The organism is Pseudomonas sp. PA-5-4B (assembly GCF_021606215.1).
In the GTDB taxonomy this organism is placed as follows: domain Bacteria; phylum Pseudomonadota; class Gammaproteobacteria; order Pseudomonadales; family Pseudomonadaceae; genus Aquipseudomonas; species Aquipseudomonas edaphica.
This window is the reverse complement of the sequence record NZ_WKDB01000021.1, coordinates 1-94,424: the sequence shown is the minus strand read 5'-3', so window position 1 is coordinate 94,424 and position 94,424 is coordinate 1. Positions and strand designations below refer to the sequence as shown.

Annotated in this window: 89 protein-coding genes and 3 pseudogenes; 62 read left to right on the top strand and 30 right to left on the bottom strand. The window is 59.8% G+C overall.

Features of this window, described 5'->3' with window-relative positions; translation table 11 throughout:
* Positions 1-119: 119 nt before the first annotated feature.
* The 4 genes from GIW28_RS12920 to GIW28_RS12905 are packed head-to-tail and all read right to left on the bottom strand — an operon-like array spanning position 120 to position 5,969.
* A complete protein-coding gene (locus GIW28_RS12920) occupies positions 120-536 on the bottom strand; it encodes a hypothetical protein (protein ID WP_236448234.1) in 417 nt (138 codons plus the stop codon).
* On the bottom strand, positions 530-814 hold the full coding sequence (locus GIW28_RS12915; RefSeq protein WP_017137775.1) for a hypothetical protein: 285 nt from the start codon (positions 812-814) through the stop codon (positions 530-532). The genes GIW28_RS12920 and GIW28_RS12915 overlap by 7 nt, the downstream gene beginning before the upstream one ends.
* A 26-nt stretch (positions 815-840) precedes the next feature.
* On the bottom strand, positions 841-1,221 hold the full coding sequence (locus GIW28_RS12910) for a hypothetical protein (RefSeq protein ID WP_017137776.1): 381 nt from the start codon (positions 1,219-1,221) through the stop codon (positions 841-843).
* Positions 1,222-1,223: 2 nt separating this feature from the next.
* The gene (locus GIW28_RS12905) at positions 1,224-5,969 is read right to left on the bottom strand and encodes an RHS repeat-associated core domain-containing protein (protein WP_236490395.1); all 4,746 of its coding nucleotides are present in this window, start codon (positions 5,967-5,969) and stop codon (positions 1,224-1,226) included.
* Between the two features lie 256 nt (positions 5,970-6,225).
* On the opposite strand from GIW28_RS12905, the gene GIW28_RS12900 reads away from it, so the two are divergent.
* From GIW28_RS12900 to GIW28_RS12875, 6 genes are all read left to right on the top strand, one after another.
* Positions 6,226-8,718 (top strand): TonB-dependent siderophore receptor, encoded by a 2,493-nt coding sequence (locus tag GIW28_RS12900; RefSeq protein WP_169987735.1) that lies wholly within the window; start codon positions 6,226-6,228, stop codon positions 8,716-8,718.
* Positions 8,719-9,026: 308 nt separating this feature from the next.
* Complete coding sequence (locus tag GIW28_RS12895) at positions 9,027-9,356, top strand: hypothetical protein (protein WP_138815846.1); 330 nt, start codon at positions 9,027-9,029, stop codon at positions 9,354-9,356.
* A gap of 107 nt (positions 9,357-9,463) precedes the next feature.
* On the top strand, positions 9,464-10,159 hold the full coding sequence (locus GIW28_RS12890) for a fumarylacetoacetate hydrolase family protein (RefSeq protein WP_236447074.1): 696 nt from the start codon (positions 9,464-9,466) through the stop codon (positions 10,157-10,159).
* 36 nt (positions 10,160-10,195) lie between these two features.
* On the top strand, positions 10,196-11,104 hold the full coding sequence (locus GIW28_RS12885; RefSeq protein WP_099547784.1) for a helix-turn-helix transcriptional regulator: 909 nt from the start codon (positions 10,196-10,198) through the stop codon (positions 11,102-11,104).
* Between the two features lie 83 nt (positions 11,105-11,187).
* Positions 11,188-11,634, top strand: coding sequence for a GNAT family N-acetyltransferase (locus GIW28_RS12880; RefSeq protein WP_236447075.1), 447 nt, complete (start codon positions 11,188-11,190; stop codon positions 11,632-11,634).
* 3 nt (positions 11,635-11,637) lie between these two features.
* The gene (locus GIW28_RS12875; protein ID WP_169987739.1) at positions 11,638-11,895 is read left to right on the top strand and encodes a hypothetical protein; all 258 of its coding nucleotides are present in this window, start codon (positions 11,638-11,640) and stop codon (positions 11,893-11,895) included.
* Positions 11,896-12,186: 291 nt separating this feature from the next.
* Here the strand turns inward: GIW28_RS12875 and GIW28_RS12870 are convergent, their stop codons facing one another.
* Positions 12,187-13,131 carry a sensor domain-containing diguanylate cyclase gene (locus tag GIW28_RS12870; RefSeq protein ID WP_017136884.1) on the bottom strand — a complete coding sequence of 315 codons (945 nt, stop codon included), beginning with the start codon at positions 13,129-13,131 and terminating at the stop codon, positions 12,187-12,189.
* 246 nt (positions 13,132-13,377) lie between these two features.
* Here GIW28_RS12870 and GIW28_RS12865 point away from each other — a divergent pair, with 246 nt between their 5' ends.
* Positions 13,378-13,626, top strand: a complete 249-nt coding sequence (locus GIW28_RS12865) for a DUF1652 domain-containing protein (RefSeq protein WP_017136883.1) — start codon at positions 13,378-13,380, stop codon at positions 13,624-13,626.
* Here GIW28_RS12865 and GIW28_RS12860 read toward each other — a convergent pair.
* The gene (locus GIW28_RS12860) at positions 13,623-13,763 is read right to left on the bottom strand and encodes a hypothetical protein (protein ID WP_017136882.1); all 141 of its coding nucleotides are present in this window, start codon (positions 13,761-13,763) and stop codon (positions 13,623-13,625) included. The genes GIW28_RS12865 and GIW28_RS12860 overlap by 4 nt on opposite strands.
* 217 nt (positions 13,764-13,980) lie before the next feature.
* On the opposite strand from GIW28_RS12860, the gene GIW28_RS12855 reads away from it, so the two are divergent.
* The 5 genes from GIW28_RS12855 (at position 13,981) to GIW28_RS12835 (ending at position 16,761) form a co-directional block, all read left to right on the top strand.
* Positions 13,981-14,292 carry a YXWGXW repeat-containing protein gene (locus GIW28_RS12855; protein ID WP_017136881.1) on the top strand — a complete coding sequence of 104 codons (312 nt, stop codon included), beginning with the start codon at positions 13,981-13,983 and terminating at the stop codon, positions 14,290-14,292.
* Positions 14,293-14,325: 33 nt separating this feature from the next.
* Complete coding sequence (locus GIW28_RS12850; RefSeq protein WP_017136880.1) at positions 14,326-14,904, top strand: RNA polymerase sigma factor; 579 nt, start codon at positions 14,326-14,328, stop codon at positions 14,902-14,904.
* A complete protein-coding gene (locus GIW28_RS12845; protein WP_099547787.1) occupies positions 14,901-15,332 on the top strand; it encodes a hypothetical protein in 432 nt (143 codons plus the stop codon). The genes GIW28_RS12850 and GIW28_RS12845 overlap by 4 nt, the downstream gene beginning before the upstream one ends.
* A complete protein-coding gene (locus tag GIW28_RS12840; protein ID WP_236459093.1) occupies positions 15,329-15,823 on the top strand; it encodes a periplasmic heavy metal sensor in 495 nt (164 codons plus the stop codon). The genes GIW28_RS12845 and GIW28_RS12840 overlap by 4 nt, the downstream gene beginning before the upstream one ends.
* A 224-nt stretch (positions 15,824-16,047) precedes the next feature.
* The gene (locus GIW28_RS12835) at positions 16,048-16,761 is read left to right on the top strand and encodes a transporter substrate-binding domain-containing protein (RefSeq protein WP_017136877.1); all 714 of its coding nucleotides are present in this window, start codon (positions 16,048-16,050) and stop codon (positions 16,759-16,761) included.
* Here GIW28_RS12835 and GIW28_RS12830 read toward each other — a convergent pair.
* Positions 16,747-17,109, bottom strand: coding sequence for an NUDIX hydrolase (locus tag GIW28_RS12830; protein WP_017136876.1), 363 nt, complete (start codon positions 17,107-17,109; stop codon positions 16,747-16,749). The two genes, GIW28_RS12835 and GIW28_RS12830, sit on opposite strands and share 15 nt — an antisense overlap.
* A gap of 127 nt (positions 17,110-17,236) precedes the next feature.
* Here GIW28_RS12830 and GIW28_RS12825 point away from each other — a divergent pair, with 127 nt between their 5' ends.
* Both GIW28_RS12825 and GIW28_RS12820 read left to right on the top strand, forming a co-directional pair.
* On the top strand, positions 17,237-18,217 hold the full coding sequence (locus tag GIW28_RS12825) for a Gfo/Idh/MocA family protein (protein ID WP_169987743.1): 981 nt from the start codon (positions 17,237-17,239) through the stop codon (positions 18,215-18,217).
* Between the two features lie 37 nt (positions 18,218-18,254).
* On the top strand, positions 18,255-18,884 hold the full coding sequence (locus GIW28_RS12820; protein ID WP_099547790.1) for a ribonuclease T2 family protein: 630 nt from the start codon (positions 18,255-18,257) through the stop codon (positions 18,882-18,884).
* Here the strand turns inward: GIW28_RS12820 and GIW28_RS12815 are convergent, their stop codons facing one another.
* On the bottom strand, positions 18,885-19,736 hold the full coding sequence (locus tag GIW28_RS12815; protein WP_017136874.1) for an AraC family transcriptional regulator: 852 nt from the start codon (positions 19,734-19,736) through the stop codon (positions 18,885-18,887).
* A gap of 109 nt (positions 19,737-19,845) precedes the next feature.
* Here GIW28_RS12815 and GIW28_RS12810 point away from each other — a divergent pair, with 109 nt between their 5' ends.
* On the top strand, positions 19,846-20,256 hold the full coding sequence (locus tag GIW28_RS12810) for a hypothetical protein (protein WP_099547791.1): 411 nt from the start codon (positions 19,846-19,848) through the stop codon (positions 20,254-20,256).
* Between the two features lie 213 nt (positions 20,257-20,469).
* On the top strand, positions 20,470-21,378 hold the full coding sequence (glsB, locus tag GIW28_RS12805; RefSeq protein WP_017136872.1) for a glutaminase B: 909 nt from the start codon (positions 20,470-20,472) through the stop codon (positions 21,376-21,378).
* Between the two features lie 41 nt (positions 21,379-21,419).
* Here glsB and GIW28_RS12800 read toward each other — a convergent pair whose 3' ends face one another.
* The 6 genes from GIW28_RS12800 to GIW28_RS12775 all read right to left on the bottom strand — a co-directional run bounded on the left by GIW28_RS12800 (position 21,420) and on the right by GIW28_RS12775 (position 26,648).
* The gene (locus GIW28_RS12800; protein ID WP_099547793.1) at positions 21,420-21,923 is read right to left on the bottom strand and encodes a signal peptidase II; all 504 of its coding nucleotides are present in this window, start codon (positions 21,921-21,923) and stop codon (positions 21,420-21,422) included.
* Between the two features lie 71 nt (positions 21,924-21,994).
* Positions 21,995-22,330, bottom strand: coding sequence for a DUF6124 family protein (locus GIW28_RS12795; protein WP_058422214.1), 336 nt, complete (start codon positions 22,328-22,330; stop codon positions 21,995-21,997).
* Between the two features lie 590 nt (positions 22,331-22,920).
* Positions 22,921-23,256, bottom strand: a complete 336-nt coding sequence (locus GIW28_RS12790) for a DUF6124 family protein (protein WP_170040084.1) — start codon at positions 23,254-23,256, stop codon at positions 22,921-22,923.
* Positions 23,257-23,707: 451 nt separating this feature from the next.
* Positions 23,708-23,950, bottom strand: a complete 243-nt coding sequence (locus GIW28_RS12785) for a hypothetical protein (RefSeq protein ID WP_017136867.1) — start codon at positions 23,948-23,950, stop codon at positions 23,708-23,710.
* Positions 23,951-24,277: 327 nt separating this feature from the next.
* Positions 24,278-25,522, bottom strand: coding sequence for a saccharopine dehydrogenase family protein (locus tag GIW28_RS12780; RefSeq protein ID WP_017136866.1), 1,245 nt, complete (start codon positions 25,520-25,522; stop codon positions 24,278-24,280).
* 28 nt (positions 25,523-25,550) lie between these two features.
* Positions 25,551-26,648, bottom strand: a complete 1,098-nt coding sequence (locus GIW28_RS12775; protein ID WP_017136865.1) for a carboxynorspermidine decarboxylase — start codon at positions 26,646-26,648, stop codon at positions 25,551-25,553.
* 220 nt (positions 26,649-26,868) lie between these two features.
* Here GIW28_RS12775 and GIW28_RS12770 point away from each other — a divergent pair, with 220 nt between their 5' ends.
* The 7 genes from GIW28_RS12770 to GIW28_RS12740 all read left to right on the top strand — a co-directional run bounded on the left by GIW28_RS12770 (position 26,869) and on the right by GIW28_RS12740 (position 33,815).
* Positions 26,869-27,888, top strand: a complete 1,020-nt coding sequence (locus GIW28_RS12770; protein WP_017136864.1) for a LacI family DNA-binding transcriptional regulator — start codon at positions 26,869-26,871, stop codon at positions 27,886-27,888.
* The gene (locus tag GIW28_RS12765) at positions 27,872-28,876 is read left to right on the top strand and encodes an ABC transporter substrate-binding protein (protein WP_169987749.1); all 1,005 of its coding nucleotides are present in this window, start codon (positions 27,872-27,874) and stop codon (positions 28,874-28,876) included. The genes GIW28_RS12770 and GIW28_RS12765 overlap by 17 nt, the downstream gene beginning before the upstream one ends.
* A complete protein-coding gene (locus GIW28_RS12760) occupies positions 28,877-29,695 on the top strand; it encodes an ABC transporter permease (RefSeq protein ID WP_236447077.1) in 819 nt (272 codons plus the stop codon). It abuts the gene before it with no gap.
* Entirely contained in the window at positions 29,692-30,486 is a 795-nt protein-coding gene (locus GIW28_RS12755) for an ABC transporter permease (RefSeq protein WP_236447078.1), read from the top strand. Before GIW28_RS12760 ends, GIW28_RS12755 begins: the two co-directional genes overlap by 4 nt.
* Positions 30,483-31,514: an ABC transporter ATP-binding protein gene (locus GIW28_RS12750; protein ID WP_017136860.1), complete on the top strand. Its 1,032-nt coding sequence runs from the start codon at positions 30,483-30,485 to the stop codon at positions 31,512-31,514. The genes GIW28_RS12755 and GIW28_RS12750 overlap by 4 nt, the downstream gene beginning before the upstream one ends.
* 9 nt (positions 31,515-31,523) lie before the next feature.
* The gene (locus GIW28_RS12745; protein WP_099547799.1) at positions 31,524-32,357 is read left to right on the top strand and encodes a phosphodiesterase; all 834 of its coding nucleotides are present in this window, start codon (positions 31,524-31,526) and stop codon (positions 32,355-32,357) included.
* A 138-nt stretch (positions 32,358-32,495) separates the two neighbouring features.
* Entirely contained in the window at positions 32,496-33,815 is a 1,320-nt protein-coding gene (locus tag GIW28_RS12740; RefSeq protein WP_017136858.1) for an OprD family porin, read from the top strand.
* Between the two features lie 3 nt (positions 33,816-33,818).
* Here the strand turns inward: GIW28_RS12740 and GIW28_RS12735 are convergent.
* Positions 33,819-34,193: pseudogene (locus GIW28_RS12735) on the bottom strand (GNAT family N-acetyltransferase); the annotation flags it as partial.
* Positions 34,194-34,458: 265 nt separating this feature from the next.
* Between GIW28_RS12735 and GIW28_RS12730 the strand changes: the two are divergent.
* The gene (locus tag GIW28_RS12730) at positions 34,459-35,064 is read left to right on the top strand and encodes a LysE family translocator (RefSeq protein ID WP_099547802.1); all 606 of its coding nucleotides are present in this window, start codon (positions 34,459-34,461) and stop codon (positions 35,062-35,064) included.
* Positions 35,065-35,390: 326 nt separating this feature from the next.
* Positions 35,391-35,933: a DUF924 family protein gene (locus GIW28_RS12725; protein WP_236448109.1), complete on the top strand. Its 543-nt coding sequence runs from the start codon at positions 35,391-35,393 to the stop codon at positions 35,931-35,933.
* Positions 35,934-35,974: 41 nt separating this feature from the next.
* Here the strand turns inward: GIW28_RS12725 and GIW28_RS12720 are convergent, their stop codons facing one another.
* On the bottom strand, positions 35,975-37,414 hold the full coding sequence (locus GIW28_RS12720; RefSeq protein WP_236448110.1) for a lipase family protein: 1,440 nt from the start codon (positions 37,412-37,414) through the stop codon (positions 35,975-35,977).
* A 269-nt stretch (positions 37,415-37,683) separates the two neighbouring features.
* Here GIW28_RS12720 and GIW28_RS12715 point away from each other — a divergent pair, with 269 nt between their 5' ends.
* The 3 genes from GIW28_RS12715 (at position 37,684) to yfcF (ending at position 40,242) form a co-directional block, all read left to right on the top strand.
* Positions 37,684-38,574, top strand: a complete 891-nt coding sequence (locus GIW28_RS12715) for a hypothetical protein (RefSeq protein WP_236448111.1) — start codon at positions 37,684-37,686, stop codon at positions 38,572-38,574.
* Positions 38,575-38,635: 61 nt separating this feature from the next.
* Positions 38,636-39,511 (top strand): hypothetical protein, encoded by an 876-nt coding sequence (locus GIW28_RS12710; protein ID WP_236459096.1) that lies wholly within the window; start codon positions 38,636-38,638, stop codon positions 39,509-39,511.
* Between the two features lie 98 nt (positions 39,512-39,609).
* Positions 39,610-40,242, top strand: coding sequence for a glutathione transferase (gene yfcF, locus GIW28_RS12705; RefSeq protein WP_236448028.1), 633 nt, complete (start codon positions 39,610-39,612; stop codon positions 40,240-40,242).
* Between the two features lie 3 nt (positions 40,243-40,245).
* On the opposite strand, the gene GIW28_RS12700 is transcribed toward yfcF, so the two are convergent.
* Positions 40,246-40,491: a hypothetical protein gene (locus tag GIW28_RS12700; RefSeq protein ID WP_017136849.1), complete on the bottom strand. Its 246-nt coding sequence runs from the start codon at positions 40,489-40,491 to the stop codon at positions 40,246-40,248.
* A 143-nt stretch (positions 40,492-40,634) separates the two neighbouring features.
* On the opposite strand from GIW28_RS12700, the gene GIW28_RS12695 reads away from it, so the two are divergent.
* On the top strand, positions 40,635-41,279 hold the full coding sequence (locus tag GIW28_RS12695) for a hypothetical protein (protein ID WP_017136848.1): 645 nt from the start codon (positions 40,635-40,637) through the stop codon (positions 41,277-41,279).
* A 33-nt stretch (positions 41,280-41,312) separates the two neighbouring features.
* Complete coding sequence (locus GIW28_RS12690; protein ID WP_017136847.1) at positions 41,313-41,654, top strand: hypothetical protein; 342 nt, start codon at positions 41,313-41,315, stop codon at positions 41,652-41,654.
* Positions 41,655-41,707: 53 nt separating this feature from the next.
* Here GIW28_RS12690 and GIW28_RS12685 read toward each other — a convergent pair whose 3' ends face one another.
* Both GIW28_RS12685 and GIW28_RS12680 read right to left on the bottom strand, forming a co-directional pair.
* Positions 41,708-42,454, bottom strand: coding sequence for a creatininase family protein (locus GIW28_RS12685; protein WP_065912055.1), 747 nt, complete (start codon positions 42,452-42,454; stop codon positions 41,708-41,710).
* 30 nt (positions 42,455-42,484) lie between these two features.
* Positions 42,485-43,198: a murein L,D-transpeptidase catalytic domain family protein gene (locus GIW28_RS12680; RefSeq protein ID WP_017136845.1), complete on the bottom strand. Its 714-nt coding sequence runs from the start codon at positions 43,196-43,198 to the stop codon at positions 42,485-42,487.
* 41 nt (positions 43,199-43,239) lie between these two features.
* On the opposite strand from GIW28_RS12680, the gene GIW28_RS12675 reads away from it, so the two are divergent.
* Positions 43,240-44,823 carry a L,D-transpeptidase family protein gene (locus GIW28_RS12675; RefSeq protein ID WP_099547809.1) on the top strand — a complete coding sequence of 528 codons (1,584 nt, stop codon included), beginning with the start codon at positions 43,240-43,242 and terminating at the stop codon, positions 44,821-44,823.
* A gap of 150 nt (positions 44,824-44,973) precedes the next feature.
* On the opposite strand, the gene GIW28_RS12670 is transcribed toward GIW28_RS12675, so the two are convergent.
* Both GIW28_RS12670 and GIW28_RS12665 read right to left on the bottom strand, forming a co-directional pair.
* Positions 44,974-45,534 carry an AAA family ATPase gene (locus GIW28_RS12670; RefSeq protein ID WP_236459080.1) on the bottom strand — a complete coding sequence of 187 codons (561 nt, stop codon included), beginning with the start codon at positions 45,532-45,534 and terminating at the stop codon, positions 44,974-44,976.
* Positions 45,535-45,576: 42 nt separating this feature from the next.
* Entirely contained in the window at positions 45,577-46,605 is a 1,029-nt protein-coding gene (locus tag GIW28_RS12665; protein ID WP_236447821.1) for an alginate lyase family protein, read from the bottom strand.
* 104 nt (positions 46,606-46,709) lie between these two features.
* Between GIW28_RS12665 and dapF the strand changes: the two genes are divergently transcribed.
* Positions 46,710-47,510 carry a diaminopimelate epimerase gene (dapF, locus tag GIW28_RS12660; protein ID WP_236447820.1) on the top strand — a complete coding sequence of 267 codons (801 nt, stop codon included), beginning with the start codon at positions 46,710-46,712 and terminating at the stop codon, positions 47,508-47,510.
* Here the strand turns inward: dapF and GIW28_RS12655 are convergent.
* Complete coding sequence (locus GIW28_RS12655) at positions 47,507-48,640, bottom strand: PAS domain-containing sensor histidine kinase (RefSeq protein WP_017136840.1); 1,134 nt, start codon at positions 48,638-48,640, stop codon at positions 47,507-47,509. The two genes, dapF and GIW28_RS12655, sit on opposite strands and share 4 nt — an antisense overlap.
* Positions 48,630-49,445, bottom strand: coding sequence for an alpha/beta fold hydrolase (locus GIW28_RS12650; protein ID WP_236447819.1), 816 nt, complete (start codon positions 49,443-49,445; stop codon positions 48,630-48,632). Before GIW28_RS12650 ends, GIW28_RS12655 begins: the two co-directional genes overlap by 11 nt.
* Before the next feature lie 127 nt (positions 49,446-49,572).
* Between GIW28_RS12650 and GIW28_RS12645 the strand changes: the two genes are divergently transcribed.
* Positions 49,573-50,784, top strand: coding sequence for a TPM domain-containing protein (locus GIW28_RS12645; protein WP_236447818.1), 1,212 nt, complete (start codon positions 49,573-49,575; stop codon positions 50,782-50,784).
* Between the two features lie 3 nt (positions 50,785-50,787).
* Here GIW28_RS12645 and GIW28_RS12640 read toward each other — a convergent pair whose 3' ends face one another.
* The gene (locus GIW28_RS12640; RefSeq protein WP_170040063.1) at positions 50,788-51,465 is read right to left on the bottom strand and encodes a class I SAM-dependent methyltransferase; all 678 of its coding nucleotides are present in this window, start codon (positions 51,463-51,465) and stop codon (positions 50,788-50,790) included.
* A gap of 122 nt (positions 51,466-51,587) precedes the next feature.
* Here GIW28_RS12640 and GIW28_RS12635 point away from each other — a divergent pair, with 122 nt between their 5' ends.
* Entirely contained in the window at positions 51,588-52,133 is a 546-nt protein-coding gene (locus GIW28_RS12635; protein ID WP_177034415.1) for a GNAT family N-acetyltransferase, read from the top strand.
* Between the two features lie 4 nt (positions 52,134-52,137).
* Here GIW28_RS12635 and GIW28_RS12630 read toward each other — a convergent pair whose 3' ends face one another.
* Positions 52,138-52,632 carry a DUF1543 domain-containing protein gene (locus GIW28_RS12630; RefSeq protein WP_017136835.1) on the bottom strand — a complete coding sequence of 165 codons (495 nt, stop codon included), beginning with the start codon at positions 52,630-52,632 and terminating at the stop codon, positions 52,138-52,140.
* Between the two features lie 106 nt (positions 52,633-52,738).
* On the opposite strand from GIW28_RS12630, the gene GIW28_RS12625 reads away from it, so the two are divergent.
* Positions 52,739-53,560: an aldo/keto reductase gene (locus tag GIW28_RS12625; RefSeq protein ID WP_170040061.1), complete on the top strand. Its 822-nt coding sequence runs from the start codon at positions 52,739-52,741 to the stop codon at positions 53,558-53,560.
* A 53-nt stretch (positions 53,561-53,613) separates the two neighbouring features.
* On the opposite strand, the gene GIW28_RS12620 is transcribed toward GIW28_RS12625, so the two are convergent.
* On the bottom strand, positions 53,614-54,129 hold the full coding sequence (locus GIW28_RS12620; protein WP_017136833.1) for an Hcp family type VI secretion system effector: 516 nt from the start codon (positions 54,127-54,129) through the stop codon (positions 53,614-53,616).
* Positions 54,130-54,607: 478 nt separating this feature from the next.
* On the opposite strand from GIW28_RS12620, the gene tssA reads away from it, so the two are divergent.
* The 15 genes and pseudogenes from tssA to GIW28_RS12540 all read left to right on the top strand — a co-directional run bounded on the left by tssA (position 54,608) and on the right by GIW28_RS12540 (position 74,409).
* Complete coding sequence (tssA, locus tag GIW28_RS12615) at positions 54,608-56,191, top strand: type VI secretion system protein TssA (protein WP_017136832.1); 1,584 nt, start codon at positions 54,608-54,610, stop codon at positions 56,189-56,191.
* Between the two features lie 34 nt (positions 56,192-56,225).
* Complete coding sequence (tssB, locus tag GIW28_RS12610; protein ID WP_017136831.1) at positions 56,226-56,723, top strand: type VI secretion system contractile sheath small subunit; 498 nt, start codon at positions 56,226-56,228, stop codon at positions 56,721-56,723.
* A gap of 26 nt (positions 56,724-56,749) precedes the next feature.
* Positions 56,750-58,225, top strand: coding sequence for a type VI secretion system contractile sheath large subunit (gene tssC / locus GIW28_RS12605; protein ID WP_176991900.1), 1,476 nt, complete (start codon positions 56,750-56,752; stop codon positions 58,223-58,225).
* Entirely contained in the window at positions 58,222-58,641 is a 420-nt protein-coding gene (gene tssE / locus GIW28_RS12600; RefSeq protein WP_268938826.1) for a type VI secretion system baseplate subunit TssE, read from the top strand. Before tssC ends, tssE begins: the two co-directional genes overlap by 4 nt.
* A complete protein-coding gene (gene tssF, locus GIW28_RS12595) occupies positions 58,631-60,418 on the top strand; it encodes a type VI secretion system baseplate subunit TssF (protein ID WP_099547822.1) in 1,788 nt (595 codons plus the stop codon). The genes tssE and tssF overlap by 11 nt, the downstream gene beginning before the upstream one ends.
* Positions 60,382-61,374, top strand: coding sequence for a type VI secretion system baseplate subunit TssG (gene tssG / locus GIW28_RS12590; RefSeq protein WP_169987781.1), 993 nt, complete (start codon positions 60,382-60,384; stop codon positions 61,372-61,374). The genes tssF and tssG overlap by 37 nt, the downstream gene beginning before the upstream one ends.
* 6 nt (positions 61,375-61,380) lie before the next feature.
* A pseudogene (locus GIW28_RS12585) lies at positions 61,381-63,830 on the top strand (AAA family ATPase).
* Positions 63,827-65,356: a sigma-54 interaction domain-containing protein gene (locus GIW28_RS12580; protein ID WP_176991897.1), complete on the top strand. Its 1,530-nt coding sequence runs from the start codon at positions 63,827-63,829 to the stop codon at positions 65,354-65,356. The pseudogene GIW28_RS12585 and the gene GIW28_RS12580 overlap by 4 nt, the downstream one beginning before the upstream one ends.
* A gap of 218 nt (positions 65,357-65,574) precedes the next feature.
* Entirely contained in the window at positions 65,575-66,768 is a 1,194-nt protein-coding gene (gene tagH / locus GIW28_RS12570) for a type VI secretion system-associated FHA domain protein TagH (RefSeq protein ID WP_236459081.1), read from the top strand.
* On the top strand, positions 66,765-67,247 hold the full coding sequence (gene tssJ, locus GIW28_RS12565) for a type VI secretion system lipoprotein TssJ (protein WP_017136823.1): 483 nt from the start codon (positions 66,765-66,767) through the stop codon (positions 67,245-67,247). The genes tagH and tssJ overlap by 4 nt, the downstream gene beginning before the upstream one ends.
* Position 67,248: 1 nt before the next feature.
* A complete protein-coding gene (gene tssK, locus GIW28_RS12560; protein ID WP_099547825.1) occupies positions 67,249-68,577 on the top strand; it encodes a type VI secretion system baseplate subunit TssK in 1,329 nt (442 codons plus the stop codon).
* A gap of 5 nt (positions 68,578-68,582) precedes the next feature.
* Positions 68,583-69,449 carry a type IVB secretion system protein IcmH/DotU gene (icmH, locus tag GIW28_RS12555; protein ID WP_099547826.1) on the top strand — a complete coding sequence of 289 codons (867 nt, stop codon included), beginning with the start codon at positions 68,583-68,585 and terminating at the stop codon, positions 69,447-69,449.
* Between the two features lie 15 nt (positions 69,450-69,464).
* Positions 69,465-72,842, top strand: coding sequence for a type VI secretion system membrane subunit TssM (tssM, locus tag GIW28_RS12550; RefSeq protein ID WP_236447613.1), 3,378 nt, complete (start codon positions 69,465-69,467; stop codon positions 72,840-72,842).
* Positions 72,839-73,570 carry a PP2C family protein-serine/threonine phosphatase gene (locus GIW28_RS12545; RefSeq protein WP_170040051.1) on the top strand — a complete coding sequence of 244 codons (732 nt, stop codon included), beginning with the start codon at positions 72,839-72,841 and terminating at the stop codon, positions 73,568-73,570. The genes tssM and GIW28_RS12545 overlap by 4 nt, the downstream gene beginning before the upstream one ends.
* Complete coding sequence (locus GIW28_RS12540; protein WP_099547829.1) at positions 73,567-74,409, top strand: serine/threonine-protein kinase; 843 nt, start codon at positions 73,567-73,569, stop codon at positions 74,407-74,409. Before GIW28_RS12545 ends, GIW28_RS12540 begins: the two co-directional genes overlap by 4 nt.
* A gap of 159 nt (positions 74,410-74,568) precedes the next feature.
* Here GIW28_RS12540 and GIW28_RS12535 read toward each other — a convergent pair whose 3' ends face one another.
* Positions 74,569-74,898, bottom strand: coding sequence for a DUF6388 family protein (locus GIW28_RS12535; protein ID WP_169987799.1), 330 nt, complete (start codon positions 74,896-74,898; stop codon positions 74,569-74,571).
* A 296-nt stretch (positions 74,899-75,194) separates the two neighbouring features.
* On the opposite strand from GIW28_RS12535, the gene GIW28_RS12530 reads away from it, so the two are divergent.
* Positions 75,195-77,267, top strand: a complete 2,073-nt coding sequence (locus GIW28_RS12530) for an EAL domain-containing protein (RefSeq protein ID WP_236447612.1) — start codon at positions 75,195-75,197, stop codon at positions 77,265-77,267.
* Here GIW28_RS12530 and GIW28_RS12525 read toward each other — a convergent pair.
* Genes GIW28_RS12525 through GIW28_RS12515 form a run of 3 tightly spaced genes read right to left on the bottom strand, consistent with a single transcriptional unit; the run spans position 77,264 to position 80,550 of the window.
* Positions 77,264-78,112: a metal-dependent hydrolase gene (locus tag GIW28_RS12525; RefSeq protein WP_099547831.1), complete on the bottom strand. Its 849-nt coding sequence runs from the start codon at positions 78,110-78,112 to the stop codon at positions 77,264-77,266. The two genes, GIW28_RS12530 and GIW28_RS12525, sit on opposite strands and share 4 nt — an antisense overlap.
* Positions 78,113-78,127: 15 nt before the next feature.
* The gene (locus GIW28_RS12520; RefSeq protein ID WP_017136814.1) at positions 78,128-79,018 is read right to left on the bottom strand and encodes an SDR family NAD(P)-dependent oxidoreductase; all 891 of its coding nucleotides are present in this window, start codon (positions 79,016-79,018) and stop codon (positions 78,128-78,130) included.
* Complete coding sequence (locus GIW28_RS12515) at positions 79,015-80,550, bottom strand: flavin-containing monooxygenase (protein WP_236447611.1); 1,536 nt, start codon at positions 80,548-80,550, stop codon at positions 79,015-79,017. Before GIW28_RS12515 ends, GIW28_RS12520 begins: the two co-directional genes overlap by 4 nt.
* Before the next feature lie 275 nt (positions 80,551-80,825).
* On the opposite strand from GIW28_RS12515, the gene GIW28_RS12510 reads away from it, so the two are divergent.
* The 11 genes and pseudogenes from GIW28_RS12510 to GIW28_RS12460 form a co-directional block, all read left to right on the top strand.
* Entirely contained in the window at positions 80,826-81,824 is a 999-nt protein-coding gene (locus tag GIW28_RS12510; RefSeq protein WP_236447610.1) for an alpha/beta fold hydrolase, read from the top strand.
* Positions 81,825-82,106: 282 nt separating this feature from the next.
* Positions 82,107-83,387, top strand: coding sequence for an alkane 1-monooxygenase (locus tag GIW28_RS12505; protein WP_236447699.1), 1,281 nt, complete (start codon positions 82,107-82,109; stop codon positions 83,385-83,387).
* A 134-nt stretch (positions 83,388-83,521) separates the two neighbouring features.
* Positions 83,522-84,016, top strand: coding sequence for an alkane oxidation protein activator PraA (gene praA / locus GIW28_RS12500; RefSeq protein ID WP_017136810.1), 495 nt, complete (start codon positions 83,522-83,524; stop codon positions 84,014-84,016).
* 134 nt (positions 84,017-84,150) lie between these two features.
* The gene (gene praB, locus GIW28_RS12495) at positions 84,151-84,636 is read left to right on the top strand and encodes an alkane oxidation protein activator PraB (RefSeq protein ID WP_236447698.1); all 486 of its coding nucleotides are present in this window, start codon (positions 84,151-84,153) and stop codon (positions 84,634-84,636) included.
* A 92-nt stretch (positions 84,637-84,728) separates the two neighbouring features.
* Complete coding sequence (gene praB / locus GIW28_RS12490; RefSeq protein ID WP_138452384.1) at positions 84,729-85,217, top strand: alkane oxidation protein activator PraB; 489 nt, start codon at positions 84,729-84,731, stop codon at positions 85,215-85,217.
* A 50-nt stretch (positions 85,218-85,267) separates the two neighbouring features.
* Positions 85,268-86,713 (top strand): outer membrane protein transport protein, encoded by a 1,446-nt coding sequence (locus GIW28_RS12485; RefSeq protein WP_138452381.1) that lies wholly within the window; start codon positions 85,268-85,270, stop codon positions 86,711-86,713.
* A gap of 241 nt (positions 86,714-86,954) precedes the next feature.
* A complete protein-coding gene (locus GIW28_RS12480; protein ID WP_236459082.1) occupies positions 86,955-89,480 on the top strand; it encodes an acyl-CoA dehydrogenase in 2,526 nt (841 codons plus the stop codon).
* 117 nt (positions 89,481-89,597) lie between these two features.
* The gene (locus GIW28_RS12475) at positions 89,598-90,941 is read left to right on the top strand and encodes a 3-oxoacyl-ACP reductase (RefSeq protein WP_236447696.1); all 1,344 of its coding nucleotides are present in this window, start codon (positions 89,598-89,600) and stop codon (positions 90,939-90,941) included.
* Between the two features lie 3 nt (positions 90,942-90,944).
* On the top strand, positions 90,945-91,835 hold the full coding sequence (locus GIW28_RS12470) for a MaoC/PaaZ C-terminal domain-containing protein (protein WP_099547837.1): 891 nt from the start codon (positions 90,945-90,947) through the stop codon (positions 91,833-91,835).
* Positions 91,832-93,130 carry an acetyl-CoA C-acetyltransferase gene (locus GIW28_RS12465; RefSeq protein WP_099547838.1) on the top strand — a complete coding sequence of 433 codons (1,299 nt, stop codon included), beginning with the start codon at positions 91,832-91,834 and terminating at the stop codon, positions 93,128-93,130. The genes GIW28_RS12470 and GIW28_RS12465 overlap by 4 nt, the downstream gene beginning before the upstream one ends.
* A 31-nt stretch (positions 93,131-93,161) precedes the next feature.
* A pseudogene (locus GIW28_RS12460) lies at positions 93,162-94,424 on the top strand (AMP-binding protein); the annotation flags it as partial.

The following is a 94,424-nucleotide window of genomic DNA, read 5'->3' as shown; positions in this document are numbered from 1 at the left end:
GGTTACGGTGTTTTCGTGGCGTATAGCGTTTTTCCGCTTTGGTGGGGGGGGCAAGTGGGCTGTTGTGGCAAGCCTGCTCGCCACAGTGGTGGGGTGTTTCAGTGGTGTAGGTGGTGTTTTCACCATGTTGATGGGTCTTCAAGGCTGGCTTTTTGGAGGTCGTCTTTCCACCACTCATTCGTCATCCTGTAGATGTCCTCGAAGAAACCTCTTGGATCCTCCATATCGCTCCATCCCCAAGGTAGAGAACAGTAAAAACCAGGAGCCTGGCTCAAAGCTTGCGAAAAATCATAAGTTTCGTCTTCAAGAGCATCGCCTAAAGTGTCGACCAGGAGTTTTCGATGCCGATAATTTAAGTCTGTACTTTTGTCTATAATGTACTTTTTGATTAGTTTTTCTCTGTCGCGTTTATGATTGATGTTGTAGGTTGAAAATATTTCGCCCAGTGTTTCTTCACGATCATAGATGTCGAAGGGGGAAAGGAAGTGTCGAAATTTTGGCTGGTAGGGCTTATTTAGAAAAGGGTGTTTTAGCATTGGTCGTCACTCACGGGGAATACGGTGTAGAGTTTTTTGGTTTCACGGTCGAATTTTGCAACGATGGTATTCATGTCATCATCATATACTGGGTTGGTCAGATCCTCTGGGTTAGGAATGTAGCCTTCTCCACAGCCTTGCAGTTCTATGCGGACGATGGGGTTTCCGTAGTAATCCTCTCCAGTGAAAGGCTCCAGTTTGCGGGCTGTTCTTGTGGTGACTTCATTCAGTGCTGCAAGTTGCATTTTGTGGCTTTTGAATTTAGTACTTAGTTGCATAGGTTGGTTTTGCCTTTGGGTTGGGTTTAGTGGGTGCCGTCTTGTATCGGTTTAGCTGAGAGCGCTTCGCTCATGTAGCTTTTAAGGCGTTCGAGCAGCACGGTCATAAAAGCTCTTTTGTCAAGTATTTCATCTTCGAAGTAGGTGTCAAATAAGTAAAAAACAGATTCGAAATCTTCATCTGTAGATAAAAAATGTTCAAGTGTATCTATATACCATTGTTGCTCATCTTCTCTGTAGGAGAAATATTCTGCTTTGGTCAATGCATCGAAAAGCTCCGCGAGCTCTTTAGGATTGTTAACGTCTTTCGATACTATGATTCCTTCTCTTTCTACATCTGTGGTGTTTTCTATGCAGTAAGTGAATAACAGGCCGCGTAGTATTGTGAGCTTTGGTTGTCGTTTCATTCTTAGAACTCCGTGAATGCAGTGATCGGTTTTCCATCACTATTGAAATACACTATGGCTTTCCTCTGTTTTCCGTATTCTAGACTATCTCTTTTATAACCCTCGCCTATAATCTTTCCCATGTCCATTGGAGCCTGTATGTCTGCTCTGCCGTTGAGTTTGAAAATTAGTATTGCACGATCGATTGCGTTTAATTGATCTCTATGGCTCAGAAAATGTGTAGCTGCGCTTGGAGGTCTAGGTTGTCCTGCGTTCCTTCCTCTGGTAAACGTTTCAATTTCCCCAGTGGTAGGGTTTCTAGCTGTAATCACTCGCTCAAGTTGAGATTCCAGGGACGTTTGAGCACCGTGTTTTTCCAAGAAGTGCGCCCCTGGGATTGACCTTTCCAGTTCTGATAAGCGCCGGTGAGCGTTGGCCTCTCCAAGCTCATTAATGCGTGCTTGTCGCTGTGCGCGTCCCAGTTGAGGTAAAGCGGGTTCTCCGTGTTCAACCCCTGCTATAGGATTCTGAGCAGAATTGTTTGGCTTGCACCCATCAGCCCCAGGACAAGTATTCAAGCCTAACGGATCTACCCACCCGGTAGGGTTAGGCACGTACCGGTACGCATTAATCCCACCCGCCAGCTTCACCGGATCCGGCGTCAGGTAGCGACCAATATCTGGATTGTAGTAGCGATGGCGGTTGTAGTGCAGCCCGCTTTCCGCATCGAAATATTGGCCCTGGAAGCGCAGCGGGTTATCGATTTTTCCGACGTCGAGGCGGGCGATTTCCCCGTAGGCGCGGTAGTGCGCGGACCAGACGATTTCGCCTTCGGGGTTTGTCAGTTCCTGCGGCGTGCCGAGGTGGTCGAGTTGGTAGTGAAAGGGCTTTGTTTCTTGTGGGCCAAAGCCTTCCAGCAGTACCAACGGGCGAAAACTATCTGGCTCGTAGATATAGCTGCGATGGCAGTCCGCGTGGTGTTCAGCTACCAGCTTGTCGCCTTGCCAGAAAAACTCCGTGGTTTTTCCGTCCACCGTTTTGCTGATCCGCCGTCCAAACGGGTCATAGCGATAGCTGGCGGTTTGCCCGTTGGGCTGTGTGATCCCTATCAACCGATGCTGGCAGTCGTAACGGTACTCGGTGACGAGCTGATGACCCTTGCCACGTCGCTGTCGGATCAGATTGCCGAAGGCGTCGTAGTCGTAGTGATGATCGCCCTGAATCATCAACCGGTTCCCCGCCACGATGTCCGGGCCGGGGCGGTCTTGCATCAGCAGGTTGCCGGCCGGGTCGTGGCCGAAGCGTTCCTGCACGTCTTGCGAGTGGTCGGCGCGGGTCAGGCGGGCGAGGGGGTCGTAGTGGTAGTGGTGTTCGCCTTTGCGGGTATCTAGCAGGCGGGTGAGGTTGCCGGTTTTGTCGTAGTCGTATTGGCGTTGGTATAGCGTGTGTTGCTGTTGGCTGACCGCGTGGGCGTGCAGGCGGTTTTGGTCGTCGTAGTGGTAGTGGCTGAGGAGTTGGCCTTGTTGGCGTTGGTGTTCGCGGCCGGTTTTGAACAGGTGCGAGGTGAGGGTTTTGCCGTTCAGTTCGACGGTGGAAAGGTGGCCGCCTTTGTCGTGGTTGAACACCAGCCGGTTATTGTCCGGGAGGCGCAGGTTTTTAAGTTGGCCGCAGGCATCATAGCCGTAACGCAAGGTGCCCCAGCCCTGGTGTTCGGCGGTGAGGCGGTTTTGTGGATCGTACTCGTAGGCCAGCGCCCAGTGGCCGTCGTCGACGCTGAGGAGGTTGCCTTGGCGGTCGTAGGCATAGTCGACAACATTGCCGTCTGGCAGGGTTTTTCTTACGAGGCGCCCGGCGTGGTCTCGCTTGTAACGGGTAACGAGCTGACTGCCGTCGTCGCCGTGTTCGGTTTTTTCCGCCAGATTGCCGTTGAGGTCATACACGTAAGCCGTGCGCTGGCCGTCAAAGCCGATTTCCTGCTGGATCAGGCCGTTGGGGTGGTAAGCGAGTCGGTAGGTTTCGCCCACCTCGTTTTCGATCGAGGTCAGCAGCAGGCGCGCATTGTCGTAGCGGTACTTGACGTGGGTGCCATCGGCGTTGATACGGCGGCTGATCAGGTGCAGGCCGTCGGCGTATTCGTAGCGTGTGACGTGGGTAAGTTCGTCGTGTTCGGCGGTGATTTTTCCGTAGGCGTTGTAGCTGTATTCGCGCGTTGCGCCGCCTGGCAATACGACACGAATCAACCGACCCACGCTGTCCCACTGATACTGAGTCAGCGCGCCCTGTTCATCCTCGCGGGCAACCTGTCGTCCGAGGTCGTCATAGCGATAACGCTTGATACCCCCATTAGGCAGCAGCTCCTCAAGCAACTGCCCCCGCTCATTCCAGACCAGCCGATGGCAACTGTTGTCGGGAAACCAAACCCCCGTCAGCTGCCCATATTTGTTGTAGCTGTAGTCCGTGATATTGCCGTCAGGATCCGTCTTGCGCGTGACGTCGCCCTGATCATTGCGCTCGTATTTCCAAACTGCCTCACCACGGCGCACAACGCGCACGAACCCGTTGTCATGCTCGTAGGACGTCGGCTCATCGTCCCCCGGAAACAACGCCACCAAGCGTCCGGCTTCGTCGTACTGATACGCCGTCACCGCCCCAAGCGGGTCCTGCTCTACGGTCAGCCGGCCTTTGTCGTCATAGGACTTGAAGTGTTCAGCGCCGTCCGGATCAATGCACTGCACCAGACGTGCGCGGTCATCGTGGACGTAAACTTCCCGGCTGCCATCAGCGTTATGCACCGTGACACGGCCGTCATCGCCCCAGGCATACCGCGTATCCATCTGCGAAAAGCTGGCCCAATGCCGTACACACCGAGCGGCCTTGCCAGCCCGTTCCCACTCCCAAAAAAAGCTCGCGCCACCGGCCAACCCACGTTCAAGAATGACGTGCTGCTCGTCGTAGCGATAAACCTCGCTTTCACCCACAGCATTGGTCGCAGAAACCAGTCGGCCAAGGTCGTCATAGGCGTAGGAAACAATGCTCTGCTCGGTCACCCACTCAAACGGCTCATGCCCTTTGGCCCGATGAATCTGATAGTCCACCGCCACAATGCGGCCAAATTCATAACGCAGAAACAGCGAGCGACCTACACCATTATCCAGCCGTTCAACCCGCCCCAAACGATCGCGGAAAACTCGCAGTCGGTTGTCATACGCATCGCTGATCGCGGTCAGCGTACCGTCGCGAAAGTGATAAAAACGCGACGCCTGGGCCAGCACCAGTTCATCGGGCAGGTCACCCAAATAGATCGCCGCTTCAGCCAAGCTATTGGTAATCGCCGGTCGAGCCGCGGAGGGCAGCACAAACTCGGTACGACGATTCTCATGATCCGTCCACACCACCGAATCACCGGAAACACAAAGCCGCTGCGCCAGCGAATGGCTCCAGCCAAACCCCAACCCGCCATCCACTTCCACCGCACTGGTGCGATACAGCCGTGTCCACTCAAACGGCAAGACCCCATCCAACGTGCCATCGGTGAGGGTCAGCAGTTCCTCGCCGGTGACCATCGACACCGGGCAGCCGTTGGTAACGGTTCTGTCGGCCGGAGCCGCCGCATCGCCATTAAGGTTCTTGCCCGAAGCAGGCACGTCATCAACGTGTTCTTTTTGCTTAACCACCGCGTTTTGCCGCGCCCGCCAGCGCATCTGCAGCGTGCCTTGCTTCAACCCGCCAACCACTCCGCGAACCGCCACCGCCTTGTAACGGTCCACCGCCTGCATGAATTTGGTCAGCATCCCGAGCAGGCTCCTGACAAAACCCACAGCGGCATCCAGCACCCGCGCGCCGTACTTGGCCAGCCGCAAGCCGAGATAAGCCACGCCCGCCGCCGGCAACGCGATGGTCAGTACTGCGCCGATCACCAGATCAATCAGCAGCGACACTACAAAGCCCGCCGCCGTCTCGGCTATCTCGCCGGGTGGCAGTGCGTCCAGCCAGAGCATCGCGGTGCGCAGCATCAGGTACAGCGCGGCCTCGTCGCTGGCCAATAACATGGCCTGTTCCAGGACCTTGGGCGCATCGGTGGCCAACTGCGCCAACCTGGCGGCCTCGGCGCCGAGTTGCTCAGTGAATTTCAGCGGGTCTTCAAGAATCGCCTGAACCAGCTTGATGCTGCCCCATACATCGCGGATTGCCGCCCAACTGCCCGCCAGCACGCCGCTGCCAATCGCGCTGGCGGTCGATTGTTGCCAGTACGGTTTGAAATCTTTCCACTGCTCGCGCAGCCAGTGCTCCAGGTCGGCCGTCAGCCCTGCGTAAGAGGCAAACAGCGCGTCCACTTGCTGCGCAGAAACGCCGCCCTGCACCCGCACCTGATAGCGCCCGCCAGCGGCGCAAAAATGCGAACCCTTGCCATGTTCATCGAGCATGACAAGCGTGGAACTGCCGTCATCCAGCCCGACAACCTCCACCGGGATATCGCCGATCGGCACGTCATACACTGATTCGAACAAGCTCTGGATTTTAAGCTCGCCGCCCGCCGGGCACAGGGCCACGGTGGAAAATCCCATGTCAGTAATACTCACGGACTGTTGCGCATCGCCAACCCGCAGCACACGGTCCATCCCCAACAGCGACGGCATGTCGGCAGCATGGCTGAGCGTATCCAACGCCCGCGCATACCAGGCGTCCATCTGCTGGCGATACTCCGCCAGGCTCCGATGAAAGCCGTTGAGCTCATGTTCGATAAAGGCGATGTGGGCGGCGTTGGTCATCCGTGACGTCTCGGCAAAAAATGGCAAGGCGTCGGAGTCTGCTGCAGGAAAAAGCCGCTGGGCGAATGGTTGGAAAAATCAGAATGGGATGACGCAGGACGGGTAAAAACCGCGAAAAACTATCCCGAAGGACTACGCAAAAAAGCGACCCGGCTCATTGCAATAAAGTCATGCAAATAAAAATTACTCTCATCCTTGCCCGATTTGGCGACATGGCCGTCATGGTTAATAGAACCTCCATTACGCAGGATTTCCCATGTCGCGCCTTGCTCGTCCCTTGCACCCACTGGCCCTGTCGGTGGCGATGGCTTTTGCCGCTGTGCCGTTGTTCGTCGTCCAGCCATTGTTTGCCGAAGAAACCGGCAGCGCGTTGCGCCGTTTTTCGGTTCCCGCGGGTGATTTGAGCCAATCCCTCAATCGTCTCGCCGAGCAGGCCGGGCTGGTACTGGCGTTTGATGCAGGCTTGACGCGCGGCAAGCACAGCAACGGTGTGAGCGGGCAATACGACACCGACGTGGCATTGGCGCAATTGCTCGCCGGCAGTGGCTTGCAGGCCATCAAGATCTCCGCCGACCGCTATCGCCTCGAAGCACTCCCGAACGATGGCGGCGCCATGCAGTTGCAGGCCACCACCATCAGCGGCGCCTACCAGAGCGAAAGCCCCACTGGGCCGGTGGCGGGTTATGTCGCCACCCGCAGCCTGTCGGGCACCAAGACCGATACCGCGCTGATCGAGACGCCGCAGTCGATTTCGGTGGTCACCAAGGACCAGATGCGTGCGCAAAACGCCGAAAGCCTCAACCAGATCCTGCGCTACAGCGCCGCCGTGGTGCCGGAGACCCGTGGGGCCACGGCTTCGCGCCTCGACCAACTGACTATCCGTGGCTTCGCCCCGGCAACCTACCTCGACGGCCTGCGTATGCCATCGAGCCGAGATGCCTTGCCGCAAAAAGACGCCTTCGACCTGGAGCGCGTCGAAGTGCTGCGCGGGCCGGCCTCGGTGCTGTACGGGCAGGGCACGCCAAGCGGGGTGATCAACATGGTCACCAAACGCCCGCTGGACACGCCGTTTCATGAAGTCGGCGTGGAATACGGCACCTTCAACAAGAAGCGCACTACCTTTGATTTAAGCGGCCCGATTGATGATCAGGGTGTGTATGCCTATCGCGTGGCGGGGTTGTTCGATGACGCAGATGGCCAGGTCGACCACACCGAAACCCGCCGCCAGTCGCTGTCCAGTGCCTTCACCTGGCGCCCGGACGATGCTACCTCGCTGACCTTGCTTGGGCATTTTCAGAAAGACCCGAAGGGCGCGTCCTACGGGTCGGTGCCAGCCTGGGGCTCGGTGCTGCGCAGCCCTACCGGACGCAAGATCGATGTGGACTTCTATGACGGTGAAAAGAGCTTCGAGAAAAGCGACCGCGAGCATTACTCCATCGGTTACGCCTTCGAACACCACTTTAACGATGTTTGGACGGTGCGCCAGAACGCCCGTTACCTGCGCGCCGAAGGCGTCTACCGTAGCATTTACAACAGCAACCTGATGGGCGATTACCGCACCTCCAAACGCTCCACCATCGCCGCCGATGTGGACATGGATGCTTACACTATCGATAACCAGGTGCAGGCCAAATTCGACACTGGTTCGTTGCAGCACACGCTGTTGATGGGGCTCGATTACCAGAACACCCGCACCGACACCAAGACCGGTTATGGCAGTGGCCCGAACCTGGATATCTTCGATCCGGTCTACGGCGCGCCGGTCACCACACCCGCGTTCATCACCGACGCGACCTCGCGCAGCGAGCAGACCGGTGTTTATCTGCAAGAGCAAATGAAGTGGGACCAATGGGTGTTGTTGCTGGGTGGTCGCTATGACTGGGCCAGCACCGACAGCACCACCAAAACCATCAGCTCCGGCACCAAGAGCAAGTCGTCGCTGGACAGCAAGGCGTTTACCGGACGGGTCGGCCTGGTTTACCTGTTCGATAACGGCCTGGCGCCGTACGCGAGCTACGCGGAGTCGTTCAACCCGCAATCGGGCACGGGTTACGGCGGTTCGGTGTTCAAGCCGACCGAAGGCAAACAGTATGAAATCGGCATCAAGTACCAGCCGCCAGGCAGCAACAGCTTCATTACGGCGGCGATTTTCGACTTGCGCCAATCCAACGTGCCGACCATGGATCCGGACCCGACGCACCTGTGCGGCAGTGGCCGCTGCCAGATCCAGGACGGCGAGCAACAGTCCCGTGGCTTTGAACTGGAAGGCAAGGCCAGCCTCAACGACAACCTGAACATTACCGCGGCTTACGCCTATCTGGACAACCGCGCGAGCAAATCCAACAGTACCGTTCGCTACGCGCCGATCAGCGATGTCGGCACTGGGCCGGCGATTGCCGTTGAGGGCACCACCACCTACGGCGTGCCACGCCATACGGCCTCGGCGTGGGCCGACTACACCTTCCACGACGGCCTGCTCAAGGGCTTCGGCGTGGGGGCCGGCGCGCGGTATGTGGGCTCGTCCTGGGGCGATACCGCCAACACCCTGAAGGTACCGGGCTACACCTTGATGGATGCGGCGCTGCACTACGACATCCCGAATATCGCCAACCCCAAAGACAACCTGCGCCTGGCGCTGAACGCGACCAACCTGGCAAACAAAGAATACGTGGCCTCGTGCTACTCCTATTCGTGGTGCTGGTATGGCTCGCAGCGCACCGTGCAGGCGAGTGCCACTTACCAGTGGTAATCGGCACCCTTTAGGGTGATCCGTTTTTTGTGGCGAGCGAGCTGTTGTGGCGAGCGAGCTTGCTCGCGCTGGGCTGCGCAGCAGCCCCAAAACCTGACACTTGGGTACACCTGAAGTACACGGTCATCCGGTCAAGGGGCCGCTGCGCGCCCCAGCGCGAGCAAGCTCGCTCGCCACAGTCGCTCGCCACAGGGTTTGCCAACATTTATTAGGTAAATGTTTACCCAGGAAGGCAATTTAATGGCCCCTTTGTAACAAAATCCCCGCCAAAATCACTTTTATTTTCAGGTGGTTAGATGGGGATGCAAATGCGCACTGTTGGAATGATGCTGATCGCCTGTTCCCTGGCTGGCGGCGCGGCGAGCGTGCAGGCCCGAGAGTTGCGCGAGGGTGACAAGTACATGTGCAGTTGGGGCGCAGGCACCGCCGCCAGGGCACAGGAACTCAAGCTGTCGGGTGTGTCGCTGTATGCCGCGCGGCAGAAGATCCAGACCATCAAGTTCAGCAAATCGTGGATGCGCATGATGGCCATGGGCATCACCGAGCAGACCTACGACAGCCGCTCACGGCTCAAGCCCGAAGTCATCCGCCAGAGTTTTTACCAGGACTGCCTGCGCTACAAAGTGGCGCGTAAATGATCCAGGACTGTTTTGCACCGGTCAGTGCAAAATCTGCGTAAGCCTGTCCAACTTTGCCTCGGCGCTGCTGGCCATACTGGCGCCAGGTAAACCAAGAGGCACAGGCCATGACTGATTACGTACTCCCCCCCGCGCCAACCCCATCCCTGGCCGTACAGGGCAGCGATGCAAGTTTCCCGCTGCGCCGCGTGTTCTGCGTGGGCCGCAACTACAGTGAACACGCCCGTGAAATGGGGCATGACCCGGATCGCGAACCGCCATTTTTCTTCATGAAACCGGCGGACGCGGTGGTGCCGGCCGAAGGCGTGATCGCTTATCCGCCACTGACCGCCGACCTGCACCATGAGGTGGAGCTGGTGGTGGCCATCGGCAAGGGTGGGGTGGATATCAGCCCTGAAGCCGCTTTGTCTCACGTATGGGGATATGGCGTCGGTATCGACTTGACCCGTCGCGACCTGCAGGCCGAGGCGAAAAAGCTCGCGCGTCCGTGGGATTGGGGCAAGTCGTTCGATGAATCGGCGCCCAGCACCGCCTTGCAACCTGCGAGCGTTATCGGGCACCCTGCCAGCGGCAAGATCTGGCTCAAGGTCAATGGTCAGCAGCGCCAGGTCGGCGACTTGGCTGACCTGATCTGGTCGGTGAGTGAAATCATCAGCTACGCCTCAAAATCCGTAGCACTCAAGGCCGGTGACCTGATCTTTACCGGCACCCCGGCAGGCGTCGGCGCGTTGCAGCGTGGGGATGCGGTTACCGCTGGCATCGAGGGCATCGGCGAGTTGAGTTTCACCCTCAGCCAGGGTTGAGGCTAAAGTGGTGCCCAGGCCATTCGAGAGACTGTTATGCCAGGCACCCGCGTCACCACCTATGGCATGGAACAACGCAGCGACCGCCCCGACTTCTATATCCGCGACAAGCGCGGGCGGGCGGCGCTGACCAGCCCGCATCGGCATGAATACTTCCAGATCCAGATCAACCTGGGCGGCGACACTGTGCAACATATCGGCGGCGCGGTGCGTCCGTTCCCGCACAAAGCCATGGCGTTTATCCTGCCCCATCGCCTGCATGTGATTCCCCACCCGCAAGACGGCGAGTTCATGCTGATCAACTTCAGCCAGGCGTTCTTCCTGCCGCAGTTGACCTGCGACCCGCTGGACCTGGAAGACATCCCCATCAGCCAGGCGCCGGAGCTGTCACCGTTCCGTTTTCAGGAGCACCTGGACTTCATTCTTGATGACGCCGACTTTGAACAAGTGCACATCTGGCTCGGCCATATGCGCACCCTGGACGCCCAGCGCACTTTCGGCGCGCGTGAGCGCTTGAAGGGCTACTTGTTCCAACTGATCGGCCTGGTTTGCCAGCAGTACGCCGAACCCTTGCAGGCGTTTGCCGCCAATAACACCACCCGACGCGGACGCAAAGACGCCTTGGCACGGGTGCACGGCTATATCCGCGAGCATCTGCACGAGCCGGGCCTCAATCTTACTGACGCTGCGGCCGCTGCGTTCCTGTCACCCAACTACCTCACCCATTTGCTGCGCAAAGAAACCGGCAAACCCTTTTCTCAGTGGGTGCTCGACCGCCGAATGCAATTGGCGCGCACCTTATTGCTCAACACTGCGCAATTGATAGGTACAGTTGCCCTACGTTGCGGGTTTACCGACGAGGCGTACTTTTCCCGCTGCTTTCGCAAGGCCCATGGCCTGGCGCCAGGGCAGTTTCGGCGTCAACAACAGGCAAAACCCCTGTAGTCGAGCGCCTTCTCTTACAAATCCACGACAATCTGTGTGTTTCTATTTACATACAATTGCGTGCATCCACGGAGGAGGCATCTATGCAAAACCCTATCCGGCTGGCGACGCTGGCGGATATCGACACGTTGTTCGCCATTCGCACGGCCGTGGTGCAGAACCACTTGAGCCGTGAGCAGATGGCGGATCTGGGCATTACGCCACAGGTGCTGGCGGACAGCATCCGTGAAGCGCCGTGCGTGTGGCTGGCAGAAGTGGAGGGCCAGCCGGCGGCTTTTTCAATGGTCAACTTTGACAGCGGCGAGGTATTTGCGATGTTCGTATTGCCCGCCTACGAAGGCCGGGGTTTGGGCCGTCAACTGATGGCGGTGGCTGAAGCCGCACTGTTTGAGCACCACCCGACGCTGTACCTGATCACCGACGGGCGCGGTGAAATCCGCGCCAACGGGTTTTACCAACGGCTGGGCTGGACGCAGGTGGGCCGGGTCGAGGGCGATGATGTGCGGTATGAAAAGAGCAGGGCATCTTAAATCATGAACCCGGCAGAACCCCCGTCCACCAACGGCCTTCGCTATGCGACGATCGGGGTTGCGTGCGTCGCGGTGCTGCTCGGCATCTTGTTTATGCGCTTCAATGCTCAGGTTGACCTGGAACGGGAAGAGGCCGCCGAACGCTTGGCGCTGTGCCAACATCTTGAAAGTGTGGCCCGTGCCACTTCGACTACCAGCCTGGAATCGCTTGAGGCCTGTAAGCAACTCAGAAAGCGTTACAGCGAGAGTGCCGCGCCGTGATAAGCAATAACCCTATTTGAACAATGGATATATAGCCACGAAGTGATAAGGGCTATATCGGTTTATTGCACCAAAAAGTGGCACTTGTTGACTTGGCTACCTTAAAAATCATGTGGTTATTGAATGACTTACGCGGCTTTTAATCCGACGAAAGGAATAAAATAATCTTGTTGCAGGTTTTGACAATCGTTACTATAGCCGGGCGTTCACCTCCCACGGTTTATGCATTTTTAAATCCCAAGTTTCCATCAGCTACTTGGGATTTTTTTTGCCTGGAGTTTGACCTCGGCATCACACTTCACTATCAGCGAACTCTGCACGCATGCGTCCATTGCGTTTGGCCTGATACAGCAACTTGTCGACCGACTCGACGAACGCCAGCAGGTCGCTGTTGGGCGTCACGGTATGCGTGCCCACCCCCAGGCTCAGGCTCAGCAACTTGGAAACCGGCGAAACGGCGTGTTCGATCTGCTGCTGGCAAATCAAGTGCAGGCAGCGCTGCGCCACTTGCCTGGCTGAGGCTGCGTCGGTTTCGGGCAGCAACCACACAAATTCCTCGCCGCCGATACGCGCAATAAAATCCCGTGGCCGGTTGGCCGCCTGCGACAAAGTGCGGGCCACCTGGCGCAAGGCTTCATCGCCCTTGATATGGCCGTAGTGGTCGTTGTACTGCTTGAAAAAGTCTATATCCAGAATAATCAACGACAGCGGCAATTGGCTGCGCAGGGCACTGGCCCATTCGCGTTCGAGCACGGTGTCGAACATGCGGCGGTTGGCGATGCCGGTGAGGCCGTCCTGGAAGGAGTATTCCTCCAGTTGTTTTTGCAGGCGGATCAAGTGCTCTTCGGTCTTCTTGCGCTCGCTGATATCGAACATAAAGCCGATCAAGGCTTCGACTTCGCCGTCCTTGCGCACCACATGCACCACATCGCGGATCCACACATACTCGCCGTTGGCCGTCAGTGCGCGGTAGTCGGCTTCGTGGTCCACGCCGGCACGCGATTGCGACACGCAAAAGTTCACCACGTATTCACGGTCGTCCGGGTGCATGCGTTCGACCCAATCATCCACGCTCACCCAGCTTTGCGGGCTCCAGCCCAGCAGCGTTTCGATCTGCGGGCCGATGTAGCTGAAGGTCATGCTCTGCCAGTCGATGCGCCAAGGGATGGCCTTGGTCGACTCCAGCAGGGTTTTGTACACGTCGCTGTCGGGCTGGCTCGGGGGAACGATGCTCATGGCGGGCGGCTCAGGGTGATGGCGAAAAGCCAAGAGCGTCTTTTGATACAGGTTGTGAGTCAAGCCCTTGCCAAAGCAGCAGACGAGAGGTCGTGTGTTGGGTTTCTGGCGCCAGTGCACCAGCGTTTACAGGGCGAAATGTGGCACAGCTATCACTTTTGAATTAATTGTTCAGTAGCAGGCAAAACCTTATCTATGCTGGTTGCATCACACCCACAGGGTCGAACCCAGGGATGGGGGCTCAGCATGATTGCGCTCGACGAACTCAATAAGATCATGGCCGCGGGCTTCCTGCCGCTGGCCTGTGATTGCAGCCTCAACAGCGACGGCTCGCTGCGCATCAGGGTGTTCGAGCCAGCGTCGGGTCGCGTCGATCTGCTGTTGACCCGGGTCTCGCCCCAAGGCCTGGACAGCATCCGTTCCATCTCAAACCTTATTGGCGAACTGCGCACCGAGATCAAGGCCGGGCGGCGTGGTTTTGCGGCAGTCGGTTAACTGTTGACGCTGCTGGTGGGGGCGGTGTCAGCGCCATAGTAGCGCCAGCAGCAATGCCGATGTTCCGGCAGGATTACGCAGCCGCTGAGGCTGACGATCAACAGGGCGGCAACCAGCATAGAGAGTCGACGGGGCATGATATTTCCTCATTGTGTGTTTTGCGTTACCTGTTGAACGCCACCACCTGCACAAATCCGTCGCGATGCTTTCAAACATTTCATCCAGCGTTTTCTTCCCTTGAGCAATACTCCCATCGTCGAGAAACAATTCACCGTTCTCGCGACGGATTTTCCTGTGCCCAGCGTTCAACCCATCAGATGCGAACATTTTCGTCCGCCGTATGAAGGAGTTGCCATGAACCCTCTGGCCAAATTGCGCTATGCCTTGTTGGTCCCGCTGGCCTTCGCCGCGCTTGTCAGCACCCCGACCTTTGCCCAGACCGAAGTGATCATTCGCCAGGCCCCACCGGCCGAACGCGTTGAAGTGATCCCGGCTGAGCGCCCGGGCTTTGTCTGGGACCGTGGCCACTGGCAATGGGAACGTGGCGCGTATGCCTGGGTGCCGGGCCACTGGCAGGAAGTAGTGCGTAACGCACGCTGGGAGCCTGGGCACTGGGAATCCCGTGGCCCCAACTGGTACTGGCGCAAAGGGCACTGGATTCGCTGAAACCTCTTAGCCCCCGGACCGAGTATTACCTGATTGAAAGACACTGATCCGGACGTTGAGCTACTGGCACGTATCGGCAACAACGAACCTGCGGCCGTCAACGAAATGGTGACGCGCAAGCTGCCGCGCCTGCTTGCGCTTGCCGGGCGGCTGCTGGGGGATGCCGACGAAGCCAAGGACGTGGCCCAGGAAAGCTTCCTGCGCATCTGGCGCCAGGCGGCCAACTGGCGCCCCGGCGAAGCGCGTTTTGACACTTGGCTGCACCGCGTGGCGCTCAACCTGTGCCATGACCGCTTGCGCCGGCGCAAGGAACGCCCGTTGAACGAGGATGAAGCGCTGGAACTGGCAGACAGCGCACCCTCGCCAGATGAACAGTTGGAAACGGCGGACCGCAGTGCAAGGATGGCCGCCGCCCTGGCGGCCTTGCCCGAGCGCCAGCGTGAAGCCATTGTGCTGCAGTACTACCAGGAGCTGTCGAACATCGACGCCGCGGCCCTGATGAACATCAGCGTCGAGGCACTGGAGAGCCTGCTGTCGCGGGCCCGACGCCAGTTGCGCAGCCAACTTGCCGACACACCCGGGCTCGCCCGCCCAGGAAGGGGAAAACCATGACACCTGAACGCTTTGCGCACTTGGCTGACGCCTACGGCGCCAGCCTGCATCGCTGGCCCAGCGCCGAACAAGCCGCCGCCCAGGCACTGCTCGACAGCGGCAACCCACGCGCGCGCGAGGCGTTGCGCGAGGTCGGTTGGCTCGACGCCCAGTTGGACAGCCATCAGTTGGTGTTCAACGAACCGGCGCTTGCACGACAGATTCGCGAGTCTGCACCGCGACGGCCGTCGTTCTGGGCACGCTATGCCAACTGGCTGTCGCCTGCCGGGTTGGTGGGCGTGGGCATTGCCGGCATCGCCGCCGGGGTACTGGTGGCGTCACTGAGTGTGCCGTTGCCGATGCTGTCATCCGACGTGCTGCCCAGCGTCTTCGATCAGGGCGACGCCGATGTCGTCTTCACCGTCAACGCCGAGGAAACCGAGCAATGACCCCAACTTCCCTTAAACCCTGGCTGGTTTTCTCGGTATTACTCAATGTGTTTTTGATCGGTGGCGTGGGCGGCGGCCTCTATCACTGGATGGCTACCGCCAAGCCCGCAGAAGCGGTGGTCAACCAGAACGGTCTGCGCCAGGCGATGATCAAGTTGCCGATGGAGCGGCGCAAGGAATTGCGCCAGTTGTTGCGCCACAACCGCGCCGACAGCCAGCCGCTGATCATGGCCGGTCGCGAAGCACGCCTGGGGGTGATCAAGCAGCTCGAAGCGCCGACGCTGGATCGCGATGCGCTGGTCACTGAACTGGCCAAGGCCCGCGAGGCAGATGCGGCGCTCCGGGCATTGGTGGACGCGACGCTGGCGCAGTTTGCGAGCAATTTGCCCCAGGATGAACGGCAAAAACTGGTCGAGGCGCTGTACCAGCGTGGGCAGGCCAAAAACCGCGAGAAACTGCCGCAGGTGGCGGGGACTAGACCGCGTTCCTGAGCGGTTGCTCACATCCAGCTGATGCAATGCGATCCAAGTGTGGGAGCTGGCTTGTCGGGTCGCCGCATCGCTGCCTGCGTATCGAGCGCGCCGACGGAGTATTGCCACGAGCGTGTTGGCCTTGCGTCTCGACTCGCTGCAAGCGCTTGGGTACCTTGAGCACGGCGGCGTGTTGCCGTTTGTGATCCGTTAGACTGTGCAACGGACCCGTCAAGGAGCGCTCGATGATTGACCCGCAAGTACTGCAACAGTTGGCCCCGGATGGCGTACTGCGCGCCGCTATTAACCTTGGTAACCCGGTGCTGGCGCAGCGCGGCGCCGACGGCGAGCCGCAGGGTGTGTCGGTGGCACTCGCACGCGCGCTGGCCGAGGAGCTGGGCGCCAGCCTGGAGCTGATCACCTTTGACGCCGCCGGCAAGGTCTTTGCCGCCTTGGCCGAAGACGTGTGGCGCGTGGCGTTCCTAGCGATCGAGCCGGTGCGTGAGCAGCAAATCGCCTTCAGCGCACCGTATGTGGCGATCAAGGGCACGTACCTGGTGGCGGCTGATTCGGCGCTGACCCAGGTGGCGCAACTGGATGCGCCGGGCAAGCGTATCGCCGTGGGACAGGGCGCGGCCTACGACCTGTACCTGAGCCGAACCGTGCAGCACGCCGAACTGGTGCGTGCGCCCACTTCTGCGGCGGCGGTGGACTGGTTTATCGAGCAAGGCCTGGATGCGGCGGCGGGGGTGCGGGATTTTCTGCAAACCCGTGTGTCTGCGCACTGGCGCCTGCTTGACGATAACTTCATGACCATTCACCAGGCCATGGCCGTTCCAGTGGCGCATGCAGCCGCTGCTGCGTTCGTCAAATCCTTTGTCGAACGGCAGAAAGCCAAGGGTGGAGTCAAGCGCGGTTTGCTGGACAGTGGGCAGAGTGCGGACTTACAGGCGTCGTAGGAACGACTTGACGATGTGGCGGGTGGCGTCGGTGGTGTCCAGTTCGTCCATGGCGCCGTAAGCGTGCCACCGGCAGTCAATGATCTCGTTGCAAGGGCGCGCCTCGCTGATGTTCACCACCGAGGCCTCGAACACGTGGTGCACGGTGTCGCGGGCCTTCAGCTCCTGCAAGTACAACAAACCATCCACATTCAACCCGGTTTCTTCTTCCAGCTCGCGTGCGGCGGCGCCGACCGGGCGCTCGTCACGCTCGACCTTGCCGCCCGGCAAGGCCCATTTCGAGCGGGCCTTGCGCACGAAGAGGATATGCCCCTGGTGTTCACAAATTACGGTTGCACGGATTTTCAATGTCTACACCTGCCTGGCCCAATGGCTGTCATGAAAGTGTAATGCAATTGTCATGCTGATTCAGGCTGGCATGCACCAGCGGTGATGTGGATACTGCCCCCTTGATGAAAACGGACGAGGACAACTGATGAATACCGTACGTTGGGGCATGATTGGCTGTGGCAGCGTCACTGAACTCAAGAGTGGACCCGCCTTCTACAAAGCGCCAGGTTCGGCGCTGGTGGCCGTGATGGGGCGCCGTGAAGAAGCCGTGCGTGATTATGCGGCACGCCACGGCATTGCCCGTTTCTATACCGACGCCCAGGCCTTGATCGACGACCCCGAAGTGGACGCGGTGTACATCGCCACACCGCCCGACAGCCACCTCGAATACAGCCTGATGGTGGCGGCAGCCGGCAAGCATTGCTGCGTCGAAAAGCCCATGTCGTTGAATGCCGAGCAGAGCGCCTTGATGCAGCGCACCTTCGAGCGGGCCGGGCTGCACTTGTTTGTCTCTTACTACCGCCGTTCGTTGCCGCGCTTTCAACAAGTACGCGACTGGCTGCAGGCAGGGCGCATTGGCGAGTTGCGCCACGTGACCTGGAGCCTGTGCAAGCCACCGGCCGCCGCCGATGCCAGCGCTGCCAACTGGCGCACCGACCCGACTATTGCCGGCGGCGGCTACTTTGCCGACCTGGCGAGCCATGGGTTTGATTTGTTCCAGTACCTGGCCGGCGATATCGTCGAGGTCACCGGGTTTACCGCGCGCCAGGCCGGCAATTATGTGGCTGAAGATGCGGTAACGGCTTGCTGGACTTTCGCGAATGGCGCGCTGGGCATGGGTTGCTGGAACTTTGTCGCAGACCGGCGCGAAGACCGCGTGGAGCTGATCGGCAGCCGCGGCCGCATCACCTTTGCCGTGTTTGAAGACCAGCCGTTACGCCTGGAAGGTGAGGTGAATGAGGTGCTGGAAATACCCTGCCATGCACATATCCAGTGGCATCACGTACTGGCCATGAATGCGCATATTTGTGGCGAAGCCGAACATCCGTCACTGGCGATCGAGGCGCTGAAGACCGACCGGATCCTCGATAAGGTGTTACTCCGTAACCCTAATTTGCCGGGTTAATCGGGATATACCTGTTTTTTCTCTCAGGAATAGGCAAATGAAATATTGGATGCTGTTGTGGCTGTTACTGGCCACCAATGTGCTGGCGGCCCCACGTAGCCAAGGGACGCCTGGGGAGTTTGATTTTTATGTGTTGTCGCTGTCATGGTCGCCGACGTTCTGCCTGACGCACCCTGGCAACGAGCAATGCACGGGCAAAGGCTACGGGTTTGTGTTGCACGGGCTTTGGCCGCAGTACGCCAAGGGCGGCTGGCCCGCGTCGTGCGATACGCAATCGCGGTTGTCGGCGGCGGACCTGGCCAAAGGTGCGCTGATCTTCCCCACGCAGGCGTTGCTCAAGCACGAGTGGGCCAAACACGGCACCTGCAGCGGGCTGGACGCTTCGCGTTACCTGGAGGCCACCGATACGGCCTTGGCCAACGTGCAGATTCCGCAGCAGTTGCAGCCGTTCAATGTGCCCAATTACATGGATGCACAAGCGATCGAGAGCCTGTTCCGCCAGAGCAACCCGGCCATGGGCAACCATGGCATGGCGGTCATTTGCAAAGGCAAGGTGCTGTCTGAAGTACGCGTGTGCCTGAGCAAAGAGCTGCGTTTTGCCGGCTGCCCCCGCAGTGTTAAGAGCCAATGCAGGGGCGGTGATATCCGCATTCCGGTTCAGCGTTGATCAACTGTCGGGGTGCAAGGCGATGGCGCCAACCGCCGTTGCACTCGACGCGCCGGCGCGATCCGCCAGGTAACGCGCCGGCGGCTGGCCCACGGCTTTACGGAACATGGTGATAAAGCCGCTGGCGTTCTCGTAACCCAGGTCCAGCGCTACCCGTTGCACGCTTTCACCCTTGGCCAGGCGTTGCAGTGACAGAATCACATGTAACTGCCGGCGCCAGCGGCCGAAACTCAAACCCAGCTCCTCCAGCAGCAGGCGCGTCATGCTGCGCTCGCTCATGCCGATGCGCTGTGCCCATTGTTCGAGCGTGGACTTGTCGCTGGGGTCTGCCAGCAAACTGTCGGCAAGGCGCCGCAGTCGCAGGTCCTGGGGCATGGGCAGGTGCAAGTCTTCAATGGGGGCTTGGGCCAGTTCGTCCAACAGTGTGTTGATCAAGCGTCCCTGCGCACCGTTTTCCTCGTACAAGTGCGGAAAACTCACCGCCTTGCTGATCAACTCATGCAACAGCCCGGACACGGCTAACGTGCAGCCTTGGGTGGGCAGAGCGCCGGCGGCGTCCGGGTCGATCAGCAGGCAATACACCTCAGCCTCCCCGGCACCCCGCGCGGCATGGGCCAGGCCGCCGGGAATCCAGAGTGCGCACTGGGGCGGCACGATCCAGATGCCGGCCTCGATCTGGCAATGAATCACCCCGCGCAGGGTGTACATCAACTGGCCTTTGCGGTGCGAGTGCGGCGTATGTTCCCAACGCTCGGACGTGCTGGTGGCGCCCACGGCGACCACTGCGCGCGGGATCAGGTCGGCGTCCCTGGACCTGGACAGGTCGCGTTCTTCAAGGCGGTGGCGTTGCATGGCGGATTCGCTATTTGGCCGAACTGCGAAATATTCTGGCTATTCTGTGCAATGCCGTCCAGTCGCAAGATCTCTATAGTGAGAGCCACTCTCATTTAGGAGCTTTGCCATGCGACTCGACAGTTCAACCTTTCCCGTGGTGAAAATCGTGTTTGACGCGCCTAACGAAGGCGGCCCGGAGGATGCTTTTGCGGTGTTCGAAAGCCTGCTGGCTCGCCAGCAAGCGTTTGTGCTGCTGCACGAAAAAGCCGTCGACGAAAACAACCACGAGCACTCTCACGAGGAGCGCAAACACGCCTCGATCTGGATGAAAAAAAACAAACAGGCGTTGCGCACTTACGTCAAAGGCATGATCCAGGTGGAACCCAGCGCCGCGCAACGCCTGGCCCTCAAGCCATTTGCGCTGATGTTCGGCAAGGCCTGGGGCTACCCGCTGCTGGTGGTGGAATCCAGGGAGCGCGCCTGGGCGCTGGCGCGGGATGTACTCGATGAGCAGGTGTCGGATGTGGCGCATTTTTGATGTGCCCGATCGTTGCGCTATCGTTCCCATGTTCCGCGTGGGCATGCATCCTGTGACGCTCCGCGTCACGACTTCAGGTGCGGGACGCGGAGCGTCCGAGGCGGCATTCCCACGCAGCGCGTAGGAACGATCAAGGGGGTGTCCTCGCGGACGCATTAAAGTATCCTCCGCGCCCCGCTTATCACTGATTCAATAAGAATGACCGGACAAGACATGCAGGCACTGCTGGAATCGATCCTGAGCGAAGTTCGCCCCCTGATCGGCCAGGGCAAAGTCGCCGACTACATTCCCGCACTCGCCGATGTACCCGCCAATCAGCTTGGCATCGCCGTGTACGGCAACGATGGCTCGGCCTATTGCGCAGGCGATGCCGACACGCTGTTCTCGGTACAGAGCATCTCCAAGGTGTTCAGCCTGGTGCAGGCCATCGACCATGGCGGCGAAACCATCTGGGAGCGCCTGGGCCACGAGCCTTCGGGGCAACCGTTCAATTCCATGGTGCAGCTGGAGTTCGAACGCGGCCGCCCGCGCAATCCCTTCATCAATGCCGGCGCCCTGGTGATCTGCGACATCAACCAGTCACGCTTCGCCGTGCCGATTTTGTCGATGCGTGACTTTGTGCGGCGCCTGTCGGGTAACCCGCAAATCCTGGTCAACAGCGTCGTCGCCGACTCCGAGGCCCAGCACGGCGCGCGCAACGCGGCAATGGCCTATTTGATGAAGTCCTTCGGCAACTTCCACAACGACGTCGACGCGGTGCTGCACAGTTACTTCAACTACTGCGCGCTGCAAATGAGCTGCCTGGATTTGGCCCGGGCATTCAGCTTCCTGGCCAACGAGGGCGTAAGTGCCCACAGTGGCGAGCAGATTTTGACCGCGCGCCAGACCAAGCAGGTCAACTCGATCATGGCCACCAGCGGGCTGTATGACGAGGCGGGCAACTTTGCCTACCGTGTGGGTTTGCCGGGCAAGAGTGGCGTCGGCGGCGGAATTGTCGCCGTGGTGCCGGGGCAGTTTACGGTGTGCGTGTGGTCGCCTGAATTGAATGCGGCGGGGAACTCGCTGGCGGGGATGAAGGCGTTGGAGTTGCTGAGCGAGCGGATTGGGTGGTCGGTGTTTTGAGTGCCTGGGGATTCACGCTGATGCATGAATCCCCTTGCTGATCAGGACCTGTGAGGTTTCACGAACAGATCAAGCATCAAAAACAATGCCCCGGCTGTAATTGCGATATCAGCAATATTGAACACGCCGGTATGTGTTGGCCCCACGTTCAGCACCATGTAATCCACGACATGCCCGTCGCGAAACACACGGTCGATCAAGTTGGCGATACCGCCCAAGGCAATCGCGTAAAGCGGCAAGACTTTACGCAGCGGCTGGCTCCAGTTGGAAAGCGACCACCACATGGCCCACGTCACCACGACGGCTACGCCAACGATAAAGATCAGCTGTTTGACCTGCGGCGGCAATGCGGCGCCCAGGCTGAGGAAGGCGCCTGGGTTGAGGCTCAGTTCCAGCGCAAGGTTGAGAGGGCTGGAGCCAATTTTGAAGCTGCTGGCTTGCAGCGAAACCAGGGCCAGCAGTTTGACCAACTGGTCCACGGCAACAAAAGCAAGGCCGGCGAGGAGGGCGAAGGTGCGGCTTCGTAGAAGGGGCGAGGTACTCAAGCGGTAACTTCCTGTTCCGGTCTGTCGATAGAGCGCCCGAAGATAGCTCAGGCGCTCTATCTCGTCCATCTTCAGGCGGCTGGGTGGGCCACGTTCAGGGCTTTGTCCACCAGCAGTTGCACACCTTCGAGCATGCGGCAGATGCCCAGCGCGACATTGCGTTGGGAGCCGTCGATTTCAAACGCCAGGTGGTTGGCGATATCGCTGATGGACGCCAAGTCCTGGGAAGCGTTGACCAGCAGGGTTTCGGTGCCCAAGTCGGCGCGCACGGTGAAGATGCCTTCACTGGGTTCGGGAATGGGTTTGCCGGGGTTGAGGTAGTGGGCGATCGCACGGTAGGCCACTTCGTGCAGGGTGCTGGTGTCGTAGTCTTGTGGGCCTGGGGGGTTTGGGCTGTCTTTGATCATGGTGAAGCTCCTTTATAAATGGAGCTGCCACGATTCGCGGTCAAACGAATTAGGGTGGCAGCTATACGCGGGTTAACCGACCGGCTAAAGAAGCAAATCCGGCATACCCGAAGGTATCCCGCGTACAGCTGCCGCGACACGATACATCAGGCGTAAAAAAAACGCCCAGGATCGGTGTGGGTGCAGTTGCTCTTTAAAGTCGGACGGTCAAATCCGGCCGCTGAATTGGCAGCGACGGCACAGAGATTAGTCAGCCCACTTCCGACCGACAACCTGAAACCACTGTGGGAAATATCTGAACGCACACGATCTCCTGTGGGAGCTGGCTTGCCTGCGATAGCCATAGGTATCTACACAACCGGTTAACACGAAGTCTGTGGCAGGTGGGCTGTTGTGGCGAGCAGGACAAGCCTGCTCGCCACAGGAGAAATAGGCTGCTTTTAAAAGTTGTGTAGATACCTATGCTGCGATAGCAGTGTGTCAGTCAACCCATGCGGTACTGAAAGGCCGTCATCGCAGGCAAGCCAGCTCCCACCTATTGATCTTCATCGGTTTTGAGGTTGATCGTTCACAACGCGTGGAAACGATCTTCAGGCGGCTGGGTGCGCTACGTTCAGAGCTTTGTCCACCAGCAGTTGCACACCTTCGAGCATGCGGCAGATGCCCAGCGCGACATTGCGTTGGGAGCCGTCGATTTCAAACGCCAGGTGGTTGGCGATATTGCTGATGGACGCCAGATCCTGGGAAGCATTGACCAGCAGGGTTTCGGTGCCCAGGTCGGCGCGCACGGTGAAGATGCCTTCGCTGGGTTCAGGAATGGGTTTGCCGGGGTTGAGGTAGTGGGCGATCGCACGGTAGGCCACTTCGTGCAGGGTGCTGGTGTCGTAGTCTGGCTGGCCTGGGGGATTTGGGCTGTCTTTGATCATGGTGAAGGTCCTAAGATTAAGTGGAGCTGCCAACGTTCGCGGTCAAGCGAAGAGGGTGGCAGCTGTACACGGGTTGACCGACCGGCAATCAAAGGAAATCCGGCATACCCGAAGGTATCCCGCATACAGCCACCGCAACACGATACCTCAGGCGTGAAAAAAACACCTGAAATAGGTTAGAGCCAAGCTGTACTTTAATTAATCGGACGGTCAAATCCGGCCGCTGAATTGGCAGCGACGGCACAGAGATTAGTCAGCCCACTTCCGACCGACAACCTGAAACCACTGTGGGAATTATCTGAACGCACGCGATCTCCTGTGGGAGCTGGCTTGCCTGCGATAGCAGTGTGTCAGTCAACCCATCCGGCACTGAAAGGCCGCCATCGCAGGCAAGCCAGCTCCCACAGGTTGATCTTCATCGCTCGTTGATGGCGAGTGTCATACCTGCGAGCTATGAACCAGGCGCAAACCAGCGTATCCAGCCCGCCCATAACAGCATGAGCACGCCGACACACAGCAGTACGGCGTACACCGGCCGTACGCGGCGGGCGCGGTCTTGCAGTGCGCCGAGGGCGCAGAGTGCGATGAGCAGCGCGAACACCCAGTGGGGCAGGTGGGCGGTGATGCCTAAACGGTTTCGTCCCCGTGGCTTGATCGGCGAAGTGTTGCGGGTTGCGGGTTTTGGCCGGTTCATGGACGAGTCCTTTCGCTCATGATGAATGGGTGAGCCAATCGATGATTGCGCTCTCGACTGGCTAAGCTAGCGCAGTTTGTGGGAGGCGTAACCTGTGAGAATTGACAGTTTTTTGAACTGTTTTGGCATTCACCGGAGATTCAATGTGGGAGCTGGCTTGCCTGCGATAGCAGTGTGTCTGCCAACCCATGCGGTACTGGAAGACCGTTATCGCAGGCAAGCCAGCTCCCACAGGTTGATCTTCATTGGGGTGGAGATTTGCGTTTGTTCCAAACAAAAAATGCGCCCCAGAGGGCGCATTTTTTTGTTCGGTCAGCAATCACCTAATCAAGCAATCGCATCCCAAGCCCGATCACCGTGCTCGTCTTTAATCCGAGTCGGCAAGCCCATCACGTCCAGCGCCTTCAGGAACGGCTCAGCCGGCAGTTCCTCGACGTTGGCCATGTGTTTCACGTCCCACTCGCCACGCGCCACCAGCAGCGCAGCGGCCACCGGTGGTACGCCTGCGGTGTAGGAGATGCCTTGGCTGTCGGTCTCGGCAAAGGCTTCTTCATGGCACGCCACGTTGTAGATGAACATCTCACGTGGCTGGCCGCCTTTGGTGCCTTTGACCAGGTCACCGATGCAGGTTTTGCCGGTGTAGCCGGGGGCGAGCGAAGACGGGTCGGGCAGCACGGCCTTGACCAGTTTAAGCGGCACGACTTCCAGGCCTTCGGCGGTGGTGACCGGTTTTTCGGAGAGCAGGCCGAGGTTTTTCAATACGGTGAACACGTTGATGTAGTGTTCGCCGAAGCTCATCCAGAACCGCACGTTGGGCACATCGAGGTTTTTCGACAGCGAGTGCACTTCATCGTGGCCGGTAAGGTAGAGGTTCTGCGAACCGACGACCGGCAGGTCGTCGGTGCGTTTGACTTCGAACATGGTGTTGCTGGTCCACTGGCTGTTCTGCCAGCTCCACACCTGCCCGGTGAACTCGCGGAAGTTGATTTCCGGGTCGAAGTTGGTGGCGAAGTATTTGCCATGGCTGCCGGCATTGACGTCGAGAATATCGATTGAATCAATGCGGTCGAAATGCTGTTGCTGCGCCAGCGCGGCATACGCGTTGACGACACCCGGGTCGAAGCCCACGCCAAGGATGGCGGTGATGTTCTTCTGTTTGCACTCTTCCAGGTGGTTCCATTCATAGTTGCCGTACCACGGCGGGGTCTCGCAGACCTTGCCCGGCTCTTCGTGAATGGCGGTGTCCAGGTACGCAACGCCCGTGTCGATGCAGGCACGCAGTACCGACATGTTGAGGAACGCGGAACCCACGTTGATAACGATCTGCGACTCGGTCTCGCGGATCAGGGCCTTGGTCGCTTCCACGTCCAAAGCGTTCAGCGCAAAGGCCTGGATGTCGGCGGGCACCTTGAGGCTACCCTTGGCCTTGACGCTGTCGATGATGGCCTGGCATTTGGAGATGTTGCGCGACGCGATAGCAATACGACCGAGTTCGTCGTTGTGCTGCGCGCACTTGTGGGCCACCACCTTGGCGACACCTCCTGCACCAATGATAAGAACGTTCTTTTTCAATTGCTTTATCTCTCCTTTATCCGCCAGCTTACGAAAGGCTGGACAGGTAGTCGTCGTAACCAAATTCACGAACCACCTCGACTGTACCGTCGAGTTGTTTCACTACGATGGACGGCATTTTCAGGCCGTTGAACCAGTTTTTCTTGACCATGGTGTAGCCTGCGGTGTCGATGAACGACAGCCGATCGCCGATGGCCAGCGGACGATCAAATTGATACTCGCCGAAGATGTCCCCGGCCAGGCAGGATTTGCCGCACACCATCACGGTGTGTTCGCCGTCGCTCGGCGCTAATTTGGCGTTGAGGCGGTAGATCAGCAAGTCCAGCAGGTGAGCTTCGATGGAGCTGTCTACCACGGCGAGGTTCTTGCCGTTGTAGAGGGTGTCGAGCACGGTGACTTCCAGCGAGGCGCTGTTGGTGATCGCTGCTTCACCCGGTTCCAGATACACCTGCACGCCGTACTGCTCGGAGAACGCTTTCAAGCGCGCGCAGAACGCGTCCACGGCATAGTCTTCACCGGTGAAGTGGATGCCGCCGCCAAGGCTGACCCACTCGACCTTGTGCAGCAGCGCGCCGAAGCGTTCTTCGATGGTGCCGAGCATTTTGTCGAACAGGCTGAAGTCGCCGTTCTCACAGTTGTTGTGAAACATGAAGCCCGAGATTTGATCAATCACGCCTTCGATCTTCACCGGGTCCCATTCGCCCAGGCGGCTGAACGGGCGCGCCGGGTCGGCGAGCAAATAGTCGGAGCTGCTCACCTGCGGGTTGACGCGCAGGCCGCGGGTCTTGCCTTCGCTGCGTTCGGCAAAACGTTGCAGTTGGCTGATGGAGTTGAAGATGATCTTGTCGCAGTTCTCCAGCATCTCTTCGATTTCGTCATCGGCCCAGGCCACGCTGTAGGCGTGCGCTTCACCTTCGAACTTCTGGCGACCGAGCTTCAATTCATACAGCGACGACGAGGTGGTGCCGTCCATGTATTGCTGCATCAGGTCAAACACCGACCAGGTAGCAAAGCACTTGAGCGCCAGCAAAGCCTTGGCGCCGGACTGCTCGCGCACGTAAGCAATCTTCTGCATGTTGACCAGAAGCTTCTGTTTATCGATGAGGTAGTACGGCGTTTTGATCATTTTTGAGAGCCTGCGGCGGTGCCTGCCAAAAAAGGACACGCATTGTGCCCGCACTTGGATCAGATCGAAAGGTTAGCGGGCGGATTTGCTGAACCCTACGTCGCAATAAAGACATTCTCGTGAACCCTGGCTGCCATTAAACCGTCATCTCCCTGGCACCGTCCTGCCACATTCCCCCGTTACTGTCCTCGCCAATGAGATCGATCTCAAGCGAGTGACAATGACTGATTTGAAAGACGTTGCGCAGTTGGCCGGTGTATCCCGCGCCACTGCCGCCCGCACCTTCGCCTCCCCGGAGCAGGTGCGCGAGGCCACCCGTGAGCAGGTGTTCGCTGCTGCCCGTGAGCTGGGTTTTCGGCCCAACCTGCTCGGCCGCCAGTTGCGCCTGCAAACCACCCATCTGATCGGTGTGGTGGTGCCCAACCTGCTCAACCCGGTGTTTGCCGAACAGTTCCAGGCCATGGAGCGCGCAGCGCGGCTGCGTGGCTACAGCTTGTTGCTGGCGACCACCGATTACAGCTGCGAGCGCGAAAGCGTGGTGGTCGAAGAGCTGCTGCGCCAGCGTGTGGATGGCTTGGTGCTGACCGTCACCGACGCCGAGAGCAGCAGCGTGCTGAACAGCCTGGCTATGGAGCAAACCCCGTTTGTGCTGGCTTACCACCAGCCGAGCAACCCCGGCTACAGCGCGGTGTCGGTTGATAACCGCGCGGGCATGGCACTGGCCACGCGGTATTTGCTTGAGGCCGGGCACCGACGCATCAGCATGGTCGCCGGGCCTGCCTTGCAATCGGACCGTGCGCGACTGCGCTACGCCGGGTATTGCGATGCGATGAAAGCGTATGGCCTTCAACCGCGCGCCGTGATCGAAATGCCGGCGCACACCCAGGCCGAATTTGCCGCGATCCAGCCGTATCTGCAAGGCCCGGACGCGCCCACGGCGTTGGTGTGCTCCAACGATTTCCTGGCCATCAGCCTGATCGCCGAACTGCGCCGCAATGCCTGGAATGTGCCCGAGCAACTGTCGGTGATGGGCTTTGACGGTATCTCCCTTGGCACCCAGATGCACCCGACCCTGTGCAGCGTGGTGCAGCCCATTGCACTGCTGGCCAGCACGGTGATTGACCAACTGCTGGCGCAAATCGCCGGTAACGCCCCGATTTCCCATTGCTTGCCTTGCCATATCCGGCCGGGCGAAAGCACTCAACCCCATGAGGAGCCCCTCGATGCGCGCATTCAGTAAAACCCTGGCCGCTGTGTTGCTGTGCGGTGTGGCCAGCCTGGCCCAGGCCGCCGAAACCGCGATTTGCTACAACTGCCCGCCGGACTGGGCCGACTGGGGCACGCAGCTCAAGGCCATCGCCGCCAGCACTGGCGTACAGGTGCCGCTGGACAACAAGAACTCCGGCCAGTCGCTGGCGCAACTGGTGGCGGAAAAGGCCGCCCCGGTCGCTGACGTCGTGTACTACGGCGTGACGTTCGGTTTACAAGCGCAAAAAGCCGGGGTGGTGGAGGGTTACAAACCCAAGGGCTGGGAGCAGATTCCCGCAGGCTTGAAAGACCCCGAGGGCCGATGGTTCGCCATCCATTCGGGCACCCTGGGCATCATGGTCAACGTCGACGCGCTCGGCGGTTTGCCGGTGCCGCAGAGCTGGGCCGACCTGCTCAAGCCGCAATACAAAGGCATGGTCGGCTACCTCGACCCCTCCAGCGCATTCGTCGGCTACGTGTCTGCCGTGGCCATCAACCGTGCCTTGGGCGGCGACCTGGATAACTTCGCCCCGGCCATCGACTATTTCCAGAAACTGGCGAAAAACGCGCCCATCGTGCCCAAGCAAACTGCCTATGCACGGGTGCTGTCCGGTGAATTGCCGATCCTGGTGGATTACGACTTCAACGCCTACCGTGCCCGCTACAAGGACAACGCCAACGTTGCCTTTGTGATCCCGCAAGAGGGCAGCATCAGCGTGCCGTATGTGATGAGCCAAGTGGCCAATGCGCCGCATCGCGCCAACGCCGAGAAGGTGCTCGACTTCGTGCTCTCGGACCAGGGCCAGGCGCTTTGGGCCAAGGCGTACCTGCGCCCGGTGCGCCCGGTGAAAATGCCGGCCGAGGTCGCCGCACAGTTCTTGCCCGACAGCGATTACGCCCGCGCGGGTGTCGTGGACTACCAGAAAATGGCCGCGGTGCAGGAAGCCTTCGCCGCCCGCTACCTCAACGAGGTCAAGTAAGTGGCAACTTCGACCCGACACGCGGCCTGGGCGCTGGCCCCGGCTTTTGTGGTGCTGCTCGCCTTTTGGCTGTTGCCGTTGGCGCACCTGGTGGTGTTGGGCGCCGAGAGCCGTGACAGCAACGGCAGCGGCTATTGGCAGGTGCTGAGCAGCGCGCAATACCTGGGCAGCCTTGGGCAAACCCTGATGCTTGCGATGGTGGTGACGCTGGTCGCGCTGTTGATCGGTGGCATCAGCGGTGTGTTTCTGGCACGCCAGCAGTTTTTCGGGCGTTCGGCGTTGGTGGCGCTGCTCACGTTTCCCTTGGCATTTCCTGGCGTGGTGGTGGGCTTCCTGGTGATTCTGTTGGCGGGGCGTCAAGGCTTGTTTGCGGCGCTGGGGATGCACTTGGCCGGTGAGCGCTGGATCTTTGCCTATTCGTTGGCGGGGTTGTTTGTCGGCTACCTGTACTTTTCGATCCCACGGGTGATTCTCACGGTGATGGCTGCGTGCGAAAGCCTCGATCGCAGCCTCGAGGAGGCCGCGCATTCGTTGGGCGCGGGGCATTGGCGCGTGGTGTGTGACGTGATCGTGCCGGGCTTGGCGCCGGCGCTGGCTTCTTGCGGGGCCATCTGCTTTGCCACCTCCATGGGCGCTTTCGGCACGGCCTTCACCCTGGGTACACGCCTGAATGTCACACCGGTGGCGATCTACAACGTGTTCACCAATTACGCCAACTTTGCCGTGGCAGCCGCGCTGTCGGTGGTGCTCGGCGCGGTAACCTGGGCGGTGCTGTTGCTGACACGACGCCTGGTTAAAAACGCGGGGACTGTCCTGTGAAGCGCCCATCGCTGTTTGTGATTCAACTGCTGTTCACCCTGCTGGTGTGCGCTTTCATGCTGGTGCCGGTGTTGATGTCGTTGTTGGCCGGGTTGACGCGCAATTTCTTTGTCGGCCTGTCCAGCGGCTTGACCTTCGATTGGCTGATCCAGGTGTGGCAGGCCTACTCGCCGACGGTGTGGCTGTCGCTGCAATTGGCGCTGGCCTGCGCGGTGTGCGTCTGTGTGTTGGGTGTGCCCGCAGCGTATGCGTTAGTGCGCATGAACAACCGCTTCAGCCGTGCGTTCGAGGAACTGATGGTTCTGCCGGTAGCGATGCCGGGGCTCGCCAGTGCGTTGGCGTTACTGCTGACCTACGGCCAGTTCGGCACCTTTCGCAGCAGTTGGCTGTTCATTCTTGTCGGTCACGTACTGTTCACGCTGCCGTTTCTGGTACGCCCGGTGATGGCGGTGATGCAACGCCAGCACCTGCCAGTGCTGGAAGAGGCCGCCGCGAGCCTGGGGGCCGGGCCGATCAAGCGTTTTTTCAGTGTGGTGGTACCCAACTGCCGGGCGGGGATTCTGGCGGGCGTACTGATGGTGGTCACCCTGAGCCTGGGTGAGTTCAACCTGACGTGGATGCTTCACACGCCGATGACCAAAACCTTGCCGGTCGGTCTGGCCGACAGCTATGCCTCGGCGCGCCTGGAAATCGCCAGCGCCTACACCCTTATCTTTTTGCTGATGATCGTGCCGCTGCTGATTGCGTTGCAGGCCATCAGTGCTCGTTTGTCCCGTGGAGAGCGTCGATGACTGCTATCACTATCCGCCTGAAGGGCTGTCGCAAGGCGTTCGCCGACGGCACCGTGGCCGTGCATGACTTGAACCTGACCGTCGAAGGCGGTGAAACCCTGGCGATTCTCGGCCCGTCCGGCTGTGGCAAAACCACCACCCTGCGCCTGATCGCCGGGCTGGAACGCCCGGACGTGGGGCAGGTGTTTTTCGGCGACCAGGACGTCACCCGCCTGCCGATCGAGCGCCGCGATGTGGGCATGGTGTTCCAGAATTACGCGCTGTTTCCCAACCTGGATGTGGCCGGGAACATCGTCTATGGCTTGAAGATTCGCGGCCTGTCGCCCGTTGCGCGCAACAAGCGTTGTGAAGAACTGCTGGAACTGGTGGGTTTGCAGAACCACGGCAAACGCAGCATCCACGAATTGTCCGGGGGCCAGCGCCAACGCGTGGCCCTGGCGCGAGCCTTGGCGCCGCGCCCCAAAGTGCTGTTGCTGGACGAGCCGTTGGCAGCCCTGGATGCGCAATTACGCGAGCGTTTGCGCAGTGAGTTGGATGAGCTGTTGCGTGGGTTGGGCATCACCTCGGTATTTGTCACCCACGACCAAGGCGAAGCCATGGCCCTGGGCGATCGCATCCTGGTCATGGAGCGGGGCCGTGTTGCGCAACTGGCCAGCCCGCGTGAGATCTACCAGCAACCGGCCAATGCGTTCGTCGCAGGCTTTGTCGGCAACCTCAATGCCTTTGTGGTGCTTGATCGCACCGCCCACGGCCTGAAAGTCTGCGGCGGCGAGTTGCCGTGGCACAGGGCTGACTCGCCGAGCACCGTCTATTGCCGGCCCGAACACTTGCGGGTGATGGAAGACGAAGGGCACGTGCACGGCCATCTTGTGGCGCAATTCTTCCAGGGTGCACAAAGCCGCCTGCTGGTGGATGTCGGTGGCGCCCAACCGCTGCTGGTGGACAGCAGCGACAACCTATTGCACAGCGTCGGCGCACCGATTGCCCTGGCGATTGCGCCACACAAGTTATTTACCCTCAATGCTTGAGAATTTACTGTGAACCGTCCGTTTGTTGTTGCCCAGATCAGCGACCTGCACCTGAAAGCCGGTAATCGCCTCACCTATGGCGTGGTCGACACGCTGGGCGCACTGCGCCGTGCCGTCGACCATCTGAATGCCAGTGACCCACGGCCCGACATCGTGGTGGTCAGCGGCGACCTGGTGGATTTTGGTCGCGCCGATGAATACGCCGTGCTGCACCCGGAGCTGTCGCGCCTGCACATGCCTTGCTATGTGGTGCCGGGCAACCATGACACGCGTGGGCCGTTGCTGGATGCATTCGGCGATCACCGCTATTTGCCGACGTCGGCGGATGGCCCGCTGGACTGGGTTGTGGATGAGCACCCGTTGCGCTTGATCGGCCTCGATTCGACCATCCCCGGTGGCCATGGCGGGCAGTTGCTGGAAAGCCAGTTGCAGTGGCTGGACGCGCAATTGGCGCTGCGCCCGCATGTACCGACCCTGCTGATCCTGCATCACCCGCCGTTTATCAGCGGCATCGGTCATATGGACCGCGAACCTTTTATCAACGCGGCTGCGCTGGAAAAGGTCGTCTCCCGCCACCCACAAGTGGAGCGTCTGTTGTGCGGCCATTTGCACCGCCCGATGCAGCGGCGTTTTGGCGGCAGCCTGAGTTGTGTCTGCCCCGGCACCTCCCACCAGATCGTGCTCGACCTGCAAGACGCCGCGCCCGCGCATTTCAACCTGGAGCCGGCGGGTTACCTGTTGCATCGCTGGGATGAACAGCACGGGTTGATCAGCCACAACGGTGTGTTCGGGGACTACCCGGGGCCGTATCCGTTTTATGACGCCCATGGATTGATTGACTGAGGTTTCACGGAGGTCCACTTCCTTATAACCAGGTAATTGAACGTTAGTTAACGCAGCGACCCACTCACGTTTGGTCGCGTGCACCCTGCTGCCCTTTTTTGCGCCCGGAACTTGGATTCCGCGCCGGAGTTCGCCTTGATGAAAGCCACTTTGAATGTTTTAAGCGTATTGACCGGCGGCTTGGGCATTGCCCTGAGCCCCTTGGCCTCGGCTGACTTTCTGAACGACAGCAAAGCCAACCTGAACATGCGTAACTTCTATTTCAACAACGATAACCGCGACGGCACCGCCGCGCCGTCGAAGACCGAAGAGTGGGGCCAGGCCTTTATTCTCAACTACCAGTCGGGCTTTACCGACGGCACCGTAGGCTTTGGCCTGGATGCTATCGGCATGCTCGGCCTGACCCTCGACAGTGGTGCCGGCCGCCATGTCGGCAGCTCGATGATCCCCAACGATGACGGCAAAGCTGCCGACAGCTGGGCCCGTGGCGGTGCGACCGCCAAGGCGCGTTTCGCCAAGAGCGAGCTGCGCTACGGCTACCTGCGCCCAAACCTGCCGATTCTGGTGAGCAACGATGGCCGTCTGCTGCCACAGTCTTTCGAAGGTGGGCAGATCACCAGTAAAGACATCGACAACCTGACCTTGATTGGCGGCCAACTGCAACACACCACCGGCCGCGGGTCCAGCGACCGCAGTGGCCTGGCAGCGGCAGGCGGCACCCAGGAAAGCAATAAATTCAACTACGCCGGTGCCGACTATCAAGTAAACAAGGACCTGCTGGTGCAGTACTACTACGCCAACCTTGAAGACTATTACCAACAACACTTTGCCGGGCTGATCCATGTGTTGCCGTTGGGTGACTACGGCTCACTGAAAACCGATCTGCGTTATTTCAAGACCACCTCCGACGGCAAAAACAGCAGCGCCGCCGGCCGTGCAGAAGGCTATAAGTTCAGCGGCTATACCAAGAACGGCACGGGGGAGATCGACAACAACACCTGGAGCGCCGCGTTCATCTATTCGCTCGGCCCGCACGCCATTACCGCCGGTTACCAACAAGTCTCGGACGACAGCAACTTCGCCCAACTCAACCAGGGCGGGCTGGTGAATAAAGGGGAGGGCGGCTCCAGCCTGTACCTCTACACCGATCGTACCGTGCAAACGTTTATCCAGGCCGGTGAACGCACGGCCTTCGCCCAATACGCCTACGACTTCGTCGCGCTCGGCGTGCCCGGCCTGAAAGCGTCGGTGATGTACTTGAAGGGCGACCACATCCTCACCGCCAGCGGCAACAACGCCAGCGAATGGGAACGGGATATCTCCCTGGACTACGTGGTGCAAAGCGGCCCGTTCAAGAACGTCGGGTTCGGCTGGCGCAATGGCGTGTCGCGCAGCGAAGTCGCGCGGGACCAGGACCAGAACCGGGTATTTGTGAATTACTCGATTCCGTTGATGTAAGGCTCAAGGTCCGGTGACGCCCGGCACAAGCGATTTCGCGTGGGTTGCTGTGCCATTGGTTATCTGATGAAAGCCGCAGCGCAGATAAAACGCTGCGGCTTCTGGTGTATCGGTGGTCAGGTGCACCTGTTGAAAATGTGCCGCTGCGTGTTCCAACAACCGTTGCACCAGCGCCTTGCCAACGTTGTGTCTGCGCATTGAGGGGGCAACGTACACTCGGCGTAACCGGCCGGTGTCTGGATTGGAGTACGGATCACGTGAAACACCTCCGATCGCAATCAACAGGTTGTGACGAAACACGCCCAATAGGCACTCACCAGGTTTGTCAAACCGCAGGGTGCCGTTTTCCCATTCGCTGACAAGCCGGGTCAAAAATCTGACCGCATTGGATGATTCTATCGTTTGGCCGGCTGACACTCTACCTGTGGCGAGGGAGCTTGCTCCCGCTGGGGCGCGCAGCGGCCCCGATTTAATGTGTAGCGGGCGCCCAGGGACTCACTACAGAGTGTGGCTTCGGGACTGCTGCGCAGCCCAGCGGGAGCAAGCTCCCTCGCCACGTGTGCGCCAATCAACCACAAACGTTCAAGATTGCGCACCACCCCGCTCAGTAGACTCGCCCGACTTCTTCTACTGCAGGTTCGCCATGGACATTTTCCTTTACGCGTTCAGCGTCATGTACAGCCCCGGTCCCGTCAATTTGATGGGCCTCAATGCCGGGCTTACGGGCAAATTGCGTCGCTCCAGCGGTTTCTACATCGGCGTGGGGTGCGCGATGCTGCTGATGTTCGTGCTGTTTGGCTACACCGGCGAAGCGATCATCTCCCAGGCGGCATTGCCGTATATTTCTTTGATTGGCGGTGTGTACACGCTGTACCTCGCCTACCAGGTGTTCACCGCACGTACCGAAGTGGATGACGCCCCAAGCACGCCTGCCAAGACCTTGACCTTCTGGAATGGCCTGGTGATCCAGTTGCTCAACCCCAAGGGCATCGTCGCGGTGTTGCCAATCACCAGCGTGATGTTGCCGGCGGCGCATATCACCGGGGCCTCGATCTTTGGCGTATCGGCCTTGCTGGGGCTGGGGGCGGTCGGCGCGCCGTGGGTTTACGCATTGTTGGGCGCACTGTTGGGGCGGCGGATCAACGGGGCGGCGGCGTTTACCTGGTTCAACCGCTGCATGGGGCTGGCGTTGGCCGGGTGTGCGTATTTCATGTTTCACGCGTTCTACCTGCACGTTATTGCGCCTTGAACCCGGTGGCGCGCAGTTTCAGGCCACAGGGCGCTTGAGCTCAATGGCATCAAGGCTTTTCCAGCGGTACAGCATCACCGAGATCGCGCAGTTGGCGACAAAGATCCCGTTGATGTTGTACCCGACAGCTTGTTGCGCACTTGGCTATTGGAGTCGCTGAAAACCTGGGCAAGACGGTGGATCATCAGGTAAACCCTATGTGCAATGGTGCGACCGCGCGCAAGCTTGCGCAGCCCATGTGGGAAACTTGATGGATATTGCCGACGTCGATGATGAAGTCTGTACGGTTTTTTTTGTGTTAAGTGTTGGAGAGGACGATGACGAGCATGAACGAACAATCCGCCGAGGCAGTGATCGCGTTCTGGAAGCAGGCAGGGCCAAAACGCTGGTTCGCCAAGGACGACGCGTTTGACGCAGCCTTTCGCGAGACCTTTCACGCCACGCATATGCAAGCCGCCCGGCGTGAGTTGGAAAGCTGGCTGGATTCGGCGCAGGGTGCGCTGGCCTTGCTGATTTTGCTGGATCAATACCCGCGCAATGCGTTTCGCGGCACGGCCCATATGTTTGCCACCGACCCGCTGGCGCGTTTGTATGCGCGGCGGGCGGTGGACGCCGGGTTGGATCAACAGATCGAGCCCGAACTGCGCGCCTTCTGTTATCTGCCGTTTGAACATTCCGAAGACCCGGCGGACCAGCAGCGTTCGTTGGCGCTGAACCAGTATTTGGATGCCAGCACCTACCATTGGGCCAAGGAGCACGCGGATATCATTGAACGGTTTGGGCGGTTTCCCCATCGCAACGCGGTATTGGCCAGGCCAACCACCCAACCCGAGCATGAGTTTCTCAAGGCCGGTGGTTTCGCCGGCTAGGCCGTGATCGTTCCCATTGCGTGGGAGCGATCATGGGCCTCCTAGACCTCGGTGGGTGCCAAGGCTGCCTTGGCGCCCACCGGACGAAAGCGCCGCAACCCCTTGAGGTCGACCGCCCAGCGCAAGGCTTCGGTGGCCGACGGGCGCTGGCCATGGCTGATTGCGCTGTCATCCTGAGTGAGCGTGCCGAGGTAACCCTGGGCACCGCCGCGCTCGCTCCAGTAATGGGTGTGGCTGAGCCAGGAGCGGGCGAGCCAGCCTTTCCAGGTGCCTACGGTGACGGGTAAATCCAGCACGCCTGCACCCATCACCGGCTTGACCGGGCCGCCGACGATATCGCCAAACAAGCCGTAGGGCGCGGGAAAGTAGAGGTTGGTCCAGCGCGTCACGGCAAACGCCGCGGCATGGTGCAGGTACTGCGGGGTAAACGGTTTTTGCCCAAGCATCACTGGCTTGCGTGCGTTATAGCCATAGCCCTTGGTGTCTTCGGTCGGTGGGCAGGCCGGCGCTTCGCGGCGTTCAATGCGTTTTTTGAAGTCACTCACACTGCGGCCCAGCAACAGGCTGGCGTGGGCCATCGGGCTGCCGACGGTGACCAGGTCGCTGATGCGCCACGGATTGCCCAGGCCGCGTTGCTCGATAAATGCCTGGGCCTGCTGCTCGCGGAACCTCAAGGTGCTGCCCAGGCTGCCATCGAGGGCGGCGCCGGCGTTGGGCAATGCTTCATTAATCACCGGTTGCAACGTGGCATTGGCGGCATAACGATTGGCCAACTCGCGGTTGCTGGGGATCACCTGGGTCAATTGGTCGTGGTGTTCATGCCACAGGTAACCGACGATGTCGTAAGCAATCACGCTGCCCAGGCTGTGGCCGACGACGATGATACGGTCGTAGTCGCCCTGGTTGTGCAGGGCGCGCAGCAACGCCACCCCGTCTGCGCGGATCTGTTCGCGAATCACCACGTTCTGCGGGTTGGGACTCAAGTAGCGCGCCGCATCGCCCAGGTAAGACAGCGCTGAATAGCGCAACCCTAGCCCGATGGCGCCAAGCAGCAGTGGCAACAGTGCGAACGGATTGTCACTGGGCTCGAACCCGCCCCAGGCCGTGGCGAGAGTGCCACTGGCAATCAGCAGCAGGAGCACCATCAGCGTCCAGCGCGTGGTGCGCCAGATCGGCACGATGGCCTCGGGAATGTCACGGCGCGGGCGTTTGAAAATATCCCATAGCCAGCCCAGCAGGTGACCGACCCTGGTGCCCTGCATCTTGTGGGCCCAGTAGTATTCATAGAAGTCCGTGGAGGTGCGACCTGACGACTTCAGTACGCGCAGATCGAAATTGCGCGAAAGCCGGTCTGGCTTGCTCCAGTAAAACGGTGTGCCATCGGGCGGGGCGGCAGGGATCATCGCTTCGACGAAGCCGCGTAGCGTGTCCATTGGGCGCTGTTCGCCGATGCCGTGGATAACCACAACTGCTTGTTTCATAAGCTTATCTTCCTTGAAAGCCATGGGGGTAATGCGACGAATACCGGGGCGGTTTTGCTTCGTAGCCAAGAGCTATGATATTGCCATCAATGCGACTGATTCCGCCAGGAATGCACTCGGTGCGCCAGACACTTTTTACGCCAGCCCTGTTAATTCTGACAGTAGACGGAGTATTGGATTCGGCGTGTAGTGCTGTGAGTCCGCCCAGGTGAGGGCGGGTACCTACCTGTTACTGAGGTAGGTGCTCTTAGGCCCCAGGAGTGTCGATCATGTCTGATTCAAGCCAAGCCCCGCGTGACGTCTGCTGCACCGTTGTATCTGAGCAGTGCCATGAAGATCACAAGGCCTGCCTCGATCATGGGGAGGTGGCGCACGTGCATATTCATGTTCATGTACACCATAAATGCTGTTCGACGGGGGCGGTGTCCGTACCCGTACCCGTGCCGGTGGCCGAAAAAAAATTGCCAGTTATCAGGCTTGGTTTTACCAATATTGCAATTGGCAGTCCGAATTATTCTAAAGTGATGCCGCAGGTCAAGTTGCCAGCCAACTATGGTGCAGAGGGCACGTATAATAAAATTCAATCTGTCATTACGTTTGATGCGATGGCCGATATTGTATCGGCCACCGTAACCGCTGCCGAACTCAAGGCTAAATATGACGTGCTGTCGGTAGGGCTGCATGTGAGTACGTTTACCGTGGCACAAGCTGCCAAGTTGAAAGCCTATGCCGATTTGGGCGGTGTCTTGCTGCTGACCTGTGATAATAGTACTGCGGCTGGCATGACAAATGTTATGCAGGTATTTGGGCATACCGGCTCCTTTGTTGTCACTCCATCATTTACTTATAGCGGAGTGTCCTCCGTATCAGAAAGCTTTAGCAGCTATTTTGGCAACTCTGAGGCGGTTCCGCTTAAGGGCGGTGGGCTGTTGGCAATAACGGCTGCGCAACTCCCTGTCGACAGTAGAGTGATAGCCACTTACGGAACTAATGTGCTGTTCTGGGTAGTGGGTGGGACAAAGGGCCGGGTGGTCGCCTTTAGTGATATAGACCTGGCGGTGATTGATGTCGATGGCGCTACGATCGATAACGGGCAAGAGAGATTTGTAAATAATATGATGGCTTATGTTTTTGATCAGGTGCTGGTGAGCGCGGAGTAAGCGCATATACGGTCGGCAGTAACGTTCCGGTAAATTTTCTAAGTTTATAGGAGTTTTGAATATGTCTGATTCAAGCCGGTCCCCGCGTGAAATCAGTGGTGTCGTAGTTTCTGAGACGTGCCGTGAAGATCACAAGAACTGCCTCAGTGGTGAAGAGGTGCATGTACACGTGCATGTTCATGTGCACCGTCATTGTTGTTCGGCGGCGACTGCGGCCGTGACCAAGCCAGTAAAGTTGCAGGCTATAAAGTTTGGTTTTACGGGTGTCGCCATTGGTAATTCAAGTTACCCCAATTTGATGGCGCAGGTTAAAGAACCCGCAAATTACGGAGCCAGCGGGACTTATAATAAAATCCAGTCTGTAGACGCTATTGATGCCACGGCAGATATTGTTGCTCCCTCTATAACGGCTGCTGAATTGAAGGCTAAATATGATGTGCTGTCTGTCGGGTTGCATGGCAGTAATTTTACCGTGGTACAAGCCGATAGACTGAAAGAGTATGCCGCGCTGGGCGGCGTCTTGCTGTTAGCCTGCGATACTGGCGCCACTGTAGGCATGTTGAATGTTTTACAGCGATTTGGGCATACCGGTACGCTTGCTGGCGTGCCTGTTGTGGGGGTTTACAGTGGCTTGTCTTCCACAACGGAAAACTTGAGCAGCTATTTCGGCAACTCTTCAGGCGTGACAATCAAGGGGTCTGCATCACTTGCAATGACTGCAACACAACTTCCCCCAGGCAGCAAGGTGTTGGCTACTTTTGGTGCTAATGTGCTTTTTTGGTTGGTAGGCGGCACGATGGGCCGAGTGATCGCATTCAGTGATATTGAACTTACCACCACTGAGGTTTCAGGCACCACGGTAGACAATGGGCAAGAGAAGTTCTTGAATAACATGATGGGCTATGTATTTGATCAGGTGTTGGCAAACGCTGGATAAGGGCTCGCATTCCCACTTGGAATGCCCCCATAAAAATCGTGCATTGTCTTTCCAGCTGCCGATCTCGTAGCGTGGGCATTCACCCAAGGAGAGCCTTTATGCCGTCACCGTCTTTGCGCCTTTATGTCGATGCTCAATTCACCAGCCCCTACGCCATGTCGGTATTCGTCACCCTGCTGGAAAAGGGCATGACCTTCGAAACCGTCACCCTTGACCTGGACACGGCGCAAAACCAGGCAGCGGAATTTGTCCAACTGTCCCTGACTCAGCGTGTGCCCACGTTGGTGGAAGGCGACTTCGCCTTGTCGGAGTCCTCTGCAATCAGCGAATACCTGGATGAGGCTTTCCCCCAGACCACGGTATACCCGACGGACTTAAAACAGCGGGCGAGGGCGCGGCAGGTTCAGGCGTGGTTGCGCAGCGACTTGCAGGCTATTCGCCAGGAACGTTCGACGCTGGTGGTGTTCTATGGGCAGAAGATGCCGCCGTTGTCGCCTGCGGGTGAGGCGGCCGCGCACAAGTTGATTCAGGCGGCACAGGCGTTATTGGCAGGCAACCCGCTGTACCTGTTCGGTGCGTGGTCGATTGCCGATGTTGACCTGGCGGTGATGCTCAACCGTTTGATCCTCAACGGTGACAACGTGCCCGCCGAGTTGGTGGCCTATGCACAACACCAATGGCAGCGGCCTTCCGTGCAGGCCTGGGTCAACCTGCACCGCCCGGCGCTCTAGGGGTTACAGCCATTCCTGGGCCACACGCCGGCCCAGGTCTTCCCAATCGGCCATGCCCAACACCCGCGTGGTGTTCAAGCCGCGCAGGTAACCGAGCAGTTGCTGGGCGCTGGCGTAACGCAGGTCGGCGTCTGCGGTGTCGTCCTGCAGCACGTTCTCATATTCAACCAGGTAATCGGCGACCCGCTCGCGAAACTCCGGCAATACGGCTTCGCGGATGCGGTCGAAGGTTTTCTGGTGGGGCTTCATGGCGTGGTCCTTATAGGTTTTATGGAGTTAGGCTGCCTGACACTATCGGTTCAAATGATAGTCACCATCAAGGATCACACGTTCTGTTTTTGCGCCAAAAGCGGACAATCACGCCATCGACACGCTGTTCAAGGAAATGCGCGATGAGGACGATAATCCAGCTGGGCCTGATGATACTGATGCTCGGCACCACGGTGCTGGCCAACCCGGCGATTGCCGATGATCTGCGTACAAGCCATTTGCTGCCTCTCGTCGGTAGCGTAGACTCCCTGCGGCACGCGCAATCGGTGGGGGTGTTGTACAGCGAAAACACCCGCGACAACCTCAGCTACCTTGAACGCTACCACGCCATGGCCATGAACGGCGCCAAGGATGCCCTCGACGGGCGCATCCGTGAAGCGTTCGTCAACAGCTCCGACCCGGAACTGGCCATCGATTGGTTAATGAGTTCGTTGCAGGGCACTTTTCTTACAGTAACGGTCTATAGCAGCCTCGATGAATTGGTGCAGGCGCACCCGGATGTGGTGGTGGTGCTCGATACCCACAACCAGCTGCTGACCCAGCGTAACGATCAGGTTGAGGCGCGCTTTGTTGCACGGTTCTATGACGCGAACCTGCAATACATCGCCAAGGCTGAAGGCTCGGTGCACAAACAGGTGCCGTCTGTGTGGGTGCATGACAAGGCGGTGCCGGAAATTGCCGCACAGATTGAACAGCAGCGTGATGTACAGCTTGATGCATTGAAGCAGTTCGATGTGTCGCTCAAGGCGTTGGTAAGCGCCAGTTGATGTGAACTTTTCTTTTTATACTCAGGATTTTATATGCGCGCTTTTTTCGTTCCGGCCCTGGCTGCGGCTCCTTTGTTGCTGACCGGTTGTATCACCGCTCCCAACGCTCCGAGCTTGACCCTGCAAACCAATAAGACCCCTGAAGGCTATGTGCAGTGCGTGTTGCCCAAGCTTGAAAAACACGGCATTACCTCGACGGTGACCCAGAACTCGCGTCATGCCAAAGTGGTGTTGACCAGCAAGATTGCCGCCGATGATGTACTGGAAGCCTACAAGTCCCAGGACGGCACCAAGGTGTTCCTGTATGAGCGTAAGCCACTGGCGTCGGCGATCAAGCCATCGCGGCTTGAGTTGGCGGCACAGGATTGCAAGTAATCCGAGCCTTCACACCGTTCAAGCCAGCTCCCACATTTGGATTTATGGTGGGCCTAGGGTTTGGCTTCGTTGCTGAAGGCGTTCACGCTGTTGACCAACCCCTTGGCTGCCAACGCCACCAACTCACCGCCTTTTTCCACCGTCGCCAGCGCAGGATCAGAGCCCATGCGCCCGTCGGGGAAGCGTGCGCGAAAGTCCAGCGCTTCGCGGATCGGCCCGGTGTTGGCGATTTGTGGCGAATACTCAGCCGACTTGATCGACTCTGGGTACGCCCACTGCGTCACTGCAATTTCCGACGGCGTGGCGTGGCTGCCGTGGCCCACCGGGAATTGGCGGTGAGCCAGTTCGTTGACGCCTTCCAGGTCCCACCAGTTCACCAGCTTGAGTGCAAACCCGGCCGGGCGGCGCGCGTAGCTGGCTTCGGCGTACAGCTCGGAAAAGGCCGCCTCGATGGTGGCGATATTGCCGCCGTGACCATTCAAGAACAGGATTTTCTCGAAACCATGCCCGGCCAATGAACGCACCCAATCGCCAATGGCAGCGATAAAGGTGGAAGGGCGCAGGGAAATGGTCCCGGGAAAACCCAGGTGGTGCTGGGCCATACCGATATTGAAGGTCGGGCCGATCAGGATGTCGGCGTTTTTCTGCGCCTCGTGGGCGATGATTTCCGGGCACATCCAGTCGGTGCCCAATAGGCCGGTGGGGCCATGCTGCTCGTTGGAGCCAATGGGAATAACCACCGTGCGGCTGCGTTCCAGAAACTGCCCGATTTCGATCCAGGTGGAGGTGTGTAGAAGCATGCGACGCTCTCTTTTATCTGTGGGGACAGGCTAACCACCACGGATTGTACGACTACTCGCCACCTGTTGGGGTTTGCAGTTGAGATACGTCGACGACTTCAGCCAGCGCTGGTCCGGGTACCAGGAGAACATGAACTGCCCATCCTTGAGTTTGTCTACCACCTGGCGCGCTACTTGCGGGCGCACGGCCGGGCAACCCTGGCTGCGGCCGATTCGGCCTTCGCGCTTGCTCCACGCCGGGTTGACGTAGTCGGCCGCATGAATCACCAGTGCGCGGTCGCGGGCCTGGTCATTGAAGCCCGGCTCCAGGCCGTCCATGCGCAACGAGTAGCCGTGGGTGCCCAAGTAACTCTCCTGGGTGCGGAACAAACCCAGGCTGGATTGGTGGCTGCCTTCCCGATTGGAGAATTGCGTGGCAAAGTTTTCCCCGGATTTGGCACCATGGGCCACCAGGTCGCGCAGTACCAGGGACCTCTTGCGTAGGTCGAAGATCCACAGCCGACGGGCGGTAGAGGGCTGGGAGTAGTCAATGACGGCCAGGCGATCCGAGCGTTCCTCGCCGTTATTGACCGCGCATTGCACCGCGCTCAGGGCGCTTTTCAGTACAGTGGGATTGAGTTCTGGAGCCGAGCGCGCCAGGCTGCTATACAAAGTAGGAGGGTTGGCAGTGGCGGCGAGCGTAACATTGCTCAGCGTAGCCAGGGTCATGGCGATCAAGCCGGCGCGGCATATTAAAGTCAGCATCTACAGTACATCCCCCCCGCTGTGGATTGGAGTTAAGTCAATTGTTCAAAAAACACGCATGTTACTTGAGCATTTGCCTGCTCGTTGCACCACTGGTCGCGACAGCTGATGAGCTGCCGGTGGACGCTGTGCCGGTGGTTTCGACCAGCCCGGTGCAGTTGGCCCTTTCTGAACTGCCCAGCGTTTGCCCCAACCTTGCCGCGCAGATAGACGCAACGACCCAAGCGCGCTTGCAGGCGTTCTACCAGCAACAGGGCAATGTGACGCTGTGGTCCGATGAGCGCCGCCACACTCTGCAATCTCAGTTGCTGATGCTGGCCGACGATGGCCTGGACCCCACCCACTATAGCCTGCCTACCGTGGATGCCACGGGTAACGTGCTGTGCAGCGATATCGGCAGCAGCCGGCAATACCTGCAAGCCCTGCAGGATTTGCATTACGGGCGCCTGCAACAGTCGCGTTTCGAGCCGCTGTGGCATTCCCAGCCACCCACCCTCGACCCCAATACCCAAGTGCTGGCTTTTGCCACCACCGGCCTGCAAGACATGGCGCAAGCCTTTGATCAGGCGCGCCCCAGTGCCGACCTGTACCGCAGCTTGCGCAATACCTACGCCACTGTGCGCCTGCAGCCGTTGCCCCATTGGGACCCGGTCGCCACCGGGCCGCTGCTCAAGCCAGGCATGGAGGACCCGCGCGTGCCCGACCTGGCGCGGCGCTTATATAGCGGTGGTTATCTCGCCAAGGCGCCGACGGGCAACAGCCGGCAGTACCGTGACGAGTTGGTCAAGGCGGTCAAGGCCTTCCAGCTCAGCCACTCGTTGCAGGCCGACGGTGTGATAGGCACGGGTACTGTGGCCGAACTCAATATCAGCCCGGCGATGCGCCGCGATCAGTTGCGCATCAACCTCGAACGTTTTCGTTGGCTGGCTCAGGACCTGGAACCCGAAGGTGTCGTGGTTAACGTCGCGGCTGCGCAATTGAGTGTTTACCAGAGCGGCATCCCGGTGTGGCAAACCCGCCTGCAAGTGGGGCGTGCCGAACGCCAGACGCCGCTGCTCAAGTCGCGCATTACCCGGCTTACCCTCAACCCCACGTGGACCATCCCGCCGACGATCATGCGTGAGGACAAACTCCCGGCCATCCGCCTCAACCCCGAATATCTGCGCCAGCAAAACCTGCAAGTGCTCGACGCCCAGGGCCGCCCATTGACGGCCGACCAGGTGGATTGGTCGCACCCCGGCAACATTCTGCTGCGCCAGGAGGCCGGCCCGCGCAACCCGCTGGGCCGCATCGTGATGCGCTTTCCCAACCCCTATTCCGTTTACTTGCACGACACGCCGAGCCAGCCGCTGTTTACCAAAGGCCCACGGGCATTCAGTTCGGGCTGCGTGCGGGTTGAGCAGCCGATGATGCTGCGCGACCTGCTGGTAACCCCGGCCGAACGCACGCGCACCGAAGAATTGCTGGCCACCGGCACAACCCATGAATTCAGGCTGGCCACGCCGGTGCCGGTGCTGTTGGGTTACTGGACAGTGGAAGTCGATCGCCAGGGCGGGTTGGTGTACTCGCCGGATATTTATGGGCGTGACCCGGTGTTGGTGAAGGCGATGGGAGCGGTGCTCTAAAAACTCACTGTGGCAGACGGGCTTGTTGTGGCTAGCTGGTTTGTTGTGGCAGACGGGGCTGTTGTGGCGAGCAGGCTTGCCCTGCGTTGGGCTGCGTAGCAGCCCCAAAACCAGACGCTTATGTGTCTCTGATAAAACGCGGTGACTGTACTAGGGCCGCTTCGCAGCCCAACGCAGGGCAAGCCTGCTCGCCACGGTAAGCCCGCTCGCGACAGGGGTGATGTGTGCCAGGATCACTTCGACGGCCTCGGCGGCTGTCACACTTGCAGTGTCGACAGTCAGTGGCGTCTCAGCCCACGCCTGATATTCATGTACTGAAACGGACTGCCAGGAGGGCGGCACCAACCCGGCAATATCGCCCGTGCGGCCCTCCACCCGGCGCTGATGTTCCAGCAGGTCAGAGCAAACCACCTCAATATCAAGCATCTCGACGCCCGCTGTCGCCGCCACGGCCTGCCACGCCTCCCGGCTCTCCTTCAGCGGGTTCACACAGTCGGCAATCACCGTCTGCCCCATTCTCAAATTACTCAATGCCAGCGCATTCGCCACGCCATAACCGCTGGCGCCCACATCACCGGTCAGTACGTTTGCATCCCGAAGCGCCTGTTCAATCACATCAATACGCAGGTAAACCGCGTTTATCCGACGTGCCAGTTCGCTGGCAATCGTGGTCTTGCCGGTGCCGGGCAGGCCGCTGAATACAATAAGCATGGTCAATCCTTTGAATAGGGCGCCCGGCCAGTCTAGCCGCGCTTACTTCAAATAGCAGGCGCTGATCCAATCGGCCGGGTGGGCCGCCAGTTGCGTGGCCACGGGCAGGTAGCGTTTATCCAGTTGCGCCGCCAGCCAGAACAGCGTCGCGCTGCTTTTGGCATCCCAGGTGCCGCTGTAACCGGCTTCGCCTACTGTGGCACGGTCTTTGTCGAACTGAACGTGGGTGTGCACGAACTCCTGGTGGCTGCGTTGCCCAGTGGCGTAAGGCACCAGCCAGTCGAGGGCGGCGCCCAGCGACGCACCATTGCTCTTGAGGTTCAGCCAGTCGCCGCCGTAGGCCTTGGCCGCCAGTGCGGCCTGCACCAGCGGTTCAAGGTCGTAGGCCACGTAATGCAGGGCGTCGCGGTCCTGGAAGTCGGTGACCGAACCGTCAGGCAGGATGTTATCGGCCACTTGCTGTTTAAACAGTTGATGAGCGTGCTCAAGCATGGCCTGGTCGTTGAGTGCGGCGGCGGCGAGGGTCACCAACTTGATGCGGTGGCTCTGCCAGTTATTGGTCTGGGTGCCTTTTTTCTGCCCGTGGAATTGTTCGATATGCGCGATGTAGCCATTGCCCAGCTTGCTGATCAAGCGACGGCTGGCGGCGCGGGTTTCCAGGCGCAGGTGGTCGGCGGTAAGCGCATAGGCCGTGATCAGCATATCGAGATTGGTTTCGTCGATGGGGTTGAAATCCGGCTGGTAGACATCGGCCCAGGCGGCGAGGTAGTCGTCGACTTGCCTGAGGTAACGCGGGTCACCGCTGATGCGCCAGGCCAGCGCCGCCTGGCGCATCAGCGGCCAGTCCTTTTCGGCAACCAGGCTTTGCTCGCGAATGCCATGGTTCGGCAGGGTGCCTTCGGTGTGCACATGCGGCAACGGCGCAGGCTGGTCGGCCAAATGCCGTTGGGCGGCGGCCAGCAGCGCGTGGGCTGCCGGGTTTGCCGACGCAGGCTGGCAAAGGCTTGCAGCCATCGCCACGGCGGGCAACGCGGCCAGCAGCAAGGTAAAGGCAAGGGTGGTTTTGTTCATGGACGGTTCTGTTGGATAAGGATGTGCCAACGCTAGCACGCGGCTGAAACGGCTTGGATGAAACTCCCGTATGCTTGCAGGCTGATCTCGACCGAGGACCGCCCATGACCTTGCCCTTTGTGAAGATGCATGCCCATGGCGACGATTTCATCATCATCGACCGCCGTGGCCTGGACGACCCGATCACTGCGCAGGTCGCCCGGCGGCTGGGCAACCGCCACACCGGTATCGGCTTCAACCAACTGGCGGTGGTGCTCGACTGCGAAGACGCCCTGGCCTGCATCAAGTTCTGGAACCCCAACGGTACGCCGCTGCAAACCTGCGGCAGCGCCACCCGTGGCGTGGCTGACCGCTTGATGCATGAGACCGGTCGCGACACCATCGTATTGCGCACGGATCGAGGCTTGCTGACGTGCGTGCGGGCCGCCGGCCAGCAAGTGTCGGTGGACATGGGCGTGCCCTCGCTGGACTGGTCTGGCGTACCACTGGCTGACGCGCTGGACACCCGCACCTTGCCCATCGATGGCGCGCCTGCCGCCTGCAGCATGGGTAACCCGCATTGCACGTATTTTATCGACGACATCAGCACCATCGACGTGGCGGCCGTGGGCCCGGCGCTGGAAACCCATCCGCTGTTCCCGGCCAACACCAATGTGCATTTTGTGCAGGTGCTGGACCGCAGCCACATCCGCCTGCGTATCTGGGAGCGCGGCGGGGGTGTGCCGCTGGGTTCCGGCTCCTGCTGCTGTGGCGCGGTGGTCAATGGGATTCGGCGCGGGTTGCTGGACGCCACGGTTCAGGTGCAATGCGACGGTGGCACGGTCACTGTGCAGTGGGACGGGCAGGGCGGTGTGGTGTTGACCGGCCGTGTCGAGCCGGTCATGCAGGGCACGGCGTACCTTTAAAGCGTTACGGTAAAGGTCGTGCCCTCGTTGACGCAGGAACTCACCGCCACGTCTCCACCGTGCGCCCTGGCCAGTTCACGCACGATATACAGGCCCAACCCCACGCTACGCACCTCGCTGCCCTGGTCGGTGCCTCGGGTCATGGGCTCGAACAGCCCGGCCAGCAGCGTTTGCGGGATCGCGGCACCGTGGTTATGCACGGCCACTTGGCAGCCACCTTCGCCCAAGCGTGAGGTGATGGTAATTGGCATCAACAAGTCGCCATAGGCCACGCTGTTGGCCACCAGGTTACCAATAATCTGCTGCACCCGGTCGGCATCCAGGCACGCTTGGCCCATACCTTCGGGCTGGTGCTTTAATGTGGCCTTGGGGAAGGCCACGCGCAGTTCATCCACGGCGTGCTGGATCACGCCGTGCAGGTCCAAGGGTGTGGTCTTGATGCTGATCCCGTGGCCGACCCGGGCCTGGGTGAAATCCAGCAGGTCGGCAATCATTCGCTGGGCGCGCTCGGAGGACTGGCCGATATGGCCCAGCAACTGGTGCTCCCTGGGCGTGCGCTCGCTGCGTGCAAGCATGTCCGAGGCCATGCGGATGGCGGTCAGTGGGTTTTTCAAGTCATGGCTGACGATCGCCACCATCTGCTCGGCAAACAACGCGCGGCGCTGGGCGATGGCATAGGCTTCGCTCAGTTCCGCCTGGGCCTGATGCAGCGCCAATTCGGTGCTGGTGCGTTCCTGCAACAAGGCTTCGGCAAGCTTGCGCGCATTGAGCAGCTCGCGCTCGTACTTGTCGCGGTCGGTGGTGCCGAACAGCGCCAGGTCGTGTACCAATGCGCCAGCCTGTTCGCGGGCGCTGGCGTTGAGCAGTACGGTCACTTTGTGGCCGTCGTGGTGCACCAAGTCGAGTTTGACTTCGCTGACGCTGCCACGCATGCGCAGCATCGGCGCCAGGTGGGTCTGGTGGAATATTCGCCCGCCCATGGTCAGCAAATCCTGAAACCGCCGCCCGCACAGCTCGGCACTGCGCAGCCCCAGCCATTGGCCGAGCAGCGTGTTGGCGCGCAGGATCGTGCCGTCTTCAGCCGTCACCGCCAGGGCACAGGCGGCGCTGTCGAACAGATCAGCCGACATCAGCCATGGCCCATGGCGCCAGGAAGTTGTCCATCGCCCTCGTGCAGGCCTCGGGCGCGCTCATATGCGGGCAATGGCCGACATTATCGACCAGGCAATAGGTGCTGTTGGGCAGCACGCTGTGCAGGTATTCGCCCACCGCCACGGGTGCAATCAGGTCGTCACGTGATTGCAGGATCAGCACGGGCGTGGTCAGGCCGATCACGTCCTTACGGTTGTCCGACATAAAGGTCACCCGCGCAAATTGCTTGGCGATGTCCGGTTCGGTACGGCAGAAACTGTCGCTCAGCTCGGCACTCAACGCCGGTTGCTCGGGGGCGCCCATGATCACGGGGGCCATGGTGCTGGACCAGCCCAGGTAGTTGCTGTCGAGCGTGTCAAGCAGGTCATCGATATCGCTGCGCTTGAAGCCGCCGACGTAGCCCACGTCGTCGATATAGCGTGGCGACGGGCCGATCATCACATGGGCGGCGATACGGCCTGGTGCCAGGCGGTCGGCGAGGGTGGCGATCATCGCGCTGACCGAATGGCTGACCAGGATCACCGGGCCGCTGGCGAAAGCGTCGATAATCTCGTTTAAATCGCGGGCATAACCGCCCAGCGCGGCATATTTGGTCTTGTCGAATGCGCTGAGGTCCGACAGGCCAGCCCCCACCAGGTCATACATCACGACGCGAAAACGCTCGGTAAAGTGCGGCGTCATATAATTCCACATGGCCTGGTTGCAGCCGAAACCGTGGGAGAACACCAAGGTCGCGGGACCGTTGCCCATCACACTGACGTTGTTGCGGTGCTTCAGGTTCATGGGGTTCTCGGTTATGGCGCATTGCTATATATGCGGGCAGTTTAGATAGTCGCGGGCGTGGGGTCACGCGTTATACGTCTATAAGGTAAAGTCGACGCCTCCTCGAAGAAACTTCAGGTAACAAAACATGCGGCTGTATTTGCGCCAATCCGTCTTGAGTCTGCTGGCGCTGGTGTTTATCGGCCTGTTGACCAGTGCCCAGGCGGACACTTCGCCGATCAAGGTCGCCCTCGATCAACGGGTGATCGACCTCACCAATACGTTGGATAACGGCACAACCGAGCGCTTGAAGGCTCAACTCGCCGCCCTCGAACAACGCAAGGGCGCCCAGGTTGCCGTGCTGCTGGTGCCCACCACCGGCGGCGCAACCATCGAAGACTTTGCCAACCAACTGTTCCGTGCCTGGAAACTGGGGCGCAAGGACGTCAATGACGGCATCCTGCTGGTAGTGGCTAAAAACGACCACACCGTGCGTATCGAAGTAGGTTACGGCCTGGAAGGCACGGTCACCGACCTGCTGGCCCACCGCATCATCGAAGAGCACATCACCCCGGCGTTTCGCCAGGGTGACTATGCGGGAGGGATTCAACAGGCCGTCGATGACCTGGGCGTGCTGGTAGACGGCGGCGACCTGCCCAAGCCGGTGGAGCCTGAGGTCAACCCGCAGGCCATTGCGGTGCTGTTGGCGTTTATCTTGGGGGGCGTCGGTGGCGTGTTGATCGCCGCCGGCAAGCTGCCTTGGCGCCGGGCATTAATCGCCACCGTGGCGGTTACGGTACTGTTGACGCTGTATGGGGGCGGTCGCGACTGGCCGATGTACCTGCTGGTGTTGCCGCTGACCCTGCTGATTGGCGGCGCGACTTTCGGCGCCTTATGGCTGGCGCGCACCGTGTTTTATTGCGTGATTGGGGTGCTGGCCTACGTTGCCGGGCTGCTGGTGGTCGACCATTTCGTGGCCGTCAACTTCGTCCATTGGCTGGTGTGGCCGTTTGGCTGCGCGTTGGTGCTGGCGTTGTATATGGGACTGTTTTTCGTTATCCACCAATCCTGGAAGAATAGCCCGCGCTTCTTCTTCGTGCGGGTGGCGGCGGTGGTAGCGGTGTATGTGGCAGTCGGGTTACTGCTGGGGCACGGTTATCAAGGCTGGATCATCGCCATACCCGCCGCTTCGGTGGTGGCGTTTATAGTGTTTTTGCAGAGTATTTCCGATGGCGGCTCGGGTTCGGGCGGCGGGTCTGGCTCAAGCTCAGGCAGCTCGGGTTCAAGCTCCAGTTCAAGCAGCAGTTCGTCCGGAGGCGGTGGTTCCAGTGGTGGCGGTGGGGCATCTGGTAGTTGGTAAGCGCTAGCGCGGTTTATAACCTACCCATCCTTTGAAACTGAAGCCGGCGTAGAACAGCTCCACGCCTTCGAACCCGGCTTCAACCATCAAGGCTGCATCTTGTGCGGGTGACAGTACCGGCAATTTGGCGCTGATCGCGGTAATCGCGCGCTCTGCATCCTCGGCCGGCACGCCCGAGTCCACCGCAAACGCGGCGTAACGCTTCAACCAGCGGCTTTTTTCCTGCGGTGCCTGGGGGAAACTGTGGTGCGCCACGATCAGCGGTGCTCCGGGTAGCAACCGTTGCCACAGGGTCTTGAGGGTTTGCAGGCGTTCCTGTTCGGGAATGAAGTGCAGGGTCAGCAGGCAGGTGGCGCCGTCAAAGGGACCCAAGGGGGCGGTGTCGATATAACCCTCGTGCAACTGCACGCGCTCATTTAAAGGGCCCAGTGTCGCCTGCGCCAACTTCAGCATCTCGGCCGACGGGTCGACGCCTGTAAAGCGCCAGCCTGGCTCGGCGTCGGCAAAACGTTTTAGCTCCAGGCCGCCCCCGGCGCCCAATACCAACACGCTGCCGGTCGCTGGAACAGTTTCACGCAGCAGCAGGATGGTCATCCGTTGCAAGCCATCGAAGCCCGGTACCAGACGCACAGGGCCTTCGGCGTAGCGGGCGACGGCATCAGGGTCGGAAAAAAAGCTCATGGCGGGCTCCTGCAGATTGGGCGAGGCGTAAACCCTACTGCGGCCCATCGGTAGAGGCAATTGCTGTTGGCTGCATTCGTGGTAAAACGTTGATCCCTGCACCCCTTGAGTACGGAGACTCAATGCCTGTTATCAACCCGCCGCCCATTACTGTTCGGGATGCCACTGCCGAGGACGCCTTATGCATCGGCGTGCTCGGTATGCAGGTGTTTCTCGATACTTACGCGACCCAAGGTATCCGCGCCTCGATTGCCAGAGAGGCGCTGCAAGCCTTTGCGCCGCAGACCATCACCCAACTGCTGATACAACCCGGTCTCTCGCTGGTGGTGGCTGAGTCGAATGGCCACCTTGTTGGCTTTGCCCAGATCAAACTCCACGCGACTCATTCGATGATCACAGCTTCAGATGCCGCCGAGTTGCAGCGCCTCTACATCCAGGAGCGATTTACCGGCCAGGGAATTGGCTATCGGTTGCTGCAGGCGGCAGAACAGCGCGCGGTGCTGGGCGGGGCGTCTTTCGTGTGGGCAACCGTGTGGGTGGGCAATGAGCGCGCGCTGGGTTTTTACCCCCGACGGGGTTACGCGGTGCTGGGGTCGCCGACCTATACCTTCCAAGGGGAAACCCATGGCAATCGTTTGTTTGGCAAAACCTTGGCGCCCTGTACATAAAGGCTCAGGGCAGGGTGATGTAGTCGTTCTGTTGGATGATCGGCTGGTGCGCGCCTGGCACCAGGTGAACATAGCGACCGTCCACCAGATCGATAGGCAGGCAGTCGTCAATATCCATCACGCCATCGGTATGGGCCTGCGACCAGTGCTGCAATAGCTGCTGCTGGCCTTTGCGCTTGGCTTCCTGTTTGTCGCGAGCCACCACCAGTAAGTAATGGTGGGCCTCGCCGAACACCTTGGCTTCATAACCACCCAGGTTGATGAAGTACAGGTGATGGGCACCTGCAGGCGGCGCCATTTGGCTGAGTTCGACTTTCCAGCCGTCTACGCCATCGACGGCCATCCAGGCGTCGATATGCATGCCCTTGGGGCTGCCGAACCAGCCGTCTCGCAATTGCGGGTAGGTGGCTTGCAGCGTGTCCGCCACTGCGAACACCACATCGTGAACTTCGATTTTGGCCCTTGGGTGCTTGCCCCCGAGCATGACAACAAACAGCATTACAGGTCCTGCCTGGTGATTGGGTAAAGGCTAACCATACTTCGATTGAACCCTTTTGTCCGGTCAGTGCCACACTGTTAATTCGCCAACTCATCAGGAGGTTGTTATGCGCACCATTGATCTGGCCGGTGTTCCCGTGCCTGTCATCGGCCAAGGCACCTGGCGCATGGGTGAAAACCCGGACCTGCGCAAAGCTGAAGTCGCCGCGTTGCAATTGGGTATCGACGAGGGCATGAGCCTGATCGACACCGCTGAAATGTACGGCGAAGGTGGCGCCGAAAAGGTGGTAGGCGAGGCCATTCGTGGCAAGCGCGACCAGGTGTTCCTGGTCAGTAAAATCTACCCTCACAATGCCAGCCACAAGGGCGTGCCGCGTGCCTGTGACGCCAGCCTTCAGCGGCTGGGCACTGATTATATCGACCTGTACCTGTTGCACTGGCGCGGCCAGTACCCGCTCGAAGAAACCGTCGAAGCGTTCGAACGTCTGCGCGAGGCAGGCAAGATCGGTCGTTGGGGTGTTTCCAACTTCGACGTCGCCGACCTGCAGGAACTTGCATCCCCCGCGTGTGCCACCAACCAGGTGCTCTACAACATCGAAGAGCGGGGTATCGAGTTCGACCTGTTGCCATGGTGGCAACAGCACCATTTGCCACTGATGGCGTACTGCCCAATCGCCCAGGGCGGTGAACTGCTGTCCAGCCCGACGCTCAAGCAAATTGCCCACCGACATGAGGCCACACCCGCACAGATCGCCCTGGCCTGGGTACTGCGTCAGGAGGGTGTGATTGCCATTCCCAAGGCGGTGAGCCCCGAGCATGTGCGGCTAAACGCAAGTGCCGCGAAACTGGTGCTGGATGAGCACGATCTGGATGCGATCGACCGCGTGTTCGGTGCACCCAAGCGCAAGCATCCACTGTCAATGGTGTAGCAAGCGTGCAGAAACGCTGCCGTCCATGGCCGGCGTTTCTGCGTCACCCAGGGTTAGCCGGCGACCGGGCTACGCCAGTCGTCCGAGCCGGAAGTACCTGCCACTTCGTGCGTCCAGATGATCTTGCGATAGGTGAAATGCACATCTTCCAAATGCGTGAAGTGCGCGTTTTCCGGTGCCTGGCAGTTGGGCATGCGTGACTGGATGTCCACGATGGTCGCACCCTCAAGCTCGATGGTGAAATAGTGCTCCTGGGTGCCGGCCGAGGAGGTGCGGAACCATTGCAGTTGGCATTTGACTTCTTCGCCACTGGTCAGCGCGCTGAACAGCAGGGGCGATGATTTATCGAAGACCTTGCTGATCATCAGCGGTTTGTGAACCCTTTGGCCGGTTGGCTGGCCGGATTGCGGGTCACGGGGAATGATCACTTGATGCGAAAAAGCCTGGACCAGGATCTGGTCTTCGTGGCCCTCCTGATAAATGTTGCCTACCGAGTCCTGGGTAAACGTGCCTGCCGTAATCAGTCCTTGTTTGACACCGGTGATCGAAAGGTATGCGGGTGTTGGCATGACGGGTTTCCTTGCCTGATGGTTGAAGTAGTGCCCAGCGGCAGTTGTGCCGGCTGGGCAAGTTCCTATAACAAGAAGCGTGCCTGAAATTAACAAGCCCAGTAAAAGCAGGGGGTTGCTTGTTATTGAGCTTGATTTCATTAAGGAGGTGGATGTTTTAATCCGATTTAAATGAAATTGGTTGCGCAGAAGTGTGCATTAATTTGCTCGTCTAGTTTTTTCTTGTGCTTATTGGGGGAGAGGGTTAATTGAGCATGGCGTGCTGGTTTTGCTGCGCAAAATGGTGCGCACGCCAATGATTTAGGGCTTGTAGGAAAATCCTTAAGTGCCGATTTGACACTTGCCGGATGTTATTTGTCCAGCTAGTGTTTGCGAACTTCGTGGAGAGAGTGGCGAGGTTTTTATAATCGTGTTTTTTGCGCCTGAGTGTGCTTCAGGTGTGCAGAATTTAATTGTTTTAAATGGTGTGCGGCCCAAAATGGATTATTCAGGCGCTTTGTGTGGCTATTATCTTGAACTTGCCTTGGTGCCCTGTTCGCAGGGTAACTTTGCAGGCAGCGATATGCGCTTTTCAAGTGAATATGAGGCCTTGGAGTCCGAGCTTGGCAAAGTGCAATCGATACATGTCAGCACCCAGCCGGACTGGCAGGAGGTCATGCACATCAGCGAGTGCCTGCTGCGTCAGCACACCAAGGATCTGCGGGTGGCGGCCTGGTTGACTTGGGCGTTGTACCAGCGTGAATCCTTGCCGGGGCTGGTGGCGGGCCTCGGGTTGATACGTCATTTATGCGAGCACCATTGGGCGGTTGTCTATCCGGCAAAATTACGTACCCGTGGCGCAGCACTGGGCTGGTTGGCGCTACGCCTGGAGCAGGTATTTGCACAAAGCTTTTCGCTCAAGGACCAGCAGCCATTGTTTCGCCGCATGCTTGAGCACCTGACGCACCTCGATGAGCTTTGGTCTGCGCATTTGAGTGATGAGGCACCGACGTTATTGCCGCTGCGCAGGCAATTGACGCAGCGCTTGGAGCAGGCCGTAGAAGTGGAGCTGTCAGAAGCCGGTTCGGCGCGTGTGACTGCTCAGGTCAAGCAGGCGACGACGCGGCTGCTGATCCCCGAGTCGGCAACGGGTCACGACAAAACGGGTAACCAGACGATAGCCAGTGAAAAAGAAGCCCACAAATCACTGCGCGCCTTACAGGAACATGGCCGGCACTTGTGCAACTGGTGGCTGCGCCAGGATGCGACCGACCTGCGCGCCTTGCGGCTTAACCGGACACTGACCTGGCTGGCACTCAACACCTACCCGGACGCTGACAGTGACCGGCTCACGGTGCTTCGTGGCCCGACGCCTGACAAGCTCAAGCGCTACCGGGAGCGTTTTGCCCAAGGGCATTACGGCGACCTGTTGCTTGAACTTGAGGCCAGCCTGGCGGGTGCGTTGTTCTGGTTTGACGGCTTGCGCATGGTCTGGGAATGCCTTGACGCCTTGCAGGCCGATCTGGCTAAGACCGAACTGGAAGTCAGCTTCGCGCTGTTATTGAAACGTTTGCCAGACCTGCCCGAATTCAAATTTCACGACGGTGCGCCGTTTGCCGATACCGCCACCCGGGACTGGATCACGCTTCAGGTCGCTCGACACTTGCAGCCGCCTGCGCCGTCCGGCGTGGTTGTGGATGCCAACGCCGAACCCTGGGAAGCGGCCTTGCAAGAGGTCATGCCCAGGTTGCGTAAGGACGGGCTCAAGGAGGCAATACGCGAACTCAAGCAGGGCATGCACACCGCACGCAGCGAGCGCGCGCGTTTTCATTGGCGTCTGGCACTGGCGCGGTTGTGCGTATCGGCAGGCAAGCAAGCGCTGGCGAAGGTGCAGCTGGAAGACTTGGACCACGAGCTTCAGCGCGCCGGTCTGGATCGCTGGGAGCCGGAACTGGCACTGCAGGTTGCGCAGCTTTTGTATCGCTGTTGCGAGCTTTTGCCGCAAAGCCAGGCCATACGCGAGCGTAAGGAAACTACCCACCGAAGGCTCTGCCACTTCGATGTTGAAGCGGTACTTGAATAGGCTTTTGAACCCCCTCGAAAAAAGGAGATTTACCGTGGCCAAAGAAGGTTCGGTAGCACCCAAGGAACGCATCAATATCACCTTCAAGCCCGCCGTCGGGGGCGCCCAGGAAGAGGTTGAGCTACCTCTGAAGTTGCTGGTGCTGGGTGACTTCGCCCAGCGCGAAGACCCACGCAAGCTCGAAGACCGCAAGCCTATCGGTATCGACAAGAACACCTTTGATGACGTGCTGGCCAAACAGGCACTGGCGTTGACGCTAAGTGTGCCTAATCGCCTGCAGGAACTGCCCGATATCGAAGCACTGTCGATCCAGGTGCGGGTCAACTCGATGAAGGATTTTACCCCGGCGAACCTGGTCGAGCAGATCCCGGAGCTGCAAAAACTCATGGCGCTGCGTGAAGCACTGATGGCCCTCAAGGGGCCATTGGGTAACACGCCGAGCTTTCGCAAGGCGATCGAACAGGCGCTGGCGGATGACGACTCCCGCGCACGTGTATTGACCGAATTGGGGTTGAGTGACCCCACCGCCTGACATTTTCAGTAAAGGACACTGACGCCATGACCACCCAACAGCATCCGCTACCCACCCGAGTGGCTGACGAGCACAGCATTCTCGATACCATCATTGCCCAAACACTGCTGAGCGCCGATGACGAGGCCTACAGCATTGCCAAACGCGGTGTCTCGGCGTTTATCGAAGAGCTTGTCAAACCGCACAACAGCGGCGAGCCGGTCAAGAAGCGTCTGGTCGATCGAATGATCGCCGAGATCGACATGAAGCTCAGCGAGCAAATGGATGAAATTCTTCATCACCCGGATTTCCAGGCACTGGAAGCTTCGTGGAGAGGGTTGCAACTGCTCGTCGATCGCACCAATTTTCGCGAGAACATCAAGATCGAACTGCTGAACGTCTCACGACAGGACCTGCTGGACGATTTCGAAGACTCCCCGGAAACCACCCAGTCCGGGCTCTACAAGCATATCTACAGTGCCGAGTATGGTCAGTTCGGCGGCCAGCCCGTGGGCGCGATCATTGCCAACTACTTCCTTGGGCCCAGCGCGCCGGATGTGAAGCTGATGCAATACGTTTCCAGTGTTGCCTGCATGGCCCATGCACCGTTTATTGCCGCCGCAGGGCCGAGCTTTTTCGGTTTGGAAAGCTTTACCGGTCTGCCTGACATGAAGGACCTCAAGGATCATTTCGAGGGGCCGCAATTTGCCAAATGGCAAAGCTTTCGTCAGAGCGAAGACGCTCGTTACATTGGCCTGACCGTGCCGCGGTTCCTGTTGCGTACCCCTTACGATCCCCTTGAGTGCCCGGTCAAGACATTTGCCTACCAGGAAAACGTGGTCAACAGTCACGAACACTATTTGTGGGGCAATACCGCGTTTGCCTTTGCCACCCGGCTGACGGACAGTTTTGCCCGGTTTCGCTGGTGCCCGAACATTATCGGCCCGCAAAGCGGTGGGACAGTGGAAGACCTGCCCCTGCATCATTTCCAGAGCATGGGTGAAATTGAAACCAAGATCCCGACCGAAGTGCTGGTCTCTGACCGTCGCGAGTACGAACTCGCACAGGAAGGTTTTATTGCCCTGACCATGCGCAAAGGCAGTGATAACGCGGCGTTCTTTTCAGCCAGCTCGGTACAGAAACCCAAGTATTTCGGTAACAGTGCCGAGGGCAAGGAAGCGGAATTGAACTACCGCCTGGGGACACAGCTGCCCTACATGATGGTGGTCAACCGGCTGGCCCATTATCTCAAGGTGTTGCAGCGTGAGCAGTTGGGTTCATGGAAGGAGCGTACCGACCTGGAACTGGAGCTCAACAAATGGATCCGCCAATACGTTGCCGACCAGGAAAACCCCAGCGCCGAAGTGCGTGGGCGGCGCCCATTGCGGGCTGCCCGCATCGTGGTCAGTGATGTTGAGGGCGAACCTGGCTGGTACCGCGTTAACCTCAGTGTGCGACCGCACTTCAAGTACATGGGCGCGGACTTCACCCTGTCCCTCGTCGGCAAACTCGACAAAGAATGAGAAAGGGGCAGGGGATACCCGACTATCGCAGCCTTTTTGAGCGTCTCGAAGGCCTGGCACCTGCCAGGGCCGGAAGTGTAGCGTCGATTGCCGCGCACTTGGAGAACATGCTCGGCACACGTGCAGGCAGTGTCTTGACGCTGCCGGACTATGGGCTGCCCGACCTCAATGACATGCGCTTGAGCCTGCATGAGTCATTGAGTCAGTCGCGCCTGTCGATTGAGCGTTTCATCCAGGTTTACGAACCACGTCTTTCGAATGTGCGTGTCAGGGGCTTACCCGATACCGGCAACCCCTTGGTCCTGGCGTTTGTGATTGAGGCAACACTGCTCATCGACGGCGTTATGCAACCAGTGGTTTTTAACGCACAGTTGGCCGGTGGTGGTCGGGTTGAGGTACTGCCTGATGTCCTTTAACCACTTTTACCAAAGTGAGCTCAGTGCCTTGCGCCAACTTGGGCGGCGTTTTGCTGAACGCAACCCAGCCTTGGCACCTTTTCTCGCCGACTCAGGCCAGGACCCGGATGTAGAGCGTCTATTGGAAGGCTTCGCCTTTCTGACCGGGCGCTTGCGCCAGAAGCTTGCCGACGAGCTTCCAGAGCTGACTCACTCATTGATGCATCTGCTGTGGCCCAACTATATGCGGCCACTGCCGGCGTTCAGTATCTTGCAATTTGACCCGTTGAAACATGCGTGCACCACGGTGAGCGTAGAACGGGACACGCCGGTTGAAAGCGTGCTGGTCAATGGTGAGCGCTGCCGCTTTCGTACCTGCTACGCCACCCAGGTGCTGGCGTTGCAACTGAGTCGCCTGGAGTACGTGTCCCAGGGAGCACAAACGCTCCTCAACCTGCACATGGAGATGAGCGTCGAGGGCAATTTGAGCCAGTTGGCGTTCGATCAATTGCGTTTGCACCTGGCGGGTGATCGACAGGTGAGCCAAGGCTTGTACCTGAGCTTGTTGCGTCATCTGGAGGGCATCGAATTGCGGCTCTTTGACCACGAAGGGGTTGTGATCAAGGATCGCGATGGCCAGCCGTTGTCGCTGCGGCTTGCTGCAAGCCAGGTAAAACCGGTGGGGTTCGATGAGGAGCATGCACTGATTCCCTATCCCGCCAACACCTTTTGCGGTTATCGCCATCTGCAGGAATATTTTGCGTTTACGGACAAGTATCTGTTTGTCGATGTACTGGGGCTGGATGCGTTAGAGGCGTTGCCAAATGAATTGCGCAAGCAGGCGAGATGTATAGAGCTGCGTTTCAAGTTAAACCACCCCGCGCATGCGGCGCATCGCCCCACTCTGGACAACGTAAAGCTGTATTGCACGCCGATTGCCAACCTGTTCAAGCACGATGCAGTGCCCATTCGCCTCGATGGCAAGCAGGATGAGTACCTGCTGCTGCCGGGTGGCATAGCGCGGGGCAATGCCGCGGTCTTTTCCGTGGACCAGGTGACCGGATGGCGCCCGGGTGGGCTGGGCTACCAGGCGTATGTGCCGTTCGAATCCTTCGAGCATGGCAGTGGCAATGCCACTTCGGCGCGCACGCCCAGCTACAGCATTCGTCAGCGCTCGTCGGTGCAAAGTGCCGAACTGGATACCTGGTTGAGTTTTGGCACTGGTCCAGGCAATGAGCAGGAAACCCTTTCGATTGAATTGACCTGCACCAACCACAACTTGCCACGGCTGCTGCAGGTGGGAGAGATCAATCAGCCCTGTGAACAAACCCCGGAATTCCTGACGTTTCGCAATATCTGTGCGCCAACGGCAAGCTTTGCTCCGCCTTTGGACCAGGACTTCCTCTGGAAACTGATCAGCAACATGTCGCTCAACTACCTCTCGTTGACCGATACCCGTGCCTTGAAAGTCATCCTCCAGACATACGACTTGCCGCGCTATCACGATCGACAGGCTCACAACGTCAGCCAGCGAAGACTGGATGCGTTGAAGTCCATCCGTCATCAAGCCGTCGATCGAATACATCGTGGGCTGCCGATACGCGGCCTGCAGGTCGACTTGAGTATTGACGTCAACGGCTTTGCCGGCCAGGGCGACCTGTTTGTCTTCGCCTCAGCACTCAATGAGTTTTTTGCCCTATACGCCGGCCTCAATTCGTATCACGAACTGCGGGTCACCAGCACACAAGGAGACGTGTATCTATGGCCACCCCGGATGGGTCGGCAGGCCCTGCTTTGACTGCTCTAGCACGCACAATTCGCGAGTATTCGTTATTCCAGGCGGTACTGCAGGTGATTGAGCGCCTGCGCGACAGCCATCCTTCACTGGATGACGACGCGTTATATGACCTGCTCGAGTTCCAGGCCAACCCAAGCTTGGGTTTCCCTGGGCACGACATTGACCGGGTGGTTTTTTTTGTCGAGCACGGACAGTTACGCGCGCGCCTGCGTCTTAACGTGCTCGGCTTGTTTGGCGCCGGTTCGCCATTGCCTGGGTTTTATCAAGAGCAGGCGAGTGGCAGCGTCAGCCGTGGCTTTCTCGACGTATTTCACCACCGCCTGCAGAGGTTGATGTTGCCGATCTGGCGTAAGTATCGCTATCGAGCGAGTTTTCGCACCGACGCCAGTGATGCTTTTTCCGCGCAGATGTTTGCGCTGGTCGGGCTGGGCAGCCGCCAGATTCGAGACGCGGCGCAATTGGACTGCAAGCGGTTGTTGCCGTACCTGGGGCTGCTGAGCCTGCGAGCGCATTCGGCAACGTTGATCGAAACGGTGCTGCGCCATTACTTCAAGCACAGTCGTTTGTTCATTGAACAATGGGTTGAACGCACGGTGGTCATCGCCCAACAGCAACGCAATCAACTCGGTACGGCCAATAACGTGCTTGGCGAAGACCTGCTGCTCGGGCACCGGGTTGCCGATCGTAGCGGCAAGTTCAGGGTGCATGTCGAGGGCTTGAGCTGGCAGCGCTTTCACACGTTTCTACCCGCCGGCAGCGCGTGCAAACCGTTGTGCTCGCTGGTTCGCCTGATGCTGCGGGTGCCATTGGACTATGACGTGCGCCTGGTACTGGCCGAGGGTGAAGTGCGGCCATTGCATATTGGCGAGCGCAACGTATGTCGTCTCGGTTGGACCAGTTGGTTGGGGTACGAGCGTGCCGAAGGTGTGGTCACTCTGGCCAGCCACTCTGATTAGGGACTGATGATTATGATGAATGTAGACCTGCAACAACTGATCCGGACCTTGACCCCGCAAACGCGCGTTGACTTGGCGCGGGCAGCTGAACGATGTGTTACGCGCGGTGGCAAGGAAGTGTTGGTTGAGGACCTGCTGCTGACACTGCTGGAACACCATGATGGTCCTTTGGCCAGGGCGCTGGCGGATGCCGAGATCGCTCCAGGCGAGCTTCAGGCCATGCTGCAGCTCAAAGGTGAACACAGTGCATCGCGCAGCCCGGTGTTTGCCCCGGCACTCGTGCAGTGGTTGCAACAAGCATTAATGGTTGGCCACCTTGAACTGGGGCAGGTTGAAGTCGATGCCGGTGCTTTATTGCTGGCACTTCTGCGCCATCCACTGCAACACGCGGGCAGTGGTTATCAGCAATTGCTGAGTCGTTTGGACGCGCAACGGGTGCTGGATTTTTTGTTGAGCCAGGGATCTGGAACTGGCCCTTTGCGACCAGGCGAGTCGCTGCTGGAGCGCTTTACCCACGACCTGACGCATCAAGCCCGCGAAGGCCGTATCGACCCGGTCCTTTGCCGCGACGCAGAGATCCGTCAATTGATCGATATCCTTGTGCGTCGGCGCAAGAACAACCCGATCCTGGTGGGAGACGCGGGCGTGGGTAAGACCGCCATCGTCGAAGGGCTCGCTTTGCGAGTGGTTGCCTCACAGGTGCCCGAGCCACTCAAGGGAGTACGCATACTGACCTTGGATATGGGCTTGTTGCAGGCCGGCGCCAGCATCAAGGGCGAGTTCGAACGGCGGCTCAAAGGTGTGATCGACGAGGTCAACGCCTCACCACAGGCCGTGATCCTGTTTATTGATGAGGCACATACCCTGGTGGGTGCCGGCGGGCAGGTGGGTGGAGGCGATGCCGCCAATTTGCTCAAGCCCGCCCTGGCGCGCGGTCAATTGCGCACAATCGCAGCCACGACCTGGTCCGAGTACAAAAAATACATCGAAAAAGACCCTGCGCTGGCACGGCGCTTCCAGCCGGTGAAGGTTGGCGAGCCGAGTGTGGCGGCGGCAGTTTCCATTTTGCGCGGGTTGGTGCCGGTGTATGAAGCCAGCCATGGCGTCTATGTACGCGACGATGCGGTGGTGGCGGCAGCGCAACTGAGCGCTCGTTACCTGGCGGGGCGCCAGTTGCCGGACAAGGCCGTCGATGTACTGGATACAGCCTGTGCGCAAGTGCGCATTAGCCTGACGGCGGCGCCTGAGGTGTTGCAGCAGCTGTGCGCTGAATTGGCCGAGGGCACACAGCAGCGCGTGGCGCTTGAGCGCGATGTTCAAGCAGGCTTGTCAGTTGACCAGCCAGCGTTGCAAACACTGGTCCGGCGTCTGGACGCCCTCGAGCTTGAGCGCCAGCAAGCCGAGCCGAGCAGGGCTGGATGCAGCGTGAACAGCAGCAAGCCAGTCACGAGGTCTGCCCACGGGTGGTCGCTCAGGTCATCAGCGGCTGGACCGGTGTTCCGGTCGAGCAACTGGCGTTGGAGCACAGTGAGCGCATCCCGGGTTTTGCCGATGCCCTGCGCGAGCGAATTATTGGGCAGGAACCGGCGGTGCAGGCGCTTGATCGCAACCTGCGAGCGGTGGCTGCAGGCCTTAATAATCCTGAGGCCCCAGTAGGCGTATTTTTGCTGGCCGGCCCAAGCGGGGTCGGCAAGACCGAGACGGCGCTGGCGCTGGCGGACTTGCTGTACGGCGGCGAGCGGTTTGTGATCACGCTCAATATGTCGGAATACCAGGAGCAACACTCCCTGTCCCGATTGATCGGAGCGCCTCCCGGTTACATTGGATACGGCGAGGGCGGGGTGCTGACCGAGGCCGTGCGCCAGCGCCCCTATTCAGTGGTGCTGCTCGATGAAGTCGAGAAGGCCGACCCAGAGGTGCTGAACCTGTTCTACCAGGTCTTTGACAAGGGCTTGGCCAATGACGGTGAAGGTCGCGAAATCGACTTCCGTAACACGCTGATCCTGATGACGTCCAACCTGGGCAGCGATTGCATCACAGCACTGTGCGCCGATGGCCAGCGCCCTGATTCTGAGGTGCTGGAGGAAGTGATTCGCCCCGTATTGCGCGCTCACTTCAAGCCGGCTCTGCTTGCCCGGATGCGTGTCGTGCCGTATTACCCGCTCGCAGGCGAACGGTTACAGGACGTTGCAAGGCTCAAGCTTGCGCGCCTTGGCCAACGGCTGCACACGCGTGAACTGGTGTTCAGCTACAGCGCCGAACTGGTCACGCACATGGTCGAACGCTGTATGCACCAGGACAGTGGTGCGCGTTATATCGACCAGTGGATCGAGTCCCACCTGCTGCCGCAGATCGTTGATCGCCTGCTCAGTGCGATGGCCGTTGGCGAATTCCTCTCTGCCACCCACGCGACGCTGGATGGCCGCGGTGTGCCTGTGTGTGAGTTCAGCCAATGACGCACAGCACATTCAAGCCGTTGCCTGGTCCGCAGGCCTGCACCGACCAACTGCTGGGCTGGTTCACCCGCCTGGGATTTGAGCGTGAGGAATCGACGTTGGCGCAGCTTTGCGTCACGGCCGCTGCGCAGTTGAGCGAGTGTGACCTGTGCCAACTGTATGCGCGGGAGGAAACCACCGGCCAGTTGGGGCTGATCGCTCAATACTTTCCTGACGGGGAACCCTCAGGCGAGCGGGCTGCAACTGTGGAGGTTCAACACCAGCAGTTATTGCACTACGTCCTTAACCAGGGGCGGGAGCTGACCATTGATGAACTGTGCAACAGCGCCTATGACAGCGGTTTTCTCCCCGTAGCGACGTTGCCTTGGCACGCGCTGACATGCCTGCCCTTGTTCAACCGGAGCAAGGCGGTGTGCGGCGTCCTGCTTTGTGCCAGCCTGCGCCCGACGCAATTTCAGGGCTACGCCGTGTCGTTGGGCCAACTGGGTAGCTTTGCCCTCGGCCAATTAACTCTGCGCCGGCTTGCCCATCCTGGGCGCATCACTGCTGTTGCCCAGCGCTGTGCGCCCGTCACAGGCGGCTATGGCTTGATCGGCAACAGCACCGCGATGGAAGCGACCTGTCACCTCATCGGCAAGGTTGTGCAGGCGCCTTTTACCGTGCTGTTGCACGGTGAAACCGGCACTGGCAAGGAGGTGGTGGCGCGTGCGATTCACGCCGCCGGCCCGCGCAGCACGCGAGCGTTTGTGGTGCAAAACTGCGCAGCCTTCCCTGAGGGCTTGCTGGAGAGTGAGCTGTTCGGCTACCGCAAAGGCGCGTTTACCGGTGCGGAGCGTAACTATGCTGGGCTATTTGACGCGGCTGATGGCGGCACACTGCTGCTGGATGAGATTGGCGATATGCCACTCTCCCTGCAGGCAAAGCTGCTGAGAGTTCTACAAGAAGGTGAGGTGCGCCCTCTGGGCGCCAATACCGCCCACAAGGTCGACGTGCGAATCATCGCCGCCACCCATCGCGACCTGCTGGCAATGGTCAGCCAGGGGACTTTTCGCGAGGACCTCTATTACCGATTGGCACAGTTCCCTATCCAATTACCGGCCTTGCGTGAGCGTGACGGTGATGTGCTGCAGCTTGCCCGGCATTTTGCTGAAAAGGTCTGCGCGGCACTCGAAAAACCGGTGGTCAGTTGGTCCAGTGCCGCGCTTGATCAGCTCTCCGGCCACGCCTTCCCAGGCAATGTGCGTGAGCTCAAATGCCTGGTGGAACGGGCGGTGCTGCTGTGTGATGAAGGGGTGATTTTACCTGAGCACCTGTCGCTGTCGTCGGCTCCCGCGGGTACGACCGCCGAAGCGACTCTGCGTCAGCGCCTGGAGCGGGTGGAACGAGTCTTTTTGATCGATTGCCTGCACAAGAACCGTGGCAATCGAACGCGCACCGCGCGTGAACTTGGGGTCGCGCGTCGCACGCTGCTGTACCGGCTTGCGCGTTTGAACATCCCCATGGGCGCGTCTCGAGGGGAATGCTGAATGGCGTATTCACGCTGGCGTGCTCATGGGCTCTGCGATGCCCCGCTTGTTTTATCTACCTGGGAGAACCCCGATGCCTGATCGTCCATGGCGAGCCGTACTGCTTGTGTTGTGTTTGCTGAGCGGTTGCAGCGCCAATTATGTGTTTGATGACGCTGACTATCGTCCTTTGGGTGACTCCCAAGCGACCCGTCGTGGCCAATGAAAAGGAGCCTTTCATGCAATTAGTGCTTGAAGTGTGTGATGGCGGGGGCGATGAGCCGCCACCGCGCAAGGTGTTCGATGGAGTGGGCGGCGTGGTCGGTCGTGGAGCCGGTTGCGACTGGAGTATTCCTGACCCCAGTCGCTTGCTTTCCAGTCACCACGGGTTGATCGCGTACCGTGACGCGCGTTATTTCCTGACGGATATCAGCAGTAACGGTATCCGTGCGGTGAGCAGTGGCAAGTCGCTGCAAAAGGGGCAGGCGCGGTTGATCGTGGAGGGTGATGTTTTCCAGTTGGGGCCATTTGCTATCCGTGCGCGGTTGATTGAGCGCGTGGCGTCGCATTGCCAGCCATTATCCACTGCGGGCGGGGTGATACCCGATGATGCTTACCTGGGCCTGGACCCCGTTCAAGAATGGGATCGCCAGTCGATGCACGGCGCAACGCCGTGCGAACTGGACGCCTTGAACGACGTGCAAGAGGCACCGAGTGCCTGGATGTCTGGTGACGGTGTTGAGCGCGACTACCTGACCTTACCTGCACAGGCAGACGTTTTGGTAGAGAGGGTCGAACCTGTCTTGCCTGACTCGCAGGCGCCCGAGGCTTACGAAGTGTTCTGGGCGCAGTTCGCCAAAGCGTTGGGCGTCAGTGCGCATGCGCTCGATTGCGCTGGCCGCGAGGCGTTGGCGATTAAGGTTGCGGGTTTACTCAGGCACGCGATTGATGGGTTGCAACAGAACCTGCGCACTCACGACGAACTGCACAACGAATTGGACCTGGACGCGAGCACCTTGATCAAACGTCCGAACGCGTTGAAAGACAGCCTGTGCATTGACTCTGCGTTGGCGTCGTTGCTGGGCACGGGCGAGTTGGCGCAACCCTGCGCCGAAGCGGCCATTACGCAGGTGTACCGGCAAATGCAAGTGCATCAGATCGCGCTGCTCGTTGCATGCCGCACGGCGCTGCGCACCTCGTTGGCGACGTTTGCCCCCGGTCACTTGCTGGCCAGTTTTGAGCGCGATGACAAGGTGCCGAGGTTCTTTGCCGACAGGGCGCATTGGCGGGCCTACCAGCGCCACTATCAACGAGTGGTCGAAGAAAATGCATCGAATACGGACCTGTTGCGCGGCAACTTTTCCAAGGCCTATGAGGAGCAGGTACGCCTGGCCTCGGCGTTGTTTGCCACACCTTCGGGAGGATGCCCATGACCCGTGTCGCCCTGCCTCTTTTGGTTGTATTGGTGCTGCTGGGTGGTTGCAGCAACCTGTCACCGTTTTCCACATTGACCAAGCTCGACTTGACGCTGGCCGCCAGTGACGAAGTGAACCCCGACCTGCATGGGCGCCCCTCGCCGGTGGTGGTGCAGCTGTTTGAACTCAAGCATCCAGTGGCATTCGAAAACGCAGATTTTTTTACCCTGTATGGGCATGCCGAGCAGGCGCTGCCCAAAGACTGGGTGAGCAGCGAGGAGCTGGAGCTGCGCCCCGGCGAGCAGGTGGCCCTCAAACTCAGGAGCGAACCGCAAAGCCGTTACGTGGGCATCATTGCGGCGTACCGCGATTTACCCCATGTGCAATGGCGATGGGTGCTGGCGCTGGCGCCACAGCAAGTCACAAGAGCACACCTGGTGCTTGACCAGGCGGGTATCCGTGCTGGCGACCCGCTCGCCAGCCTGGAGGAGAACTGATATGCAGGCTCATAAAGTCATCTGGCAGGAAGGGATGTTGCTGCGCCCCCAGCACCTGCAACATAACGACCGTTATTACCATCAGCAGCTTAATCGAACTCGCTTGCTGGGCAGTGATGCCTGGGGTTTCCTGAGCCTGGACATCGACCTGCAATACCTGAACCTGGGCAAGCTGGTGGTCAATCAAGCCAGTGGCGTTTTGCCGGACGGCAGTCTTTTCGAGTTGACCACCGCCATGGCGCCACTGGTGCTGGAGGTGCCGGCCAACGCGGGTAGGCAATCGGTGTACCTGGCGTTACCGATGACGACCGGCAATCAGGTTGAAACCCGCACGCAGGAGGCACCGGAGGTGTTGGCGCGCTACATCGCCTGTGACATTGAAGTGGCGGACTCCAATGCGGGCCGGGACGCTCGTTGCCAGATCAGTTGCGCACGGCCGGATTTGCGCCTGTTGCTGGGTGAGCAGCCGGGGGATGAGGTCTACGTGAAGCTGAAGATTGCCCAGGTGCTGGAATGCTCTGCTGAAGAGGGGCTGCGTATGGAGCCTGATTTTGCCCCGACGTTTATTTATGTGCAGGGCTCGGGGTTTGTTTCGTCCTGCCTCAAAGAAGTGATCAGCCTGCTCGCCAGCCGGGGGGATGCGATTGCTGAGCGGATGGGCGGCAATGGCGCCACGGCGGGTGCGCAGATTGCGGACTTTTTGATGCTGCAACTGATCAATCGGACCGAGCCGGTGTTGCGCCATTATCTGGTGCAGGCGCAAGTGCGTTCAGAGGCGTTGTTCCGCGAGATGCTGTCGATACTGGGCGAACTGGCGACGTTTGCCAGCGACAGCAAACGTGCCACCCAGCAGGTGCGCTACCTCCACGGCGACCAGGGCACGAGTTTTCGTGGGTTGATGGCGGGGTTGCGCACAGTGCTGTCGATGGTCTTTGAGCAGCATGCCCTGGAGCTGGTACTGCAACAGCGCCAGTATGGGGTAATGGTCTGCCCAGTGGCCGATCTCAAGCTGCTGGGCACCGCGACATTCATCCTGGCAGTCGCGGCTCAATGCGACTCGGAAGAACTGCGCCATCGTTTGCCGGCCCATCTGAAAATCGGTCCCGTAGAGCGCATCCGCGAACTGGTCAACCTGCACCTGGCGGGCATCAAGGTCAAACCACTGCCGGTGGCGCCCCGCCAGATCCCTTTTCATTCCGGTAAAACCTATTTCATGCTCGAACTCAGTGCCCGGGATATCGCGCAGTTGGAGCAATCGGGTGGTTTTGCGTTCCATGTCGGCGGCGAGTTCAGCGAGTTGGAACTGACCTTCTGGGCTATCAGGAATTGAACAGCATGAACATGGACAGTGATTACCCGCTGGATGAAAAAACCGTGTTGCTGGATCGTAACGGCCACGGCCCGGTACAGCGCCCGGTGACGGACTTTCCCTCGCCACCGCGTTTTGAACAGTTGGAAGACCGCATGGTCTACGCCGCCGCTGTGCAGGGCGCTCAACGTTTCAACGTGGGCCTTAACCCGCTGGTGACAGCGGCCTGGGAACTGATGTGCGAGGTGCTTGAACTTAAACTCAGCAGCGGTCGGGAAAACCTGCAGACGCTCAATGAGCGCCTGGCCGCAAGCCTCACACGCTTCGAGGTCCGCGCCCAGCATGAAGGCATGGAAAGCGCTCAGGTGATTGCTGCTCGCTATGTGCTGTGCAGCGTCGTTGATGAAGCGGTAGTCACCACGGCGTGGGGAAGTCGCAGCGACTGGTCGAAGATCAGTCTGCTGAGCCGTTTTCACAACGAAACCTTTGGCGGCGAAAAGTTTTTCCAGCTGTTGGAGCGACTGTCTCGCGACCCCGTAAAGCACTTGGCCATGCTGGAACTGATGTACCTGTGCCTGTCGATGGGTTTTGAAGGCAAATACAGGGTCATGGAGCGCGGCGTGACCGAGCTTGAGGGCGTCCGTGACGCCTTGTATCGCCAGATAAGACACGTGCGTGGCGACCCGGTGTCTGTGTCCGCCTCTGTTCCCCGACCGGAGCCGGCACGCCGCAAACGGCTGCGCACACTCTCCGCAACCTGGTGTGTGGCGTTGGGCTTGATCGCTTTGCTGGCGATGTATTCGGCAACTGCCTGGGTACTGGAGCAGGAGCGAGCCCATGCATTGCAATCCTTTCAATCTTCGGCGCCGGAACTGACTCCGACGCCCTTGTAACGCTGGGAACATTGAATGAACGCATTCTTCAAGGGCGCGGGTAACCTGCTGCGCATCGTTTGGGTATGGAGCTTGTTGCTGGTGCTTTCCAGCGCGTGCCTGGTGTGGTTTTTCGGGCCTGTGCTGGCGGTGGATGACCACCGGTTCTGGCAAGGTGCTACGGCTCGGCTCGTGACTATCAGCGGGCTGTTTCTGCTATGGGGGCTGGCGATGGTCATTGCGGGCGCACGCCACAGCGCAAGGTCCAAAACCGACGAAAGCCGGGCCGACCGTCAGCATCCGGGGCTGGTAGAGGATGAGCGCAAACAGGTACGCGCCCGTTTCAAGGACGCGCTGCACACCTTGAAAACATCTCGCCACTATTTCGGGCGCAGCGTGCGCTCACGCAACGAACTGCCCTGGTACTTGTTGATCGGACAGCGAGGCAGCGGCAAGAGCGCTTTGCTGGCAGCGAATGGCTTGCAGCGCCCGCCGGATCACCTTCAAGCCGCATCATCAGGGGCCACCGCCTACTGTGACTGGTTCTTCGCCGATCAGGGCGTCCTGATGGAGAGTGCCGGACGCTACCTGGACCAGCCCGACCGCGCGGTCGATGCCGCAGGTTGGTCAACATTACTCGGGCTGCTCAAGTCCAGGCGGCGAGTACGTCCACTCAACGGCGTGGTGGTGACGTTGTCGGTGGACACCCTGTTGGGCAGCAATGAGCATGATCTGGAGCGCCATGCACGGCATGTGCATTCCAGGTTACAAGATATCCAGCAGACGCTGCATATCGATATTCCGGTTTATCTGGTGCTGACCCACGCTGACCACATCCCAGGCTTTACCGCGTTTTTTGATACGCCGCACGACAGCGCCGCAGAGGGCGTACTCGGTGAGCTGATCACTGGCAGCCACACGGGTGTGCCTATGGCGCAGGTGCGTCAGGTGTTCGAAACGTTGCTGCAGCGCCTGAGTGGCGAACTGGTGCAGCGCCTGCACCAGGAGCGCAATGTCGAGCGCCGTGGCTGGATGCTGGGTTTTGTGCCCCAGGTGGCACGCATCGGTGAGCGTTTATGCCTGTTTATCGAAGTTGCGTTCTGCGCCCATCGCAATCAGCGCATCCAGGGGTTGCGAGGTTTCTATTTGACCTGTGCCGGTGAGCGGCACGAACGCTTTGTCCAAGGTCTTTTCAACCAGGTGATTTTCGCCGAGGCCGATCTTGCGGGGCTGCACGCCGAGGAGCACCGACGCATTCGTTGGCAGCAGGCGGGATGGGCGAGCGCCGTAGCACTGGTCATCGGTGCGGCGGGCATGCTCTGGGTGCACAGCTATGGGATCAACCACCAACGCCTGGAGCTGTTGGCGCAGTTAGGTCAAGTTAATACGCCAGCCCCGGACGATGCGGACCATACGTTGGGGTTACTGACATTGCTGGACAATCGCCTGGCGGCCACCCGGGTGTTTCCGCCGGTGTCAGAGGCCGGCGTGCTGGAGAGAGCCGGACTGTTTCAGGGTGAAGTGAGCCGACCACCGTTGGTCAGTGCCTACAACGACGCCCTGCAGCAAATGGTCGCCCAGGTCGCTTCGCTGCTCGAAGAACAGGTGCGGTCGAGCCTTGGGGATCGCGAACGGTTACTGGATAACCTGCGCGCCTACCTGATGCTCAATCTGCGCGAGCGACGTGATGCCGGGTGGCTGGCGGAGCGCGTGGCGACTCGGTGGTCCGAGCGCTATGCCGGTGAGGCTTCGACGCAGGCGCGCCTGAGTGAGCACTTCGGCCGGCTGCTTGAACAACCTTTTGCCGCGCCACTCAATGATGAACTGGTCGCCCAGGCTCGCCAGGTGCTGCGCGGAGAGTCGCTGGCAGACGTGGTATATCGCGTGCTGCGCGAGCAATCGCACACGCTGGAGCCCAGCCGTCTCACCGACGGCACTGTGTTCATGGCGCTGGACCAACCGATTTCCGGGTTTTACAGCAAGCGCTATGTGCAGTATTTCGACCAGCAAGGCCCGCGATTGGTTAACGCGATTGTCCTGGACAATTGGGTGCTGGGGCAGGCGACTGACCTCAGTGCGATGGAATTGCGCCGGTTGATAGTCGAGCTCGAACAGCGCTATTTCAGCGAGTACGCCGACGCGTGGAGCCAGGCCCTGGGCCAGATCCGATTACGCGAAACCGAAAACCTGCGCCAGGACGCCGAACAACTGGCGAGCCTCACCTCGGCGCAATCACCACTGGTGTTGTTGTTACAGCAGGTGCGTGAAAATACCCGTTTGCTATCCACTGATGACCCGATGTCAGCGGTGCCCCACGAGGCCGGTGACGTGGCGGCTATCGCTCAGTCGATGGCTGCCCGTGTACGCGCGGGTGTTTTGCCCAAGCCCACAGGCGATGACGCTGCAAGACGCGCCTTGCAACGCCGTTTCGAGCCTTTGCATCAACTGCTTGATGAGCAGCAAAACCCGGGTGAGCAACTGACCCAGGCGTTGCGCCAGCTTGATGCTGTGCACCTGCAAATGGCAGCGCTGAACCGCGAAGGGTCACCGGAGCAGGCGGCTTTCCAGATGGTGAAACGGCGTATGGAAGGGCAACAACCTGGGTTGGGACAGTTACGCGATATTGCCGCACGTTTGCCGCTGCCGCTCAAAGGTTGGGTCGAGGGCCTTGCCGACGACAGTTGGCGGCATTTGTTCGATGAGGCCTATACGCATGTGAACCAACGCTACCAGAGCGAGGTGTATAGCCTGTATGCCAAGGCTATTCGCCAGCGTTACCCGTTCAATGCCCATGCCAGCAGCGACGTGGCCCTGGGCGACTTCGAGGAGTTTTTTAAACCCCAGGGCGTGCTGGCAAGGTTCCATGAAACCTACCTGCGCCCGTTTATCAGCGCCGACGGCGGGCGTTATCGCTTGCGCGGCCTGGAAGGCCAGAGCCTGCCAATGTCGCGCGCGCTGCTGGAGCAACTCGGCAAAGCGCAGACCATCCGCCGTGGTTTTTTTGGTGGCGACCCAGGCGAGTTGTCGGTTCGATTTACGTTGGCACCTTATAGCCTGGATCAGGCGGTCAGCCGCGCGGTGTTGAGCTTTGGCGGTCAGCAGTTGGAGTACCGTCATGGGCCGATTGTGCCTGTGACGTTCCAGTGGCCCAGCGAGGTGGAAAATGGTCGCAGCAGCCTGGTATTGGAACGAGGTGCACAGCGGCCGTTGGGCATCGAGAAGAACAGCGGGGCCTGGTCGTTGTTCCGGTTTTTTGACTTGCTGCACAGCGAGCCCGCCAGTGGGCGCGATGCGCAGATACTCAAGTCCGACCTCGCTGGTTTGCGTGCCAATTACCTGTTGGTCAGCCAGCGCACACCCAGCCCGTTTCAGATGGACACGTGGCGCACGTTCCGTTTGCCGGAGCGGCTGTGACCGCGCCGCAAGCCGCCGCAAACAGCGCGGCACGTACTCAACGTGGCAAGGCCAGGCAGCGCAACGAAGATGCGTTCCTCGACTGCCCCCAACAAGGTTGCTGGGCGGTTGCCGACGGTATGGGCGGCCACCGGGCCGGACACAGGGCCAGCCAATGGGTGGTCGACAGCCTTGCCGCGTTGCCGGTCCACGGTACGTTCGATCAGCGCATCGATGCGGTGCGGCGATGCCTGCAACGGCTCAATCAGTGTTGGGGGGATAACACCTCACCGCCGGCCGCAGGTCGCGACGACAGGATGGGCAGTACCGTGGTGGTCCTGCTGCTGGAGGGCCGGCGCGCAGCGTGTATCTGGGCGGGGGACAGCCGCTGTTACCTGTGGCGAGGCGGGCGGTTGTATCAGCTGTCGCGCGATCACTCACTGCTGCGCCAATTGATGGATGAGCAGCGATTGAGCCTGGCGCAGGCCCAGGCGCATCCCGACGCCAGGGCATTGACCCGCGCCGTAGGCGCGCGGCACCCGCTGAAACTCGAGGTGCTGGAGTTGGGCGCGCACCCAGGCGATGTGTTTGTGCTGTGCAGTGACGGTATGTACCAGGCGATGACGCACGCCGAGCTGGGCTGCGCCATGGACAGTGGTACGCCGCAACAGGTGGTGGCGCGGCTGTTCACGGCGGCGCTACGCGGGCCGGCGCGGGATGACCTGACGGCCGTGGTGGTGCGCGTATGACCACGGCACCTGGCATGCCCACCTTGCTGGCGGGGCGTTATCACCTGGAGCGCGTGTTGGGCTCGGGCGGCATGGGTGTGGTCTACCGGGCGCGCGACCTGCTGCATGAGCAGTTTGGCGAGCCCTGTTCCAGCGTGGCAATCAAGGTGCTCGGTGAGAATCTCCGCCTGGCGCCCGATGCACATGTGCTGCTCTACAGCGAGTTTGCCCTGACCCGCAGCCTGCAGCATGAGCGCGTGGTACGCATGTTTGCGTTTGAGGTGGATATCAGCAGCCAGATCGCGTTTTTCAGCATGGAGTTAATGCACGGTATGACCCTGGACCGGCTGCTGCTGGAGTGTCCCGATGGCTTGCCGTGGCGTGAGTTGCAGCCTCTGGCTGTGCAGCTGCTGGATGCTGTGGCGTATGTGCATCGTCAAGGTGTGCTGCATGGGGATGTGAAGCCGGTGAATATCATGGTGGGTGAAGAGGGCATTCGTTTGTTCGATTTCGGCCTCGGGCAGGCGACGGCGGAGGCGATGGCAGGGCTGGCGAGTGTGAGTCGTGATCGTTTTAATGCCTGGACACCGGCTTATGCTGCGCCGGAGTTGTTGGCGGGCGGTGCATTGACGGCGAGTGCTGATCTGTATGCGGTGGCGTGTGTGGTGTATGAGTTGGCCCATGGCAAACGCTTGGGCGAGCGTCGGGCCACTGAGCGGCTGGAGCGCCCCCGGCAGCTGCCCGCAGCGTGTTGGCCAGCCTTGCGCTTGGCGTTGGCGATGGATCCTGAGCGCCGAACGATCAGCGTGGAGGCGTTGGGCGAGGTTATGGCGCGTTGTCGATGGCGCTGGTTCAGGTAGCTATGGGTGCCTGCCAAGGTATCGATTTGGCCTACGCTGTGTATCGGCTGTTCTGTGGGAGCTGGCTTGTCGAATCGTCGCACCGCTGCGATGCAGCCATCTCGGTGTGTCAGGTGCACCGAGCTGATGCCATCGCAGGCAAGCCAGCTCTCACATGACCTACCCAGCCAATTCATGCAGCCGGCAGTACTCTTCCCACCCCAACCCCGCCATCTGGGCGACTTCTTTATGCACTTCCAGGCGCTGAGCCTCAAAAGTTTCAGCCGACTCGGCCGTCAACTTGAGCGTCAGCTCCCAGGCAAACAGATTCTGGCGCTCAGCCTCGGCCTCGAAAGCTTCATGCAAGCGCTCGGCGCGATACTGCGCGAGGGTTTCGCCTTTGGCTTGGGCGGCCAGAGGGTTGAGGGTATCCAGTTGCGTCGCCACCTGGGGGTGTTCATTCAAGAAACGGTCCAGGGCGCGCTGGTGGTTATCACCGGGTTCTGACAAGGGCTTACTCCTGATGGGATGAAGTGAATAGATGGGGTCACGCACAAGGCTTTGCAATCAGCTGGCGGGCAATCGCCACGTAGGCGGGCAGGGTCGCTGGCCTGGGCATCGAGAAAACGGGTTTGAGGGCTGACCTGACGGCCCCGATACACCGCGCAATCTGAAATTAATTCTGAATAATTAATTGTAGTGCGGCAAAAGCCTTTCGCTACCGGTAGGTGGCCGTGTAGCGTTACATGGGATTTTTGGGCACTGCCAAGCATGGGCAGAAAGCGATACGGGCAGAGGGACGGGGCATGGCGCAAACGCTGTTCAAACTTTTCCTCACCCAACGCCTGGCGGCCTTGGCCAGTACCGAATCATTGCGCGCCATCCGTGAAGGCTTGCTGTGGATCCTGCCGTGCCTGCTGGTGTCTGCCGGTTTCCTGATCTTGGCTGAATGCGCCAAGGTGCTGGGCTTCGATCCGCAGGTGGTGGCCTTTCTGTCGGGGTTGCATAACCAGATCAGCTCGGTGATCCCGCTGCTGGTGGCGGCATCGATTGGCTACATGCTCGCCATCCAGCACCGGCTGCCACAATTGCCAGTGGCATTTTTGTGCCTGGCCCACGTGGTGATCGCCACCTTTGTATTGCGCGACTACCCGCGAGCATCGGCGACGTTTGTATTGTTTATCGCCATCGCTTCGCCGCTGTTGAATGTGCCGACTATCGCCTGGCTGCACCGTTTTCGCTGGACGCGGCTGGTCAACGAAGACTTGGTGGGCCACAACCTGCGCGGCACCATCAACATGGTGGTGCCCGGCGCGATTACAGCGCTGTTGCTGGTGGTGGTGTTGTCGTTGATGTTGCAGATTCCCTATGTGGCGCAGCTACAGGGGCCGCAGGTACTGGATGCATTGCAAACGCCGTATGGCAGCGGATTGTTTGTGACCTTGATGAATTCGCTGCTGTGGTTTTTCGGCATTCACGGTGTGTACGCCATGCAGCCGCTGTTTGATGTACTGGACCAGGCCGTAGTGCTCAATGGCGCCGCGCTGGCGGCGGGTGAACCGGTCAAGTACCTGCTCAACAGTGGCCTGCTCGGTTCTTTCGCGTTTATCGGTGGGTCGGGCGGGGCGTTGTGTTTGCTGCTGGCGATCCTGTTGTTTTCCAAAAGCCAAACCATGCGTTTGCTGGCAATGGCCAGTCTGCCGCTGTCGTTGTTCAATGTCAGCGAAGTGCTGTTGTTCGGCTTGCCGATCATCCTTAACCCACGCTTGTTTATCCCGTTTCTGCTGGTGCCGGCGTTCAACACCCTGCTGGCATTGACGGTGGTGCAGTTGGGCTGGGTATCGCCGGCGGTGGCCAGCGTGCCATTTACCGCGCCAGTGCTGCTCAATGCCTACCTCAGCACTCACGGCGACGTGGCGGCGGTGGTGCTGCAAGTGGTGCTGTTGGGGCTGGGCACGTTGGTGTATGCGCCGTATGTGCGCGCGATTCATCGCCAGTCCAGTGAGGGTGGCACGGTGTACCTCAAGTCGTTGGACATGACCTTCCGTGGCCTCGAAGAGAAAGGCCGCCTGCTGGAATTGGACCCGGTGTTGGCGTCCCACAAGGCGGCCGCCCGTCAGGCAGTCGAACTGAGCCGTATCCAGCAGATCAGCGATTACGAGTTCTACCTGGAATTCCAGCCGCAAGTCTCGACCCGCACCGGCCTGTGCACCGGCTGTGAGGCGCTGATGCGCGCGCGGGACAGCCAGGGCACGGTGCATTCACCCTGGGAGTTCCTGCAATGGCTGGCCCAGGCGCGGTTGATGCCGGATGTTGATCTGTGGGTGGCGTCCCAGGCCGTGCGCCAATATCAGAAGTGGCAAAAGATCGGCTTTGCCTTGCCCATGACCATCAATATTTCCAGCGCCACGCTCACTCACGCAGGCTATGGCGATCGCCTGGTGGAGATCCTCGCCCAGGCCTGTGGCCAGATCTCGGTGGAAATCACCGAAGATGCATTGGTGGGTGATGTCCAGGCCACCCGCCAGACCATCCAGAGGCTCCAGGCGATCGGCGCCAAGGTGTATATCGATGACTTCGGCACCGGGTTTTCGGCCTTGAGTTACCTGCATCAGTTTCCGGTGGACTTTATCAAGATCGACCGCAGTTTCGTGGTGGCCCAGCGCGACCCCAAAGGCGCCCAGGTGTTGACCGGCATGTTGCGCTTTTGTGAGGCGCTGAACCTGGGCGTGGTGGTCGAGGGCGTGGAGACCGCCGAGCAGTTGGCCTTTTTGAATACCGGCACCGAGCTGTTTATCCAGGGCTGGTATTTCAGCAAGGCGCTGCCCGGCGACCTGCTACCGGGCTTTGTCCGCAGACGTGCGGCGGCTCAGGCTTAAGCGTGGGCGGACGCGTATTCGCGCCGGGTTTGTTCAATCGCTTCGACCAGGTCGTCGATACCCGCCAGGCGTGCACGGTTGTCATGGTCCCAGGGGTGAAAGCCCGGTTTGAAATAGTGCAACCACGGCCGCAGCATGCGTGGGAACACGCCCTTGGGTCCGTATAGAAACTTGAGCATGCGCCAGAACCCCTTCAGGTGCCCACCGGCTTTGCGGTCGGCCAACAGCAGGCGCACATGGAAATCAAACACGACCAGCCAGAACAGCAGCGTGGTGGTCAACATGGTGCCGGTGCGCAACAGATAGCGCATCGGCCCAGGCTTGATCACGGTGTTCCACACATCGAACGCCACGGCCTTGTGCTCGGTTTCTTCAAGGGCGTGCCAGTACCACATCTGCTGGTAGCCCTTGAGTGACTCGCCAAAACGCGACGGGTCGCTGAGCAGGATTTCCGCGAGCATCGCGGTGTAGTGTTCCAGGGCGATGGTCACCGCCAGGTTGAACGACGGTGGCAGGTGTTTCTTTTGCAGGTCGAGGAAGAACTTCAGGCGCTTGTCGAGGGTGTGCGCCGGCAGGCCGGCCGCTTGCAAGTGATCGTTGTAGGCCACGTGTTCGCGGCTGTGCATGGCTTCCTGGCCGATAAACCCCTGGATTTCTTTCTTCAACGCCGGGTCGTCGATGCGCTGGCGGTAGTGGCGCACGCTGTCCATGAAAAACAGCTCGCCCTGGGGAAACAGCAGCGACAACGCGTTGAAAAAGTGCGTGATGAACGGGCCTTGTTCGTGCCAGTCCTTGATGCGCTCGGCAGGCAAGGCAAAACGGATATCGCGACGGATCGGCAGCATGGTGCGTGCTCCTGTTCAGAGTCGGGTTTCGTCGTTGGTTTCGAACACCGGCGTGCGCGGTTTGGGCGCCATACGCTTGCTTGCGAACACCACCAGGGCCTGATAGGCCGCCGGCAGGCACCGGGCGAGCAGGTCGAGAAAATACGCGTCGCGACCGATCAGCACGCGGCGCTTGTTCTTGCGCACGGCGTGCAAAATCACCTTGGCGGCCTGGTCGGCGTCGGTGATGAAGAGTTTTTCGAAGTCGGCGCGGGCCTGTTGCTCGCTGTGAATCAGAAAGCCGGTCATGTTCGCGTCGATACGGCTGCTGCGGCAGATATCGGTGCGAATGCCGCCGGGGTGCACGCAGGTGGCGGACACACCGCAGCCTTGCAGGTCGAGCTCCTGGCGCAGCGATTCGGTAAAGCCGCGCACGGCAAACTTGGTCGCGTTGTAACCGCTCATGCCCGGCTGGGCAAACAGGCCGAACACGCTGGAAGTATTGATCACATGCCCTTCGCCGCTGGCTTTGAGGTGCGGCAGAAACGCCTTGGTGCCATGCACCACGCCCCAGAAGTTGATGCCGACGATCCACTCAAGGTCGGCATAGTCCACACCCTCGACGGTGCTCGACAGCGCCACGCCGGCATTGTTGAAGATCAGGTTGACCTGGCCATGCTCGGCCGCGCAGCGTGCGGCCCAGTCTTGCACGGCCTGGCGGTCGGCCACATCGACGACGTGGGTGGTGATCATGATCGGCGACAAGGTTGAAGACTTGATCAGCGCCAGGGTGTGTTCCAAGCCTTGGCTGTTCTTGTCCGAAAGCGCCAGGTGGCAACCTTCGCGCGCCAATGCGAGGGCCAGGGCACGGCCCATGCCGGAGGCTGCGCCGGTGATTGCCGCCACGCGGCCATTGAATGACTTCATGACAGGCTGCCTTCTGCAGTGGGTTGCGGGGCCACAACCGCGCGCGGCGCGGAGGCCGGCAACGGGTTGGCGAGGTAGTCCTTGAGGGCAAAGTGCCGGGTGATTTGCTTGAAACGCCAGGTCGATCCGGGCCACAGCGTGGTGTTTTTGCCGGTGCGCGGGTCCAGGTACCAACTTTGGCAACCACCGGTGTTCCAGATGGTGCGCTTGAGCTTGTCCTGCAGTTGCTGGTTGTAAGCCTGTTCGATGGCAGGTTTGACCTCGACCGTGGCAATGCGCTGGTGCTGCATGTGCTTGAGCGCATCGAGGATGTACCTGACCTGGGCCTCGATCATCAGGATCATCGAATTATGCCCCAGGCCCGTGTTAGGCCCGACAATCAGGAACAGGTTGGGATAACCCGGCACCGTCGTACCTTTATAGGCGTGGGCGCCGTCGCGCCAGGCGTCCATCAGGTCGACACCGTCGCGACCGATGATGCAGTCGCGGGGCAGCGGGTCGGTGGCCTGGAAGCCGGTGCCGAAAATCAGGCAGTCGGCCGGGTGCTTGATGCCGTCGCTGGTGATCACGCCATCGGCTTCGATGCGCAGCACCGTGTCGGTGACCACCTCGACATTGCTGCGTGACAGCGCCGGGTAGTAGTCATTGGAGATCAACACGCGCTTGCAGCCGATGGTGTAGTCCGGCGTCAGGGTTTTGCGCAGGGAAGGGCGCGCCACCTGTTTGCGCAAGTGGCGCAGGGCGATCTTCTGCACCATCTTCATCAGCCGCGGGTGCAGGGCAAAGCCCACCACGCGGCCTTCCAGCGCCCAGTAAAAGGCGCCGCGCACCAGGCGTTGGGTAAACGGCAGGTGTTTGAAGGCCCAGCGTTCGAGCCTTGAAATCTCGCGATCCGGCTTGGGCATGATCCACGGTGGCGTGCGCTGGAACAGGTCCAGGTGCGCCACCTGCGGGGCAATCTGCGGCACGAACTGGATCGCACTGGCGCCGGTGCCGATCACCGCCACGCGCTTGCCTTTCAACGAATAGTCATGATCCCAGTGCTGGGAGTGAAAGCGTTTGCCCTTGAAGCTGTCCAGCCCTGGAATATCCGGCAACGCCGGGCGTGACAGGCCGCCCATGCCCGACACCAACACCCGCGCGCTAATCTTGCGGCCATCGCTGAAACTCAGTTGCCAGCGTTGCTGCTGCTCATCAAACACCGCACGTTGCAGGCCCATGCCGAAGCGCAAATAGGGCGCCAGCCCGAACCGCTGCGCGCAGTGCTCAAGGTAAGCGCGGATCTCCGCCTGTGGCGCAAATTGCCGCGTCCAGTTGGGGTTGGGCGCAAACGAATACGAATACACATGGGACTGCACGTCGCAGGCGCAGCCAGGGTAGTGGTTGTCACGCCAGGTGCCGCCCAGGGTGTCGGCCTGCTCGGCGATAAAGAAGTCGGTAAACCCGGCTTCCTTGAGTTTGATCGCCATGCACAGGCCGGCAAAACCTGAACCGATGATGGCGATGTCGATGGAATCACTGTGGGCATTCATAGGCTGTCCCTCATGGGCATCAGATGTGCTCCTGTTTTTGTTTTGTCTTTTAGATAGAACACCATTGCAAAGAAAAAATGAATTAATTATTTTAAAAAAGATTTTAAATAATCTACCTGAAAATATCGCCTACGCTAGGACCTTGTTCGCAATGTGCGCCTTGTCCGACAGACGCGCACGTTATGCAGCAAGTCCGGGTCCAGGGTGTGGACGGTGGCTGAGGCCTTGACCAATACCGGTCAGGGAGCAGCAGCAGGGAAGCAGAGGACCGAGCTATGGCGGTTGAATGGGTTGTTGCTGCGGGTGTGTTGGTGGGCGCCAGTGCGCTGCTGTGGGGCTTGAGTGCCTGGATGACACGGCGTATAGAAACCACCGTTCCGATCAACGGGCGTTTCGTCGAGGTCGATGGCGAGCGCTTTCACTATGTCGAAGAAGGTAAAGGCCCACCGCTGGTGATGATTCACGGGCTGATGGGCAGCAGTCGCAACCTCACCTATGCGTTGTCCGGGCAATTACGTGAACGCTTTCGGGTGATTACGCTGGACCGTCCGGGCTCCGGCTATTCCAGCCGGGGCGCACACACGGCGGCAGACCTGCCGGCCCAGGCCCGCCAAATCGCCGCGTTTATCAAGACCCTCGACCTGGATAAGCCGCTGGTGCTGGGGCATTCCCTTGGCGGTGCAATTGCCCTGGCGCTGGCGCTTGATCATCCGCATGCGGTGTCCGGGTTGGTCCTGGTTGCGCCGCTGACCCACCCGCAGCGCCTGTTGCCGCTGGTGTTCCTGTCACTGGCCGTACGCCCGGCCTGGTTGCGTCGTTGGGTGTCGCACACCCTGACCCTGCCCGTGGGGCTTTTGACCAAAGGTTCGGTGGTCAAGGGCGTGTTCGCCCCCGATACCGCGCCACCGGACTTCGCCACCCGTGGCGGCGGGCTGCTGGGGATGCGCCCGGACAACTTCTACGCCGCCTCCACCGAGATCAACACAGTCAACGATCACCTGCCGGACATGGTCAAGCGCTACCCGCAACTGACCTTGCCCATCGGCCTGATCTATGGCGCGCGCGACAAGGTGCTGGACTTCCAGAAGCACGGCCAGGCCCTGGCCAGCAAGGTGCCGGGGCTGAAGCTGCAAGTGGTGGAGGGCAGGGGCCATATGCTGCCGATCACCGCCACAGAGCGTGTGGTGGCGGTGGTGGAGCAGATTGCCAAGCGCGTCAAACCGCCGCAAAACGATCCGCTTGCGCAACGGCCATTGGCCCTGGTGGGTAAGTAGCTGGGAAAGTAGCTGCGTAAATGATTGTGCAATCCGACTCGCGGTTCAACGGCGTCGATGCCTGCTTTAGACACCTGACCAAACGGCTGAAAAAGAGACTGCCCGGTCACGTTAAAAAGCCTTCGAGAAACTAGTTGACGACCTAACGATTCCGCGCTATTAATTTTAAAAAATTATTTCAATGTGTAATTTGAAACAGTTTTTGAAATGCCTAAGAGCGAATAAAATAATGAAAAAAACGCCTTTTATCGCATACCCAACCTGCCTCGTTCGGAGGCTGCCATGAATCATACTATGGCAAGCCCAACCGTCTGGACCGACGGCAAGCGTCACCTCTGGTGGCTCGGCATCATGCCACTGGCAACCCCCTTGCTGTCCGGCGCCCTGGCAATTACCACCGGCGTACAGCAACTGTGGTGGGTCGGTGTGCTGGTGATCTTCGGCCTTATCCCGCTGATCGACGGCCTGCTCGGTGAAGACGTCAGCAACCCACCCGAATCCGCCGTCAACCAACTCGAATCCCAAAGCTACTACCGCTGGATCGTCTACACCGGTGTGCTGTTCGTCATCTCGTCGGTGGTGATCACCGGCTGGCTCGCTGCCGGCGGCATCGACTGGATCATCAGCGGCGGTCTGCTGAACGCCACCGCCCACCTGGACCCGTCGAGCGGGCTGGCCAAAACCGCCGCCTTCATTACCGCGCGTACTGAGTTGCACGGTGCGGTCAGCTGGTTCACTTACCTGGGCATGGCGATGTCCACCGGTGCTGCCACCGGCATTGCCATCAACACCGCTCACGAACTGGGGCACAAGCCCAAGCCGCTGGAAGTGTTCCTGGCTAAAGTGACCCTGGCGCCGACCTTCTACGGGCACTTCTACACCGAACACAACCGTGGCCACCATGTACGCGTCGCCACCCCGGAAGACCCGGCCAGCTCGCGCCTCGGTGAGAGTTTCTGGGCGTTCCTGCCGCGCTCGGTGTGGTTCAGCGCCGTGTCAGCCTGGAACCTGGAGCGCGAACGCCTGCGCAAACTCGGCCTGCCGGCCTTGCACTGGAAGAACGCGGTGCTCAGCGCCTGGATGTACAGCCTGGTGTTGTGGGGCGCGATGATTGCCTGGCTGGGCGCGGCAGTGATTCCGTTCCTGATCATCCAGGGTATCTACGGGTTCTCGCTGCTGGAAGTGGTCAATTATGTCGAGCACTACGGGCTTAAACGCCAGAAGTTGCCCAACGGTCGTTATGAGCGTTGTTCGCCTCGGCATTCGTGGAACAGTAATCGGATTGTCACCAATATCTTTCTGTTCCAACTTCAGCGCCACTCCGATCACCATGCCAACCCGACCCGCAGTTACCAGTCGTTGCGCCACTTTGATGAATCACCGCAACTGCCTTACGGTTACGCCAGCATGATTGTCTGGGCCTATGTGCCGTACTTATGGCGACGGCGCATGGACCACCGTGTATTGAACCACTATGCCGGGGATATCACCCTGACCAATCTTCAACCCTCACAGCGGTTGAAGTATCTGGAGAAGTACAGCAACAGCGCGACGCCGTTTTAATCTGAACTAACGCCTGTGTGGTTGAACTCGGGGTCTGTGTACCGCGCAGGCCTTCATCGCCCAGGATTCATCGGTTTTATTGCAAGTTAGTGGTTTGACCCTACAACAATAATTTCAAGGGAAGGACGTACACCATGCAAAGCCCTGCCACCTTTACCGCCCATGTCATTCTGGCCGCACTGGGCCTTATGGTTTACCAACAAGCCCAGGCTGCGCGTATCGAGCCGGCCGGCAGCGCCTTTACGGCCCAAGGCCCGATCAGCTTTTCCAAGGGTGCGTTGATCAGCGCCGACTGCACCATCAAAGTGGCCGGCAAGGTCGCGGCCAATGGGGCGTCGGTGAATGTCGATAAAGTTGAATTCGACGGCGGCCTGAAATGCAGCCGCGTCGAGGCCATCAACTTGCCGTGGGTATTGATTGCCAAAGACACTAAAAGCGGCTCGATGTCGAACATCAGCGTGGATGTGCATGCCTTCGGTTTAGGCGGCAAGTGCGGCCCGTCGACCGCCGACGGTACTTGGGATAACGCCACCGGCAAGTTGGAAGCGACGAATGTGCCAATCGGCGAAGACTGCAAGATCAAGACGGTGTCGATCAAGATGCCGCCGAACTTCAAAGTGGTCGAATAAACGAATTCTAAAACTGTAGCGGTATAGGTATTGAAATTTGGCTGGAAAGGGAAGTTCTGCAGTTTCACCGTGACCTCTCGATCATGGCCATTACCCCTGGCGAACTGACTCGCCATAACATGTGAGGAAAAACAATGAAAAGCTTGAAAACCCTCTTTTGTGCAACTTCTTTTGCTCTGTGCTTTGGCGCAGCTTCGATGGCCAGTGCGGCGTCCATCACCCCGGATGGTCCGTTCTCGACTAACCCTGGCACCATCGTGGTGAAGTCGCCTTCGTCCTTCGGTGCTGCGGTAACCTGCGGCATCACCTTTACCGGCAACGTTAGCGGTGGCGTGGCTTCTATCAATGGTGCGACCTTGACCGGTGGCGGTCTGTGCGGTTTGCCAACCCTGACCAACCTGCCTTGGGTGCTCACTGCTGCAACGGGCACCACCGGTACCGTGACCAATGTCGGCTACAAGATCTCCTCGATCCCGGCCACCAACTGCGGTCCTACCCCTATCGCTGTGGCATGGACTCCAGGCACCAAGACCCTGTCGGCTGCCAACCAGTCGCTGAGCGGCAACTGCACCGTGGTTTCCCTGAGTGTGGTGGCTCCAACACTGTCGGTTAACCCGTAAGCGCGTCACTCCGTTAAGGGCTGATCACCCGTGAAGGCAGGAGTCTCGTAAGAGACTCCTGCTGACGGAATGGAAGGTCGAGGGAACTGACTATGAGTCGTTTATTGCGACGGGCTTCGAGCACTTTGCTGCTGGCAGGCTGGATAGGGATTGCAACGGTTGCACAGGCCGCAGAGTTTGCGCCTGCGGGGCTATTCTCGAGCGGATTTGGCACGCTCACGATAAGAACGCCTTCTACGTTTGGCGCATCGCTGACGTGCGGGGTTGCCATGTCGGGCAATGTAAGTGCTTTTACCGGCGTTCATATAAGCACTGTTTCAATCACAGGCGGCGGCTATTGCAGCTTGTTGAAGCCTAAGTTGAGTTGGAGGATGAGCGCCTACTCGATGACGTCAGCCTGGGTGGATGACGTGGGCTTTTCAGTAACAGGTATCCCTGGCAGCAATTGCGGGCCAACTGAGATTTACGCAAGTTGGAATAACGCAACACATCAATTAACCGTTTTTAATCAAGCCTTGTCAGGTAATTGCACACTTGAACGGCTGGACATCGTTTTGCCAACACTGTCTATCGTTAACTGAATGACAAGGCATGCCGGACTAAGCCGCTGCGATAATAATAGGGGTCATACATGAATAATAAAAAACAACATGCACGCACACTGCTCGGGTTGGCATTAGTCGGGGGGTTGATCACGACAGCCCCGGTACACGCGGGCGGTTTCTCCACGCCAACCTACGGCGCTCCTGGCTGGGGCCGAGCCTTTGGTGGTGGTTCGCTGTTCAAGAACGACCCCAGTGCCGCGTACAACAACCCGGCGGCGATGGCGTTTATTGACTCCACCATTGCGCAACAAACGGTTGACTACGCACGCGTCAAGATCAAATACAGCGGCCAGGCCTATGACTATGCCGGCAACCCTGTGACCAATACACCGGTACTCGATGATCAAGGGAGCATGGGCGATCCGGTGCCCAATAACAATAATGGCGGACAAGGTGGTTTTACCGCATGGCTGCCGACCGGGTTTCTGGTGATTCCCATGGGTGACCGTTTTGCGTTCGGCCTGAGCCAGGTAGTGCCACAGGGGATGCGCACCACCTGGAATGAAAACTCGAAGTTTCGTGATTTTGCTGTCGATACCAAGATCGAGACGGTTGGCCTGACGGGCTCGCTGTCGTTCAAGGTCAACGATCAATTCTCCATTGGTGGCGGTGCGATTGTTCAACGCAGCCAGGGCTTCGTCAGCCAGAACGTGGACTTGTTATCCGCCGCCGCTGTTTCCCCAGGGTTGGGGGGCTCGGCGTTTCCTTCCGGCGTGGGCGAGTCGTTGATTCGGGTAAAGGTGGATAACGTTTCGGTGGGCTGGTTCGGTGGTGTGGTCTGGAAACCGACTGACAGAGACACGCTGGGTCTGAATTATCACGCCAAAATCAAGAACAAGATGACCGGCAAGTACAACTTCAAAACGGATGCTATCGGCCGTAACGCCATGACCAACCCCATCGGGCCAAATGGCGAAACGCTGGTGGAATTGGCCTACCCTGGCTTGAAGCTATTCCCGGACGGTGCTAACGCGAGCACTCAGCTGGATATTCCCGCCACTGCGTCGATTGATTGGGTGCACCAATTCAACGACCGCTGGACCCTGGGCATGAGCGCAACCTGGACCGAATGGTCGTCCTTCCAGGACCTGACACTCAAGTCCGACGGCATGACCATTGTCGCGATCCCTTACAACTACAAGAACTCGTGGATGACATCCATCGGTGGTGACTACAAAGCCACGGATGAGCTGACACTGCGCGCCGGTGTGGCGTATGACCAGACACCTACCCGCAACTCCACACGTGACCCACGCATTCCCGATGGGGACCGCTACTTCCTCGCCTTTGGCGCCGGTTATGACATCAAGGCGGTGCCGGGGCTGTCCGTTGATGCCGCGTATTCCCACCAATTCGTGCAGAAGGTCAATCTCAAGACTAAAAACGAGGATCGCCTGGGTGCTGGTCAACTGAGCGGTACGGCGGAGTCGTCTGGTGACGTGGTGAGTGTGTCGGCCACTTATAAGTTCTGATCCAGTAGCGCCGCTGCAGGAGAGGGCGTCAAGCGCATCTTGATGCGCTCGACCTGCAGCGTTTCATCCCTTGGTCTTTGGCTGACGCGTTCGGCCGAATTTTTTTGCTCAAAGCATTAAATAAAAATTTCAAAACAAAATTTGAATTTGTCCTTTCAAGTTTGTAGTGTGGTTTTACGCCCTCGTTCATCCCGAACGAGCGACCCGCATGCCATACCCTGAATTGAGTAGAGGTATCCCCATGGTTATCTGGTTATTGTTGGGTGTCGCCGCCGCGATTGCCCTGGCCTATCGACAAGCCGCTGCTGCCCTGTGGCTGAGCGTCGGCCTGGTCTGGCTGGCGCTTGGTTATCTGTTCAATGTGGTCGCAGGCTTTGGCGCCAGCGTCGCGGCCATTCTGGTGGTACTGCCCGCCGTGCTGATGACGATCAAGCCGCTGCGCCGCACACTGCTGACCAGCAAGGCCCTGGGTCTGTTTCGCACGATCATGCCGGCGATGTCCGACACCGAGCGCGCAGCCATCGAGTCTGGCACCGTGTGGTGGGACGCCGAGCTGTTCAGCGGCAAGCCCAACTGGCAGCGCTTGCTGCAAGCCGCGCCTGCCAGCCTGAGCGCCGAAGAGCAGGCGTTTCTCGATAACGAAGTGGAAACCCTCTGCGACATCGCCAACGACTGGGAAACCACCCAAGTCTGGCAGGACATGTCCCCCGAAGGCTGGCAGTACACCAAGGACGCCGGGTTCCTGGGCATGATCATTCCCAAGCAGTACGGCGGCAAAGGCTTCTCCCACTTTGCGCATTCGCAGGTGGTGATGAAGCTGTCGACGCGTTGCTCGGCCGCGGCGATTTCGGTGATGGTACCCAACTCCCTCGGCCCGGCTGAACTGCTGCTGCATTACGGCACCGATGCCCAGCGCAATTACTATTTGCCGCGCCTGGCACGCGGCGAAGACATCCCGTGCTTTGCCCTCACCAGCCCGTATGCCGGTTCCGATGCCGGGGCGATTCCAGACCTGGGCATCGTCTGCAAAGGCGTGCATGAGGGCGAGGAAGTGCTGGGTTTCAAAGTGACCTGGGACAAGCGCTACATCACCCTCGGCCCGATTGCCACGGTGCTGGGCCTGGCGTTTCGTGCCGAAGACCCGGATGGCTTGCTCGGCAAGGCTGGTTCGCTGGGCATTACCTGTGCGTTGATCCCCACCTCCCACCCGGGCGTGAACAGCGGTCGTCGGCATTGGCCGCTGAACGCGGTGTTCCAGAACGGGCCGACCACCGGCAAGGATGTGTTCATTCCGCTGGAATGGGTGATCGGCGGCCGCGAACAGGTCGGCAATGGCTGGCGCATGCTGATGGAATGTCTGGCGGCCGGGCGCGCCATTTCGCTGCCGTCGGCCAACGTCGGCCTGGGCAAGGTCGCGGTACGCGGCACCACGGCTTATGCGGCGATGCGCAAGCAGTTCGGCCTGCCCATCGGCAAGTTCGAAGGCGTACAGGCGCCCTTGGCGCGCATGGCCGGGCATTTGTATGCCTGCGATGCGGTGCGCAAGGTCTCGGTGGCGTCTTTGGATGCCGGTGAAAAGCCCTCGGTGATCTCGGCGATTGCCAAGTACCACGTCACCGAGCGCGCGCGGATGATCGTCAACGACGGCATGGACATCGTGGCCGGCAAAGGCATCTGCATGGGGCCAAACAATTTCCTGGCTCGCGCTTACCAGCAAAGCCCGATTGCGATCACCGTGGAAGGCGCGAACATCATGACCCGCTGCCTGATCATCTTTGGCCAGGGGCTGATTCGTTGCCATCCGTATGTGTTCCGCGAGATGGAAGCGGCGCACAACCCGGATCGACGCAAAGCCCTGGAAGCCTTCGACAGCGCGATGTTCGGCCACCTGAGTTTCGTGTTGGCCAATACCGTGCGCGCTGCGGTGCATTCGCTGACAGGCGGGCGGCTGCTTGCCGCACCGGCCAAGACCGACCCGGCGCTGGCGTCCTACTACCGCCAGGCCAATCGGCTGTCGGTGGTGCTGGCATTGATCTCGGATGTGTCCATGGGCGTGCTCGGCGGTGCGCTCAAGCGCAAGGAAAGTATCACCGGGCGCCTGGGCGATATTCTGTCGCAGCTGTACATCTTGTCCTGCGTGCTCAAGCGCTTTGAGGACGACGGGCGGCCCCAGGCCGACTTGCCGCTGGTGCACTGGTCGGCCCAGGACGCATTGCTGCGCGCCCATGAAGCCCTTGCCGAAGTACTCGACAACTACCCGTCGAAACCGGCGGCAGCCGTGGTGCGTGCCTTGAGTTTCCCGTTCGGTATTCCCCAGCACAAACCCTCGGACCGCCTGCTGGCCCAGGTGGCCGATGTGGTGCAAACCCCCGGCGAAACCCGCGACCGCTTGCTGGCCAATTCCTACATCCCGCGCCCGGAAATCGACAAGCTCGCCTATGGCGAATTGGGCTTCCGGCTGTTGCCGCAGGTGGAGCTGATCGAGGCGCGGCTCAAGCCCGCGATCAAGCAGGGCCTGATCGAACCGATGCCGATTTCCGCCACGGCCTTTACCACCTGGCGGGTCAAGGCGCGGGCGCTGGACCTGATCAGTGATGAGGAAGACAGCTTGCTCGGGCGTTACGTGGAATATGCCGACCACGGTATTCAGGTTGACGACTTCCCGCAGGATTTTGGCTTGCTGGAGGCTTTGCAGCAGCGTCAACAGGCGTTGGAGCCCAAGGCCAAACGCCGCAACAGCCAAAGCGAAAACGCCTCGGTCAACTAGAAAGCACGCGGTCCATGTGGGAGCTGGCTTGCCTGCGATAGCGGTGTATCAGACAGATCGCTATCGCAGGCAAGCCAGCTCCCACAGTTGATCGGGTTTACAGGGAAAGAATGTTTTATGAGTGACAACTACCTATCCTTCGTCAATTCCCCCTGGGGCCGGCGCCTGGCCCAGGCCATCGGCCTGCCGCAACCCTTGCCCTTGCAACGCCACCGCAGCGGCCAGCAAGGCCTGGCCAACCCGGTGATTGTCGCCGGGGCAGGGCGCCTCGGTGCGCAGGTGCAACAGCTCTTCAAAGACACCGATACCGTCGCCGCCACGCCGGCAACCCTCAAGGCACCGTCCACGGTCAAGGTGCAGGGCGCGGTGTTCGACGCCACGGCCGTGCTCGACCTGCAACAACTCGACGAGCTCTACCTGTTCTTCCACGCCAATGCCAAGCGCCTCGGCCAGCACGGCCGCGTGGTAGTGCTCGGCACGGCGCCGGAACATTGCCAGGACTTGCCCCAGGCCATCGCCCAGCGTGCCCTTGAAGGGCTGGTGCGCTCGCTGGCCAAGGAATTGCGCCGTGCAATTACGGTGCAATTGATCTACGTGGCACCGGGCGCCGAAGACGCACTGGACAGCAGCCTGCGGTTCTTTTTATCGCGCCGCTCGGCCTATGTGTCGGGCCAGGTGGTGCGCCTGGACAAACCCGTGGACGCCCAGGGCACGGTGAACTGGGACAAACCCTTCGCCGGTCGCCGTGCCCTGGTCACCGGCGCCTCACGTGGCATTGGCCTGGCAATTGCCCAGGTGCTGGCCCGCGACGGTGCTCATGTGGTGTGCGTGGACGTGCCCCAGGCCCAGGCAGCGCTGCTTCAAGCCGCCGACAGTGTGAACGGCTCGGCCTTGCCGCTGGACATCACCGCAGCCGATGCGGCCGCGCTGTTGCAGGCGCATGTCAGCCAATACGGCGCATTCGACGTGGTGGTGCACAACGCCGGGATCACCCGCGACAAAACCATCGCCAAGATGACCGAAGCCGCCTGGCGCAGTGTGCTGGCGGTCAACCTCGAAGCGCCGTTGCAGCTCAGCAGCGCACTGTTGGAGGGGCGAGGCTTGAACCCTGGCGGGCGGATTGTGTGCGTGTCGTCGATTTCCGGTATCGCTGGCAACCTCGGGCAAAGCAACTACGCCACCTCCAAGGCGGGCGTGATTGGCCTGGTGGAGGGCCTGGCACCCCAGGCGGCCGCGCTGCAAGTCACGGTGAATGCGGTGGCGCCGGGGTTTATCGAAACCCAGATGACCGCGAAAATCCCGCTGATGATCCGTGAGGCCGGGCGGCGCATGAACTCACTGTCCCAGGGCGGGCAGCCGATCGATGTGGCCGAGACCATCGCCTGGCTGGCGCACCCGGCGTCCGGCGGGGTCAATGGCCAGGTGGTACGGGTGTGCGGCCAAAGCCTGCTGGGAGCCTGAACCATGGACTATGTGACGCAGATCATCGACCCGCCACCGTCGCGCACCCAGCTGTTGCTGGACGGCGTGCGCGCACTGCGCAAACCCAAGCTTGACGGGCCGCCGCCGCTGCCCACCGCGCGCCTGGTGCGCTCGGCGGTGGAGCTGAGCGCTGCTGGCATCGCCGCCTATGGCCGCGCCTGCGGTTTTCGCCGTGAGCAGGGCGTGCCGCTGTCCTATCCGCATGTGCTAGCGTTCCCACTGCATTTGATGCTGCTGACCCGGCCGAGCTTTCCGTACCCGGCCAGTGGCATGGTGCACCTGGCCAATCGCATTCGACAGCACCAGCGTTTGCGCGAAGGCCAGGCGCTGCGCCTGGAAGTGTACTGCGAGCGCTGGGTGGCGCACCCCAAGGGCCAGGCGCTGAGCATCGCCACCCGCGCCTTTGCGGCGGATACGTTGGTGTGGGAAAGCGACAGCCTGTACCTGCGCCGCGACGTCAAAGACCCGCTCGGCGAACCCTGGGACGACGCGCTGCCCTTGCAGGAAGACGGCCTGTTGCGCACCCAGCGCTGGATGCTGCCGGCCGACCTGGGGCGCCGGTTTGCCAAGGTCTCGGGGGATTTCAACCCGATTCACACCTCGGTGATTGGCGCCAGGATCTTCGGCTTTCGCCGCGCCATCGCCCATGGCATGTGGACCCTGGGCCGCGCACTGGCGGCGCAACAACCGCCGGGCGGGCTGGATCAGGCGCAAGCGCATTGCGACTTCAAGCTGCCGATCTTCCTGCCCGGCCAGGTCGCGCAATGGAGCCGCCCGGTGACCGGGCCGCGCCGTGAGTTTGAAGTGCGCAATGTTGCCGGTGATAAACCGCATATGCGCGGGCTATTTATCTGGAACGAGAGCCATCAATGAGTGACTACAGTTTCAACCCGGCCCCGACCCGCCGCGTGGCGATTATCGGCGGCAACCGTATCCCGTTTGCCCGTTCCAACACCGTGTATGCCCACGACAGCAATCAGGACCTGCTGGTGGCGGCCCTGCAAGGCCTGGTGGAGCGCTATCACCTGCACGGCCAGCGCCTGGGTGAGTTTGCTGCGGGCGCGGTGATCAAGCATTCGCGGGATTTCAACCTGGCGCGTGAGGCGTTGCTGTGCACCACGTTGTCGCCCGAAACGCCCGCTTACGATGTACAACAAGCCTGCGGCACTGGCCTGGAAGCGGCCTTGCTGGTCGCCAACAAGATCGCGCTCGGCCAGATCGAAGTGGGCATCGCCGGTGGCGCCGACACCACCTCCGATGCGCCCATCGGCATCAACGAATCGCTGCGCCACACCTTGCTGGCGGCCAATCGCGCCAAGGGCATGGGCGCCAAGTTGAAGACCCTGCTGAAGGTGCGCCCGTCGATGTTTTTCAAACCGCTGCTGCCGCGCAATGGCGAGCCGCGTACCGGTTTGTCCATGGGTGAACACTGCGAAGAAATGGCCAGGCGCTGGCAGATCAAACGGCTGGCCCAGGATGAGCTGACCCTCACCAGCCACCAGCGCCTGGATGCGGCCTATAAACGCGGTTTTTTCGATGACCTGATCTGCCCCTATCGCGGGCTGGCGCGTGACAACAACCTGCGTGCCGATGCCAGCCTGGAGAAACTCGCCGGCCTTTCGCCCGCCTATGATCGCCAGAACGGCACGCTGACGGCGGGTAACTCCACACCGCTGACCGATGGCGCCTCAGTGGTCTTGCTGGCCAGCGAAGCCTGGGCTGCCGAACAGGGTTTGCCGGTGCTTGCTTACCTGCGTACCGGCGAAACCGCTGCGGTGAACTTTGTCGACGGCACCGAAGGCTTGTTGATGGCCCCGGCGTATGCCGTGCCGCGCATGCTCAAGCGTGAGGGCCTGGGGTTTGCCGACTTTGACTTTTTTGAAATTCACGAAGCCTTTGCCGCCCAGGTGCTGTGCACGCTCAAGGCGTGGGAAGACCCCGAGTATTGCCGCGAGCGTCTAGGCTTGGAGGCACCACTGGGCGCCATCGACCGCAGCAAGATGAACGTCAATGGCGGCTCCCTGGGCTGTGGCCATCCGTTTGCCGCCACCGGTGGCCGGCAACTGGCGGCGCTGGCCAAAACCATCCATGAAAACGGGGGCGGGCGCGGCCTGATTTCGATTTGTGCAGCAGGCGGGCTGGGCATCACCGCCATCGTCGAAAAATAGCCTGATCAAAAACAACAATAAGGAGACTGCCATGAACGCTGTAAGCCAGGAACACACCGAACGGGTCTGGTTGAACGCCTACTTGCCGGGCGTGCCGGCGGACATCGAGGCCGGTATCGAGGCCTACCCGTCGCTGTGCGAGGTGTTCCTGGAGCACCTGGAAAAATTCCGCGAGCGGGTCGCCTACGTCAGCATCGGCACCGAAATGACCTATGCCGACTGGCAGGTGCAAGGCCAGGCATTTGCCGCGTGGCTACAGGGCCAAGGCGTGAAAAAGGGCGACCGGGTGGCGCTGATGATGCCCAACTGCCTGCAGTACCCGATCTGCCTGCTGGGCACGATCCTGACCGGTGCGGTGGTGGTCAACGTCAACCCGTTGTACACCTCCCATGAACTCAAGCATTTGCTCAAGGACAGCGAAGCCGAAACTCTGGTGATCTTTGAAAACTTTGCCCACACCTTTGAAAAAGTCGCGCAGGGCAGCCGTGTCAAACGCGTGGTGGTGGCGGCCATTGGCGATCTGCTCGGCACCTTCAAGGGCGCGGCGATGAACTTCATCCTGCGTCGCGTGCAAAAACAGGTGCCAAAATTTCACCTGCCCGGCGCTGTGCGCTTCAACAACGTGTTGAAACAGGGACGGGCGCTGAACCACTTTCCGGTGGCGATGCACCTCGATGAGCTGGCGTTTCTGCAATACACCGGCGGCACCACGGGGGACGCCAAGGGCGTGATGCTCAGCCACCGCAATATCATCGCCAATTTGCTGCAAGCCAAGGCCTGGGTTGGTGACCAGTTGGACCAGGACAAGCAGGAAACCAACGTGACCTTGTTGCCGCTGTACCACATCTTTTCGCTGACGGTGAATTGCCTGATGTTCATGTGCCTGGGCGGGCGCAACATCCTGATTGCCAACCCACGGGATGTGAAACGGGTGCAGATGATCTTGCGCAAGGAGCGTTTCAACGGCATTGCCGGGGTCAACACCTTGTTTAACGGCTTGCTCGAAAACAAAGAGTTCTGTGCGCGGGATTTCTCTGACCTGCGCATGGTGATTGCTGGCGGCATGGCCACGCACACGGCGGTGGCCAAGCGCTGGAAGGAGGTCACTGGGTTGCCGATTATTGAAGGTTATGGGCTGACCGAGTGCTCGCCGGTGGTGAGCATCAGCCCGATCAACATTGCTCGCATGCGTGAGATGGAATTCACCGGCAGCATCGGTGTGCCGGTTCCGTCGGCCTGGGTGCGGTTTATGCGTGAGGCCGGCGAGTGTGGTTGCATTTGTGTACGTGGGTGA

Bases quoted from the DNA above. Each gene is read 5' to 3' on its own strand.
- GIW28_RS12920 (WP_236448234.1), bottom strand. From the start codon at position 536: ATGCTAAAACACCCTTTTCTAAATAAGCCCTACCAGCCAAAATTTCGA.
- GIW28_RS12915 (WP_017137775.1), bottom strand. From the start codon at position 814: ATGCAACTAAGTACTAAATTCAAAAGCCACAAAATGCAACTTGCAGCA.
- GIW28_RS12910 (WP_017137776.1), bottom strand. From the start codon at position 1,221: ATGAAACGACAACCAAAGCTCACAATACTACGCGGCCTGTTATTCACT.
- GIW28_RS12905 (WP_236490395.1), bottom strand. From the start codon at position 5,969: ATGACCAACGCCGCCCACATCGCCTTTATCGAACATGAGCTCAACGGC.
- GIW28_RS12900 (WP_169987735.1), top strand. From the start codon at position 6,226: ATGTCGCGCCTTGCTCGTCCCTTGCACCCACTGGCCCTGTCGGTGGCG.
- GIW28_RS12895 (WP_138815846.1), top strand. From the start codon at position 9,027: ATGCGCACTGTTGGAATGATGCTGATCGCCTGTTCCCTGGCTGGCGGC.
- GIW28_RS12890 (WP_236447074.1), top strand. From the start codon at position 9,464: ATGACTGATTACGTACTCCCCCCCGCGCCAACCCCATCCCTGGCCGTA.
- GIW28_RS12885 (WP_099547784.1), top strand. From the start codon at position 10,196: ATGCCAGGCACCCGCGTCACCACCTATGGCATGGAACAACGCAGCGAC.
- GIW28_RS12880 (WP_236447075.1), top strand. From the start codon at position 11,188: ATGCAAAACCCTATCCGGCTGGCGACGCTGGCGGATATCGACACGTTG.
- GIW28_RS12875 (WP_169987739.1), top strand. From the start codon at position 11,638: ATGAACCCGGCAGAACCCCCGTCCACCAACGGCCTTCGCTATGCGACG.
- GIW28_RS12870 (WP_017136884.1), bottom strand. From the start codon at position 13,131: ATGAGCATCGTTCCCCCGAGCCAGCCCGACAGCGACGTGTACAAAACC.
- GIW28_RS12865 (WP_017136883.1), top strand. From the start codon at position 13,378: ATGATTGCGCTCGACGAACTCAATAAGATCATGGCCGCGGGCTTCCTG.
- GIW28_RS12860 (WP_017136882.1), bottom strand. From the start codon at position 13,763: ATGCCCCGTCGACTCTCTATGCTGGTTGCCGCCCTGTTGATCGTCAGC.
- GIW28_RS12855 (WP_017136881.1), top strand. From the start codon at position 13,981: ATGAACCCTCTGGCCAAATTGCGCTATGCCTTGTTGGTCCCGCTGGCC.
- GIW28_RS12845 (WP_099547787.1), top strand. From the start codon at position 14,901: ATGACACCTGAACGCTTTGCGCACTTGGCTGACGCCTACGGCGCCAGC.
- GIW28_RS12840 (WP_236459093.1), top strand. From the start codon at position 15,329: ATGACCCCAACTTCCCTTAAACCCTGGCTGGTTTTCTCGGTATTACTC.
- GIW28_RS12835 (WP_017136877.1), top strand. From the start codon at position 16,048: ATGATTGACCCGCAAGTACTGCAACAGTTGGCCCCGGATGGCGTACTG.
- GIW28_RS12825 (WP_169987743.1), top strand. From the start codon at position 17,237: ATGAATACCGTACGTTGGGGCATGATTGGCTGTGGCAGCGTCACTGAA.
- GIW28_RS12820 (WP_099547790.1), top strand. From the start codon at position 18,255: ATGAAATATTGGATGCTGTTGTGGCTGTTACTGGCCACCAATGTGCTG.
- GIW28_RS12815 (WP_017136874.1), bottom strand. From the start codon at position 19,736: ATGCAACGCCACCGCCTTGAAGAACGCGACCTGTCCAGGTCCAGGGAC.
- GIW28_RS12810 (WP_099547791.1), top strand. From the start codon at position 19,846: ATGCGACTCGACAGTTCAACCTTTCCCGTGGTGAAAATCGTGTTTGAC.
- glsB (WP_017136872.1), top strand. From the start codon at position 20,470: ATGCAGGCACTGCTGGAATCGATCCTGAGCGAAGTTCGCCCCCTGATC.
- GIW28_RS12795 (WP_058422214.1), bottom strand. From the start codon at position 22,330: ATGATCAAAGACAGCCCAAACCCCCCAGGCCCACAAGACTACGACACC.
- GIW28_RS12790 (WP_170040084.1), bottom strand. From the start codon at position 23,256: ATGATCAAAGACAGCCCAAATCCCCCAGGCCAGCCAGACTACGACACC.
- GIW28_RS12785 (WP_017136867.1), bottom strand. From the start codon at position 23,950: ATGAACCGGCCAAAACCCGCAACCCGCAACACTTCGCCGATCAAGCCA.
- GIW28_RS12775 (WP_017136865.1), bottom strand. From the start codon at position 26,648: ATGATCAAAACGCCGTACTACCTCATCGATAAACAGAAGCTTCTGGTC.
- GIW28_RS12770 (WP_017136864.1), top strand. From the start codon at position 26,869: ATGACTGATTTGAAAGACGTTGCGCAGTTGGCCGGTGTATCCCGCGCC.
- GIW28_RS12765 (WP_169987749.1), top strand. From the start codon at position 27,872: ATGCGCGCATTCAGTAAAACCCTGGCCGCTGTGTTGCTGTGCGGTGTG.
- GIW28_RS12750 (WP_017136860.1), top strand. From the start codon at position 30,483: ATGACTGCTATCACTATCCGCCTGAAGGGCTGTCGCAAGGCGTTCGCC.
- GIW28_RS12740 (WP_017136858.1), top strand. From the start codon at position 32,496: ATGAAAGCCACTTTGAATGTTTTAAGCGTATTGACCGGCGGCTTGGGC.
- GIW28_RS12730 (WP_099547802.1), top strand. From the start codon at position 34,459: ATGGACATTTTCCTTTACGCGTTCAGCGTCATGTACAGCCCCGGTCCC.
- GIW28_RS12725 (WP_236448109.1), top strand. From the start codon at position 35,391: ATGAACGAACAATCCGCCGAGGCAGTGATCGCGTTCTGGAAGCAGGCA.
- GIW28_RS12720 (WP_236448110.1), bottom strand. From the start codon at position 37,414: ATGAAACAAGCAGTTGTGGTTATCCACGGCATCGGCGAACAGCGCCCA.
- GIW28_RS12715 (WP_236448111.1), top strand. From the start codon at position 37,684: ATGTCTGATTCAAGCCAAGCCCCGCGTGACGTCTGCTGCACCGTTGTA.
- GIW28_RS12710 (WP_236459096.1), top strand. From the start codon at position 38,636: ATGTCTGATTCAAGCCGGTCCCCGCGTGAAATCAGTGGTGTCGTAGTT.
- yfcF (WP_236448028.1), top strand. From the start codon at position 39,610: ATGCCGTCACCGTCTTTGCGCCTTTATGTCGATGCTCAATTCACCAGC.
- GIW28_RS12700 (WP_017136849.1), bottom strand. From the start codon at position 40,491: ATGAAGCCCCACCAGAAAACCTTCGACCGCATCCGCGAAGCCGTATTG.
- GIW28_RS12695 (WP_017136848.1), top strand. From the start codon at position 40,635: ATGAGGACGATAATCCAGCTGGGCCTGATGATACTGATGCTCGGCACC.
- GIW28_RS12690 (WP_017136847.1), top strand. From the start codon at position 41,313: ATGCGCGCTTTTTTCGTTCCGGCCCTGGCTGCGGCTCCTTTGTTGCTG.
- GIW28_RS12685 (WP_065912055.1), bottom strand. From the start codon at position 42,454: ATGCTTCTACACACCTCCACCTGGATCGAAATCGGGCAGTTTCTGGAA.
- GIW28_RS12680 (WP_017136845.1), bottom strand. From the start codon at position 43,198: ATGCTGACTTTAATATGCCGCGCCGGCTTGATCGCCATGACCCTGGCT.
- GIW28_RS12670 (WP_236459080.1), bottom strand. From the start codon at position 45,534: ATGCTTATTGTATTCAGCGGCCTGCCCGGCACCGGCAAGACCACGATT.
- GIW28_RS12665 (WP_236447821.1), bottom strand. From the start codon at position 46,605: ATGAACAAAACCACCCTTGCCTTTACCTTGCTGCTGGCCGCGTTGCCC.
- dapF (WP_236447820.1), top strand. From the start codon at position 46,710: ATGACCTTGCCCTTTGTGAAGATGCATGCCCATGGCGACGATTTCATC.
- GIW28_RS12655 (WP_017136840.1), bottom strand. From the start codon at position 48,640: ATGTCGGCTGATCTGTTCGACAGCGCCGCCTGTGCCCTGGCGGTGACG.
- GIW28_RS12650 (WP_236447819.1), bottom strand. From the start codon at position 49,445: ATGAACCTGAAGCACCGCAACAACGTCAGTGTGATGGGCAACGGTCCC.
- GIW28_RS12645 (WP_236447818.1), top strand. From the start codon at position 49,573: ATGCGGCTGTATTTGCGCCAATCCGTCTTGAGTCTGCTGGCGCTGGTG.
- GIW28_RS12640 (WP_170040063.1), bottom strand. From the start codon at position 51,465: ATGAGCTTTTTTTCCGACCCTGATGCCGTCGCCCGCTACGCCGAAGGC.
- GIW28_RS12635 (WP_177034415.1), top strand. From the start codon at position 51,588: ATGCCTGTTATCAACCCGCCGCCCATTACTGTTCGGGATGCCACTGCC.
- GIW28_RS12630 (WP_017136835.1), bottom strand. From the start codon at position 52,632: ATGCTGTTTGTTGTCATGCTCGGGGGCAAGCACCCAAGGGCCAAAATC.
- GIW28_RS12625 (WP_170040061.1), top strand. From the start codon at position 52,739: ATGCGCACCATTGATCTGGCCGGTGTTCCCGTGCCTGTCATCGGCCAA.
- GIW28_RS12620 (WP_017136833.1), bottom strand. From the start codon at position 54,129: ATGCCAACACCCGCATACCTTTCGATCACCGGTGTCAAACAAGGACTG.
- tssA (WP_017136832.1), top strand. From the start codon at position 54,608: ATGGATTATTCAGGCGCTTTGTGTGGCTATTATCTTGAACTTGCCTTG.
- tssC (WP_176991900.1), top strand. From the start codon at position 56,750: ATGACCACCCAACAGCATCCGCTACCCACCCGAGTGGCTGACGAGCAC.
- tssE (WP_268938826.1), top strand. From the start codon at position 58,222: ATGAGAAAGGGGCAGGGGATACCCGACTATCGCAGCCTTTTTGAGCGT.
- tssF (WP_099547822.1), top strand. From the start codon at position 58,631: ATGTCCTTTAACCACTTTTACCAAAGTGAGCTCAGTGCCTTGCGCCAA.
- tssG (WP_169987781.1), top strand. From the start codon at position 60,382: ATGGCCACCCCGGATGGGTCGGCAGGCCCTGCTTTGACTGCTCTAGCA.
- GIW28_RS12580 (WP_176991897.1), top strand. From the start codon at position 63,827: ATGACGCACAGCACATTCAAGCCGTTGCCTGGTCCGCAGGCCTGCACC.
- tagH (WP_236459081.1), top strand. From the start codon at position 65,575: ATGCAATTAGTGCTTGAAGTGTGTGATGGCGGGGGCGATGAGCCGCCA.
- tssJ (WP_017136823.1), top strand. From the start codon at position 66,765: ATGACCCGTGTCGCCCTGCCTCTTTTGGTTGTATTGGTGCTGCTGGGT.
- tssK (WP_099547825.1), top strand. From the start codon at position 67,249: ATGCAGGCTCATAAAGTCATCTGGCAGGAAGGGATGTTGCTGCGCCCC.
- icmH (WP_099547826.1), top strand. From the start codon at position 68,583: ATGAACATGGACAGTGATTACCCGCTGGATGAAAAAACCGTGTTGCTG.
- tssM (WP_236447613.1), top strand. From the start codon at position 69,465: ATGAACGCATTCTTCAAGGGCGCGGGTAACCTGCTGCGCATCGTTTGG.
- GIW28_RS12540 (WP_099547829.1), top strand. From the start codon at position 73,567: ATGACCACGGCACCTGGCATGCCCACCTTGCTGGCGGGGCGTTATCAC.
- GIW28_RS12530 (WP_236447612.1), top strand. From the start codon at position 75,195: ATGGCGCAAACGCTGTTCAAACTTTTCCTCACCCAACGCCTGGCGGCC.
- GIW28_RS12525 (WP_099547831.1), bottom strand. From the start codon at position 78,112: ATGCTGCCGATCCGTCGCGATATCCGTTTTGCCTTGCCTGCCGAGCGC.
- GIW28_RS12520 (WP_017136814.1), bottom strand. From the start codon at position 79,018: ATGAAGTCATTCAATGGCCGCGTGGCGGCAATCACCGGCGCAGCCTCC.
- GIW28_RS12515 (WP_236447611.1), bottom strand. From the start codon at position 80,550: ATGAATGCCCACAGTGATTCCATCGACATCGCCATCATCGGTTCAGGT.
- GIW28_RS12510 (WP_236447610.1), top strand. From the start codon at position 80,826: ATGGCGGTTGAATGGGTTGTTGCTGCGGGTGTGTTGGTGGGCGCCAGT.
- GIW28_RS12505 (WP_236447699.1), top strand. From the start codon at position 82,107: ATGAATCATACTATGGCAAGCCCAACCGTCTGGACCGACGGCAAGCGT.
- praA (WP_017136810.1), top strand. From the start codon at position 83,522: ATGCAAAGCCCTGCCACCTTTACCGCCCATGTCATTCTGGCCGCACTG.
- praB (WP_236447698.1), top strand. From the start codon at position 84,151: ATGAAAAGCTTGAAAACCCTCTTTTGTGCAACTTCTTTTGCTCTGTGC.
- praB (WP_138452384.1), top strand. From the start codon at position 84,729: ATGAGTCGTTTATTGCGACGGGCTTCGAGCACTTTGCTGCTGGCAGGC.
- GIW28_RS12485 (WP_138452381.1), top strand. From the start codon at position 85,268: ATGAATAATAAAAAACAACATGCACGCACACTGCTCGGGTTGGCATTA.
- GIW28_RS12480 (WP_236459082.1), top strand. From the start codon at position 86,955: ATGGTTATCTGGTTATTGTTGGGTGTCGCCGCCGCGATTGCCCTGGCC.
- GIW28_RS12475 (WP_236447696.1), top strand. From the start codon at position 89,598: ATGAGTGACAACTACCTATCCTTCGTCAATTCCCCCTGGGGCCGGCGC.
- GIW28_RS12470 (WP_099547837.1), top strand. From the start codon at position 90,945: ATGGACTATGTGACGCAGATCATCGACCCGCCACCGTCGCGCACCCAG.
- GIW28_RS12465 (WP_099547838.1), top strand. From the start codon at position 91,832: ATGAGTGACTACAGTTTCAACCCGGCCCCGACCCGCCGCGTGGCGATT.